At 64.3% G+C, this 115,343-nt stretch carries 113 protein-coding genes and 2 pseudogenes (2 of these 115 cut by a window edge); 56 read left to right on the top strand and 59 right to left on the bottom strand.

Annotated elements, in window-relative coordinates:
• Positions 1-1,067: the 5' portion of a PPE domain-containing protein gene (locus HBA99_RS03140; RefSeq protein WP_070951586.1), read on the bottom strand. It extends 346 nt beyond the left edge of the window; 1,067 of the gene's 1,413 nt are visible here — the first part of the coding sequence; the start codon lies at positions 1,065-1,067; the stop codon falls past the left edge of the window.
• A gap of 166 nt (positions 1,068-1,233) precedes the next feature.
• On the opposite strand from HBA99_RS03140, the gene HBA99_RS03135 reads away from it, so the two are divergent.
• Complete coding sequence (locus tag HBA99_RS03135; RefSeq protein WP_070951587.1) at positions 1,234-2,040, top strand: class I SAM-dependent methyltransferase; 807 nt, start codon at positions 1,234-1,236, stop codon at positions 2,038-2,040.
• Positions 2,041-2,067: 27 nt separating this feature from the next.
• Here HBA99_RS03135 and HBA99_RS03130 read toward each other — a convergent pair whose 3' ends face one another.
• The 10 genes from HBA99_RS03130 to HBA99_RS03085 form a co-directional block, all read right to left on the bottom strand.
• A complete protein-coding gene (locus HBA99_RS03130) occupies positions 2,068-2,292 on the bottom strand; it encodes a heavy-metal-associated domain-containing protein (RefSeq protein WP_070951588.1) in 225 nt (74 codons plus the stop codon).
• A gap of 64 nt (positions 2,293-2,356) precedes the next feature.
• Positions 2,357-2,647, bottom strand: a complete 291-nt coding sequence (locus tag HBA99_RS03125; protein ID WP_070951589.1) for a WXG100 family type VII secretion target — start codon at positions 2,645-2,647, stop codon at positions 2,357-2,359.
• A 24-nt stretch (positions 2,648-2,671) separates the two neighbouring features.
• Positions 2,672-2,965 (bottom strand): type VII secretion protein EsxS, encoded by a 294-nt coding sequence (locus HBA99_RS03120; RefSeq protein WP_030098163.1) that lies wholly within the window; start codon positions 2,963-2,965, stop codon positions 2,672-2,674.
• Between the two features lie 38 nt (positions 2,966-3,003).
• Positions 3,004-3,312, bottom strand: coding sequence for a PE family protein (locus HBA99_RS03115; protein ID WP_070951590.1), 309 nt, complete (start codon positions 3,310-3,312; stop codon positions 3,004-3,006).
• A 31-nt stretch (positions 3,313-3,343) separates the two neighbouring features.
• On the bottom strand, positions 3,344-7,516 hold the full coding sequence (locus HBA99_RS03110; RefSeq protein WP_070951591.1) for an AMP-binding protein: 4,173 nt from the start codon (positions 7,514-7,516) through the stop codon (positions 3,344-3,346).
• Positions 7,513-7,752 carry an acyl carrier protein gene (locus HBA99_RS03105; RefSeq protein WP_030095697.1) on the bottom strand — a complete coding sequence of 80 codons (240 nt, stop codon included), beginning with the start codon at positions 7,750-7,752 and terminating at the stop codon, positions 7,513-7,515. The genes HBA99_RS03110 and HBA99_RS03105 overlap by 4 nt, the downstream gene beginning before the upstream one ends.
• 4 nt (positions 7,753-7,756) lie before the next feature.
• Positions 7,757-9,271, bottom strand: coding sequence for an AMP-binding protein (locus HBA99_RS03100; protein ID WP_070951592.1), 1,515 nt, complete (start codon positions 9,269-9,271; stop codon positions 7,757-7,759).
• Positions 9,272-9,299: 28 nt separating this feature from the next.
• A complete protein-coding gene (locus HBA99_RS03095) occupies positions 9,300-9,854 on the bottom strand; it encodes an FcoT family thioesterase (RefSeq protein WP_057967066.1) in 555 nt (184 codons plus the stop codon).
• A complete protein-coding gene (scoE, locus tag HBA99_RS03090) occupies positions 9,851-10,720 on the bottom strand; it encodes a (3R)-3-[(carboxymethyl)amino]fatty acid oxygenase/decarboxylase (RefSeq protein ID WP_046252481.1) in 870 nt (289 codons plus the stop codon). The genes HBA99_RS03095 and scoE overlap by 4 nt, the downstream gene beginning before the upstream one ends.
• 313 nt (positions 10,721-11,033) lie before the next feature.
• Positions 11,034-12,221, bottom strand: a complete 1,188-nt coding sequence (locus tag HBA99_RS03085) for an MFS transporter (protein WP_057967067.1) — start codon at positions 12,219-12,221, stop codon at positions 11,034-11,036.
• A 386-nt stretch (positions 12,222-12,607) separates the two neighbouring features.
• On the opposite strand from HBA99_RS03085, the gene HBA99_RS03080 reads away from it, so the two are divergent.
• Together HBA99_RS03080 and HBA99_RS03075 are read left to right on the top strand one after the other, a co-directional pair.
• A complete protein-coding gene (locus HBA99_RS03080) occupies positions 12,608-13,648 on the top strand; it encodes a pyridoxal-phosphate dependent enzyme (protein WP_070923429.1) in 1,041 nt (346 codons plus the stop codon).
• A 75-nt stretch (positions 13,649-13,723) separates the two neighbouring features.
• Entirely contained in the window at positions 13,724-14,692 is a 969-nt protein-coding gene (locus HBA99_RS03075) for a hypothetical protein (protein WP_057967069.1), read from the top strand.
• Positions 14,693-14,833: 141 nt separating this feature from the next.
• On the opposite strand, the gene groL is transcribed toward HBA99_RS03075, so the two are convergent.
• On the bottom strand, positions 14,834-16,459 hold the full coding sequence (gene groL / locus HBA99_RS03070) for a chaperonin GroEL (RefSeq protein WP_057967070.1): 1,626 nt from the start codon (positions 16,457-16,459) through the stop codon (positions 14,834-14,836).
• Between the two features lie 346 nt (positions 16,460-16,805).
• On the opposite strand from groL, the gene HBA99_RS03065 reads away from it, so the two are divergent.
• The 3 genes from HBA99_RS03065 to HBA99_RS03055 are packed head-to-tail and all read left to right on the top strand — an operon-like array spanning position 16,806 to position 18,120.
• Positions 16,806-17,282, top strand: a complete 477-nt coding sequence (locus HBA99_RS03065; protein WP_070923430.1) for a YkgB family protein — start codon at positions 16,806-16,808, stop codon at positions 17,280-17,282.
• Positions 17,263-17,892, top strand: a complete 630-nt coding sequence (locus HBA99_RS03060; RefSeq protein WP_070951593.1) for an RNA polymerase sigma factor — start codon at positions 17,263-17,265, stop codon at positions 17,890-17,892. Before HBA99_RS03065 ends, HBA99_RS03060 begins: the two co-directional genes overlap by 20 nt.
• Positions 17,893-18,120: an anti-sigma factor family protein gene (locus HBA99_RS03055; protein ID WP_030095707.1), complete on the top strand. Its 228-nt coding sequence runs from the start codon at positions 17,893-17,895 to the stop codon at positions 18,118-18,120.
• Positions 18,121-18,150: 30 nt separating this feature from the next.
• On the opposite strand, the gene HBA99_RS03050 is transcribed toward HBA99_RS03055, so the two are convergent.
• Positions 18,151-18,714: a TetR/AcrR family transcriptional regulator gene (locus HBA99_RS03050; protein ID WP_057967074.1), complete on the bottom strand. Its 564-nt coding sequence runs from the start codon at positions 18,712-18,714 to the stop codon at positions 18,151-18,153.
• 111 nt (positions 18,715-18,825) lie between these two features.
• On the opposite strand from HBA99_RS03050, the gene HBA99_RS03045 reads away from it, so the two are divergent.
• Both HBA99_RS03045 and HBA99_RS03040 read left to right on the top strand, forming a co-directional pair.
• Positions 18,826-19,737, top strand: a complete 912-nt coding sequence (locus HBA99_RS03045; protein WP_057967075.1) for an SDR family NAD(P)-dependent oxidoreductase — start codon at positions 18,826-18,828, stop codon at positions 19,735-19,737.
• Between the two features lie 146 nt (positions 19,738-19,883).
• Complete coding sequence (locus HBA99_RS03040) at positions 19,884-21,578, top strand: DEAD/DEAH box helicase (RefSeq protein ID WP_070923433.1); 1,695 nt, start codon at positions 19,884-19,886, stop codon at positions 21,576-21,578.
• Positions 21,579-21,651: 73 nt separating this feature from the next.
• Here HBA99_RS03040 and HBA99_RS03035 read toward each other — a convergent pair whose 3' ends face one another.
• Positions 21,652-22,566: an SDR family NAD(P)-dependent oxidoreductase gene (locus HBA99_RS03035; RefSeq protein WP_070923526.1), complete on the bottom strand. Its 915-nt coding sequence runs from the start codon at positions 22,564-22,566 to the stop codon at positions 21,652-21,654.
• Between the two features lie 191 nt (positions 22,567-22,757).
• On the opposite strand from HBA99_RS03035, the gene HBA99_RS03030 reads away from it, so the two are divergent.
• Positions 22,758-23,351: an MspA family porin gene (locus tag HBA99_RS03030; RefSeq protein ID WP_057967121.1), complete on the top strand. Its 594-nt coding sequence runs from the start codon at positions 22,758-22,760 to the stop codon at positions 23,349-23,351.
• Positions 23,348-23,719: a hypothetical protein gene (locus HBA99_RS03025; protein ID WP_131822809.1), complete on the top strand. Its 372-nt coding sequence runs from the start codon at positions 23,348-23,350 to the stop codon at positions 23,717-23,719. Before HBA99_RS03030 ends, HBA99_RS03025 begins: the two co-directional genes overlap by 4 nt.
• Here HBA99_RS03025 and HBA99_RS03020 read toward each other — a convergent pair.
• Both HBA99_RS03020 and HBA99_RS03015 read right to left on the bottom strand, forming a co-directional pair.
• Positions 23,716-24,096: a VOC family protein gene (locus HBA99_RS03020; protein ID WP_057965244.1), complete on the bottom strand. Its 381-nt coding sequence runs from the start codon at positions 24,094-24,096 to the stop codon at positions 23,716-23,718. The two genes, HBA99_RS03025 and HBA99_RS03020, sit on opposite strands and share 4 nt — an antisense overlap.
• 15 nt (positions 24,097-24,111) lie before the next feature.
• Positions 24,112-24,909: an HAD-IIA family hydrolase gene (locus tag HBA99_RS03015; RefSeq protein WP_030095715.1), complete on the bottom strand. Its 798-nt coding sequence runs from the start codon at positions 24,907-24,909 to the stop codon at positions 24,112-24,114.
• A 116-nt stretch (positions 24,910-25,025) separates the two neighbouring features.
• Here HBA99_RS03015 and moeA point away from each other — a divergent pair, with 116 nt between their 5' ends.
• The 10 genes from moeA to mnhG all read left to right on the top strand — a co-directional run bounded on the left by moeA (position 25,026) and on the right by mnhG (position 36,503).
• Complete coding sequence (gene moeA / locus HBA99_RS03010) at positions 25,026-26,219, top strand: molybdopterin molybdotransferase MoeA (protein ID WP_070951595.1); 1,194 nt, start codon at positions 25,026-25,028, stop codon at positions 26,217-26,219.
• 247 nt (positions 26,220-26,466) lie between these two features.
• Complete coding sequence (locus tag HBA99_RS03005; RefSeq protein WP_070931564.1) at positions 26,467-27,198, top strand: phosphatidylserine decarboxylase; 732 nt, start codon at positions 26,467-26,469, stop codon at positions 27,196-27,198.
• An 11-nt stretch (positions 27,199-27,209) separates the two neighbouring features.
• Entirely contained in the window at positions 27,210-28,097 is an 888-nt protein-coding gene (pssA, locus tag HBA99_RS03000; protein WP_057965245.1) for a CDP-diacylglycerol--serine O-phosphatidyltransferase, read from the top strand.
• Positions 28,098-28,103: 6 nt separating this feature from the next.
• Complete coding sequence (locus HBA99_RS02995) at positions 28,104-30,323, top strand: AAA family ATPase (RefSeq protein ID WP_070923435.1); 2,220 nt, start codon at positions 28,104-28,106, stop codon at positions 30,321-30,323.
• An 86-nt stretch (positions 30,324-30,409) separates the two neighbouring features.
• Positions 30,410-33,259, top strand: coding sequence for a Na+/H+ antiporter subunit A (locus HBA99_RS02990; RefSeq protein WP_070932357.1), 2,850 nt, complete (start codon positions 30,410-30,412; stop codon positions 33,257-33,259).
• On the top strand, positions 33,256-33,720 hold the full coding sequence (locus tag HBA99_RS02985; RefSeq protein ID WP_030095721.1) for a Na(+)/H(+) antiporter subunit C: 465 nt from the start codon (positions 33,256-33,258) through the stop codon (positions 33,718-33,720). The genes HBA99_RS02990 and HBA99_RS02985 overlap by 4 nt, the downstream gene beginning before the upstream one ends.
• 5 nt (positions 33,721-33,725) lie before the next feature.
• Entirely contained in the window at positions 33,726-35,318 is a 1,593-nt protein-coding gene (locus HBA99_RS02980; protein ID WP_070923528.1) for a Na+/H+ antiporter subunit D, read from the top strand.
• Entirely contained in the window at positions 35,315-35,890 is a 576-nt protein-coding gene (locus HBA99_RS02975) for a Na+/H+ antiporter subunit E (RefSeq protein WP_070923436.1), read from the top strand. The genes HBA99_RS02980 and HBA99_RS02975 overlap by 4 nt, the downstream gene beginning before the upstream one ends.
• On the top strand, positions 35,887-36,180 hold the full coding sequence (locus HBA99_RS02970) for a monovalent cation/H+ antiporter complex subunit F (protein WP_030095724.1): 294 nt from the start codon (positions 35,887-35,889) through the stop codon (positions 36,178-36,180). Before HBA99_RS02975 ends, HBA99_RS02970 begins: the two co-directional genes overlap by 4 nt.
• Complete coding sequence (mnhG, locus tag HBA99_RS02965; RefSeq protein ID WP_046252462.1) at positions 36,177-36,503, top strand: monovalent cation/H(+) antiporter subunit G; 327 nt, start codon at positions 36,177-36,179, stop codon at positions 36,501-36,503. The genes HBA99_RS02970 and mnhG overlap by 4 nt, the downstream gene beginning before the upstream one ends.
• On the opposite strand, the gene HBA99_RS02960 is transcribed toward mnhG, so the two are convergent.
• Together HBA99_RS02960 and HBA99_RS02955 are read right to left on the bottom strand one after the other, a co-directional pair.
• A complete protein-coding gene (locus tag HBA99_RS02960) occupies positions 36,500-38,428 on the bottom strand; it encodes a MinD/ParA family ATP-binding protein (protein WP_070951596.1) in 1,929 nt (642 codons plus the stop codon). The genes mnhG and HBA99_RS02960 overlap by 4 nt on opposite strands.
• A gap of 147 nt (positions 38,429-38,575) precedes the next feature.
• Positions 38,576-41,716 (bottom strand): MinD/ParA family ATP-binding protein, encoded by a 3,141-nt coding sequence (locus tag HBA99_RS02955; RefSeq protein ID WP_070951597.1) that lies wholly within the window; start codon positions 41,714-41,716, stop codon positions 38,576-38,578.
• A 135-nt stretch (positions 41,717-41,851) separates the two neighbouring features.
• Between HBA99_RS02955 and HBA99_RS02950 the strand changes: the two genes are divergently transcribed.
• Positions 41,852-42,169: a hypothetical protein gene (locus HBA99_RS02950; RefSeq protein ID WP_199253001.1), complete on the top strand. Its 318-nt coding sequence runs from the start codon at positions 41,852-41,854 to the stop codon at positions 42,167-42,169.
• Here HBA99_RS02950 and dmpG read toward each other — a convergent pair.
• The 4 genes from dmpG to HBA99_RS02930 are packed head-to-tail and all read right to left on the bottom strand — an operon-like array spanning position 42,139 to position 46,575.
• Positions 42,139-43,218 (bottom strand): 4-hydroxy-2-oxovalerate aldolase, encoded by a 1,080-nt coding sequence (dmpG, locus tag HBA99_RS02945; RefSeq protein WP_070950229.1) that lies wholly within the window; start codon positions 43,216-43,218, stop codon positions 42,139-42,141. The two genes, HBA99_RS02950 and dmpG, sit on opposite strands and share 31 nt — an antisense overlap.
• Position 43,219: 1 nt before the next feature.
• Complete coding sequence (locus HBA99_RS02940; RefSeq protein ID WP_064407743.1) at positions 43,220-44,128, bottom strand: acetaldehyde dehydrogenase (acetylating); 909 nt, start codon at positions 44,126-44,128, stop codon at positions 43,220-43,222.
• Between the two features lie 19 nt (positions 44,129-44,147).
• Positions 44,148-44,933, bottom strand: coding sequence for a 2-keto-4-pentenoate hydratase (locus HBA99_RS02935; protein ID WP_030095730.1), 786 nt, complete (start codon positions 44,931-44,933; stop codon positions 44,148-44,150).
• Positions 44,926-46,575: an FAD-binding protein gene (locus tag HBA99_RS02930; protein ID WP_081346069.1), complete on the bottom strand. Its 1,650-nt coding sequence runs from the start codon at positions 46,573-46,575 to the stop codon at positions 44,926-44,928. Before HBA99_RS02930 ends, HBA99_RS02935 begins: the two co-directional genes overlap by 8 nt.
• A gap of 88 nt (positions 46,576-46,663) precedes the next feature.
• Between HBA99_RS02930 and kstD the strand changes: the two genes are divergently transcribed.
• A complete protein-coding gene (kstD, locus tag HBA99_RS02925; RefSeq protein ID WP_057967124.1) occupies positions 46,664-48,352 on the top strand; it encodes a 3-oxosteroid 1-dehydrogenase in 1,689 nt (562 codons plus the stop codon).
• A 9-nt stretch (positions 48,353-48,361) separates the two neighbouring features.
• Positions 48,362-49,219, top strand: coding sequence for a MaoC/PaaZ C-terminal domain-containing protein (locus HBA99_RS02920; RefSeq protein WP_057965251.1), 858 nt, complete (start codon positions 48,362-48,364; stop codon positions 49,217-49,219).
• Positions 49,220-49,228: 9 nt separating this feature from the next.
• Here the strand turns inward: HBA99_RS02920 and HBA99_RS02915 are convergent, their stop codons facing one another.
• Entirely contained in the window at positions 49,229-49,987 is a 759-nt protein-coding gene (locus HBA99_RS02915; RefSeq protein ID WP_070951598.1) for a hypothetical protein, read from the bottom strand.
• A 221-nt stretch (positions 49,988-50,208) separates the two neighbouring features.
• Between HBA99_RS02915 and HBA99_RS02910 the strand changes: the two genes are divergently transcribed.
• Positions 50,209-50,895, top strand: coding sequence for an Rv3717 family N-acetylmuramoyl-L-alanine amidase (locus HBA99_RS02910; protein WP_070951599.1), 687 nt, complete (start codon positions 50,209-50,211; stop codon positions 50,893-50,895).
• Positions 50,896-50,900: 5 nt separating this feature from the next.
• Here HBA99_RS02910 and HBA99_RS02905 read toward each other — a convergent pair whose 3' ends face one another.
• From HBA99_RS02905 to HBA99_RS02880, 6 genes are read right to left on the bottom strand one after another with little or no spacing between them, the layout of a single operon-like run.
• Positions 50,901-52,055, bottom strand: a complete 1,155-nt coding sequence (locus HBA99_RS02905) for a lipid-transfer protein (protein WP_030095736.1) — start codon at positions 52,053-52,055, stop codon at positions 50,901-50,903.
• A gap of 2 nt (positions 52,056-52,057) precedes the next feature.
• A complete protein-coding gene (locus HBA99_RS02900; RefSeq protein WP_057965253.1) occupies positions 52,058-52,477 on the bottom strand; it encodes a MaoC family dehydratase in 420 nt (139 codons plus the stop codon).
• Positions 52,447-53,397: a bifunctional MaoC family dehydratase N-terminal/OB-fold nucleic acid binding domain-containing protein gene (locus tag HBA99_RS02895; protein WP_070923442.1), complete on the bottom strand. Its 951-nt coding sequence runs from the start codon at positions 53,395-53,397 to the stop codon at positions 52,447-52,449. Before HBA99_RS02895 ends, HBA99_RS02900 begins: the two co-directional genes overlap by 31 nt.
• A gap of 28 nt (positions 53,398-53,425) precedes the next feature.
• Positions 53,426-54,589: an acyl-CoA dehydrogenase FadE29 gene (gene fadE29 / locus HBA99_RS02890; RefSeq protein ID WP_030095739.1), complete on the bottom strand. Its 1,164-nt coding sequence runs from the start codon at positions 54,587-54,589 to the stop codon at positions 53,426-53,428.
• A 9-nt stretch (positions 54,590-54,598) separates the two neighbouring features.
• The gene (locus HBA99_RS02885; RefSeq protein ID WP_070931574.1) at positions 54,599-55,660 is read right to left on the bottom strand and encodes an acyl-CoA dehydrogenase family protein; all 1,062 of its coding nucleotides are present in this window, start codon (positions 55,658-55,660) and stop codon (positions 54,599-54,601) included.
• Positions 55,661-55,683: 23 nt separating this feature from the next.
• Positions 55,684-56,943 carry a cytochrome P450 gene (locus HBA99_RS02880; protein ID WP_057967092.1) on the bottom strand — a complete coding sequence of 420 codons (1,260 nt, stop codon included), beginning with the start codon at positions 56,941-56,943 and terminating at the stop codon, positions 55,684-55,686.
• 217 nt (positions 56,944-57,160) lie between these two features.
• Here HBA99_RS02880 and HBA99_RS02875 point away from each other — a divergent pair, with 217 nt between their 5' ends.
• Positions 57,161-58,321, top strand: coding sequence for a steroid 3-ketoacyl-CoA thiolase (locus tag HBA99_RS02875; protein ID WP_070923443.1), 1,161 nt, complete (start codon positions 57,161-57,163; stop codon positions 58,319-58,321).
• Between the two features lie 47 nt (positions 58,322-58,368).
• Here HBA99_RS02875 and HBA99_RS02870 read toward each other — a convergent pair whose 3' ends face one another.
• Together HBA99_RS02870 and HBA99_RS02865 are read right to left on the bottom strand one after the other, a co-directional pair.
• Entirely contained in the window at positions 58,369-59,622 is a 1,254-nt protein-coding gene (locus HBA99_RS02870) for a cytochrome P450 (protein WP_057967094.1), read from the bottom strand.
• Between the two features lie 115 nt (positions 59,623-59,737).
• On the bottom strand, positions 59,738-60,124 hold the full coding sequence (locus HBA99_RS02865) for a DUF8021 domain-containing protein (RefSeq protein WP_070951600.1): 387 nt from the start codon (positions 60,122-60,124) through the stop codon (positions 59,738-59,740).
• 17 nt (positions 60,125-60,141) lie between these two features.
• Between HBA99_RS02865 and HBA99_RS02860 the strand changes: the two genes are divergently transcribed.
• The gene (locus HBA99_RS02860) at positions 60,142-60,642 is read left to right on the top strand and encodes a nitroreductase family deazaflavin-dependent oxidoreductase (RefSeq protein WP_070931576.1); all 501 of its coding nucleotides are present in this window, start codon (positions 60,142-60,144) and stop codon (positions 60,640-60,642) included.
• Here the strand turns inward: HBA99_RS02860 and HBA99_RS02855 are convergent.
• Together HBA99_RS02855 and HBA99_RS02850 are read right to left on the bottom strand one after the other, a co-directional pair.
• A complete protein-coding gene (locus HBA99_RS02855) occupies positions 60,639-61,550 on the bottom strand; it encodes an SDR family oxidoreductase (protein ID WP_046252447.1) in 912 nt (303 codons plus the stop codon). The two genes, HBA99_RS02860 and HBA99_RS02855, sit on opposite strands and share 4 nt — an antisense overlap.
• Before the next feature lie 3 nt (positions 61,551-61,553).
• The gene (locus HBA99_RS02850; protein WP_070923447.1) at positions 61,554-62,336 is read right to left on the bottom strand and encodes an SDR family oxidoreductase; all 783 of its coding nucleotides are present in this window, start codon (positions 62,334-62,336) and stop codon (positions 61,554-61,556) included.
• Positions 62,337-62,430: 94 nt separating this feature from the next.
• On the opposite strand from HBA99_RS02850, the gene HBA99_RS02845 reads away from it, so the two are divergent.
• From HBA99_RS02845 to ipdC, 4 genes are read left to right on the top strand one after another with little or no spacing between them, the layout of a single operon-like run.
• Positions 62,431-63,201 (top strand): enoyl-CoA hydratase family protein, encoded by a 771-nt coding sequence (locus tag HBA99_RS02845; RefSeq protein WP_030095748.1) that lies wholly within the window; start codon positions 62,431-62,433, stop codon positions 63,199-63,201.
• Positions 63,201-64,070 carry a CoA transferase subunit A gene (locus HBA99_RS02840; protein WP_070923448.1) on the top strand — a complete coding sequence of 290 codons (870 nt, stop codon included), beginning with the start codon at positions 63,201-63,203 and terminating at the stop codon, positions 64,068-64,070. Before HBA99_RS02845 ends, HBA99_RS02840 begins: the two co-directional genes overlap by 1 nt.
• Complete coding sequence (locus HBA99_RS02835) at positions 64,067-64,816, top strand: CoA-transferase subunit beta (RefSeq protein WP_070931578.1); 750 nt, start codon at positions 64,067-64,069, stop codon at positions 64,814-64,816. Before HBA99_RS02840 ends, HBA99_RS02835 begins: the two co-directional genes overlap by 4 nt.
• Positions 64,813-65,889: a (3aS,4S,5R,7aS)-5-hydroxy-7a-methyl-1-oxo-octahydro-1H-indene-4-carboxyl-CoA dehydrogenase gene (ipdC, locus tag HBA99_RS02830; protein ID WP_070951601.1), complete on the top strand. Its 1,077-nt coding sequence runs from the start codon at positions 64,813-64,815 to the stop codon at positions 65,887-65,889. The genes HBA99_RS02835 and ipdC overlap by 4 nt, the downstream gene beginning before the upstream one ends.
• A gap of 16 nt (positions 65,890-65,905) precedes the next feature.
• Here ipdC and HBA99_RS02825 read toward each other — a convergent pair whose 3' ends face one another.
• Complete coding sequence (locus tag HBA99_RS02825; protein WP_070951602.1) at positions 65,906-66,805, bottom strand: endonuclease domain-containing protein; 900 nt, start codon at positions 66,803-66,805, stop codon at positions 65,906-65,908.
• Positions 66,806-66,952: 147 nt separating this feature from the next.
• On the opposite strand from HBA99_RS02825, the gene HBA99_RS02820 reads away from it, so the two are divergent.
• A complete protein-coding gene (locus tag HBA99_RS02820; protein WP_030095753.1) occupies positions 66,953-67,291 on the top strand; it encodes a hypothetical protein in 339 nt (112 codons plus the stop codon).
• Positions 67,292-67,386: 95 nt separating this feature from the next.
• Here HBA99_RS02820 and HBA99_RS02815 read toward each other — a convergent pair.
• The 5 genes and pseudogenes from HBA99_RS02815 to ipdE1 form a co-directional block, all read right to left on the bottom strand.
• Positions 67,387-67,620: pseudogene (locus tag HBA99_RS02815) on the bottom strand (hypothetical protein); the annotation flags it as partial.
• A 56-nt stretch (positions 67,621-67,676) separates the two neighbouring features.
• Positions 67,677-68,825, bottom strand: a complete 1,149-nt coding sequence (gene fadA6 / locus HBA99_RS02810; protein ID WP_070916709.1) for a steroid 3-ketoacyl-CoA thiolase FadA6 — start codon at positions 68,823-68,825, stop codon at positions 67,677-67,679.
• Positions 68,826-68,848: 23 nt separating this feature from the next.
• Positions 68,849-69,472, bottom strand: a complete 624-nt coding sequence (locus HBA99_RS02805; RefSeq protein WP_164514113.1) for a TetR/AcrR family transcriptional regulator — start codon at positions 69,470-69,472, stop codon at positions 68,849-68,851.
• A 61-nt stretch (positions 69,473-69,533) separates the two neighbouring features.
• On the bottom strand, positions 69,534-70,322 hold the full coding sequence (gene ipdF / locus HBA99_RS02800; protein WP_070931582.1) for a (5R,7aS)-5-hydroxy-7a-methyl-1-oxo-2,3,5,6,7,7a-hexahydro-1H-indene-carboxyl-CoA reductase: 789 nt from the start codon (positions 70,320-70,322) through the stop codon (positions 69,534-69,536).
• Complete coding sequence (ipdE1, locus tag HBA99_RS02795) at positions 70,323-71,465, bottom strand: acyl-CoA dehydrogenase IpdE1 (protein ID WP_070952351.1); 1,143 nt, start codon at positions 71,463-71,465, stop codon at positions 70,323-70,325. It lies immediately after the preceding gene.
• A 99-nt stretch (positions 71,466-71,564) separates the two neighbouring features.
• Here ipdE1 and HBA99_RS02790 point away from each other — a divergent pair, with 99 nt between their 5' ends.
• Genes HBA99_RS02790 through HBA99_RS02770 form a run of 5 tightly spaced genes read left to right on the top strand, consistent with a single transcriptional unit; the run spans position 71,565 to position 76,593 of the window.
• On the top strand, positions 71,565-73,136 hold the full coding sequence (locus tag HBA99_RS02790) for a FadD3 family acyl-CoA ligase (RefSeq protein ID WP_070931584.1): 1,572 nt from the start codon (positions 71,565-71,567) through the stop codon (positions 73,134-73,136).
• Positions 73,136-74,296, top strand: a complete 1,161-nt coding sequence (locus tag HBA99_RS02785; protein ID WP_070951604.1) for an acyl-CoA dehydrogenase family protein — start codon at positions 73,136-73,138, stop codon at positions 74,294-74,296. The genes HBA99_RS02790 and HBA99_RS02785 overlap by 1 nt, the downstream gene beginning before the upstream one ends.
• Positions 74,293-75,246: an acyl-CoA dehydrogenase family protein gene (locus tag HBA99_RS02780; protein ID WP_070923454.1), complete on the top strand. Its 954-nt coding sequence runs from the start codon at positions 74,293-74,295 to the stop codon at positions 75,244-75,246. Before HBA99_RS02785 ends, HBA99_RS02780 begins: the two co-directional genes overlap by 4 nt.
• Positions 75,243-76,196: an acyl-CoA dehydrogenase IpdE2 gene (ipdE2, locus tag HBA99_RS02775; protein ID WP_070951605.1), complete on the top strand. Its 954-nt coding sequence runs from the start codon at positions 75,243-75,245 to the stop codon at positions 76,194-76,196. The genes HBA99_RS02780 and ipdE2 overlap by 4 nt, the downstream gene beginning before the upstream one ends.
• 22 nt (positions 76,197-76,218) lie before the next feature.
• The gene (locus tag HBA99_RS02770; RefSeq protein ID WP_030095763.1) at positions 76,219-76,593 is read left to right on the top strand and encodes a DoxX family protein; all 375 of its coding nucleotides are present in this window, start codon (positions 76,219-76,221) and stop codon (positions 76,591-76,593) included.
• Positions 76,594-76,619: 26 nt separating this feature from the next.
• On the opposite strand, the gene arr is transcribed toward HBA99_RS02770, so the two are convergent.
• On the bottom strand, positions 76,620-77,045 hold the full coding sequence (gene arr, locus HBA99_RS02765; RefSeq protein ID WP_057965267.1) for an NAD(+)--rifampin ADP-ribosyltransferase: 426 nt from the start codon (positions 77,043-77,045) through the stop codon (positions 76,620-76,622).
• 144 nt (positions 77,046-77,189) lie between these two features.
• Between arr and HBA99_RS02760 the strand changes: the two genes are divergently transcribed.
• Both HBA99_RS02760 and HBA99_RS02755 read left to right on the top strand, forming a co-directional pair.
• Positions 77,190-78,464: a hypothetical protein gene (locus HBA99_RS02760; RefSeq protein ID WP_070951606.1), complete on the top strand. Its 1,275-nt coding sequence runs from the start codon at positions 77,190-77,192 to the stop codon at positions 78,462-78,464.
• Between the two features lie 95 nt (positions 78,465-78,559).
• Complete coding sequence (locus HBA99_RS02755; RefSeq protein ID WP_070951607.1) at positions 78,560-79,672, top strand: agmatine deiminase family protein; 1,113 nt, start codon at positions 78,560-78,562, stop codon at positions 79,670-79,672.
• A 7-nt stretch (positions 79,673-79,679) separates the two neighbouring features.
• Here HBA99_RS02755 and fmdA read toward each other — a convergent pair whose 3' ends face one another.
• The 5 genes from fmdA to hsaA form a co-directional block, all read right to left on the bottom strand.
• Positions 79,680-80,936, bottom strand: a complete 1,257-nt coding sequence (gene fmdA / locus HBA99_RS02750; protein WP_070923457.1) for a formamidase — start codon at positions 80,934-80,936, stop codon at positions 79,680-79,682.
• A 14-nt stretch (positions 80,937-80,950) separates the two neighbouring features.
• Complete coding sequence (locus HBA99_RS02745) at positions 80,951-81,232, bottom strand: zinc ribbon domain-containing protein (protein WP_081347633.1); 282 nt, start codon at positions 81,230-81,232, stop codon at positions 80,951-80,953.
• Positions 81,233-81,317: 85 nt separating this feature from the next.
• A complete protein-coding gene (gene hsaB / locus HBA99_RS02740; RefSeq protein WP_030095768.1) occupies positions 81,318-81,884 on the bottom strand; it encodes a 3-hydroxy-9,10-secoandrosta-1,3,5(10)-triene-9,17-dione monooxygenase reductase subunit in 567 nt (188 codons plus the stop codon).
• A complete protein-coding gene (gene hsaC, locus HBA99_RS02735) occupies positions 81,881-82,792 on the bottom strand; it encodes an iron-dependent extradiol dioxygenase HsaC (RefSeq protein ID WP_030095769.1) in 912 nt (303 codons plus the stop codon). The genes hsaB and hsaC overlap by 4 nt, the downstream gene beginning before the upstream one ends.
• A gap of 26 nt (positions 82,793-82,818) precedes the next feature.
• On the bottom strand, positions 82,819-84,006 hold the full coding sequence (hsaA, locus tag HBA99_RS02730) for a 3-hydroxy-9,10-secoandrosta-1,3,5(10)-triene-9,17-dione monooxygenase oxygenase subunit (RefSeq protein ID WP_030095770.1): 1,188 nt from the start codon (positions 84,004-84,006) through the stop codon (positions 82,819-82,821).
• Positions 84,007-84,307: 301 nt separating this feature from the next.
• Between hsaA and HBA99_RS02725 the strand changes: the two genes are divergently transcribed.
• The 3 genes and pseudogenes from HBA99_RS02725 to HBA99_RS02715 form a co-directional block, all read left to right on the top strand.
• The gene (locus HBA99_RS02725) at positions 84,308-85,363 is read left to right on the top strand and encodes a ferredoxin--NADP reductase (RefSeq protein ID WP_070951609.1); all 1,056 of its coding nucleotides are present in this window, start codon (positions 84,308-84,310) and stop codon (positions 85,361-85,363) included.
• 64 nt (positions 85,364-85,427) lie between these two features.
• A complete protein-coding gene (locus HBA99_RS02720) occupies positions 85,428-85,967 on the top strand; it encodes a hypothetical protein (protein WP_057965288.1) in 540 nt (179 codons plus the stop codon).
• Positions 85,968-86,138: 171 nt separating this feature from the next.
• Positions 86,139-86,411 (top strand): annotated as a pseudogene (locus HBA99_RS02715) (hypothetical protein); the annotation flags it as partial.
• A gap of 3 nt (positions 86,412-86,414) precedes the next feature.
• Here the strand turns inward: HBA99_RS02715 and HBA99_RS02710 are convergent.
• Entirely contained in the window at positions 86,415-88,532 is a 2,118-nt protein-coding gene (locus HBA99_RS02710; RefSeq protein WP_070923461.1) for an acyl-CoA dehydrogenase family protein, read from the bottom strand.
• 207 nt (positions 88,533-88,739) lie between these two features.
• Here HBA99_RS02710 and kstR point away from each other — a divergent pair, with 207 nt between their 5' ends.
• The 8 genes from kstR to HBA99_RS02670 all read left to right on the top strand — a co-directional run bounded on the left by kstR (position 88,740) and on the right by HBA99_RS02670 (position 97,155).
• A complete protein-coding gene (gene kstR / locus HBA99_RS02705; protein ID WP_070923462.1) occupies positions 88,740-89,417 on the top strand; it encodes a cholesterol catabolism transcriptional regulator KstR in 678 nt (225 codons plus the stop codon).
• A 60-nt stretch (positions 89,418-89,477) separates the two neighbouring features.
• Positions 89,478-92,009 (top strand): trehalose-phosphatase, encoded by a 2,532-nt coding sequence (otsB, locus tag HBA99_RS02700; RefSeq protein WP_070952352.1) that lies wholly within the window; start codon positions 89,478-89,480, stop codon positions 92,007-92,009.
• A gap of 47 nt (positions 92,010-92,056) precedes the next feature.
• Entirely contained in the window at positions 92,057-93,061 is a 1,005-nt protein-coding gene (locus HBA99_RS02695; RefSeq protein WP_070923463.1) for an SDR family NAD(P)-dependent oxidoreductase, read from the top strand.
• Positions 93,058-93,852: an SDR family NAD(P)-dependent oxidoreductase gene (locus tag HBA99_RS02690; protein ID WP_070951610.1), complete on the top strand. Its 795-nt coding sequence runs from the start codon at positions 93,058-93,060 to the stop codon at positions 93,850-93,852. Before HBA99_RS02695 ends, HBA99_RS02690 begins: the two co-directional genes overlap by 4 nt.
• Positions 93,853-93,925: 73 nt before the next feature.
• Positions 93,926-94,804, top strand: a complete 879-nt coding sequence (locus tag HBA99_RS02685; RefSeq protein WP_057967117.1) for a metal ABC transporter solute-binding protein, Zn/Mn family — start codon at positions 93,926-93,928, stop codon at positions 94,802-94,804.
• Positions 94,805-94,811: 7 nt separating this feature from the next.
• Positions 94,812-95,597 (top strand): metal ABC transporter ATP-binding protein, encoded by a 786-nt coding sequence (locus tag HBA99_RS02680; protein WP_057965272.1) that lies wholly within the window; start codon positions 94,812-94,814, stop codon positions 95,595-95,597.
• Entirely contained in the window at positions 95,590-96,420 is an 831-nt protein-coding gene (locus HBA99_RS02675; protein ID WP_199253000.1) for a metal ABC transporter permease, read from the top strand. The genes HBA99_RS02680 and HBA99_RS02675 overlap by 8 nt, the downstream gene beginning before the upstream one ends.
• 18 nt (positions 96,421-96,438) lie before the next feature.
• Entirely contained in the window at positions 96,439-97,155 is a 717-nt protein-coding gene (locus HBA99_RS02670; protein ID WP_070923465.1) for a LamB/YcsF family protein, read from the top strand.
• On the opposite strand, the gene HBA99_RS02665 is transcribed toward HBA99_RS02670, so the two are convergent.
• The 6 genes from HBA99_RS02665 to HBA99_RS02640 form a co-directional block, all read right to left on the bottom strand.
• Positions 97,152-98,150: a glycerophosphodiester phosphodiesterase family protein gene (locus HBA99_RS02665; protein ID WP_070923466.1), complete on the bottom strand. Its 999-nt coding sequence runs from the start codon at positions 98,148-98,150 to the stop codon at positions 97,152-97,154. The genes HBA99_RS02670 and HBA99_RS02665 overlap by 4 nt on opposite strands.
• A 92-nt stretch (positions 98,151-98,242) precedes the next feature.
• Positions 98,243-99,190: a 23S rRNA (guanosine(2251)-2'-O)-methyltransferase RlmB gene (gene rlmB, locus HBA99_RS02660; protein ID WP_030095785.1), complete on the bottom strand. Its 948-nt coding sequence runs from the start codon at positions 99,188-99,190 to the stop codon at positions 98,243-98,245.
• 2 nt (positions 99,191-99,192) lie between these two features.
• Positions 99,193-100,602 (bottom strand): cysteine--tRNA ligase, encoded by a 1,410-nt coding sequence (cysS, locus tag HBA99_RS02655; RefSeq protein ID WP_030095786.1) that lies wholly within the window; start codon positions 100,600-100,602, stop codon positions 99,193-99,195.
• An 11-nt stretch (positions 100,603-100,613) separates the two neighbouring features.
• Positions 100,614-101,090: a 2-C-methyl-D-erythritol 2,4-cyclodiphosphate synthase gene (ispF, locus tag HBA99_RS02650; protein ID WP_030095787.1), complete on the bottom strand. Its 477-nt coding sequence runs from the start codon at positions 101,088-101,090 to the stop codon at positions 100,614-100,616.
• Complete coding sequence (gene ispD / locus HBA99_RS02645) at positions 101,087-101,761, bottom strand: 2-C-methyl-D-erythritol 4-phosphate cytidylyltransferase (RefSeq protein ID WP_165614628.1); 675 nt, start codon at positions 101,759-101,761, stop codon at positions 101,087-101,089. The genes ispF and ispD overlap by 4 nt, the downstream gene beginning before the upstream one ends.
• Positions 101,751-102,239 (bottom strand): CarD family transcriptional regulator, encoded by a 489-nt coding sequence (locus HBA99_RS02640; protein ID WP_005064991.1) that lies wholly within the window; start codon positions 102,237-102,239, stop codon positions 101,751-101,753. The genes ispD and HBA99_RS02640 overlap by 11 nt, the downstream gene beginning before the upstream one ends.
• 379 nt (positions 102,240-102,618) lie before the next feature.
• On the opposite strand from HBA99_RS02640, the gene HBA99_RS02635 reads away from it, so the two are divergent.
• The 3 genes from HBA99_RS02635 (at position 102,619) to HBA99_RS02625 (ending at position 104,311) form a co-directional block, all read left to right on the top strand.
• Positions 102,619-103,332 carry a copper chaperone PCu(A)C domain-containing protein gene (locus HBA99_RS02635; protein WP_030095789.1) on the top strand — a complete coding sequence of 238 codons (714 nt, stop codon included), beginning with the start codon at positions 102,619-102,621 and terminating at the stop codon, positions 103,330-103,332.
• A 76-nt stretch (positions 103,333-103,408) separates the two neighbouring features.
• On the top strand, positions 103,409-103,864 hold the full coding sequence (locus tag HBA99_RS02630) for an MmpS family transport accessory protein (RefSeq protein WP_070951611.1): 456 nt from the start codon (positions 103,409-103,411) through the stop codon (positions 103,862-103,864).
• A gap of 81 nt (positions 103,865-103,945) precedes the next feature.
• Entirely contained in the window at positions 103,946-104,311 is a 366-nt protein-coding gene (locus HBA99_RS02625) for an MmpS family transport accessory protein (RefSeq protein ID WP_030095791.1), read from the top strand.
• 89 nt (positions 104,312-104,400) lie between these two features.
• On the opposite strand, the gene HBA99_RS02620 is transcribed toward HBA99_RS02625, so the two are convergent.
• Complete coding sequence (locus HBA99_RS02620; protein WP_234798097.1) at positions 104,401-105,495, bottom strand: fatty acid desaturase family protein; 1,095 nt, start codon at positions 105,493-105,495, stop codon at positions 104,401-104,403.
• A gap of 171 nt (positions 105,496-105,666) precedes the next feature.
• On the bottom strand, positions 105,667-106,782 hold the full coding sequence (locus HBA99_RS02615; protein WP_070950248.1) for a ferredoxin reductase: 1,116 nt from the start codon (positions 106,780-106,782) through the stop codon (positions 105,667-105,669).
• A 303-nt stretch (positions 106,783-107,085) separates the two neighbouring features.
• Here HBA99_RS02615 and radA point away from each other — a divergent pair, with 303 nt between their 5' ends.
• On the top strand, positions 107,086-108,507 hold the full coding sequence (gene radA / locus HBA99_RS02610) for a DNA repair protein RadA (RefSeq protein WP_057967916.1): 1,422 nt from the start codon (positions 107,086-107,088) through the stop codon (positions 108,505-108,507).
• On the opposite strand, the gene HBA99_RS02605 is transcribed toward radA, so the two are convergent.
• Complete coding sequence (locus tag HBA99_RS02605; RefSeq protein WP_109492773.1) at positions 108,497-109,012, bottom strand: PaaI family thioesterase; 516 nt, start codon at positions 109,010-109,012, stop codon at positions 108,497-108,499. The two genes, radA and HBA99_RS02605, sit on opposite strands and share 11 nt — an antisense overlap.
• A 50-nt stretch (positions 109,013-109,062) precedes the next feature.
• Between HBA99_RS02605 and disA the strand changes: the two genes are divergently transcribed.
• The gene (disA, locus tag HBA99_RS02600; protein WP_044104838.1) at positions 109,063-110,148 is read left to right on the top strand and encodes a DNA integrity scanning diadenylate cyclase DisA; all 1,086 of its coding nucleotides are present in this window, start codon (positions 109,063-109,065) and stop codon (positions 110,146-110,148) included.
• On the opposite strand, the gene HBA99_RS02595 is transcribed toward disA, so the two are convergent.
• The 3 genes from HBA99_RS02595 to HBA99_RS02585 form a co-directional block, all read right to left on the bottom strand.
• Positions 110,145-110,888 (bottom strand): hypothetical protein, encoded by a 744-nt coding sequence (locus tag HBA99_RS02595; protein WP_030095797.1) that lies wholly within the window; start codon positions 110,886-110,888, stop codon positions 110,145-110,147. The genes disA and HBA99_RS02595 overlap by 4 nt on opposite strands.
• A 126-nt stretch (positions 110,889-111,014) precedes the next feature.
• On the bottom strand, positions 111,015-112,547 hold the full coding sequence (locus HBA99_RS02590) for an LCP family protein (protein ID WP_030095798.1): 1,533 nt from the start codon (positions 112,545-112,547) through the stop codon (positions 111,015-111,017).
• 151 nt (positions 112,548-112,698) lie between these two features.
• Positions 112,699-113,313 carry a carbonic anhydrase gene (locus HBA99_RS02585; RefSeq protein ID WP_057965276.1) on the bottom strand — a complete coding sequence of 205 codons (615 nt, stop codon included), beginning with the start codon at positions 113,311-113,313 and terminating at the stop codon, positions 112,699-112,701.
• 26 nt (positions 113,314-113,339) lie between these two features.
• On the opposite strand from HBA99_RS02585, the gene HBA99_RS02580 reads away from it, so the two are divergent.
• On the top strand, positions 113,340-114,182 hold the full coding sequence (locus HBA99_RS02580; RefSeq protein WP_101312837.1) for an HhH-GPD family protein: 843 nt from the start codon (positions 113,340-113,342) through the stop codon (positions 114,180-114,182).
• Here the strand turns inward: HBA99_RS02580 and HBA99_RS02575 are convergent.
• Entirely contained in the window at positions 114,179-115,135 is a 957-nt protein-coding gene (locus HBA99_RS02575; RefSeq protein ID WP_070950251.1) for a helix-turn-helix domain-containing protein, read from the bottom strand. The genes HBA99_RS02580 and HBA99_RS02575 overlap by 4 nt on opposite strands.
• Positions 115,136-115,206: 71 nt before the next feature.
• Here HBA99_RS02575 and HBA99_RS02570 point away from each other — a divergent pair, with 71 nt between their 5' ends.
• On the top strand, positions 115,207-115,343 hold the 5' portion of the coding sequence (locus HBA99_RS02570) for a hypothetical protein (protein ID WP_030095800.1). Its footprint extends 67 nt past the window's final position; the window shows 137 of its 204 coding nt (coding positions 1-137); it begins with the start codon at positions 115,207-115,209; its stop codon lies beyond the right edge, outside the window.

Raw genomic sequence — 115,343 nt, 5'->3', positions numbered from 1 at the left:
GACGACTTCGCGGCACCCTTGGGACCAAAGCTCACTCCAGGTGGCACTAAACCGGGTATGGCATAAGTGATTCCACTCAACGGCGCGGGCGCGGGAGACGGGGCCGGCGCAGCCCCGCTCGATGTGGGAGTGATCGCCGACGAGCCTCCCGACGGCGTGACGGACATGGCCGGCAGCGCTGCGGCCGCCACACCCGGCTCCGGAAGGTGCACAGCGCGGAACACCGGCCGCTCAGCTGATGGGGCCGGTGCCGGAGCCGGAACCGCCGCCGGAGCGGGACGCAGGTGTATCAACGCCGCCAATCCGCTGAGCCCGCTGAGGGCTGGAATGAGGAACGGCAGCAGGTACGAGGCGTAGTACGGGTACCAGAGCAGGTCGTAGAGGAACAGCATGATCACCGCCAGCACCGCCGAGGTCGCCGGGTTGAAGCCCATCTTTTCGAACCACTGCTGGAATCCCTGCAGCATCTTCGAGATCTGGTCCGGTGAGCCCGGGATATCCGACTGGTCACTGCGCGCTTCGCCGCCAGGCGCGAGAATCGGGGGTGCCTGTTGCGTCGGCGGGATCGCCGAGGTCATGGCCTCCGTGGTCGCCTGATACGTGCTCATGGTGGCTGCCGCCTGCACCCACATCCGGACATAGTCGGCCTCGTTGAGCGCGATCGGAATGGTGTTGATTCCAAAGAAGTTCGTGCCCACCAGCACTGCGTGTGTGACATGGTTGGCCGCAAGCTCCACCAAGGTCGGCATGGCCATGAGCGCGCTACCGTAGGCTGCCGCCGTTGTTTCGTGTTGCGCGGCAATGACACCGCTCTCGACAGCGGCCTGCTCGAGCCATGCCAAGTACGGCACGTGGGCAGCCACGTACTCCGATGCGCTGGGCCCTTGCCAACTACTTGCCTGTACCCCAGCCAAGATCTGGGTCAGTTCAACCGCCGTGCGCGCGTAGTTGTCCGCGATCTCTTGCCACTGCAAGGCAGCGGCAAGCACCGCCCCCGGACCGGGACCCGCACTCAACAGCGCCGAATGCACCTCCGGAGGCTCCGCCATCCATATCGGTGCCGTCACACGCCGCCTCCCTGCCTAATGGGCGCAACAGTTTCACGCCACAGTTGGAGTAGTCGTACTGAGTACCGAAAAGTTCCCGCACAACCAGAATCCGCGTCTGAAATCACATTTATCGTTGCGCGCCAGGAATTCCCACGCAGTGTCACCGTCCCGTACAGTCGGCCCCATGCCAGTCATCGACGCTCGACACCTCGACGGTGTGTCCGAGACCGCGCTGCTCACCTTGCACCAACGAGCGACGGAAGCGGCCCGGCCGGACGGCATCATCGACGATCCGATGGCGATTGCGCTGCACGCCGGCCTGGATTACGACTTTCAGCACTTTGGCCGCATCCATCAAGCTACTGCCTTGCGTGCCTTGATATTCGACAAGGCAACGCAGGAGTACCTGGCGGAACACCCCCGTGCGAATGTAGTGGCGTTGGCCGAAGGATTACAGACGAGCTTCTGGCGTGTCGACAACGGCGAACTCACCTGGTTGTCGGTAGACCTTGAGCCCATCGTGCGGCTGCGCCAGCAGCTTCTCCCGCGATCGGACCGGTTGCGCTACAGCGCCCAATCCGCGCTCGACTACTCGTGGATGGATCGGGTGGATGACTCCAATGGGGTGCTGATCACCGCCGAGGGCCTCTTCCAGTATCTGGAGCGCGAGCCGGTGTTCGACCTGATCACCGAGTGCGCCAGGCGTTTTCCCGGCGGCAGGTTGATCTTCGATTCGGTGCCGAAGTTCCTGAGCGCACACTCACAACGCGGCATGAGACTCAGTGAGCAATACACCGTGCCGCCGATGCCGTTCTCGTTCACCGCCAACCAGTACGGTGAGCTGCGCGCCATTCCCGGCATCCGCAGCGTGCGTGAGCTGCGGATGCCGGCGGGGCGTGGCAAGGTGCTGCGCTGGGCCGGCCCTCTCCTCTATGCACTGCCCGGCCTGCACCGGCTGCGCGCACCTCACACGGTAATCGAGTTCGGCTGAGGTAAAAGACCTTTCGGCGAGTGGCCGCTATCCGGCGGCGACAGCGAAATCGCCACCGGCCCTGACGAGCGTGTCGTGCACTTCTTCCACGGACAGCACACTGTCAGTCAGGACACGCACGGTCGAGACTCCCTTGGGATCCAGGTCGACGGATACCTCACGCACCGGGTCGAGTGCGGTCAGCGCCTCGGTCACTCCCATGACGCATGAGTTGCAGTGCATCCCGCTGATGGCGAAGATCTGCTCGGACATCGTGTTTTTCCTCCTGAGATATTTGTTCACAACGGATTTGGTGGAACGAAACCTTCTAGGGCGTTTATGCGCCCCATTTGGCTCCTTCTGCCATGTCGCGGGCGTTCATGGACAGGGTGTTGGTTTCGTGGGTGGAACCCATGGCGCGGTAAGCGCGGATGAGCTCTTCCATCGCGGTGTTCCACTGAGCCTGCCAAGCGGCCTGGCTCATCGAGGTATCACCGTGCCAGGCCGCCTGCAGGGAAGCCTGCTGGGCGGCCAGGTCTGCTCCCAGGGCGGTCAGCGCACCGGAATAGGTGTTCATCTCACCGGCGTGGGCCAGCATCGCGGGGTAGTTGAAAGTAATCTGCGACATTTCTATCTCCTCAAAAGTCCCGTTTTAGACACCGACGTAACGGCTGGCGGCGGCGGCATCCTCGGCCACATAGGTCGCGGCGGCATCACCAAGGTTGATCTGCGCGATATCGAGCAGCGCGTTGACCTTCGCGGCGACCTCCACGAACCGGGCGTGCGCAGCCTGGAAAGCCACCGAAGACTCACCGACATGGAACGCCTGCGCCGACAACGCCGCCGACTCCGCCTGCGAGATCGTCGAACGCATCAAAGCAGTCTTAGCACCAAAGGTGCCCTCCGCAGCCACCAGGGCCGGAATGTGCGCATCAAGCAAACTCATGAAACTACCTCTCGTTGTGTGGTGGATTGCGCCCAGAACTAGGCGATTCCCGGCATATACGTTGCGGCAGCATGCATATCGCCGACGGTGTAACCCGCGCCGGCCTCGGTCACCCCGACTCCGGCCCTTCCCAGCTCGTAGACGGCACCGGCCGCGGCAGCGTTGCGCTCGATGCCATGGGCGCTGAAGACGGCCGCGCTCTGGATGGATACCGGGTCGGCGGCCGGTGGTGCCACCGCGCCGATCACCGGGGCCGCGGCGGCATGCACCGCGGCGAGCCGTGCGGTCAGGGCCTCTATCGCGGCGCTGGCGGCTGTCAGCCCCTCGGGAACGACGTTCAGGTACATAGCGAATTCTCCTTCTCTGATCCCACATCGGTCATTGAGAACATCCCTGCACGAGTAGATCTCGGATCGACTCCGGTACCGCGCCAAGTTCTGATACCGCCGCGTCGAGGGAAATCGTCGGGTATCGGGCGAGATGGTCCGCATAGGTCTGCGAGCCGAGCCGCAGTCCCAACCCGGCCCAGGCGTCAATCACCGACCATCGCCGTGGATTTCGCTTGGCCCAATCACTACCGTCCAGCAGTTGCTTCCATTCACTCAGCTCGAGCTCATCGAGGCCGAACCCCGCGAGGAACTCGGCATAGCGGACCTCCATACCGCGCACCACGGTGATGCCCCGGCCGAGTGCCGACGGTTCACTCGCCATGCCAAGGATGGACGTCGCCGCGGCGTAGCCCGTGGTGACCTCTTCGGTCAGCGAGACAGAAGGACAGGCCCGCAGGGCAATACACGCATCGACAATCGACACCAGCACATCGGCACTGTCGACCAATTGGCCGGCCTCCCCGAGAACTCTTGGCAGCCGTGCGAGCGTGAAGTCAAGCCCGCGCGGTGACGCCGCGACCACCAGTTCGGCCAGCGCCTTGGACGCCGCGTAGGGATAGAGCGCCTCACGTGGATCGGTGACACGTGCGCCATCAACCTCCGCGTTGACGACGAAGGTCGACATGTGAATCAACCGGGCATCGCGTGCCGCACAGATGTCCACGGCGGCAGACACCCACTGCACGTTGGCGTCCCGGATATCGCGGTAGGGGGCCAACATGTTGGTGTTTCCAATGCAGTTGACCAGTGTGCGCGCCCCGTTCTCGCGCATCAATGTGTCCAGTGCCTGCGGGCCGAACCCCGTACCAACATGCTGAACCCTGACTCCATCGACCGCCCGGAGGGCCGGCCACGGTCCGGAATCGGGGAGCTCCGATCTCGTCACCAAGACGACGTCCGGACGCAGCGCGCCATCGCTTTTCAGGTCGAGTGTGGCGCGGGCAAACCCGGTTCCGAGGATCCCGGATGCTCCCAACACCACGATCGGCCCGTCTGCGTTGGCCCGGGAGTTGTTGCCATTCAACACCGTCACGCGGGGCGTTGCCGTCAGCCGTTCAAAGTCTGCGCCGATCTCGCACGCGGTGTCGGCGGCACCGAGCTGGTCGGCCGCCGCACCCGCCGCCGCGAGGTAGGCGGCGCTGTCGGCGCTGATCACATCCAGTACGGACAGCTGACGGCCGAGATACCGGCGTGTGTCCGGCAAAATTCTGATCAGGTCGAGCGAGCCGATTCCCTCGGCGAGGAGCGACGACTCCGCCCGGATATCCCGCCCGAGGTGCCGGCTCCAGATTCGTGCGAGACCAGCGGCTGTCGCGATGGTCGCTTCCTCGTCCGGCGCTGCGTCCACAAACTGCGGCATGGTCCGCAAGCGTTCGTCGTCGATCTTGCCGTTGGGCTTACGTGGGATGCGCGACACACTCACCACAAAGAACGAAGAGACACCCGAGTCCACCAGAAGTCGCCTGATCCGCGTCGCCAATTCGTTGTCGTCCAGGTCTTTACGAGCCTGGAACCACACCACCAGCGCGCCCCGGTGTACCCCCACTCCGGCATCGGCGATACCGGGTTCCTCGCCGACACATCGAACGATCGCGGCGGTGTCAATCCTTCTCCCGGAAATCTTCACGATGGCGTCGCGGCGCCCGGAGAAGGCGGGGAATCCATCCTCGTCGAACACGACGCGGTCGGCGGTGGCGAATGCCCTCCGGGATGCGCCATCGGCGGTGCGGACCACACCGAAGCTGTCGCCCGATGTCCCGAGGTAACCTGCCGAAACGGTTTCTCCGACAACCACGATCTCACCGAATGCGACAAAGACCGTGTTGGGCACCACCGGCAGACCCACCCGAAGCCGCTCGGAACTATCGCCGTGCCGCGCACCGTCGATCGGTAGATACGTGACGACGACAGTGGTTTCGGTCGGACCATAGCTCGAGATGAGTGAGACACCCTGCGGACCGGCCGAGTCCAGCCACGTGTCGACTGCGCTCGGACGGATCACCTCACCGCCGACGACCATCTGCCGAAGAGCAGAACAACCGATCGACGCCAGCGACTGGGCGTCATCGCACAGCAGGTGCCACACGGCGGTCGGCAGGTCGATCAGGGACGGTTCCAGCACCTGGATGTCTCGAACGAGCGCAACCAGATCTCCGGATTTCATTGCCGCAGAACGGACTATCCGCAAACCACAGACCGCGCCGCAGAATATCTCCTCCACACTGATATCCGATGTCAACGGTGCGCATTGGAGGATGCTGTCCCGCGCCTCCCAGCCGTAGGCGTTCGCGGCCGCGCGGGCGAACAGTGCGAGCGCGCCATGCGTTACCGGCACGAGTTTGGGCCGACCAGTCGACCCGGAGGTAGCCATGATGTACGCCGTCCTGGTCGCCAGGCCGGAGTCCCGCACCACCGCCTCGGTGCGCTCTTCGACGAGACGCCGCGTCGCATCATCCAGGTTCATCGGGATCGGTGCTGCGGTATCGACAACGTGTGTTACGGCGCCACCATCATGTTCGGTGATGGAATCGGCGCGCAGCGGCATATCTTTCGCGCTCTCACACACGCTGTATCCGCAGCCTGCGAGATGACAAGCGATCAGAAGGTCGACGGTTTTGTCGGTGTCGTCGTCAACGCACACCACGATGTCCCCCGGCGCGACCCCGCCCGCGACCAGCCAGGCGATCCACGGCTCGACGAATTGCCGCCCCCGCAGGAACCGGTCCACACCACCGCCGGCATCAAGGAACCAGGCGGGCGTCGCGGCTGCCTCGGCCCGCACACATTCATCACCACGGCGTCGTGTGCCGTCGACACCGATCCCGAACCACTCGTTCACCGTCATGGCGATCGGTAAGTGCCACATGGCTTCCATCGAGCCCAGCGCCGCCGCGATCCGTTCGGCCATCCACAACGGCGGCGTGTTCGCGTCGCCCACGTCCGCGCGGTTCCAGATCGACAAGGTGAGTGTTCGTTGTTCCTCGTCGACGACGCACGACACGGTCATGCCTTCCACCGGACCGATATCGGTTGCGTAAGGCGCCGCCGACAGGAACGGGCGAAGGGCAGGTGCGCACGTCTCGCGGATGAAGTTGAAGGTCAGCGCCTCGACGTGCGAGGTCTTGTTTATTGCCAGGTACATTCGGCGATACTGTTCCTCGCGGAGCCACCGGCGCCGCGAGGCTCTGACATAGTCACGGTCCAGCGCGTGTACGACATCCTGCACAGAGGCAAAGGCAGGGAAACGGACCGGATGCGCGATCGAATTGACCAGGCAGGTTGCTACGTTCAGGTCGGGTTCCGCGAACCTGTTGTCTACCGCATGGATCAGCAGGGTGGCTGTGCTCTGCCGCAGACTTGCATCCACTGCGATCGCGGCCGCCGCCACCAGAATGTTCAACGGCACCTGCTTGGCTTCGGACAGCGTTTCGATCTTCTCGAAGGCCTTACCCGATAGCGTGAACGACTCTCGCAGAACACCTCTGGCCGCCCCTACCGGCCCACCGCCTGCACCGTGTCCGTATCCGCCGGTGTGGGATGCGTCGGCGAGTTCGCGCTGCACTGCCTGACCAAACCGTCGCAACGATTCGTCTGTCTTGGTGGCCTCGCGGCTGTGCGCCTCAGAAATTTTCGCTAGAGATGCTCTTGGACAAGGGGTTTCGGTCTCCGCCAAGCCCGCCAGCCGCTGGCCGAGATCGGTCTCTATCACCGCGATGGCGCCGCCATCGAGCAGGAGGTGGTGCGCGTGGATGTCGAGCCCCACCACCCGCCCGTCCGTTTCGGTATGGACGGTGTAACGCACGAGTGGCTTGGCTTCGAGGTCTGTTGACCACATGCGGACAAGCTCGTCAGCGCCCCGTGTTGTCGGAGCACCCGTGTCCGTAGCCGTCTGCACGATGTCGCCGAACTGCAATCGCCGCACCAGTTCTGGGTAACGGGATTCGCCTGGCACGTGTTCGAGGACACACAACTGGACCGCGTTGGCGACTACTGCCGCTTCCAGCGCGGACATGAACACCGGACCCTCGATGGGATGAAGCCGGTAGCTCTTCCCGATCAGATACAGCCGGGGGTCATCAGCCTGCGACGCGCCGTTGTACATGTTCTGCTGGGACCTGCTCAACGACACCCGGTCAACTCGAGGTTCCACCGCCAGCGTCATGTGACGCCCTCTGGCTGCGCCTGCTCCAACACCTGCGCCCATCCGGCAACGGAGAGATCCGAGACCAAACGCTTCTGCAGATCCGACCCTCGGGCTACACCCAGCTGTTTCATCAACAGCACGAAACGGACCGAGTCCAGACCCAGCTCCCGAAGATCAGTGGCATCGCCGTCGAAAAGCTCCGATTCGGAGATGTACAGCACGTCACAGACGGCCGCCACGATCCGGTTCCGCACGTTGTCAGGCACGCGTCAGTGCCCCATTCAGCGAGGCGGCCAATGCCGAACGCATGACCTTGCCGGACTTCGTCCGCGGGATATCTGCGACTACTGCGATGATCGACGGCCTGGCCATCGACTCGGATTCGTGGCGGTACGTGGCCGCGATCCGCTGCTTGAGCTCAACGGTGCCCAGCTCGTCAAGCTGCGCGGCCGGTACCACCGCCAAACCGACCAGCGCGCCGAACTCCTCGTCCGGTATCTCGTAACACGCCGCTTCACCCACGCCTGCAACGCTTTCGGCGATCCTGTCAACCTCGTCCGGTACCACGTTGACCCCTCCGGAGATGATCATCTCCGAGGAACGCCCCCTGATGTAGAAGAAGCCATCGTCACGATGCTCCACCAGGTCGCCGGTGTTCACCCATCCATCGGCCAGTACCTCACGGGTACGGTCGGGATTTCCCCAGTAACCGAGCATGTTGGCCGGCGACTTGATCCACAGCGTGCCGTACGGCGCAGAGGTGCCGCCGTCCATGGGTCCGCCGGTCTCGCTGTCCGAAAGGAAGGTCTGCACTCCGGGATAGGGACGGCCGACCGCACCCTGCTCGATCCTGGCGAGCGATTCCTCGTCGGTGGGCAGACACAGTGCCGTACAACCAGTTTCACTCAAGCCATAGACCTGAGCCGTTCGCACCCCCGCGGCTTCGATGAACTGCACATCGTCCGGGATCGCCCGTGAGCCGCCATAGGCTATGAACCGCAACGAGGAAACGTCTTGCCCGGTGATTCTGAGTTCGGACACCAACCTGGTCAAGAGGGTGGGCACCAGGCAAGCAGTCGCCACCTCATTGCCCACCAGCAGGTCCATCAACGATGCCCCACCCTCGCCGCCGGTGATACACGATGCGCCGTGCATCAGGCCGTTGAGAATCCACCAGAGCCCACCGATATGCGTTGCCGGTAACGGCGAATAGCTCGTCTCGCCCGCGACCCAGTCGATCCAGCTCAGCCCCTCATCGCGCAGGATATCCGGGATGGCGAAGAACGTGCGGTGAGCGAGCAGCACGGCCTTCGGTTCACCTGTCGTTCCGCTGGTGAAGATCATCGCGAGCGGGTCGTCGGCGTTACTTCCGGTATGCGTTGCCGGCCAATCTATGTCGCTATTCGGGTCATCAAGCCCGCCGGTCGCCTCGGCCGCATCCGGGAGGATCGCGGCCGGATCAGTGATCTCGCAGAACCGCGCGATGGCGGCGGCGGGCAGGTCCTTGTCCACCATGACGGCGATGGCGCCGAGCTGCGCACACGCGAGTACCGAAAGGTACGTCTGGGGTCCGTTGTCCGACAACACCACAACCCGTGATCCCCGAATCACCGACTGTGCCCGAAGGGCCGCGGCGAGCCCTCCGACCTCGGCGACGAGCTCTGCGTAACTCACGGCACCGGTGCCGTCACTGCGGCGCAAGGCGATGAGATCTGGCCGGATACGGGCCTGCTCGAGGACTCGTTCCCAAACAGTGGGTGGTGACGCGGACATGGCAGAGGGAGACGCTTCCTGTCGGGGGCTACGGGATGTTCAGGACCGCGAGCTCGAACTCTCCGGCCGCGGATCCGCCATCCTGGTCCCAGAATTCGATGGTGCTGTGGAATTGGAGATAACGCCACGACCGGTCGACGATGTGGAAATTGCGGGCCTGTAGGCGGGCGGAGAACCGCTGCGCGTTGACCAGCCGCCGGAACCGGGACGATGTGCTCTTGATCAGCATGTTGGCGAGTTGGTTCTGGCAGTAGTCATCGATCGACCAGCCCCGGAATGCCCAGATATCGTCGTTGACAACACCTTGAGCGAATGCACAGTACGCCAGCTGGTTGAAGCACAGCACCAACTCGACGGCGTTGAAGTGCCCCGTGCTCCGGATATAGGCGGACTCATTGATCGCGAAATTGCCCTGCGCATGCACCGCGTCCGAGGTGATTCCGTATTCGGCATCGGACAGATAGCGGCATCCCTTGTAGGAATATGGCTCAAGCACCCTGCCGAGTAGATCCTCGTCGATCGGGGCCATACCGGTGGAAGGCAGCCCGGTCTGTACCGACAGGGTCGCCGCGACCCCGCTCACGCCGCGTATCCGGGTGTCTCAAGACCGTCCAGCATGGTCAGGCGGTGGGTCGTCAGCGTGCCCGCCGCTGTTCCATGCTTTGCGCGGTGCACAAGAGCTCTGTTGTCCCACAGCACAATATCCCCGACCTCGTAGTGCTGGGCGTGGATGAACGGTGACGCGTAGTCGGGATCGAGCTGCCCCGACTCTTCGAGTAGCTGCTGAAGCAGCGCGGCATCGAGCAGCCTTCCATCCCCGTCCTCGATCGTCTCGGTGCCGGCCTCGCAGATGTAGAGGATCTCTTCCCCCGTCTGCGGGTGCTTGATCACCGTGGGCCACTTCTGGGGCGGTGTGACCCTTTCGATCTCGGCCAGGATTTCTCCGATGGGCCGGTAGACATCACTGGGCCGGATCTTGATGTAGCGGCGGGGCGTGTGTGTGCTGAACGTCCCACGCACAGAGTCCTTTACCGTGCTCGGCAACGATTCCCACACCTTGTTGAGATCGATGAAATAGGTTCCCCGATCACTCCCGGGCACCGCCAATGGCACCACCATGGAGAACGCGAAGGGTTCCGGCATGAACATGTAATCGACGTGCCAGAATGCGCCGGTTCGCGGAACCCCTTGTCCCTCTTCCGTAGACGAGACAAAGATTTCCGGATGGTCCTCGTGGTGATACACCGGCTCGTAATAGGGCACTATCTCCCCGATCAATCTCCCCAGTTGGATGAACTCCGCGGGTGAGGGATGAACATCCTTGAGGACGACGAGCTTGTTCCGGTAAACGAGTTCGCGGATCTCCTGTGTGGTGATTCCGTCCAGGTTCCCGGGATCGATCCCCGTGACCTGCGTGCCCAGTCCCTCGCCCTTCACATTGAGCGTCATCGACTCCCTATTCCTGATTCAGCCCTCGCCTCTCGGCGATTGGATGGGCACCTTCGGTCTCACCGCCCGGCCGCCGACTACCGGCGACCACTAACACAGCAGTCGATTCGATGACCGAAATAGTTCCCAAGACTTGACGAAGCAGTAGTTTTCTGTGGGCGCGACACCGCGAACCACAGCGGATAATTCGTTATTGCCCTGCAGTTTTGGAGACCAGACCGCAATCACCGGGAGGTAGCGTCCGCCGCGGTGACCTTCGTCTCAGGAACTTCGGGGGCATTCGGCACGACTCACTGCAGAGCACCGACTGCTCTCAGGAGCGAGGCGCCTGGCCAAAGTGCCGTGAGCTCGGCGTCAAGGCCGCAGCGGCAGGCGCCAACAAGCAAACCGCCGCACACACTGCCAGCACCGGCGCGCTACCGAAGTGATCCATCGCCGGGGCGATGATCACCAGGCCCAGTGGCGCCAAACCGTAGGACAGCAGAAAGTCCAGAGAAGACACCCGGGCCAGCTTGTCGGGTTCGACTTCGCGCTGGGTGGCGGTAAACCAGGGAACATTGAATAACTCGATGCCCATACCGGTGATCACGTAGGCCATCACCACGATCGCCAGAGGCACGGGCAGCATCAAGCTCAGCGGTGCCGCGCTGTAAAGCGCGAGGCCTGCGAGCGCCGCCCAGCCTTGGTTACGCGGGCGCCAGCGACTGATAAAGATCGCGCCGATAAGCGCTCCGGCGACGTATGCCGTTGTCGCGCTTGCTAACAGCACTTCAGTCCCATACCGGTCACGGCTTACCAACGGCAGCGCAACCCCGGTGGCCGAATAACCGGTCGCGATCACCGCGGTCAACGCCGCCAGGCCCGCGAGGAACCACGGGTGACGGCGAGCCTCTCGGAACCCATCGGCGAAGTCGCTGAACACGGCGAACCCTGAACCAGCCACCTCGGCTCGGCCACGGCCCGCCGGCGGTGCGAGCGCAGACAGAAGCCACAATCCCGCGAGAACTATCAGCAGCGGGGCCACCCCCAGCCGGGCGGCAGCCAACGCCGCCACCCCAGGCGCGACGAGCGTCACCACCCGCACGGCAATGGTGATGGCGGCATTCGCCTGCTGACGCTGCGACACCGCGACCACCTCAGCGGTCAATGCCTGGTAGGAAGGTCGGCACGCACCCTGCCCTGCCCCAGCCAGCACCGCGGCCGCTGCCGGAATCGCAATCACGTGGTGGATACCTCCCGCGATCACCAGATGCCCCACTGCTGCCAGCATCGAAGACACCGCGATCACGCCACGTCGCGAATAGCGATCCGCGAGAACGCCTCCCAGCGGGACGGCCGCCAAGAACCCGACGGTCCGGGCGGCGAGAACCAGACCTAGCGCGGTTGCCGACAAGGTTCCGTCGAGGACCGCAAATCCGAGCACGATGGGCAACATCCAGGTCGCCAAACCCGAGGCAGTGGTGCCTGTCCACAACCGCAGGAAGGGAACGCTACGGAGCACGGACGGGCCGCTCGGCTCCGCGGGGTGAGGCGATGTCACAGCTGTGTTGTCTACACGACAGCACAGCGATAGGGGAAATATGAGACGACCGGGAACTATTGACCGCACAGCGACGACCACTCGGACGTGACAGTTGCTGAGATGACCTTCGGGAAGCGCCGCCCGATTCTCATTCCCAAGTACGCGACCCGTACCCGGCGCGCCTCAGCGCAGCATGCGGGACTGTTACAGAATGGGTGCACACATCATGGTGGCCCGGTCTTACCGGGGAACGGCCCCAACGTCCACGTTGCCGATGGCACCGGACGCGCCGCACTACGTGGCGGCGCGGTAGCGACATCGTCGACATACAGGGCAAATACGATCAGAAGGGCTGGCAGCTGAGAGTGGACAGACATTTTGCGGAATCGGTGGGGCGCCCCGACCTGATTCAGTTGGCCGACGGGATGTTCTGTCTGCGATTCGAGACCATGAAGGTTGTTTCGGCCATGGCGGCCGTGCAGCAGCTGCTGGACAGCGGCGCGATTGATCGCGAGACAACCCTCCTCGACAGCTCCAGTGGTATCTACGCGCACGCGCTGGCGCTGGCCGCACATCGCCACGGCCTGAAATGTCACATCGTGGGTTCCACCACGGTCGACGAGACACTGCGCGTGCAGCTGGCCATCCTCGGCGCGCACTTCGAGCAGATGCCCCCGACTCCGAACCTGAAACTGGATCAGAACCGCCGGGTTGCCCGCATCCACGAGATTCTGCGCGAGCGACCCAACCACCACTGGATGCGCCAGTACCACGACGACATTCACTACGCTGGGTACCGCCCGATTGCTCACCAGATCCGGCGCGAACTCGGGGACACCGCGCTGACCCTTGTCGGCGGCGTGGGTACCGGCGCATCAACCGGAAGCCTCGCCACCGAGCTGCGCGTCGACGCACCCGATACCCGCTTGGCGGGGATACAGCCGTTCGGCTCGGTGACTTTCGACGCGGAACATCTCGACGACCCTGACATCATCATTGCCGGCATCGGCAGCTCCATTCCCTTCGAGAATGTGGACCCAAGCCTGTACGACACGGTGCACTGGATCGGCTTTGGCGCCGCACAGTCGGGTGCCATCGAACTACTGCGCAGGCACGCGGTCTTCGCGGGACTGTCCACCGGTGCGGCGTTCCTTGCCGCTCAATGGGAGAAGGAACGCGCCCCCGAGCGCGCGGTGGTTTTCACCGCACCCGATACCGGGCATCGCTACGTGCAGAACGTGTTCGCCCGTCACCAGGACGCCGCTGCCATGGCGGAGTTCTCACCAAAGGCCGTGGCGGACAACGCCGATCTGGCACTGCCCTGGTCGTACCGCGACTACGACAGGCCTGCGTCCGGTTTCGTAGCGGACGTACACAGCCTGTGCGATGCCGCCGCGCACACCTAATTAGCCACGGCCCGCGACACTGCGACACCCGCGAGTTCCAGGCTCAGCAAACATGTTCATTGCTAGCCTGAATCGGTGACTTACCCACCACAGGAGCCGCCCGCAGCGGGCGATCCGTCAGCGTACGACCCACACCAGCCGCCCCCGGGGTACCAGCCGCCCCCGCCGCCTGGATATCAACCCGGATACCAGCCGGGTCCTCCGCCGGGAGCCCCCCAGTACCCGGGTGGACAATTCCCGCCCCCTCCCCAGGGATACCCGCCTGTTGGCTACGGCTATCCGCCGCAGGCGCCGTGGCCACCGCAGGGACCGTTCAGCGCCGGTGAGTCGTGGAGCTGGTCGTGGGCCCAGGTCACCAAGCGCTTCGGAACCTTCATTCCGCCGTATCTGGTCTGGTTCCTTGCGATCGGTGTGCCGTTCGGAATCGTCTACGCGATTCTGATCGCCAGCCTGCCGCAGACCAGCACCAGCGGCTACGGCGGTGATTCAAGCTCCTCGTACTCATACTCGTATGAGGGACCCGAGTTCTCCGGCGGAGCCATCGCCATCATCATCCTGCTCTACGCGGTGGTGTTCGCGGTCAGCCTCTACGTGGGCGCCTGCATCGTCAGCGCCAATCTCGATGTCGCCGACGGCAAGCCCGTGAGTTTCGGAACCTTCTTCCGCGCCCGCAGTTTCGGCGCCTACGCGGGGACCGCGCTCTTGGTCGCGCTCGGAGTGCTGATCGGAAGCTTCTTAATCATCGGTGGAATCATCTTCGGGTTCTTCTCCCAGTACGCCGTGTTCTTCGCCATCGACCGCGGCCTGGGCCCCGTTGATGCGATCAAGGCCAGCTTTCAGATCGTCAAAGACAATCTGGCACAGGCCTTGCTCGTGTTCCTGATCACCTTGGGTGTTGCTTTCGCCGGTGTCGCAGCGACATTCATCACCTGCGGCTTGGGCGGCATCATCGCCTACCCGACGATTGCGGCCCTATCCGGTCTGATTCACGTCTACACCTACCGGCGTCTGACCGGCGGCATCATCGCACCAGCACCGGTGTAAACCTCGGCGCCGCAAGCCGAGTGGGAATCTCACGAGAGAATCGAGCCCATTTCCCACGCCAGATTCCCACTCGGCGCACGGAGTCACCAACGAAAAGGCCCGGCCTGCATGACGCAGGCCGGGCCTTCTTCGTTGGTGGACTTAGAAGTCCATACCGCCCATGCCACCGGTCGGGTCGCCCGCAGGTGCGGCGGCCTTCTCCGGCTTGTCGGCAACAACGGCCTCGGTGGTGAGGAACAGCGCCGCGATGGACGCCGCGTTCTGCAGCGCCGAGCGGGTCACCTTCACGGGGTCGGCAACGCCGGCCGCGAGCAGGTCCTCGTACACGTTGGTCGCCGCGTTCAGGCCGTGGCCCGCAGGAAGGTTCGCGACCTTCTCCGCGACGACACCCGGCTCCAGACCACCGTTGAAGGCGATCTGCTTCAGCGGAGCCGACAGCGCCACCCGGACGATGTTGGCACCCGTGGCCTCGTCACCCTCGAGCGAGAGCGAGTCCAGCGCGGGGGCAGCCTGCAGCAGGGCGACGCCACCACCGGCGACGATGCCCTCTTCGACGGCGGCCTTCGCGTTGCGAACGGCGTCCTCGATGCGGTGCTTGCGCTCCTTGAGCTCCACCTCGGTGGCAGCTCCGGCCTTGATCACCGCAACACCGCCGGCCAGCTTGGCCAGGCGCTCCTGCAGCTTCTCGCGGTCGTAGTCGGAGTCACTGTTCTCGATCTCGCTGCGGATCTGCGCCACGCGACCGGCGATGGCGTCGGAATCGCCCGCGCCCTCGACGATGGTGGTCTCGTCCTTGGTGACGACGACCTTGCGAGCCTGCCCGAGCAGGGAGATGTCGGCGGTCTCCAGGGAGAGGCCGACCTCTTCGCTGACGACCTGGCCACCGGTGAGGATCGCCATGTCCTGCAGCATCGCCTTGCGACGGTCACCGAAGCCCGGAGCCTTGACGGCGACGGACTTGAAGGTGCCGCGGATCTTGTTGACGACCAGGGTCGAGAGAGCCTCGCCCTCAACGTCCTCGGCGATGATCAGCAGCGGCTTGCCACCCTGGATGACCTTCTCCAGCAAGGGAAGCAGGTCCTTCACGGTCGAGACCTTGGAGCTGACCAGCAGGATGTAGGGATCCTCCAGGACGGCTTCCTGACGCTCGGCGTCGGTCACGAAGTAACCCGAGATGTAGCCCTTGTCGAAGCGCATACCCTCGGTGAGCTCCAGCTGCAGGCCGAAGGTGTTGGACTCCTCGACGGTGATGACACCCTCGTTGCCAACCTTGTCCATGGCCTCGGCGATCAGATCACCGATGGACTGGTCACCCGCGGAGATGCCCGCGGTGGCCGCGATCTGCTCCTTGGTGTCGATCTCCTTGGCGGAGGCCAGCAGAGAGCTGGTGACAGCCTCCACGGCCTTCTCGATGCCGCGCTTCAGGCCGAGCGGGTTGGCGCCGGCGGCGACGTTACGCAGACCTTCCTTCACCAGAGCCTGGGCAAGCACGGTGGCGGTAGTAGTGCCGTCACCCGCGACGTCGTCAGTCTTCTTGGCAACTTCCTTGACCAGCTCAGCGCCGATCTTCTCGTACGGGTCCTCCAGCTCGATCTCCTTGGCGATGGACACACCATCGTTGGTGATCGTGGGGGCGCCCCACTTCTTCTCCAAGACGACGTTGCGACCCTTGGGGCCCAGCGTCACCTTGACCGCGTCAGCGAGGGCGTTGAGGCCCCGCTCCAGGCCGCGGCGGGCCTCTTCGTCATACGCAATTGTCTTGGCCATTGCGAAGTGATTCCTCCGTATAGGGGGTGGCACGTTCTTTGGCCGGGCTCAGTGCCCGCGACGGACGGACGCAGCTGTGTGGGCTGCGGCCTCACCGTCCCGGCCTAGCACTCACCGGTCGTGAGTGCCAATGCCATTTTTAGCACTCGGACATGGCGAGTGCAAGGGCGATTGGCCGAAGCTCGGGCCAACAAACACGACGTCGGCTCCAGATCAAAAGCCGTGGTGATGTGGACGGACGTCGATACCCACGTCGCACCCTTCGGTCTCACCCCCCATGCTGTAACGCTTTGCGTCCTGCAGAGCACTCAGTCGTGTCACCATCCCCATCAGTAGAGGAGTCGCCATGATCACCGCTCAACTGCAGCGTCACATCGAACCGGACGCACCCTTGGCGCGCACCGGGGTCGCCCTGGCGCGCTATGGGCTCGCGATCGTCATCGCGTGGATCGGCATGCTGAAGTTCACCGAGTTCGAGGCCAACGGCATCGTGCCGCTGGTATCCCACAGTCCGCTGATGTCCTGGGTGTACGACGTCTTCTCGGTCACTACGTTCTCATCGCTACTCGGAATCGTGGAAATCACGATCGCCGTCCTGCTCTCCGTCAAGCCGTGGTTGCCCCGGCTCTCAGCAGTCGGCAGCCTCATGGCCATCGGCATGTTCGCCACCACTGTGAGCTTCCTGTTCAGCACACCGGGGGTGTTCGAGAGCGCGGCCGGAGGGTTCCCGGTGCTGTCCTCCACCGGGCAATTCCTCATCAAGGATGTCGCGCTCCTCGGCATCTCCGCCTGGACCTTGGTCGATGCACTCACGCGACGCTGAAGCAGCCCTCGTCGCTTCGCTACAAGCAGGCGACGAGGGCGCGTTTGCGCAGGTGGTGGACGCACACACGCCCGCGATGCTGCAGCTCGCGCGCAGCTATGTGAGAAGCCGCGAGATCGCCGAAGAGGTGGTGCAGGAGGCCTGGCTCGCATTGTGCAAGGGGATCGACGCATTCGAAGGTCGATCATCACTGCGCACCTGGCTGTTCACGATCCTGATCAACATCGCCAAGGAACGGGGAATCCGCGAACGTCGCGATACCGCGAAGGCCATCGCGGCATTTACCGGAGGGATCGTCGACCCGGGCCGTTTCCAGGACACCGGCGAGTGGGTGGGCCACTGGCGCGACGACGCCGCCCCGCATTCGTTTCCCGAGACGCCGGAGAACCTAGTGCTCTCCGAGGAGCTGCTCGCCCACGTAGTTCTGCAACTCGACGGGCTGCCAGAGACGCAGCGCGTGGTGGTGACGATGCGGGACCTACTGGGACTCGATTCGAAGGAGGTCGCCGAACACCTGGGAATCACCTCGGCCAACCAGCGCGTACTCCTGCATCGCGGACGGGCGGCGGTTCGCCAAGGACTTGAGGACTACATGAAGGACGTGAGTTGAATGAACTGCGACGAACTCGTCGAACTGATCACGGAGTACCTGGACAATTCACTATCACCGGTCAAGCGCGCGAAGCTCGAGGCACACCTGTTGGAGTGCGACGGATGCGTGAACTACCTGAACCAGTACAAATCCACCGTGTCGATCTTGAGCCAGATCCCGCAGGACGGCCCCAGCGCGGCGCTGCGAGAGAGACTGCTCGCCGGTTTTCGGGAGCGGCAACGCTGAGCCTCGAACACGGCCCTACCTATGACGCGCCTAACGACGCGGCCGTAGCCCGTCGAAGACAACGTCGGTGACCTGCTGCGAGACCTCTTTGTTGTAGCTCTGCATGGCCTGGCACCCCACCAGGAGCGCCTTTACCTCGTGCACGCCGATATCGGAGCGCACCGTGCCCGCCCGCTGTGCGGCCTTCACCAAATCACCCAGGACCGCGTAGAACGATTCCTCGATCTGAGGGATAAGAGCTTCGACACTGACGCCCGCGCCGGCCAGGGCATCCACCAATCCCTGATCGGTCCCACCCCACTCGACCATCACGCGCAGGAATCCGAACAGCGCCTCACCCGGATCGGCCGACTCCAGTAGCTCGCGCCCCTTACCGATCACCGTGCTCATCCGGTCTTCCGCGACGGCGCGATACAGATCCTCCTTGGCCGGAAAATGCCGGTAGACGGTCCCGGCACCCACTCCCGCGCGCCGCGCGATCTCGTCGATCGGGACACCGAGTCCCTCCTCGGCAAACGTTTGATAGGCAACCTCAAGGACCCGCGCACGGTTGCGGGCGGCGTCAGCACGCAAGGGCCGGGCAGGTTGATCCATCTCACACTCCTCGAGGTTCCAACACGCCTTGACAAAACGGGGCGTGCGTTCCGTATATTCGTAAGCGGAGTAGCCGCCCCGGTTACTGAAGATATTACCCAAGGAGCCCGCATGACCAAATGGAATACCACCGACATCCCCGATCAGACCGGTCGCGTCGCGATCATCACCGGTGCCAACACCGGCCTCGGGCTGGAGACCGCCAAGGCGCTCGCCGCGCACGGCGCCCACGTTGTGCTCGCGGTGCGCAATACGGAGAAGGGAAAGGCAGCGGCCGACGCGATCACCGCGGCCCACTCGAACGCCGACGTGACCCTGCAGCCGTTGGACCTTTCCTCGCTGGAGTCCGTACGCCGGGCCAGTGACGAGCTCAAGTCGCGCTACGACAAGATCGACCTGCTGATCAACAACGCCGGGGTCATGTGGACCGAGAAATCCACCACCGCCGACGGCTTCGAGCTGCAATTCGGCACCAATCACCTGGGGCACTACGCATTCACCGGCCTGCTCCTGGACCACCTGCTACCTGTCGAGGGTTCACGTGTGGTGACCGTCTCCAGCATCGGGCACCGCATTCGCGCCGGGATCCACTTCGATGACCTGCAATGGGAACGCGACTACAACAGGGTCGCGGCCTATGGACAATCGAAGCTGGCCAATCTGTTGTTCACCTACGAACTGCAGCGGCGCCTGGCAGGCACCAATACGGCCGCCCTGGCGGCGCACCCCGGCGGCTCCAACACCGAGCTGGCCCGCAACTCTCCGCTGTGGGTCCGGGCCGTTTTCAACGTCGTGGCGCCATTGCTGGTCCAGGGTGCGGACATGGGCGCGCTGCCCACGTTGCGGGCCGCCACAGACCCTGCGGCCCTGGGCGGGCAGTACTACGGACCGGATGGATTCGGCGAACAACGCGGTAACCCGAAGGTCGTCGCATCGAGCGAGCAATCCTATGACCTCAATTTGCAGCGACGCTTGTGGTCGGTATCTGAAGAACTCACCGACGTGGTCTTCCCGGTGAAGTGAGCTGAACGGAAAGAGGCGGGCACTGTGCTGATTGTCGCCGACTGTCACTCTGGTGACACGACACGCGGTGCCCGCCACGCCCGTCGGGATGCACTCCCGTAATCCGTTGCGCTAGTCTGCAGTCCAATCAGTGAGGAGTCTGACGGGTGCGGGCTGTAGAGGCGCCCAGCACCCATACATTGCGGGGCTGGCAGCGTAGGGCATTAGTGCGGTATTTGGCCGCCAAGCCCCGAGATTTCCTGGCGGTCGCGACCCCGGGATCAGGGAAAACAAGGTTTGCCCTGCGCATTGCTACCGAGCTGCTGGCCGACGGTACGGTGGACAAGATCACCGTGGTGGTGCCGACCGAACACCTCAAGGTCCAGTGGGCTCAGTCGGCCGCTTCCTTCGGGCTGTCTCTGGACCCGAGATTCAGCAACTCGGACGCACAGAACTCCTCGGAGTATCACGGAGTCGTCGTCACCTATGCGCAGGTGGCAAGTCACCCCACCCGGCACCGGGTCCGCACGGAGAACCACCGCACGTTGGTGATCTTCGACGAGATCCACCACGCCGGAGATGCCAAGAGCTGGGGTGAAGCGGTCCGCGAAGCCTTCGACGACGCGACGCGGCGCCTCTCCTTGACCGGAACCCCGTTCCGCAGTGACGACAGCCCGATCCCATTCATCAACTACGAGCCCGACGGTGCGGGCTTCCAGCGCTCGCAAGCCGACCACACCTACGGCTACTCCGAGGCGCTGGCCGACGGCGTGGTGCGTCCCGTGGTGTTCATGGCGTACTCGGGCGAGGCCCGTTGGCGTGACAGTGCCGGCGAGGAACATGCCGCTCGCCTCGGCGAACCACTTACCGCCGAGCAGACTGCGCGCGCATGGCGCACCACCTTGGACCCCAATGGCGAATGGATACCCGCGGTGCTGCGCGCCGCCCATGCGCGGCTGCAGCAGAAGCGCAATGGCGGGATGACCGATGCCGGCGCCATGATCATCGCCTCCGATCAGAAGGCGGCCCGCGCCTACGCGAAACTACTGACCACCATCACCGGATCGGAACCCACGGTGGTGCTCTCCGACGACCCGAAGTCCTCGGATCGCATCGCGCAGTTCTCCAACAGCACCAGCGAGTGGATGGTCGCGGTGCGCATGGTGTCCGAGGGCGTCGACGTGCCGCGCCTTGCCGTGGGCGTGTACGCGACAAGCGCCTCGACGCCGCTGTTCTTCGCCCAGGCGATCGGTCGGTATGTGCGCTCCCGAACACAAGGTGAGACGGCCAGCATCTTCCTGCCCTCGGTGCCGACACTGCTGGAACTCGCCAGTCTGCTGGAAGAGCAGCGCAATCACGTACTCGGTAAACCACACCGCGAGCCGATGGGCGACGAGGAGCCGGTGGAGCGCAAGCGCACCGAGCCGGGCGAGGAAGAGAAGGGCTTCGAATCGCTCAGTGCCAGTGCCGAACTGGATCAGGTGATCTTCGACGGAGCCTCCTTTGGCACCGCGACGCCAGCGGGCAGCGAGGAGGAAGCCGAGTACCTCGGCATTCCCGGCCTGCTCGATCCGAATCAGATGCGAGATCTGTTGCGGCGCAGGCAAGAAGAGCAGCTCACGAAGCGCACCGCTTCCGGCGAGGTACCCCCGGAAATCACTTCGACACACGGTCAACTGCGCGAACTGCGTCGCGAGCTCAACGCCTTGGTGTCGGCCACGCACTTCAAGTCGGGTAAACCGCACGGCTGGATTCACAATGAGCTGCGCAGGCGGTGCGGAGGCCCCCCGGTGGCCGCGGCCACCCGCGATCAGCTCAAGGAACGCATCGTCGCCGTGCGCACCCTGCATCGGGAGCTCTAGACCTCCGAGTGTCGGCTTATCGTGTGATTTTCTCGCTTAGCGACACCGAAAGTCGACAGTCGGCGGGAACGGCTTAGACGGGGAACTTCACTCCAGTCAACTCTTCCGAGACAGACCAAAGCCGTTGTTGCAGAGCCTGATCGTGTGACTGCCTGGTGGACTTGACCACCTTGGGACACCCACGAAACTCACCAAAGCCCGAGGGCCCGTAGTACTGGCCACCAACGGCGGTGGGGTCCGTAGCGGCACGCAGACTGGGCAAGGCGCCCATGGCCGGACTCTGGGCGAGTTTCAACGCCGCCGCACTGAACGCCTCCGGACCGAAGGTGATGTGACGCATCAACTCGGTACCCGACGCACCGGGATGTGCCGCCAACGCCACCGTCTCCGCCCCCGCGGCCTCGAGACGCCGCTGCAGCTCGTAGGTGAACAAGAGGTTGGCGAGTTTGGACTGGGCGTAGGCCCCCACCCGGCTGTAATTGCGCTCCCACTGTAAGTCATCGAAATGTATTGCGGCTCTAAACTTATGACCGTTACTGCTGACGGTTACGACGCGGGAGCCACGCACCGTCGTCAGGTTCTCCAGCAGCAGGGCGGTGAGGGCGAAATGGCCCAGATGGTTGGTGCCGAACTGCAGCTCGAAACCGTCCGCGGTGTTGCCCTTCGGCGGATACATCACCCCGGCGTTATTGATGAGCAGATCGATCTGTGGGTATTGATCACCCAATTGTTCAGCAGCAGAACGGATATCCGAGAGGGAAGATAGATCCAGGCGCTGCAGCGCCAGGTTGCCCGCGGGCGTGGTCTTCCCGATCTCTTCGACAGCGGCAGCACCCTTGTCCAGATCGCGGACCGCAAGAACTACCTGTGCCCCCGCTGCCGCCAACGCGCGGGCCGTCTCCAGGCCCAGTCCGGTATTGGCACCGGTGATGACGGCGACGCGTCCCGTCTGGTCGGGAATGTCGGCGGCGCTCCAATGTGCGGTCACACACGCATCCTGCCCCAGATCCACCGCGCTGCCCAGCCTGCTTATTCACAGTTCTCCCGGTGTTCGATACCAGGAATCCCACAGCAGGGGTCAATACGCTCATCGCCGGATCACTGAGCTTGGCCACCTACTGCATGTAAGGCGGGTCCGTGCGCAAACTTACTTCTGTTGCCACCCTTGTAATTTCACTTCTGTGCTCGGGCACGGGAGTGGCTGCGGCAGACCCGCTGCCGGTCGCCGACGTCAGCCAGTCTGCCGATACCGACGACGGCTGGCATCTGAGTGCTGCGCTGTCGCGGATGACTATCAACTCTGTGCCAAACATGGCCGCCACAGCGTTCACACGAGAGGGGTTTGTCACCGGCAAGGCCCTCGCCAGCATCGACGGTAACGGCGCGGTTCCGGTCAACTCCGGAACCCTCGTCATGGGGTTGCAGCTGGGCTGCCAGATCGACCTCAGCGAGGGCGGAAGCGTCGACGTCGGCGCGGACGCGGGAGTCAGTCCCGGCTTCTCCGGCGGCAGCAATCTGCTGGCTATGGTCGGCCCTTACGCGGAAGTCAACGGGAGCATCTCGGTCAATCTGCTTCCGGGGACGATCAAGAACATCGTGCTGGGTAAGAAGGCCCTCAAAGGACGCACCGGCGAAATCGTGGTTCACGACGCCCACGTGAAAGTCGACGCCTGCGGCGGACCAGTCTCCATCCGCTTCTTCACGACGGCGCTGATCGACACCGACAAGTCCGACGACAGCGTGAACGTGTACGGGGACATTCTTTCGCTATGAGCCCTACCCACGCGCGACCACAACGCCACCGAATGGCACGGCTGATCATCGCCACCACCCTGTGCGCAAGCCTCATTGTCGGTCCGGCATCCGTGGCACGGGCGGACAACTGCAGCCCCGTCGACTTCGGCGCAGCGCAGGGATGTGCGCCCCCAGCCGCCGCGACCGGCGGCGACAAGGCCGAGAGTTGGCCCCCGACGAGTGTGGACTGGCCACCCGAACCCGACTCGGACACCGATTCCGCCGGTCAACAGGGCGCCGCACCGCCTCCGATCGTCATGCCCGCCGACGCGGCACCCGTCAAACCCGCATCGCCAGCCCGGGAACCGGCCAGCGCGCCGGCGCCGATTGTCTGTGCCGGCCCTTAGGCGGGCGCCGCCCCGTGAAACACCGCCTCGACGTTGTTGCCATCAGGGTCGCGGACAAACGCACCGTAATAACCCGGGTGATACTCCGGCCATAGCCGCGGCGCATGAAGGGCCTCGGCGCCTTCACCCGTCGCCGTCGTGAAGAACTCGTCGACCTTCTCGGTGCTCTCGGCAGAGAAGGCAACATGGATCTCACGATTGGGTCCGCCCGCGGCATCGCCGCCGCCGATCCAAAAGTCAGGCTTTCCTGCGGTCCCGTACCCGATGGCGACACCGAAATCCATCTGTCGCGTGTACCCGAGAACCCCGAGCACCTTGTCATAGAACGCGGCCGCGGTCGGCAGGTCCGCGCAGTTGATACCGAAGTGGTCGATCATGAGGCAGATTCTGGCTCACAGGTCCGACAACAAGGACGGCAAATCGGCGATCGAATCGATGACGTACGCGGGTTGCATCGAATACTGATCGGCAGCCCATCTGTCGAGGGTGTCTTGACGGAACTTCCCGGTGCGCACCAGCACACCCGTCATCCCGACGACCTGGGCCGCCAGCACATCGACATGCAGGTCGTCGCCCACCATCACGACTTGATCCGGCTCGCACCCCATCCGCTCGGCGGCCAGCTGAAATCCCGCCGGGGCGGGCTTGCCGACAGCGACCGCCTTGCGCCCCGAAACCTGCTCCATGCCCGCCAGGTACACACCGGTATCGACGCGCAATCCCTCGCGTGTGCTCCACACCGCGTTGCGATGCATCGCGACCACCGGGATTCCCTGAGCCATCAGGTCGTATACCCGGCTCAGCGCCACATGATCGAACTGCGGACCGGCCCCACCAAGAATGATGACGTCGGGATCATCGGAGAGGGATTCGACGAAGTCGACCCCGGGCATGTCGGCGGTGATGTCTCCGTCGTTCAGCAGATAGCACCGGGCGCCGGGGTGCTGGGCGATCACATGATCGGCGGTCAGCATGGCGGCGGTAATCACCTCGTCGGCGGGCACCGCCAGGCCCGCGGCGGTCAACAGCTCCGCGATCTGCACTCGGGTACGCGAGGTGGTGTTCGTCAAGAAGCAACGACGAACGTCGTCACTCTCCAGCACCTTGAGGGCCTGCGCGGCGCCGTCGATCGGCTCCCACGAGGTCACCAGGACCCCGTCGATATCGAAGAGCACTCCGCCGACGGTCATGGCGCTATTTTCCCGCCATGCCGTGCGCGGCGCACGCCGAGGGCATTCCGAACCCACCGGACTCAGCGAAACCCCTGCGTGCGGTATGCGCTGGGTGGTCGGGCAATAATGAGCCGATGCGTTCCGTCGCCGAACACCAGCAAGTCGTCGCGGGATTGATCCAGGCGCCCGCGCTTGTCCGGGTGCCGGTAGGTGCGGCTGAGCGACTGGTCCTGGCCGCCGACGTGATCGCGCCACTGAATCTGCCGGTGTTCGACAACTCGGCCATGGATGGGTATGCGGTCCACCGCGACGATCTCGCGGGGGCTTCGCCCACCAATCCGGTGACATTGCCGGTCACCGAGGACATCCCGGCCGGGCGCACCGACGTCCTGACGCTCAAACCCGGTACCGCGCACCGGATCATGACGGGTGCGCCCCTTCCCGCCGGTGCCACCGCGGTGGTGCCCGTCGAAGTCACCGACGGCGGCACCGAATCCGTGGCCATCACCGAAGAACCCCGTGCCGGCCAGCACATCCGGTCCGCAGGCGAGGATGTACGAGTTGGCGACACCGTACTGAGCGCCGGCACCCGGCTGATGGCGCCGGCGTTGGGTCTGGCGGCGGCACTCGGACTCGAGGAGCTGACCGTGCATCCGCGCCTGCGGGTGGTCATCGCCTCCACCGGCAGCGAGTTGGTGCCCCCGGGCACCGACCTCAAGCCCGGGCAGATCTATGAATCCAACGCCATCATGCTTGCCGCCGCTGTCCAGGAGGCCGGGGCCGACGCCGTGGTGGCGCCGACCGTCGCAGACGATGTCGAGCAATTCCTCGCAGTACTCGACGAATTCGGCGCCCAGGCCGACCTGGTCATCACCACCGGTGGAGTCAGCGCCGGAGCCTATGAGGTGGTCAAGGACGCACTCACCGACGCCGGTGTCCAGTTCGTCTCGGTGGCCATGCAGCCCGGCAAACCACAGGGAGCAGGACTCGTCAATGGCGTCCCGGTGCTCACTCTGCCCGGCAATCCCGTCAGCGCGCTGGTGTCGTTCGAAGTGTTCATTCGCGAGCCGTTACGCGCGGCGATGGGGCTGGCGCCCGCGCGGGCGCGCCACGAGGCAGTCCTCACCGATCCCATCTCCGCGCCCGCGGGTAAGCGGCAGTTCCGGCGCGGGTGCTGGGATGCCGACAGAGGGACCGTGACGGCTGTCGGACCTCCCGCATCGCATCATTTGAGATGGCTGGCGGCCTCGAACTGCCTGCTGGACATCCCCGAGGATGTCACCGAACTCGCGGCGGGGACCACTGTCAGCGTGTGGAATCTGAGCTGATCACGGCGGTTGATTGTCTAGTCACCGCGGAGCACCGAGAACTCGAGTACGAGCCTCACGCGGATTTCACGACAGATTTTCGCGTGAGACTCGCACTCGTTGGTGCCCAAGAGCGAATACGACCCGACTGCACCGTAAAGGTGTATTACTCAGGTGACTCGTTGATACCCCACGGGAGGCACCACCTGACAACGGCGTCTGGGGAACCACGTCCCCAACTGCATGCCCGCATCACTAGGATGGTCCGGTGGCAAGACGCCCCCGCCCCGTAGGTTCAGAGCCGGACTCCGGCATCCCGCATATCGTCGAACTCATCCGCACGACGATCCCACCGATCCATCCGGCAGGACTCCCGTTCATCGCCGGTGGAGTTGGGCTGGCGGGACTTGGGTTCAAGAATCGCTGGATTCGCGGAACCGGGCTGGCGCTCGCGGGCGCGTGCGCCGCATTCTTCCGGCATCCTGCGCGCATCCCACCCAACCGTGCCGATGTGGTGGTGGCCGCGGCCGACGGCCAGATCTGCTTGGTCGATCGCGCGGTACCTCCGCCGGAACTGGGGCTGCCCGCCGAGCCTCTCCCCCGCATCAGCATCTTTCTGTCGGTGTTCGATGTTCACGTGCAGCGGGTCCCCGTCGCCGGTGAGGCGACGGCAGTCATTCACCGCAGTGGGCAGTTCCTGTCGGCCGACCGTGCCGAGGCGAGCGTTGCCAACGAACGCAACAGCGTGCACATCCGTACTCGCACCGGGCACGATGTGGTGGTGGTCCAGATCGCCGGACTCATTGCACGCCGGATCATCTGCCACGCCAAGGTCGGTGACCAGTTGTCCATCGGCGACACCTACGGATTGATCCGATTCGGTTCCCGGGTGGACACCTACCTGCCCGAGGGGTCGAAAATTCTTGTCCAGCCAGGGCAACGAGCCGTGGGCGCCGAGACCGTGCTGGCCGAGCTGCCGTCCTCCACCGATAACGCGTAAGCGGCTCAGTCATGAACCAAGCCGCGTCCTCGAAGCGCCCCGTACACATCAGGATTCTGCCGAGTGTGATGACGGTGCTGGCGATCTGCGGTGGCCTGTCCTCGATCAAGTTCGCGTTCGACGGAAAGCCCTACATCTCGCTGACCCTGATCGCCGCGGCCGCGATCCTCGACGGTCTCGACGGCAGGATCGCCCGGCTCTTGGACGCGACATCGCGAATGGGCGCGGAGATCGACTCGCTGGCCGACGCGGTGAACTTCGGTGTCGCGCCCGCGGTGGTGCTCTACATCTCGATGCTCTCGGATACCCCGACAGCATGGGTCTTTTCGCTTCTCTACGCGGTGTGCATCGTGCTGCGGCTGGCTCGCTTCAACACATTGCTTGACGACGATTCCCAACCCGCGTTCACCAAGGAGTATTTCGTCGGAGTGCCCTCCCCCGCGGGCGCGCTGATGGTGCTGGCCCCGCTGGCGGCCTTGCTGCAATTCGGCGACGGATGGTGGTCGTCGGTATGGGCGATATGCGCATGGATGGTGTTCGTATCCATGCTCATCGTTAGCCAGATCCCCACCGCGGCCATGAAATCCGTCTCCGTGCCGCCCCGCATGGTGGTCCTGCTGCTCGCGCTGGTGACGGTGGCCGCCGCCGGACTGCTGCAATACCCGTACGTACTGCTGCTGATTCTGATCGTTGTCTACCTTGCCCATATCCCGTTCGCCTGGCGCAGTCAGCGCTGGGTGGCGGCCCGACCCGAGTCGTGGGACGCCAAACCCAAGGAGCGACGGGATCTACGCCGCGATCAGCGCCGGGACCAGCGGCGCGCCTTCCGGCACGCCGCACTCCCCAAGCGGCGCACAGCGGAGCGTCTGGGGTTGCGCCGGCCCGGTGGGCCACGCTAGGTACGCATGAGCGAACATCCCGATGCTCTTGGCCCCAATGGCCCGTCACTGACTCTCACCGCTCGCCTCAACACTTCGGCCGTCGACTCGCGGCGCGGTGTCGTCCGATTGCATCCAGAAGCGATTGCAGCCCTGGGTATCCGGGAGTGGGATGCGATTTCTCTGACCGGATCACGAACAACGGCGGCTGTCGTCGGGGTTGCACCGCGCTCAGTTCCGGCCGGCACCGCCCTGCTCGACGACGTCACGCTGTCCAACGCGGGGTTGCGCGAGGATGCGTCGGTCATCGTCGCCCCCGTAACGGTGTATGGCGCACGGTCAGTCAGCGTCAGCGGTTCTTCTCTTGCCACCCAATCTGTTTCGTCCGCGACTCTTCGGCTGGCGCTACTGGGCAAGGTCATGACCGTTGGGGATACCGTGTCGCTGCTGCCACGGGACCTCGGACCTGGCACGTCCACGTCGGAGGCTACGACGACGCTGGCCCGGTCGGTGGGGATAACCTGGACCTCCGAGTTGCTCACGGTGACGGCGGTCGATCCGGCCGGTCCGGTCAGCGTGCAACCCAATTCTCTTGTCAGCTGGCAGGGCACAAACCCGTTGAGCCCCAATGCGCAACAGACGGCTCTACCTGCCGAAGCCGTCGCCGCTGTGGCTCCGTCACCCGAGCCCCCCGCCGCGATATCCGTGGAGGACCTCAAGGGCTCCCGGGCGCAGGCGACCCGGCTCACCGAGTGGCTCAAACTCGCCCTCGATGAACCCGCCTTGCTGAAAACACTGGGTGCACAGCCGAATCTGGGTGTGCTGATATCTGGCCCCGCCGGCGTCGGCAAGACGACGCTGGCGCGCGCGGTCTGTGCGCCGCGCACGCTCGTCGAGCTGGACGGGCCGGAAGTGGGGGCCACCACCGCGGAAGGACGTCTCACCGCGATACGGGAGGCCGTGAGCCGGATCCGGCAGGCTGGCGGCGTCTTGCTGATCTCCGATATCGACGCGCTGCTGCCGGCCACCGCAGAACCCGTGGCGACACTCATCCTGGCCGAACTACGTTCAGCGGTAGCCACTTCCGGCGTTGCCTTCATCGCAACGACCGCACATCCCGACGCCATTGACGTGCGCCTGCGCGCTCCCGAGCTGTGCGACCGTGAGCTGGGCCTGAGCCTGCCCGACGCCGCTACCCGTAAGTCACTGCTGGAAGTCCTCTTGACGAAGGTGCCGGCGCAGGACCTACAGCTCGACGAGATCGCCGCGCGAACACCGGGTTTTGTGGTGGCCGATCTGGCCGCGCTGGTCCGCGAAGCCGCATTGCGGGCAGCGGCACGGGCCAGCGAGAAGGCCAGCGCCCCCGCGCTGACCCAGGAAGATCTTGTCGGTGCCCTGTCGGTGATCCGACCGCTGTCTCGTTCCAGCACTGAGGAAGTGGCCGTCGGGTCGATAACTCTCGACGACGTCGGCGACATGGTGGCCACCAAACAGGCTCTGACAGAGGCCGTCCTGTGGCCGTTGCAGCATCCGGACACTTTCGAACGCCTCGGCGTGGACCCGCCCCGTGGGGTACTGCTGTATGGACCGCCCGGCTGCGGAAAGACCTTCGTGGTGCGGGCGCTGGCTAGCTCCGGACGGTTGTCGGTGCACGCGGTCAAGGGCGCCGAGCTGATGGACAAGTGGGTCGGCGCCTCCGAGCAGGCGGTGCGCGAGCTGTTTCGGCGTGCGCGCGATTCGGCGCCATCACTGGTCTTCCTGGACGAGGTGGACGCACTGGCGCCGAGGCGCGGGCAGAGCTTCGACTCGGGTGTCACCGATCGCGTGGTGGCGGCCCTGCTGACCGAACTGGATGGGGTGGAACCGCTGCGCGATGTGGTGGTGCTCGGCGCCACCAACCGGCCCGAGCTCATCGACCCGGCGCTGCTGCGTCCAGGCCGGATGGAACGCCTGGTGTTCGTCGAGCCACCGGATGCTCAGGCCCGCAAAGACATTCTCAAGACGGCCGCGCGGGCGGTACCGCTGGACGCCGATGTAGATCTGGACGCGCTCGCAGCTGGCCTGGACGGCTTCTCGGCCGCCGACTGTGCGGCGCTGCTGCGCGAGGCCGCGATGGCGGCCATGCGGCGATCCATCGACGCCGCCGATGTGACAGTCGCCGATATCGAAACCGCGCGGGCCACAGTACGTCCGTCGTTGGATCCCGTGCAGGTAGCATCCCTGCGCGCGTTTGCTGACAACCGCTGAAAAGGGTTGCGTCGCGCCAATCGACGAGCGCCCCGTAAACTAGGCAGCACGACACCCCGCCCAACAACCGATAGACGGGAGTGCCTTTGCTTGCCATTCTGCTTGCCCACGCACTTGCCGCCGCGATGGCGCCGCTACTTGTGGCGCGCGTTGGTCGACTGGCGTTCTACCCTCTTGCCCTGGCCCCTTTGGGTTCGCTGATCTGGGTATTGGCAAGATGGCCTGCCGCCGGGGCGGACACTCGTATCGACATCCCCTGGGTGCCCGAGCTGGCGATGGACATCTCTCTGCGCTTCGACTCGCTGGCCGCGATCATGAGCGTGCTGGTGCTCGGCATCGGGTCACTGGTGCTGTTCTATTGCGCGAGCTACTTCCGGCATCGGGACGGGCACACCGAGCCACGGCTTCCGAGTTTCGCTGCCGAGCTGGTGGCCTTCTCCGGGGCCATGTTCGGTCTGGTGATAAGCGACAACCTGCTGCTGCTGTACATCTTCTGGGAACTGACGACCGTGCTGTCCTTCCTCTTGGTGGGTCACTACGCAGAACGACTCGCGAGTCGCCGCGCGGCGGTACAAGCACTGCTGGTGACCACTGCTGGTGGACTGGCGATGCTGGTCGGGATCATCGTGCTCGGCCATGTCGGCGGAAGCTTCCTGCTCTCCGACCTCATCGCAGACCCGCCATCGGGTATGGCCGCCAGCGTCGGTCTGGTGCTGATACTGATCGGTGCACTGAGCAAGTCCGCCATTGTCCCCCTACACTTTTGGCTTCCCGGCGCCATGGCCGCACCAACCCCGGTCAGCGCCTATCTCCATGCCGCAGCCATGGTGAAGGCCGGTATCTATCTGGTGGCCCGTATGTCGCCCGGGTTCGCCGAGGCGACACCGTGGCGGCCCATCGTGCTGGTGTTGGGCATCGCCACCATGATCCTGGCGGGCTGGCGCGCCCTGCGCGAGTACGACCTCAAGCTGATCCTGGCCTTCGGCACGGTGAGCCAACTCGGATTCCTGGTGGTGCTCACCGGCACCGGTGATCCCGACATCCTGTTGGCCGGTCTGGTCATGCTGTGCGCGCACGCCCTGTTCAAGGCTGCACTGTTCATGGTGGTGGGAATCATCGACCACACCGTAGGGACCCGCGATATCCGCAAGTTGGCATGGCTCGGAAGACGTGAACCGTCTCTACTCGTGATTGCCGGGCTGGCCGCCGCGAGCATGGCGGGGGTGCCGCTGACCCTCGGATTTGTCGGTAAGGAGCTAGCCTTCGCGACGGTGCTGCACAGTCAGGTGCTCGGTTCGTCCGCCCCCTGGGTGCTGGCGGGGATAGTCGTCGGATCCATGTTCACCATCACGTACAGCATGCGATTCATCTGGGGAGCATTCGCACGCAAGGGTTTACCCGAGCCAAGCGCCCGCGTGCAGGGCATGCACGCTCCGGCGCCTGCCTTCCTGGTGGCACCCGCCGTGCTGTCGGTGGCAAGCATCGCGGCCGGGATACTGCCCGACTGGCTCAACTGGGCGCTGGGCAGCTACGCCAATCCTGTCGACGCGCATATCGCGATCTGGGAGGGCTTCGGCGTACCGCTGCTGCTTACCGCGATCGCGTTCGCAGTCGGTATCTTCGCGTTCTTCTCGCGGGGACGCCTGCGCAAGGCCCGGCTCGCCGTCAACCCGCTGGGCAATGCCGACCGCGGCTACGACGCCGTTCTGCGCGGTGCCGATGTGCTGTCCCAGCGGCTGACCGCACTGACGCAACGAGGCTCGATCCCGTTCACCCAGGCCACCATTCTGGTGACCCTGGTGACACTGCCGACCATTGTGCTGGCACTCGGAGCCCGCGACGAGCCGCACCTCAAACTGTGGGATTCGCCGCTGCAGGGGGTGGTCGGGTTACTGATGCTTGCCGCCGCCATCGGCGCCACCGTCATGCGCAACCGTCTGGCGGCGGTGCTGCTCGTCGGCATCACTGGCTACGGAACAGGCGTTATCTTCGCACTCCACGGGGCGCCAGATCTGGCGCTGACGCAATTCCTCGTCGAGACCCTGACCCTCGTCATTTTCGTGTTGGTGTTGCGCGCCCTACCCGCCGAGTCGGATGCGGAGCAGGCCAACAGATTCCGGCTACCCCGTGCCGCGCTCGCGATTGCGGTCGGATGCACCGTGACGGCGCTAGGGGTGTACGCGATGGCGGCACGACGTGATCGCCCGATCGCCGACCTGCTCCCCGAGGCGGCATATCAGCGCGGGCACGGCGCCAACACGGTGAACGTGCTGCTGGTGGATATCCGTGCCTGGGACACCCTCGGCGAGATCTCGGTACTGCTGGTTGCCGCGACGGGCGTGGCTTCGTTGATGTTCCGGCACCGGCGTTTCGGGAGAGCTCCCCGGGTCGGGGACGCGGCGGGTCAACCGGATGTGGTGGTGGCCTCCAGCGTCTGGTTGCGGGGGAGCGAACTGCGCGACCCCAAGCACCGGTCGTTGGTTCTGGAAGTCGCGACACGGCTCATCTTCCCGCTGGTCATGGTGTTGTCGTTCTACTTCTTCTTCGCCGGACACAACGTTCCGGGCGGTGGATTCGCCGGTGGCCTCACGGCCGGTCTGGCTCTCGTACTGCGCTACCTCGCCGGTGGGCGGTATGAGCTGGGCGAGACACTGCCATTCGACGCAGGCAAGATCCTCGGGCTCGGGCTGGCATTTTCAGGCGGGACAGCATTCGCTTCGATCTTGCTGGGTGCCCCGGTGTTGTCTTCGGCCACAATCCAATTCGATGTGCTTGGATTTGGGCACGTCAAGATCGTGACGGCGCTGTTCTTCGATCTGGGCGTGTACCTGGTGGTCGTCGGTCTGGTACTCGATGTGCTGCGCAGCCTGGGCGCACGCTTGGATGTGGAGCTCGAAGAGTCTCCACGGGCCCGGGCGGGGGTGCGCGCGTCATGACCAATCTCGGACTACTCATCATCATCGGCGCCCTCACCGCATGCGGCGTGTACCTGATGCTCGAACGCAACCTGACGCGCATGGTGTTGGGTCTGCTTCTCGTCGGCAACGCGGTGAACCTGCTGATCCTCACCGTGGGTGGCCCGTCCGGTAATCCACCGATCATCGGACGCGAGTCCGCGGGCCGGACCTCTATGGCAGATCCGTTGGCCCAGGGCATGATCCTCACCGCGATCGTCATCACCATGGGTGTTGCCGCATTCACTCTCGCCCTGATCTATCGCATGTTCACGTTGGAAGCCGATGACATCGTCGACGACGACGCCGAGGACGCGCGCGTCGCCCAGGAACCACTTGAACCCGTCACCGACGGCAGGGAAGAACACCACGAGGCGCCCGAATCCGGCGACGAGGACTCGCCTTCCGAACTCGACGCACTTCCGGCGGGTGAGAAGTCATGAACGCCATGGCTGTTCTGACCCCGCTCCCGGTCCTCGTGCCGACCGCCGCGGCAGCGTTGACGCTGATCGCGGGCCGTCGCCCACGACTGCAACTGCTGATCACCGTCACGGCATTGACCACGGTGCTCGGAGTCTGCGCGGTACTGCTCTACCTGGCAGATCGCAACGGCACCTTCGCACTGGCGGTCGGGGGCTGGGGGCCTACCGAGGAGAAACTGGGGCCGCTCGGAATAACCCTTGTGGTGGACCGGCTTTCGGCATTGATGCTGGTGGTCTCGGCCATCGTGTTGCTCGCGGTGGTGCTGTACGCGGCGGCGCAGGGTATTCGGGACGGTGACGAGCGCCAGCCGGTGTCGATCTTCATGCCCACGTACCTGGCGCTGTCCGCAGGTGTCTGCAATGCCTTCCTGGCCGGCGACCTGTTCAACCTGTACGTCGGCTTCGAGGTACTGCTGGCCGCCAGCTTCGTGCTCCTGACCATCGGCGCCAGCGGTGACCGGGTGCGGGCGGGCATCTCGTACGTGATGGTCTCGATGATGTCCTCGGTGGTCTTCCTGCTAGGCATCGCGTTCGTCTACGCGGCAACCGGAACATTGAATATGGCCGAAATCGCAGTCCGCGCAGACGGTATACCGTCGGGTACCCGGATGGCGATCTTCGCGGTGTTGTTGGTGGCCTTCGCCATCAAGGCGGCGGTCTTCCCGCTGTCGACGTGGCTACCCGACTCCTACCCCACCGCGCCCGCACCCGTGACCGCGGTCTTCGCGGGCTTGCTCACCAAAGTAGGTGTGTACGCCATCATTCGCGCACATTCGCTGCTCTTCCCGGGTGGAGTTCTGAACACGGTGCTGCTGGTGGCCGCGCTGCTGACCATGATCGTCGGCATCCTGGGCGCCATCGCGCAGAGTGACATCAAACGACTGCTGTCCTTTACCCTGGTCAGCCATATCGGGTACATGATCTTCGGCATCGCGCTGTCCAACGAGCTCGGCATGTCCGGCGCTATTTACTATGTGGCACACCACATCATCGTGCAGACAACGTTGTTCCTCGTGGTGGGACTCATTGAGCGCCAGGCAGGGGCGTCCTCGCTGAATCGCCTGGGTGGTCTAGCGGCCGCCAGTCCGCTACTGGCCTTCGCGTTCGTGGTGCCGGCCTTGAACCTCGGTGGGATACCGCCGTTCTCGGGGTTCATCGGCAAGGTTGCATTACTGGAGGCAGGGTCGCTGCAGGGCTCGGTGCTGGCCTGGACCTTGGTGGCCGGGGGCACCATCACGAGCCTGCTGACCCTGTATGCGGTGGCACGGGTGTGGACCAAGGCGTTCTGGCGGCCACGCGCCGACGCGCCCGAGGGTGATCTCGCCGCGGCGACACCGTCCGCGCTTCTCGATGACGGAGAAGAAGTCGCGTTTGTCGACCGTGCCGACGTGGGCCGGATGCCGGCCGGCATGTTGGCACCCACATTGGGTTTGATCGCGGTCGGGGTGGCGCTGACCCTATTCGCCGGTCCGATCATCGGCATGAGTGATCGTGCCGCCGCCGAGGTCCGTGACCGTGCGGTATACATCAGCGCGGTCCTCGGGGGTGGGCCTCGATGAAAAGCCTCACGATGTACGGCCCTCGCGAAATTGTCTTGCGCATCTGGATTTTGGTGTGGCTCATGCTGGTGTGGACGATGCTGTGGGGAAACTTCTCCGTCGCCAACACCGTTACCGGGCTGCTGGTGGCACTGGTCATCACGGTGCTGCTACCGATGCCCCGGCTGCCGGTGGAGGGCCGCCTGCATATCGGTTCGATGATCCGGCTCGCCTTCACGGTCGCGTATTACATGGTGCTGTCCAGTCTGCAGGTGGCCTGGTTGGCGATCAGGCCGGGCGCGCCACCGTTGAGTGCCGTACTGCGCGCCCAGCTTTCGGTGAAGTCTGACTTGGTGATGGCGCTTCTGCTCAACACCCTGACCATCATCCCGGGATCGGTGGTCCTGGAAATAGACCAGGAACGCCGGCTGGCGTACGTGCACGTGCTGGATGTGGGCTCGCCCAAGGCTGTGGCGACTTTCTACGCCCAACTGCGGCAACTGGAAAGACTTTTCATCGCAGCCTTCGAACGGGACGCCGATTGGCATCCCGACGATGAGACCGCCGAGTCCGAGATGAGGGAGGGACTGTGAACGTCGTATGGCACATCGCGGCCGTGCTGCTCATCGCCGCGGCGACCATCACCACATACCGGCTGCTCGCCGGCCCCAACACGCTCGACAGGCTTGTCGCCGTGGACACCCTGGTGGCCGTCACCATGTGCACGCTTGCCGCATGGGCGGCCTACAGCCTGGATTCCACTGTGCTGTACGGGATGGTCGCGCTGTCTCTCATCAGTTTCCTCGGCTCGGTGAGCGTGACACGGTTCCGCGTACCTGACACCGCGATCGACCCGCGCGACGAGAGGAGGCAACCCCGATGAACACTCTTCTCGACGGGATCTCGGGTGCGCTGGTGTTACTCGGTTCCGCGCTGGCCCTGACCGCCGCGATCGGCGTGGTGCGATTTCCTGACACGTTGGCCCGCATGCACGCCGCCTCCAAGCCTCAGGTGTTGGGACTGCTGCTGGTTCTGGCGGGTGCCGCGCTGCGGCTGCGCGGGCACGCTGACGTCAGCATGATCGTGCTCACCGGGCTGTTCACCATCATCACCGCCCCAGTCGTCGCGCATCGGGTTGCACGGCTGGCCTATCACGAACGCAGCGTTCGCGACGATCTGATGACGACCGACGAACTGGAGCGCTAGCCCCAGCTGGTCTGCCGGGTGTTTCCGCCCTCGTAGAAGCCATCGGCCACCGAGGCCGCCAGTTCCATGAACGCCAGCCGGGTCTTCTTACCCATAAGATCCAGCGAGATCTCCGACCCCTCCGACAGATGGTTGTCGAACGGAACGATGTGCACCGCCCTGGCCCGCGTGAGGAAATGCCGGCTCAGCTGTTCGAGGTCGATCGAGGAAGCACCCGGCCGCGACGAGCTGATGGCCACCACAGATTGCCGCACCAGGTGCGAATACCCGTGGTGATCAAGCCAATCCAGGGTCGCAAGGGCACTGCGCGCACCGTCGATGGCAGGCGAGGTCACCAACACAATGGCATTGGCCTCACCGAGCACACCGGCCATCGCCGAGTGCATGAGTCCGGTACCGCAGTCGGTCAGGATGATGTTGTAGAACCGCTGCAGGATCCGCATCACCGCCAGATAGTCGGCTTCGGAGAACAGCTCGGAGGCCGCCGGATCGCGTTCGGAGGCCAGCACCTCCAGGCGGCTCGCGCTCTGCGACGTGTGCCTGCGCACATCGGAGTATCGGTGAATATCAGGATCGCGCAACAGGTCTCGTGCGGTGGAACGTGTCTCATCCGGGCCACGTTGAGCAAGCGTCCCGAAGTCCGGGTTCGCGTCGACGGCGATCACACGGTCACCACGCAGCGAGGCGAAGGTGGCACCCAACGAGAACGTCGTGGTGGTCTTGCCCACACCGCCCTTCAAGGACAACACGGCGATTCGGTAGTCACCGCGGACGGGCAGGTTGATTCGGTCGATCAACTCGCTGCGATGCGACTCGTCCGACGACTCGCCGGGGTTGATCGCGCCACCCGAGAGTCGGTGAACGGCCTTGCGCCACCCGCTTCTCGGCAGCGGCTTGACCGACCTGATGAGACCAAGCTGGTCGTGGCTGGGCCCCTGTGGTCGTGATGGTTGCGGGGGCTGCGGCGCCGGCCGGTACACAGGCGCTTCGGGGCGGGCAGCCGTGAACGGCGTCTGACCGGGAACAAAGGGGGCCCGCTGTGGCGCGGCCGGCACGTTCCAGTCCGCTCGAGGATATGCCGCCGGAGGGGCCACCGGGGCTGGAGGCAGAGGTGGGGCCGGTGCCCACGACGGCGCGGGTGGCGTTGGTGCGGGCGGTGTTTGGGGCACTTGCCCACCCCACGGTGTCTTGCCCTCCGGAATCATCGAGGACGCATCATCGGGCCTGATCTGTGGCGCGGGTGCCGGCGCACCGGGCGAGGGCGGGGGCGCCTCGGCGGGCACCTCGACATCAGGTGCTTCGTCCCTGGGCGCCTCTTCCTCACTGCGGACCTGAGACTGTTCGGCAGGAGGCGCTCCGGCCGAAGACTCCGGCACCACCGCAGAGGTGGGCCAAGCCGGCAGCTGACTTGCCCACTCCGGGTTAGGAGGGGGCGCAGTGGGCGTGGCGGGTTCCGCCGGAGCCGGCGGCCCCGGCGGTGGGGCGGAAGGCGCCGGGGGTGCGTAATAGTTCTGTGGCGGCGGCCCGTAGTAGTTCTGCGGGGGCTGCTGGGCCGGCGCACCGTATCCCTGTGGCGGAGGCTGCGGCGCCCCCTGTTGAGGCGGAGCTTGAGGCGCCGGGTTCTGGTACTGCGGCATGCCGTACGCGCTCAGCGGATCCGGTTCCCATATCGGATTCATCGGACGCTGATGGTTCCGTTGGCGCCGTGAGAGTTTGGGAGTCTTCGGCAGCGGAGGCGGCGGCTTGAGCGTCGGTTGCGGAAAGTAATCGGCGCTGGGCGGCACGAATTCCTGGTTGTTCGGGTTCTTGGACCGGCGGAACGGATTGCCCTTGGTGTCCCCGCCGCCCAGCCCGTCAGCGATGGGCTCGCGCCACGGGCCGCTCGGCGGCGGCGAATCAGGTTTGTTGTCTTGGGAATCAGCCATATCAGATCACTTCGCCATCATTGCCAAGCACGACATCGTGGTCCGTTACCAGACGGTCGATTGGGATACCAATCGAGAGCACACCGGCGACAAAAGCCCGCCGGGCGTCTCTAGCGTCAACCATCTTGCTGTCCTGCCTCTTTCGTCTTATCGCTGCTCGTCGCCGCGCATACGAAGCCGCGGAAAACTCTCGGAGATCGCGCCTGCCAGCTTCAGGTATGCGGCATTGGTATCCGCATTGAGCAGATTGAAGTCGACGTCGGCGCCTTCGGCGAGGTGGGGATCGAACGGGATCATGTGAATGGAACGGCAACGCGCCTGAAAATGCTCATAGACCTTGTCCAGCTTGATCCCGGCAGATCCAGGACGTGAGGCACTCAGGACGACATGCGCTTCACGCACCAGCGCCGAATGTCCGTGCTGCATAAGCCAATCGAGGGTGGCCGAGGCGCTACGCGCGGAGTCCATGGCCGGCGAGCTCACCAACACAATGGTGTGAGCAAGGTCGAGCACGCCCGCCATTGCCGAATGCATGATTCCCGTACCGCAGTCGGTCAGAATGATGTTGTAGTACCGCTGCAGGATGTCGATCGTATTGCGGTAGTCGACCTCGCCGAAAGCCTCCGATACGGCCGGATCCTGCTCACTGGCAAGTACTTCGAGACGACTTGTCGCCATCCGCGTGTGGTTGCGCACATCAGCGTAACTTCTGATGTTCCGGTCGTTGAGAAGGTCGCGGACGGTGGACTGCGTCGAATTGTCGCGCACTCGCTCAGCCAGGGTGCCACGGTCGGGGTTGGCGTCGACAGCGATGATCCGATCGGTACGGATTGTCGCGAACGCCGAACCCAATCCCAGTGTGGTGGTTGTCTTTCCGACACCGCCCTTAATGGAGAGCACCGCGATGCGGTAATCGCCGAGGATCGGCTGCCGAATGCTGGCGAGCAGCTGGTCCTGTTCACGGTCCTTGCGTGAATCGCCCGGATTGACCCGGCCTCCGGTGGACCTGTGCACCGCCTTGCGCCAGCCGGACCGGGGCGCGTAACGACCGCGGTTGATGACCTCAGCTTCGTCGAGCGAGGGCGGCATCCGGTAAGCCTGCGGCCCACGGTAGTTGGGGGGAGGTGCCGCTCCCTGCGGCGGTGGCACGTAACCCGGAGGCAGCTGCTCTTGTGACACCGGGGGCTGAGGCGCCTGCGGCTGCTGCGGCACCCATTGCCATTGACCCTCAACACTGGTGGGCTGCGGAGGTGGCTGCTGCGAAAACTGCTGTCCACCAAATGATTCCGGAGCCTGTGGAGCGCCCTGCGGCCACTGCCCCGGGTACGGCTGACGCGGGTTCCATCCGGGGGGTGCCTGAGCCGCAGGCTGATGCTCGGGTCCAGGCTGCGGCGGAACGGCGTGTTGCGGCGCAGGCGGCGGCACGTTGTAGGCGGGTTGCGCTGGCGGTTCCGCCACCGGGAACTCCGGGGCAGCCGACGGGGCCTCCCACGGCGAATGCGCATCGCCTTGGTTCGCCTGAATATGCGAATCACCTTCTACCGCAGCATCTTCGGAAGAATTCCCGGGCGTCACCGGCGCGTCATCCGTCGATTCAACGGCGGTGTGAGCGATTTCGTCGCCAGGCAGTGGGTCCGGCGCCTGCTCGACGGAAGCGTTCGACTCATCCGAGAGTTCGGGCTCTGGACCTACCACGTCTTCAATAGCGGGGTCAGCGGACGTCTCCTCGAACACCGCTGCCGGCAGGTCGATGACGATGTCCTCGTCGACCAGAGGCGCAAATCCCTCGAGTTCGGACGCCGCCGCTTCCGCTGTTTCCGTTTCCGCGGCTTCTTCGGCACCGGTGCTGAGCTCGGTGCTCTCGGTCCCGGCGACTTCGGGCACCGAGGCCCACGGCGCAATCATCGGTACAAATGGCGCGGGTTCGGGCTCGGGCACCGATACGTCCGCGTCGGCCGCGTCGTGCGCGGCCAATTCCTCATTGAGCTCGGCACGTCTAGCTTCGATGCGCTGCAGCAGTGCAGCCGCTCTCGCATCGACGTCATCGATTTCGGGCGCATCTGCAGGCTCCGGTGCTTCCGGCGCCGCCTCTACCGGTTCCGCGGGGTATTCGGATACCGGGGTGGGCTCCTCCTCCGCCGGCGGCTCTGGGGCCAGGTCCTCGACTGCGGGAGCATCGGGCTCGGGCGTTTCTGGCAGCGAGTCGGCGGTAAGCGCTGTGGACGGTTCCGGTTCGGACTCGACGTCCGGGACGGCGGCCGTAGGCTCCGGCTCCTCCGTCTCGGAAAACGACTGGTTGATCGCCTCGGGGCGCGTGAACCCGAGCGCAGGAGCGGGCGACGGCCCCGCGGATTGCGTGTCTGAAGCCACCTGCGCGGGCTCCGTTAGGTCCCCGACGACCTCGTCCTCAACGCCCTCGTCCTCATCGACCGCCTCTGGCGGCGTGAAACTGAGTGCACCACGGGCCTCCGGAGCGCGTGTGGCCTCCGATTCGGGCATCGCGTGGCGCCGATGACGCTCGAGTTCAGCGTCGGTGATGCTTTCGTCGAGGCTCATCTGGCGCAGTTGCGCTTCGAGCAAGCTGAAACGCGAGAACGGGTCCGCGCCGGCGGACTCCTCGCGGCGCTGATCAGCGGTGGGTACGGGGGAGCTCGACTCCGCCGGCAGTTCGGCCACCGGCACGGGTTCCGGTGAATCTGCGACGTCTCCGGGCGCTTCGATCGCGGCCGGGGCAACCGCCTCCACATCCGGGGTGGCTCCGGGTGCGGCAGGCTCGGGTGCCGGGATTGCCGGGGACTCATCGGACGCAGGCACCTGCGGTTGCTCCACCTGCGATATTGGCCGCGGTTCCGGCTGCATGTCCGGAATAGGACTCGTAATGATCCGAGGCTCAGCCGATACGGGCTTCGGGACGTTTTCGTTCGACTCGGTGGCCGGCGGCTCCTGCGGGGCCGTCAGCGGGCGCTGCTCGGTCGGTTCGGGCGCACGGGGCGGCGTGTAGTACTTCGACACGTTGGGCACCGGCGTCGTCCCGTTGGCCGTTTCTTCCCGAGGCGCGACTGCAGCGTGCTTCTCAACTGGCGGCAGGACGGAATCGGTGATCGGTTTCTGCGCCGGAGTCTGGGGAGCGGAGGAGTGCCCGGTCTCGTGGGTTAACGAGTCCTCGTTCGACTCGGGATCGTCCGCGTTGCGCTTCTTGCGCCTCAACGAACGGAGAAACCCACGTTGTTCGTCTTCTTCGGGCAGCCACGGAGGACGGGCCGGTGCACCACGATCCTGCTTGGGCAACGTCCCCCTCCCCTTCCTCAATCGCCAAATACTCGTAGAGTTCGATCGTACTCAGTTGCTAGCGCACGGGTACCAAGACTGGTTACCCAACCAAATAAACCCCCGCACTCAACCAGCAGCTTAAGCGAGATGGCGATGTCCTCGCAGCGTTCGGTGCGATCCTGCATCGGCTCCGTCCCGGCGGTAACCACTGAGCAGGGCCTGCGGGTGAGCCTCACGAGCAACCAGGCCGTACTGGCTAAGCCGCCACGGGCGCCGTATGACGCTGAGCTCCCGCTCCCGAGCGGGCGCATCTGGTCTTCGACCAGAACCCAGGCAACCGTCCCTGCCCGGGTATGCGAGCACCTGATCGACACCCCCGTGCCTCCGCGCGCACGACGGCGCGATCACGACCGCAGCAGGGTGACGATAGCGAGCCGCGACTACGACTTCTTTTCGGCGTTCTCGCGCTGAATCTCCAATGCGATATCGATGAGCTGGTCCTCCTGCCCACCAATGAGCTTTCGCTCACCGGCCCGGTGCAGCAGCTGGTGTGCCGGCACCCCGTAACGCTCACCCTGCCGGATGGCGTGCTTGAGGAAGCTGGAGTACACACCGCTGTAGCCCATGATCAGCGCATTGCGATCCAGCAGGCACTCGGCCGGCATCGCAGGTGCGACCACCTCTTCGGCAGCGTCCGCGATATCGAAGAAGTCGATGCCCGTCTTCACGCCGATCTTGTCGAAGACACCGATCAGCGCCTCCACCGGAGCATTACCGGCACCAGCACCGAATCGCCTTGTGCTGCCGTCGATCTGCTTGGCACCGGCACGCACCGCCTCGATGGAGTTGGCCACGCCGAGACCGAGGTTCTCGTGCCCATGAAAACCAACTTGAGCATCCGACCCCAATTCGGCCACCACCGCGGCCACCCGGTCGGCGACACCGTCGAGCACCAATGCGCCCGCGGAGTCCACTACATACACGCACTGGCATCCGGCGTCGGCCATGATCCGGGCCTGCTTGGCCAGCTTCTCCGGCGAGATGGTGTGCGACATCATCAGGAAGCCAACGGTTTCCAACCCGCGCTCACGGGCCAGCCCGAAGTGCTGAAGCGACACGTCAGCCTCGGTGCAGTGGGTGGCGATACGGCAGATGGAACCGCCGTTGCCCTGCGCCTCGATGATGTCTTCCTTGGTACCTACGCCCGGCAGCATCAGGAAGGCGATCTTGGCGTTCGTCGCGGTCTCCGCGGCGAGCTTGATCAATTCCTGCTCAGGGGTTTTGGAGAACCCGTAGTTGAATGACGATCCACCAAGACCGTCACCGTGGGTCACCTCGATGACCGGCACACCGGCACCGTCGAGGGCGGCCACGATCGCGCGCACCTCATCGGCGGTGAACTGGTGACGCTTGTGGTGCGACCCGTCGCGCAATGACGTATCGGTGATCCGCACATCCCACGCGGCGTCGAAGAAGACGCCGTCGGCGCCCAAGAGCTGAGTGCTGGTGTCCGAACCCATGTTACGAAACCTTCGCTGATAGAAGTTCTTTGGCGATTTCCTCGCCGACCTTGGTCGCGGCCGCGGTCATGATGTCCAGGTTTCCGGCATACGGCGGCAAGAAGTCTCCCGCACCCTCGACCTCCACGAAAGTGGTGACGACGTGGTTACCTCCATTGACCACAGACGGCTCATCGAACTGAGGCTCGTTGAGTAGCCGGTATCCGGGTACGTACTGCTGCACCTGGCTCACCACGTCGTGAATCGACGCGGCGATCGCATCGCGATCCGCATCCTCCGGGATGGCACAGAAAATGGTGTCGCGCATGATCATCGGCGGGTCAGCCGGGTTGAGGATGATGATCGCCTTGCCGCGCTTGGCACCGCCAATCACTTCCACACCCTTGGATGTGGTCTTGGTGAATTCGTCGATGTTGGCACGTGTACCCGGACCCGCCGAGACCGACGCAACCGACGCCACGATTTCCGCGTAGGCCACCTCCACCACGCGGGAGACCGCGTACACGATGGGGATTGTCGCCTGGCCACCGCAGGTGATCATGTTGACGTTGGGAGCATCGAGGTGCGCACGCAGATTCGCGGGCGGTACCACGGCCGGCCCGACCGCGGCCGGAGTCAGGTCGATCGCCCGGATACCGGCTTCCTCGTAGCGCGGCGCGGCGGCCTTGTGCACGTACGCGGATGTCGCCTCGAACACCAAGTCGGGCTTCTCATCCTGCGCCAGCAGCCAGTCCACGCCCTCATGCGAGGTTTCCAGCCCGAAGCCGCGGGCACGCTTGAGGCCCTCGGACTCGGGGTCGATGCCGATCATCCACCGCGGTTCCAGCCACTCAGACCGCTGCAATTTGTACAGCAGGTCGGTACTGATGTTTCCCGAACCGACGATCGCTACAGATGCCTTGCTACCCATACGTTCTCCTCTACCTCGGCTATTCAAAAGCCAGTCGGACCGAACCAAGTCCGGCGAACTCAGCCAAAAATTCGTCCCCCGGATGCGCATCGAATGCCCGCGTGCACGAACCCGGCAGCACCACGTCACCGGCGCGCAGGCGCACCCCGAACGAAGCCACCTTGCGCGCCAGCCACGCCACCGATGTCACCGGGTTACCCAGCACCGCATCGCTTCTGCCTTCAGCCAATTTCTCGCCGTTGCAGGTCAGCACCGCGTCGATCGACTTGATGTCGATGTCCTTCGGCGAAACACGTTGCTTACCAATGACAAAACCGGCTGAGGATGCGTTATCGGCGATGGTGTCGCAGATCTTGATCTGCCAGTTGGTGATCCGGCTGTCCACCACCTCGATGGACGGCACGTATGCGGCCGTCGCCGCCAGCACGTCATCCTCGGTGCAGTCCTCACCCGGCAGGTCGGCGGCCAGGATGAATCCGACCTCCACCTCGACCCGCGGGAACAAGAACTTGGACGCGGAGGCCGCGACGTCCTCGAACAGCTCCATATCGGCCAGCAGGTGCCCATAGTCCGGCTCGTGGACACCCATCATCTTCTGCATCGCTTCGGACGATAGGCCCACCTTGTGCCCGACGACCTTGGCTCCGTCCGCTAGGCGGGAACGAATGTTCATCAGCTGGATCTCATAGGCGTCGACCACACCGAAATCCGGATACGTGTCGGTAGGCGGCGCGATGGCCACCCGGGTGCGCTCGGCCGCTGCCAAATCGGCGGCGATGGCCTCACGAACTTCGGAACTAAGCATCTATGTGTCTCCCAGTCTCAGTCCCGGCCCGCCGTCCGGAGAAGACGCAGTCGGCCAGGGACAATCCGCTCACATACGAATTGGAGCAGATACCCACCGCCGCACGTCCGGCGGCATAGAGACCGGGGATCGCCGCGCCCGATGTGGTCTGCACGGCACCAGTCTCCTCGTCCACCACCAGCCCGCCAAGGGTCAGCATCGGACACGGATTGAGCATGTTGGTCTTGATGGACACGTTGAACAGATAGAACGGCCCTTCGGCGACGGGAACCCGAATATCGTCCGGCTTGCCGAGGGGGTCAGGGGTGCCGTCGGCGATGGCCCGATTATGTTCGGACACGGTGCGCGCCAATCCTTCCGGATCGATGCCCGCCTTGGCAGCCAGTTCCTCGATGGACCCGGCCTTCCTGCGCCCCACGTTCAGGAACGCTTCGGCCTGGATCCGCTGAAACCACAGGGTCTGCGACCCCAACTGCTGACGGGCCCGCTTCACCAGCGCCTTGTCGGCAACCAGATAGCCCACCCCTCCTGCCGTGCGCACGATCTCCTTACCCAATGCGGCGCCATATCGGGACTCGTCAATCATCCTCTGCCCCTTGGCATCTACCAATAGCGAGCCGAGGAAGGCCGCGGGCGGCACGATGAACCGCCAGGCCGAGATCTCGTCGAGATGCCCGGTGGCCGCGTTCAACGGCTCCGCGAGCGTCAAGGCAGTCCCGTCGTCACCGGCGGTGCCGAGCTGCAACCCGTCCCGATAGGCGGGAGCATGACGCTCGATCAGTTCGCGGTTCGCGATGAACCCACCCGAAGACAAGATCACCCCGTCATTCGCCCGGATCTCGAAGGGCTTAGCGAACCGGCGCTCCAGCGCGTACGCCGGTCCTTCCAGCACCTTTCGCATCGGCGGGTAGTAGATGCCCGGCTTGGTCGCGTACCGCGTGAACAACGAGTACGCCCGCCGCACCCAGCCCGGCGCATCCTTCAGCGTCACGCCCCGCACCCCCACGACACGACCGTCCTCCACGATCAGGCCGGTGGCCCGGGTCTGCCGCCAGACATCAGCACCCAAACGCTCCGCGGAGGCCGCCAACGGTGCGAACAGCGCCTTACCGGACACGCCCCGGCCAAAGGCCCGATGTCCGCGTTGACGGGGCGGGGTGACGGCTCGCGCCATCCCGGAGGATTCGCTGCCGGAAAAGTAGAGGTAGTAGTCGTTGGTGGGGTACGAAGTCTTAAACGGAGCCAGCGAACCTTCGAACGGCACTCCGTAACCTTGGAGCCAATCCAGAGTGTCCGCGCTACCGTCGACGAATCTCTGCAGCGTCTCGGGCTTCACCGCGTCTCCGACTTCAAGCTGCAGGTACTCCATCATCAGCTCCGGGGTGTCCTCGACACCGGCGTCACGCTGAATATTGGTGCCACCTCCGGCGTAGTAAATGCCCCCTGAAATGGCCGAAGCCCCGCCGCCGTCGAACCGTTCCAGGATCGTCACCGATGCGCCGCGTTCCAGGGCGGCCAGTGCGGCGGCCGCCCCCGCGACCCCGTACCCGACGATGACGACATCCGAGGAAGGCACCGCGGGCACCTCGACATCACCCGGCACTAGGCCTCCCTCACCGTCATTTGGCCAAAACAGCAACAAGTTTCTGTTTTCACCGCAACATCAAAGTGTCGAGACGGTGAAACCACAGGCCAGCGCCGGTAGCGCCGGGCCGCCTCAATTCTATAACGTGTTCTACATGACTGAGCAGGAGTACGACGTCGTCGTCGTCGGGAGTGGTGGCGCCGGCATGGTTGCGGCGCTCACCGCGGCACACAACGGGCTGAGCACCGTACTGATCGAGAAGGCCCCCCACTTCGGCGGATCTACCGCGCGTTCCGGCGGCGGCGTCTGGATCCCCAACAACGAGGTGCTCAAGAAGGCCCGCCAGAGCGACACCCCCGAGGCGGCCCGCGAGTACCTCTACACCATCATCGGCGATGTCGTCCCCCGCGAGAAGATCGACACCTACCTCGATCGCGGCCCAGAGATGCTCTCCTTCGTGTTGGCCAACTCTCCGCTCAAGCTCGACTGGGTGCCCAACTACTCCGACTACTACCCCGAGGCCCCCGGCGGGCGTTCGACCGGCCGCTCGGTGGAACCCAAGCCTTTCGATGCCAAGAAGCTTGGCGACGAGCTGCCCAACCTGGAGCCTCCCTACGGCAAGGTCCCGTTGAATGTCGTCGTACGCCAGCAGGATTATGTGCGGCTAAACCAGCTCAAGCGCCATCCCCGTGGTGTGCTGCGCAGCCTGCGCGTGGGCGTGCGCACCTTCTGGGCGCAGGGCACCGGCAAGAAACTCGTCGGCATGGGACGGGCCCTTTCGGCCGCGTTGCGCATCGGTCTGCGTGACGCCGGCGTTCCGGTCAAGCTCAACACCGCTTTGACCGATCTCTACCTCGAGAACGGCACGGTCAAAGGCGTCTATGTGCGTGAGAGCGGTTCTTCGGAGGCTTCCGAGCCGACGGTCATCAGGGCACGCAAGGGCGTCATCCTGGCCTCCGGCGGGTTCGAGCACAACGAGCAGATGCGCGTGAAGTACCAGCGCGCCCCCATCACCACCGAGTGGACGGTCGGTGCCAAGGCCAACACCGGCGACGGCATCCTGGCGGCAGAAAAGCTCGGCGCCGCGCTGGAGTTCATGGAGGACTCGTGGTGGGGCCCAACAGTTCCGCTGGTCGGCAGGCCGTGGTTCGCGCTGTCCGAGCGCAACTCCCCCGGGTCCATCATCGTCAACGCATCCGGTAAGCGGTTCATGAACGAGTCGCTGCCCTATGTCGAGGCCACCCACCGCATGTATGGAGGCGAGTACGGCCAGGGCGCGGGCCCCGGCGAGAACCTGCCCGCATGGCTGGTCTTCGACCAGGAGTACCGCAACCGGTACATTTTCGCCGGATTGCAGCCGGGACAAAAGATTCCGAGCAAGTGGATCGAATCCGGCGTGATCGTCAAGGCCGACAGCATCGAAGAGCTCGCGGCGAAGGCCAATCTGCCCGTCGAGGAGTTCAAGGCGACCGTCGACCGGTTCAACGGCTTCGCCCGCAGCGGTACCGACGAGGACTTCGGCCGCGGTAAGAGCGCCTACGACCGCTATTACGGAGACCCGACGAACAAGCCGAACCCAAATCTGGGTGAACTCAAGAAGGGGCCCTTCTACGCGGCCAAGATGGTGCCCGGCGATCTGGGTACCAAGGGTGGCGTGCGCACCGACGTCCAGGGCCGGGTGCTGCGCGATGACAACAGCATCATCGAAGGCCTTTACGCCGCAGGCAATGTCAGCACCCCGGTGATGGGTCACACCTACGCCGGCCCCGGCGCCACCATTGGTCCGGCCATGACATGGGGCTACCTCGCGGCGCTCGATATCGCCGGGAAGTAGGGTCAGCTCATGCCTATCAACGTCGATATCGCTCTGGGCGCTGCTGTCGAGCCCGCAGAATTCTCGTGGACCGCATCCGATGTGCAGCTGTATCACCTGGCCATCGGTGCGGGCGCCGACCCGGTGAGCGAGACCGAGCTGCGCTACCTGCAGGACAAGACTCCGCAAGTGCTGCCGACGTTCGCGACCGTGGCCTCGGGCTTCCACGCGGTGGAGCCACCCAAGGTGTCATTCCCGGGTATCGAGATCGACCTAGCCAAGATCCTGCACGGCACCGAGCAGGTGACTGCGCACCGTCCCTTGCCGCCCGCGGGTTCGGCCCGCTCCGAGGGCAAGGTCGTGGAGATCTGGGATAAGGGCAAGGCAGCCGTCATCGTCACGGAGACAACGACTTCCGATGACCAGGGACCGCTCTGGACGATCCGCCGGTCGATCTTCGCACGTGGCGAGGGTGGCTTCGGCGGCGAGAGAGGGCCCTCCGCCGCCGGCGGCACTCCCGACCGCACGCCCGACATTGAGGTCTCGACGCACATCCTGCCGCAGCAGGCGCTGCTGTACCGGCTCTGCGGTGACCGCAACCCGCTGCATTCCGACCCTGCCTTCGCGGCGGCGGCCGGATTCCCCCGCCCGATCCTGCACGGGCTGTGCAGCTACGGCGTGGTGTGCAAGGCGGCGGTTGACTCCGCACTCGACGGGGATGCCTCGCGGGTGACGTCGTATGCCGCGAAGTTCGCGGGTGTGGTGTTCCCGGGCGAGACCCTCAAGACCCGCATCTGGAAGGAAGACGGCAAGCTGCTGATCTCGGCTGTCGTGGCCGAACGTGAGGATGCCGCCGCGCTCGCAGACGTGGAGCTCACCTACACCTAGCCCGACGCCCTAGTACCAACGTATTCCGCGGTAGCGGTACACCCCCAGGGCCAGCGCGGTGCCCATGCTCCAGACGGCGACGCCCAAGCCGAGTTCCAGTAGGGATCGTTCGGTGAGCGGCATGGAGTGGAAAACGTTGCGCCCGAAGATGGCTCGAGGGATACCTCCAACCGGCGCAACGAGGTAGTAGACGCCGTACGGTAGAGCTAGATAAAAGAGCCATCCCGCCGTGGCTGGAACGTCCCCTCGTTGCCGCCACCGCTCGCGCAACGGGCGCGTCACCATCGGCAGCAGTACCGAGACCAGATTGCCCAGACCAAGCCAGCTGACGATGTGTACGCCCACATCGGGCACGGTGATCGCGGTTTGGGTTGCCTGCTGCCGGTGGATGGTCAAGAAAGCCGTCAGGATGAGCGTCGGCAGCCCGGCGACAAGAAACAGCGCGATGTTCTTGACCAGCAAGACGTACAGAAGCGATCGATGTCCCCGCAGCACGTGCCTGACTCGATCGGCATCCAGACCCAGCATGTTGGTCACCGACACATCGGCGAAGATGAACATCGCGAAGTACAGGCCGATCAGCAGCGCCCAGTCGCGTTTGCGCCCATGTTGGGCAATCGGCTGCCAGATGATCAGATAGGCGATTGCCAGGGCGAGGTTCAGACCCAATCCCTCGAGCCACCGACGCGGCGGCCGGAAGGTCTCGACGACATCCTTGCGCAGGCGGGTCAATACGCCTGTCGCAGTGGCGGCCTTTGATTGAGTCACTGGGCAAGCATCGCCGCGGTTTCTGTCAGAAAGCTGTGACTGCGATACGGTCTCGTCTCGGTCACAGTTCAACCGAGCCACATGTCGGGTTCTCAAATCCCAGGTTCGGGGCCTACCTTTCCGGCGTGCAGACCACCCCGTGCGGTCCCGCCAAGCGGTCCCGCTGCCTCTCGCGACGCGACGTCCTCAAGTACGCCTCGAGCGTGCCCGTCCTACTCAGCATGCCGGCCGTGCTGTCCACCACGGCCCTGGCCCACGCGGAATCTCCCATCGCGGGAAAGATCGTCTTCCTCGACCCCGGGCACAACGGCGCCAACGACCGCTCAATCACCCGGCAGGTCAGTGACGGCCGGGGACGCACCAAGGACTGCCAGACCAGCGGCACCGCAACCGATTCAGGTTTTCCAGAACATACCTTCAACTGGAATGTGGTGTTGCACATCCGGCAGGCCCTCACCGTGGCCGGTGTTCGCACCGCATTGTCTCGTGGCAATGACAACGCGCTCGGGCCGTGCATCGACGAGCGCGCTGCCACCGGAAACTCGTTCAGGCCCCACGCCATCGTCAGCATTCACGCCGATGGCGGCCCCCGGGATGGCCGGGGATTCCACGTCAACTACTCGAACCCACCGATCAATGAAGCGCAAGGAGGTCCCTCGTTGCGCTTGGCCAGCACCATGCGCGATCAGCTCAAGGCCTCGGGATTCCAGCCGTCGACCTACCGCGGAAACGATGGTCTGTATGGACGTTCCGACCTGGCCGGGTTGAACCTGGCTCAGTACCCGGCGATCCTCATCGAGTGCGGAAACATGAAGAACAGCGACGACGCCGCGATGCTGTCCAGTGCGGACGGCCAGGCGCGTCTGGCAGCGGCTATCGCGCAAGGCATCGCCAGGTTTCTGAGCTGAGCCGGCTATCCCAGGATGAGGCCGGACGTCGGCACACCGGTGCCCGCTGTGACGAGCACGTGCTCGACATTGGGCACCTGGTTCACCGAGGTTCCTCGCAGCTGACGCACGCCCTCAGCGATGCCGTTCATACCGTGGATGTAGGCCTCGCCGAGCTGACCACCGTGTGTGTTGATCGGCAGCTTTCCGCCCAGTTCGATGGCACCGTTGGCGATGAAGTCCTTGGCCTCGCCCGTGCCGCAGAAGCCGAGTTCTTCGAGCTGCAACAAGGTGTACGGCGTGAAGTGGTCATACAGGATCGCGGTCTGAATATCGTTGGGCGTCAAGCCGGACTGGTCCCAGAGCTGCCGACCGACGAGTCCCATCTCGGGTAATCCCAACTCGTCCCGGTAGTACGAGTACATGGTGAACTGGTCGTCGCCGGACCCCTGCGCGGCCGCCTCGATGACCACCGGCCGGTTCTTGAGATCCTTGGCCCTCTCCGGTGTCGTCACGACGATCGCCACCCCACCATCGCTCTCTTGGCAACAGTCCAGCAGTCGCACCGGATCGGCGATCATCCGCGAATTCTGGTGGTCCTCAATGGTGATCGGCTTGCCGTAGAAGAATGCCTTCGGATTGGTGGCCGCATGCTTACGGTCCGCCACCGACACCGCACCGAAATCGGCACTGGTGGCACCGTATTCGTGCATATACCGGCGAGCGATCATCGCCACCGAGGCGGCCGGCGTACTCAGCCCGTGCGGGTACGACCAGCTGTACTCAACGCCTCGCGAGTCGGCGGTCGAACTCAGTCCCGTCATCACCTGACCGAACCTGAACTCCGAGCGCTCATTAAAGGCCCGGTACGCGACGACCACCTCTGCGACACCGGCAGCGACCGCCAATGCGGCCTGCTGCACCGTCGCCGCAGCCGCGCCACCGCCATAGCCGATCTGGCTGAAGAACTTCAGCTCGCCGATGCCCGTCGAACGCGCGACCGCGGTCTCCAGGTTCGAGTCCATGGTGAAGGTCACCAGGCCGTCGACTTCGTCGGGAGACAAACCGGCATCCGTCAACGCATCGAGCACCGCCTCGGCCGCCAACCTCAACTCGGATCGGCCCGACTTCTTCGAGAAGTCGGTGGCACCGATACCGGCAATAGCGGCCTTACCCGACAAGCTCACGCGCTTGCTCCGATCGTCAGCTTGACCTTGGCGGTGACATGCGCACCCAGGCTGTTGTTGCCCACCACATCCACTTCCACGACGCCGTCATCGACGGCGGTCACCTCGCCGGAGAACACCGTGGTGTCGTAGGCGTACCACGGCACACCCAAACGCAGCGAAATCGATTTCACCCGAGCCGAAGGTCCGGCCCAGTCGGTGACGAATCGCTCGACCAGACCGGTGTCGGACAGGATGTTGATGAAGATGTCCTTGGACCCCTTCGCCTGCGCCAGGTCACGGTCATGATGCACGTCCTGGAAGTCACGCGTGGCCAGCGCGGTCGACACGATGAACGTCGGAGTGCCCTCAAGTTTCAGCTCGGGCAGCTTCTCGCCAACGGTGGTCACTTTGCCTCCCAGGCATACAGAGTCCATGCCGGGCTCTCCCCCTCGGCGGGGAAGTCCAGATATGTCACCTGAACCGGCAACCCGATCTGAACATCGTCGGGCGATACCCCTCGAAGCTCGCCCAGCATCCGAACACCCTCTTCAAGCTCCACCAGCGCGATCACGAAAGGCAGTGTGCGACCAGGCACCTGAGGGGCGTGATGCACCACGTAGCTGAACACCGTGCCATGCCCACTGGACACCTGGTACTCGATCGGAGCGTCTTTGTCCTGCCACACAGCGGGTACGGGCGGATGCTGCAACGACCCATCGGGCCGCTTCTGCAACCGCAGTTCATGGGCCGCGACGCCCTCCCAGAAGTACGCGCTATCCCTCGACCAGGACGGACGCATCAGCTTCGAAGGATCGAGATCATCTGGCACCTCGGCCGACTTCTTAGCGCCCGGCCGGAACTTCATGATGCGCCAGTTCATTTCATTGACGAGCTCATCGCCCACATGCCATTCGGCGTGGATGTTGATAAACCAGCTCTCGCCGAGCGCGGTCTGCTTCGGCCCGAAGACCTCGGTCACCTCATTGGTGGTGGTGACCTGCTCGCCCAGTTGCAGATAGCGGTGATAGATCTGCTCGTAGTTGGTGGCGACCACCGACTGGTAACCCGCCGAATCGAGCAGCTCCATCACCCGGCCCAGCGGGTCGTCTCCCGAGCGCTCGCCGTACAACCCGGCCATGGTCCACACCTGCGCCATCGCGGGCGGCGCGACGATACCGGAATGCCCGGCGGCCTTCGCGGCGTCCTCGTCGACGTAGATCGGGTTGCGGTCCCCCATCGCCTCAACCCAGTTGTTGATCATGGCCTGATTCACCGGATCGCGCGCCAGACGGGGGGCGCTGGGTCCGGCGGCCTTGATCTCGGCGAAGCCGTCCTGAATATCCACGACGCTCATGATTGTCCGTTCTTCGCGCAAGCCTTCATCACCGCGGCACCCTGGGAGTACCCAGACCAGCCGTCGCGACCATCTCGCGCATCACCTCGTTCACACCGCCACCGAACGTGATCACCAGGTGGCGCTTGGTCTGAGCGTCCAGCCATTCGAGGGTCTCGGCAGTGTTCGCGTCGGCGGGGTCTCCATAGCGCCCCACGACACCCTCACTCAACCGGCCGAGCTTCTGAATCCATTCAGTGGCAAGGATCTTTGTTGCGGCAGCATCGGCCATGCTGATGTCATCACCCGACGAGGCCACCTGCCAGTTGAGTAGCTCGTTGAGGCGCCACACGGCCTTCATCTCGCCCAGAACCCGGCGCACATCCTCATGCGCCAGCGGCGCCACACCGTCGTGTCCCGGCTTGGCGGCCCATTCGTAGACGCGGTCGTACATACCCGCGATCCGGCCGGACGGTCCGAGCGAAACCCGCTCATGGTTCAGCTGAGTGGTGATGAGCTTCCATCCCAAGTTCTCTTCACCCACCAGCATGTCCACCGGAACCCGCACGTCCGAGTAGTAGGTGGCGTTGGTGTGGTGCGCACCATCGTTGGTGATGATCGGGGTCCATGAGTAGCCCGGGTCCTTGGTATCGACGATGAGAATCGAGATTCCCTTGTGCTTGGGCGCATCCGAGTCTGTCCTGCAGGCCAACCAGATGTACTGGGCCTGGTGGGCACCGGTGGTGAAGATCTTCTGCCCGTTGACGATGTAGTGATCGCCATCGCGTACCGCGGTGGTACGCAACGACGCCAAGTCTGTCCCGGCTTCCGGTTCGGTATATCCGATGGCGAAATGTATTTCACCCGCGAGGATTCCGGGCAGAAACTTCTTCTTCTGCACTTCGGTCCCGTACTTCTGCAGAGTCGGACCGACGGTTTGCAGCGTCACCAACGGCATCGGCACGTCCGCCCGCATGACCTCGTTCATGAAGATCTGCTGCTCCAGCGGACCGAATCCGTGCCCGCCGTACTCCTTCGGCCAGCCCACGCCGAGCCAGCCATCCTGACCCATCCGCCGCACCACTGCCTCATAGGATGAGCCGTGGCGGTCGACCATCATCTCGCGCGTCTCATCGGCAGTAACCAGATTCGAAAAGTACTGTCGCAGATCGCTTTGCAACTTCGCCTGTTCCGGCGTGAGATCTATCAGCATCACTGGCTCCTAAACCTGGGCCGCAGCGAGAACGTCGAGGCGCTCGGAGGACCCACCCACCAGACGACTCAGGTCCTTGATGGTCGAGTAGTAGCGGTTCATCGGGTAGGTGATGTCGACGCCCAGACCACCATGCAGGTGATGACAGATCTGCATGACTCGCTGCGCTTCCGCGGCCATCCAGAACGCCACGACGTCCAGATCCTCCGTCGCGTCAAGCCCGGCAGAGAGACGCCATACCGCAGACGTGACACCGAGATTCAGCGTGCGCGAGACCACATACACGTCTGCCAGCTGCTGCGAAACCGCTTGGAAGGTAGCCAGTGGCTTGCCGAACTGCACCCGGTTGGACACGTGATCGGCGGTCAGGCGCAGGGCGCCAGAGACCAATCCGTCCGCATAGGAACCGACCGCCGCCAAGGCGAGCTCGTTCACACGCTCAACAGACCCGCCCAACACATCCGAATCGGGTACCGAGGCATCGGCGAAGGTCACCGCGTATTCGGCGGCTTTACTGGCCGTAGGCGTCCGGGTGATCGTCACTCCCGGGGTGTTGGGTGCCACCACAACGACGCCGTTGTCGGTGGTGACAAGTATCCAATTTGCCTCGGCAGCATGTAGAACGCCGATCTTGCGACCGTTCAACACCAACGAGGAACCGTCGCGCACGGCGGAAACCGAGGGCGACGAGGGCAGCGCGGACCCTGGCTCATCGAGGGCCGCGGTGAGGATCGAACCGGAGCCGACGCCGTCGAAGAATCTGTCCTGTTGCTCGACAGAGGCCAGCTCCACCAGGGGAACCACGCCGAATCCGAGCGTCGCCAGCGCCGGCGTCAATGCGCCGTGCTTTCCGAGCACGCGCAACGCCACCGACACTTCGGCCAGGCCCAGTCCGTCGCCGCCCAGCCGTTCAGGCAGCGCAAGACTCAGGACCCCATTCGCGGCCAGCGACTGCCACAATCCGTCGTCATATCCAACCTCGGGCACCACACCGATGAACTCCCGATCGGCAAGTACCGCTTCGACCACGTCGGAGACAGCCTGCTGCTCCTCCGCGAAAGCGAAATCCATAGCGTGCGTTTCCTTTTGAATGGCTAGTGCAGAACCGGGCAACCGCTGGCGCCGTTGAAATCAACCTGCCAGTGCTTGATGCCGTTGAGCCAGCCAGACTGCAGTCGCTTCGGGTCGCCGGCCGGAGCCAGGTTGGGCATGTGGTCGGCGATGGCGTTGAACATCAGGTTGATCGTCAGCCGCGCCAAGTTCGCACCGATGCAGAAATGCGCACCGCTGCCACCGAATCCCATGTGCGGATTCGGGTTACGCATGACATTGAAGCTGAACGGATCGTCGAAGACTTCTTCATCGAAGTTGGCCGAGCGGTACATCATCACCACCCGCTGACCCTTCTTGATCTTCACACCACCAAGCTCGGTGTCCTCCAGCGCAGTGCGCTGGAAAGACGTCACCGGTGTTGCCCAACGGACAATCTCATCGGCCGCCGTCTCCGGACGCTCCTTCTTGTACAACTCCCACTGCTCCGGGAACTGCGTGAAGGCCATCATGCCCTGGGTGATCGAGTTGCGTGAGGTCTCGTTGCCGGCCACCGCGAGCATGATCACGAAGAAGCCGAACTCGTCATCGGAGAGCTTGCCCTCGCCCTCAACCTCGGCGTTGATAAGGGTGGTCACGATGTCCTCGCCGGGATTCTCGGACTTCTGCTTCGCCATCTCCATCGAGTAGGCGAGGATCTCCATCGACGATGCCGCCGGGTCGATGTGCGAGAACTCGGGGTCGTCGTACGAGGTCATCTCGTTCGACCAGTTAAAGAGCTTGCCCCGGTCCTCGATGGGCACCCCGAGCAGACCCGCGATGGCCTGCAACGGCAGCTCGCAGGACACCTGCTCCACGAAGTCACCCGAGCCGGTCGCCGCGGCGGCCTTCGCGATCTGCTGAGCGCGCTCGTTCAGCTCGTCGCGCAGCCGGCCGATCGCCCGGGGCGTGAAACCGCGGGAGATGATCTTGCGCAGCCGGGTGTGATGCGGGGCGTCCATGTTGAGCATCACGTAGCGCTGCAGCTCGATGGCCTCGCGGGTGATGTCATCCTGAAACCGCGGGATGGCGGTGTTTTCCCAGCTGGAGAAGACATCGCTACGCAGCGACACCTCCTTGACGTCCTTGTGCTTGGAGACGACCCAATACCCGCCGTCATTGAAGCCGCCGACGCCGTCGGGCTGCTCCTGCCACCAAATCGGAGCCGTCTTCCGTAGCTCCTTGAGCTCCTCGATCGGGAGCCGTTCTGCGTAGATCTCCGGGTCGGTGAAGTCGAAACCGGCGGGAAGGCTGGGGTGCACCACGTTGAACTCCTATGGCCTTTCAGGGCGTCATTCAGGGACGATCTTGTTAGAGCATCTAGTGAGAGCTTAGTGAGATACGACACTCTCTAGCCCCATTGAAGCACACGATCAGCGCAGACAAAACGTGGTGGATGGGGGGAGAACACGTTCTCATTGCTTCCAGACTGGAACGTGTTCTACCGTGAAGTCAACGTTCAGAGCGCAAAGGAGCAGCTCCATGGGTAATCCGGTCATCGTCGAAGCGACGCGCAGCGCCATCGGCAAACGTGGTGGATGGCTCGCGGGCCTGCATCCGGCCGAGCTGCTCGGCAGCATCCAGAAGTCGGTGATCACCCGTGTAGGTCTGGATCCGCACGAAGTCGAGCAGGTTATCGGCGGCTGTGTCACCCAGTTCGGTGAGCAGGGCGGCCACATCACTCGGCAGGCATGGCTGCACGCCGGGCTGCCCGAAGCCGCCGGTGCCACCACCATCGACTGCCAGTGCGGCAGCGCGCAGCAGGCCAACCACCTCATCGCCGGCCTGATCTACTCCGGTGCGATCGACACCGGCATCGCCTGCGGTATCGAATCGATGAGCCGCGTGCCACTGGGCGCCAACGTCGGCGGCACCGGCATCCCCCGCCCCGCGTCCTGGGATATCGACATGCCCAATCAGTTCGAGGCAGCAGAGCGGATTGCCAAGCGCCGCGGCATCACCCGCGCCGATGTCGACGGCCTCGGAGTGCGCTCGCAGGCACTGGCCAAGCAGGCATGGGCCGAAGGACGATTCGATCGCGAGATCACCGCGCTTGATGCGCCGCAGGTGGACAAGGAAGGTAACCCCACCGGTGAGACCCTGACGGTCAGCCGCGACCAGGGCCTGCGCGACACCACCCTGGAATCTCTGGGAAACCTCAAACCCGTTATGCCGGAGGGTATTCACACAGCCGGTACGTCCTCGCAGATTTCCGACGGTGCGGCTGCGGTATTGCTCATGGACGAGGACAAGGCCCGCTCACTGGGCCTGACGCCGCGCGCCCGCATCGTGTCGCAGGCACTCGTCGGCGCCGAGCCCTACTACCACCTGGACGGCCCGGTGCAGTCGACGCAGCGCGTGCTGGACCGCGCGGGCATGAAGATCGGCGATATCGACGTCGTCGAAATCAACGAGGCTTTCGCCTCGGTGGTGCTTTCTTGGGCCGCGGTGCACAAGCCGGACTTCGACCGGGTCAACGTCAATGGCGGCGCCATCGCGCTGGGGCACCCCGTCGGCAGCACCGGTGCCCGCCTGATCACCACGGCACTGCACGAGCTGGAACGTACCGACAAGTCAACAGCTTTGATCACCATGTGTGCCGGTGGCGCGCTGTCCACCGGCACCATCATCGAGCGGATCTAGTACCTGCGCGAAGGCCCCCGGCACCTCGGTGTCCGGGGGCCTTTTCGTCAGCTGGCCCGCCCGAACCCGGCCGGGCAGAAGTCAACTTCCCAGTGCTTGACCCCGTTGAGCCATCCGGATCGCAGCCTGTCCGGCTCGCCCGCCGACGCGAGGTCCGGCAGGTGATCGGCGATGGCGTTAAACATCAGGTTGATGGTCATGCGGGCCAGGTTGGATCCGACGCAATGGTGTTCGCCATTTCCGCCAAATCCCACATGCGGGTTGGGGTTACGCATGATGTCGAAGGTAAACGGATTCTCGAAGACTTCTTCATCGAAGTTGGCCGAGCGGTACATCATCACCACCCGCTGACCCTTCTTGATCTTCACACCACCAAGCTCGGTGTCCTCCAGCGCAGTGCGCTGGAAAGACGTCACCGGTGTTGCCCAACGGACAATCTCATCGGCCGCCGTCTCCGGACGCTCCTTCTTGTACAACTCCCACTGCTCCGGGAACTGCGTGAAGGCATGCATTCCATGAGTGATGGAGTTGCGAGTCGTCTCATTGCCGGCCACCGCCAAAAGCATGACGAAGAAACCGAACTCGTCATCGGAAAGCTTCTGCCCATCGATATCGGCATTCACCAGGTCGGTACAGATATCCGGGCCGGGCTCCGCTGTCTTGCGTGCCGCGACCTGCATGGCATACATCAACAGCTCGGCGCTGGCGATCGCGCTGTCATCCTCGCCATCGTCGGAACCCACCAGCCTGTTGGACCAGTCGAACAGCTGCTCGCGTTCCTCGAGCGGAGTGCCCAACAAACCGGCGATGGCCTGCAACGGAAGCTCGCAAGCCACTTGTTCCACAAAGTCGCCGTGCTGCAGTCGGGCCGCCGATTTCGCGATGCCCTGCGCGCGGGCATTGAGGTCATCGCGGAGCCGGTTCACCGCGCGCGGCGTGAACCCTCGGCTGATGATGTGCCGCAACCTGCTGTGCCGCGGTGGGTCCATGTTCAGCATGATCAAGCGGGTCGCGTCGATGCGCTCACGCGGCGTGGTGGCCAGATAGCGCGGTATCGCGGTGTTCTGCTCGCTGGAGAATACATCGCACCGAAGTGAGATCTCTTTGACATCTTTATGTTTCGACACCACCCAGAAACCGTCATCATCGAATCCGCCGACCCCACGCTCGGTGTGATTCCACCAGATCGGTTCGGTATGCCGCAGTTCGGCGAGCTCGACCTCTGGGATCCCGTGCACAAAAAGATCGGGATCGGTGAAGTCGATACCATCCGGCAAGTGGGGATGTTGGGCCTGTACCACGCTGTACCTCCCAGCCTGTGACGCATTTCACTAATGGCTCTAGTGGCAGTGAAGCACAGAAATCGACCCCGGGACAAGGGTGTGTCGAGAAAAAACCCCAGATCTAGAACGCGTTCTAGGCGCGTGACAGCTTCGGCACGAAGATCGCCCGGATGTGGTGGATCCGCGGATCAGTAGCCGGAATCTTGAACGTCTCGTCCACTTTTGCCACGACGCGCCATCCGGCGACCTTTGCCTTGGTCTCGATGACAAAACTCGCGATGACGTTGTCACCTTCGACACGAAACTGCCGATTGGACGCGACAGCAATCAGCCGGAACTGCGGTCCGTTATTCAGGCTGCGCCGCAAGTGATCTCCAGAAAAGCCCGTCTTGACACCCTGCTCGATCCGCACACATTCCGGGGCGAACGGCACCGCGTCTGCCTCATGGGTGACGAGGGCTTCGATGTAGGCATTTGCGGCGGCAATACGTACTTCGTCGGAGGCTCCAGGTGTTGACACCCTCGTAGCATAGGGCCATGTCTGATGGTCTTGCCGCGAGCGGCTCCTCCGCGAATGCACCCGCCCAGTTGAACTCGGAGTTGGCCGGAAAGCTGATCAAGTGGATGACCACCGCCAATGTCTGGCTGTATCAGCGGACCGACGGCCGCCTCGGCGGAAAGTGGCGTGTGGGTGCGGCTTTCCCCTGGGGCATACCGGTACTACTGATCACCACCATCGGCCGCAAGACCGGGCAGAAGCGGCTGAGCGCGCTGCTTTACTTACCCGACGGCGACAAGATCGTCCTGGTGGCGTCGCAGGGCGGACGCGACGCCAATCCGGCGTGGTACCTCAACCTGAAGGCGAATTCTGAAGTCACCGTTCAGATAAAGGGCGATATCCGAACCATGACGGCCCGCACCGCGACCGACGAGGAACGCGCGTACTACTGGCCCAAGCTCGTCGAGCTCTACGCCGACTTCGACAAGTACCAGTCGTACACGACCCGCAAGATTCCCGTCGTCATCCTGGAGCCCTAACCCTGTGAGCCGTAGACCGGAACCGGCGTACGAGCCTTATCGAGCAGGTCGGTGACCACGGGACCCAATTCACTTGGGTCCCAACGCGCACCCTTGTCCACCTGCGGACCGTGCGCCCATCCCTCGGCGACGCGGATGATGCCGGCTTCGACCTCGAACACCTTTCCGGTGACCGCGCGCGACTCCGGGCTGCCCAGCCACACCACCAGCGGCGAGACGTTCTCCGGGGCCATCGCGTCGAATGCACCGTCCTCGGGCTTGGCCATGGTCTCGGCGAACACTGCCTCGGTCATCCGGGTACGCGCGGCCGGAGCGATGGCGTTGACAGTGATGCCATAGCGGCCCATCTCGGCAGCAGCCTGCAGGGTCAAGGTGGCGATACCGGCCTTGGCGGCGGCGTAATTCCCTTGCCCGACACTGCCTTGCAGCCCGGCGGCGGAGCTGGTGTTGATGATGCGGGCATCCACCGCATTGCCGGCCTTGAACTCGTCACGCCAGTACGCGGCGGCATGACGCAGCGGCGCGAAGTGCCCCTTGAGGTGCACACGAATCACCGCGTCCCACTCCTCCTCGCTCATGTTGGCGAGCATCCGGTCGCGCAGAAATCCGGCGTTGTTGACCAGAACATCCAGACGGCCAAAGGAATTGACGGCGGTGTCGATCAGGTTCTTGGCACCGTTCCAGTCGGCGACATCATCACCATTGGTGACGGCTTCGCCACCGGCAGCCTTGATCTCCTCGACCACTTCCTGAGCGGGGCTGGTGCCAGCCGATCCATCCAGGCCCACACCGATGTCATTGACGACCACCCGGGCACCTTCGGCCGCGAACGCCAGCGCGTGCGCACGTCCGATGCCCCGGCCTGCACCGGTGATGATGACGACCCGACCGTCGAGCAAACCTGGCATGTTCTATTCCTTTTCGCCGTTCTCATTGCTGTTGACATTGGCGGCGTCGAGGAACGCGGGACGCTCCCCTCCACCGTGAACCGTAAGAACCGAACCCGTCACGTAGGAGGATAGGGGCGAGGCAAGAAACGCTGCCGTCCAACCAATCTCGTCCGGATTGGCAAGGCGGCCCAGCGGTACCGTCGCGCCGACGGACGCGATTCCCTCTTCATCGCCATAGTGCATTTCCGAGAGCTCGGTGCGGATCATTCCGGCGGCCAGGGCATTCACCCGCACCTTAGGCGCCCATTCCACAGCGAGGCTCCGAGTCAGGCTCTCGAGCCCGGCCTTGGCGGCGCCGTATGCGGCGGTACCCGGCGAGGGCCGGCTTGCGCTCACGCTGGTGATGTTGACGATGGTGCCGCCCTCGTCCTGCCGCTGCATCACGGCGTTGGCGCGCTGCGAGACGAGCAAGGCGGAGAGCAGATTCAGTTCGATGATCTTGCGATGAAAGTTATGGCTCGCGTCGGCAGCCAGTGCGAAGGGCGCACCACCGGCGTTATTGACGACGGCGTCCAGACGCCCATGCGTGGAAACAACGGTGTTAATGAGCGCATCGACCGACTCTTCATCACGGACATCGCAGGAATGGAATTCGTAAGGGGTCTCACCGGGACGGCGCGCACAGGTAATCACCGTTGCACCGAGCTCGTCGAACACCCGGCTGATCCCGGCACCCACGCCGCGGACACCTCCGGTGACCAGCACGACGCGACCCGCGAGGCCGAGTTCGTAAGGGGTTCGCACGTCACTCCTTGCTGTATTCCTGCTGTTTGTCCTGCGCTTTCGAGCCATGGTAGCGTACCAAGCAAGTGCTTGTTTCGGTACCTTGAGGAGTCTCATGGGCATCATCACCGCGACGGTTGAACCGGGCATCGTGACCGTCACCGTCGACTATCCGAAGGTCAACGCCATCCCCTCGCGCGGATGGTTTGAGCTGGCCGACGCCATCCTGGCCGCGGGCAACGACCCGTCCACCCACGTCGTGATCCTGCGAGCCGAGGGCCGCGGGTTCAACGCGGGCGCCGACATCAAGGAAATGCAGCGCACTCAGGCGGAAGGACAGGGCTTCACCGCCTTGATCGACACCAACCGCGGCTGTTTCGAAGCCTTCAGCGCGGTCTACCGCTGCAAGGTGCCCGTCATCGCCGCCGTCAACGGCTTCTGCCTCGGCGGTGGAATCGGCCTGGTGGGTAACGCCGACGTGATCGTCGCCTCCGACGACGCGGTGTTCAGCGTGCCCGAGGTGGACCGTGGTGCGCTCGGCACCGCCACTCATCTGCAGCGCTTGGTTCCCCAGCATGTGATGCGCCGGATGTTCTACACCGCGGCCAAGGTTGACGCAAAAACGTTGCACCACTACGGATCCATCCACGAGGTGGTGCCACGGGAGGAGCTCGACGAGGCCGCGCTGCGCGTAGCGCGTGACATCGCCGCCAAGGACACCCGCGTCATCCGCGCCGCCAAGGAAGCCATCAACTTCATCGATCCGCAGGACGTCGAGTCGAGTTACCGCATGGAGCAGGGCTTCACATTCGAGCTCAACCTGGCGGGTGTCGCCGACGAGCATCGCGACGCATTCGTCGAGACCGGAAAGCCGAAGGGAAACTAATGGCACACAAGACAAGCACTCTCGACGAGGTCGTCTCCGAACTGCGCAGCGGCATGACCATCGGCCTCGGAGGCTGGGGTTCGCGCCGCAAGCCGATGGCCTTCGTGCGCGCGATCTTACGTTCGGATGTCAAGGATTTGACGGTCGTCACCTACGGCGGACCGGACTTGGGCCTGCTGTGTTCGGCGGGCAAGGTCAAAAAGGCCTACTACGGCTTCGTGTCCCTGGATTCGCCGCCGTTCTATGACCCGTGGTTCGCCAAGGCGCGCACCACCGGCGCGATCGAGTCCCGCGAGATGGACGAGGGCATGGTCAAGTGCGGCCTGGAAGCCGCCGCCGCCCGCCTGCCGTTCCTGCCCATCCGGGCCGGGCTCGGCTCGGACGTCATGAATTTCTGGGGAGACGAGCTCAAGACCGTCACATCCCCGTATGCGGATAACGAGACCCTGGTCGCGATGCCCGCGCTGAATCTGGACGCCGCATTCGTGCACCTGAACCTGGGTGACGCCACCGGCAATGCCGCCTACACCGGAGTGGACCCATACTTCGACGACCTCTACTGCCTGGCAGCCGAGCGCCGCTTCCTCTCTGTAGAGAAGGTCGTCTCCACCGAAGAACTGGTGAAAACCGTTCCTCTGCAGTCACTTCTGCTGAACCGCATGATGGTGGACAAGGTGGTGGAAGCTCCCGGTGGCGCGCACTTCACCATCGGCGCCGCCGACTACGGCCGCGACGAGAAGTTCCAGCGGCACTACGCCGAGGCCGCCGGGGATCCGGAGACCTGGCAGACCTTCGTCGACACCTACCTGTCCGGTTCCGAAGAGGACTACCAGGCAGCCGTTAAGCGGTTTAAGGAGCAGCAGGCATGAGCGAGGCAACCCGCGCCGAGGTATGCGCCGTGGCGTGCGCCGAGTTGTTCAGGGACGCAGGCGAGATCATGGCCTCCGCGATGTCGACCATGTCCACCGTCGGCGCCCGGCTGGCTCGCCTGACGTTCTCCCCTGATCTGGTGCTTTCCGATGGCGAGGCCGTCCTGATGGCCGAGACACCGGCGATCGGCGGCGTCTCGCCGATCGAAGGGTGGATGCCCTTCCGCAAGGTGTTCGATGTGGTGGCCTCCGGCCGCCGGCATGTCGTCATGGGCGCCAACCAGATTGACCGCTACGGCAATCAGAACCTCTCGGCGTTCGGGCCGCTGCAGCACCCGACCCGGCAGATGTTCGGTGTGCGCGGCGCTCCCGGCAACACCATCAATCACGCCACGTCGTATTGGGTGGGCAACCACTCGGCGCGTGTGTTCGGGAACTCTGTCGACATCGTCTCGGGCGTAGGCTACGACAAGGTCGACCCGGCCAACCCGGCGTACAAGTACCTCAACGTGTTCCGGGTGATTTCTAACCTGGGTGTGTTCGATTTCAACGGGCCCAACCACGAGATGCAGGCCCTGTCACTGCACCCCGGCGTCTCGGCCGAGGACGTCGCGTCCAACACCAGCTTCGAGGTGCACGGGCTGGCCGACGCCGGTGAGACCCGTCTGCCCACCGATGAAGAGCTACGGATCATTCGCGAGGTGATCGATCCGAAGTCGTTCCGGGACAAGGAAGTCAAGCAATGAGCGCACCGGTCCTCAAAACAGCGCTGACCGAGCTGGTCGGCATCGACCATCCCGTCGTCCAGACCGGCATGGGCTGGGTGGCCGGACCGCGACTGGTGGCCGCCACCTCCAACGCCGGCGGTCTGGGCATCCTCGCCTCGGCGACCATGACGCTGGAAGAATTGGTCGCGGCAGTCTCGAAGACGAAGTCACTCACCGATAAACCCTTCGGTGTGAACATCCGTGCTGACGCCGGTGATGCCACCGAGCGCATCGATCTCCTGATCCGCGAGAAGGTGAAGGTGGCCTCGTTCGCGCTGGCACCCAAGCAGGATCTAATCGCCAAGCTGAAAGACAATGGCGTGGTGGTGGTTCCGTCTATCGGCGCAGCCAAGCATGCCAAGAAGGTCGCCGCCTGGGGCGCCGACGCGGTGATCGTCCAGGGTGGTGAGGGCGGCGGACACACCGGTCCGGTGGCAACCACCCTGCTGCTGCCCTCGGTGCTCGATGCGGTGAAGGACACCGGAATGCCGGTCATCGCCGCCGGTGGATTCTTCGACGGGCGTGGCCTCGCCGCCGCGCTGTCCTACGGCGCGGCCGGTGTCGCCATGGGCACCCGATTCCTGCTGACCTCCGATAGCACCGTGCCGGATGCAGTCAAGGAGCGCTATCTGGCCTCGGCCCTCGACGGCACCGTGGTGTCGACCCGGGTCGACGGCATGCCGCACCGGGTGTTGCGCACCGAGCTGGTCGAGAAGCTCGAAAGCGGTTCGCGGGTACGTGGATTCAGTGCAGCGATCCGGAACGCGGCCAAGTTCAAGAAGATGTCGGGAATGACGTGGCGGTCCATGGTCAAGGACGGCCTGGCGATGCGTCACGGCAAGGAGCTCACCTGGTCTCAGGTGCTCATGGCCGCGAACACCCCGATGCTGCTGAAAGCCGGTCTGGTGGAGGGCAACACCGGTGCCGGTGTTCTCGCCTCCGGTCAGGTCGCGGGCATCCTCGATGACCTGCCCAGCTGTCAAGACCTGATCGACGCGATCGTGACGGAAGCGGTCGCCCATCTGAAGAGTGCGAACGCGGCCATCCTCTAACCGCCGAGTGGGAATCTCACGAGGCAAAACGGCCGAAATCCCTCGCCAGATTCCCACTCGACATCGCCATTCGAAACGCCTCATCGACCCGGGCCACGATCGTGCCCGCTCGATGCCGCAGCATCTCGGATGTCACCCGAATGATGGTCCAGCCCTCTGCGGAGAGTCCGGCTGACCGGTCGACATCGCGGGAACGCTGATGCGGATCAGTCCAGTGCTGGGCGCCGTCGAATTCGACTCCGAGTTTGAGGTCCTCCCATCCCATGTCGATCCTCGCGACGAATTCTCCATAGCGCGTGTAGACCCGGATCTGAGTCCGCGGCGTGGGGAATCCCGCCTTTACGAGAAGCAGCCTCGTGCGGGTTTCTTGAGGTGACTCTGCTCCGCCGTCGACCAACTCCAGCGCCCTGCCGAGCGCCACCAGCCCCCTGGCTCCGGGATGCATATCCGCGATCTGAAGAATCTGTGCAGGGCTGACGCCAGTAGCTGCGATCAGGGCGTCCAAGCGTTCAACAACGGTGTGCGGCGGCAACCAGCGTCCAAGATCGAAGGCCGTGCGTGCCGCCGAGGTGACCGCGAGGCCGTCAACGCGGGCAACCTCGTCTGCCAGCAATGACTCTCGGTGAACCCTCAACCCCGTCGGCGCCTTATGGTTCTGATAGATCAATTCCGCTGGGGCCGAACCATCTACCCACTTTGAGCCGAGAAGCGCCGACGCGGACAAGCCCGCGACCACCCCGCCCCGCCGCGACCATAACCATGCGGCCCGCGCACGCTGTATGGCCGTCACATTCGATCCGCGTGGAACGTACACGGATGGGTAGAGCTGTTCGTATCGACGACGGATTTCGTGCTCAGTCACAGCCCCGGAAGCAATAGCCTCACCCGAACGAAACGGCCATGGAACCTCTCCCATAGCGGGAGCATGCCACTCACCACTGACAAATCTGAGTGGGAATCTCACGAGGGAAATCGGCCGAAATCCCTCGCCAGATTCCCACTCGACAGGAATGGGCAAGGATAGGGACAGCGGATTCACAGAATACGGGAGAATCCTGGAGATATGAGACATCGAACGTTCAGCTTCTCGACAGCTGCGTGTTGTTTGGCCGCAGCCGCCGCCTTCGTGCTGGCACCGATCGCCGCGGCCGACCCCGACGAACCATTGGTACCCGAGCAACCCATCCACGCACCCTCACAAGGGGCGATGGAGCTACCGACCGACCGCGGTCCGCACCACGTGTTGTTGCAGGACCAGAACAAGGGCGGCGCCGACCCGGACGTGCCGTACGGAACCGATCCCTATGTCCCGGACCATGCCAACGACATCGGTGGCGCCGACCCGGATACCCCGCTGGGCACCGACCCTGACGTCCCGTTCGGCACCTGGGCCGGAAACTAGTCGCCCGGTAGAGCAGGCCCCGGTAGGGGTGGCAGCGGCGCCTGTTCCGGCACCCACGCATCGGATGGCTGCGACCGAATGAAGTCCGCTGCCCCTGGGGTGTCGAACATGCCTGTGTTGTCCCGCTTGCTCAACCAATCCCAGGCCTGGCCCATCCACATCGGGTCTTGTGGCAGGTCAGACATCTGCGGATTGAACGGCAGACTGCCGCCCGGCAATCCGGGAATGCTGCAGACCTCCGGCGGACACGGTTCGGCAGATGCCGGCGCACTGCTTGCGATGACGCCGAGGGCCGCCGCGGCCGTGCCGATCAGGATTCCTGCACGCATCAGTTCAGGCTACGCCCGCGACGCGCTCAGAGGCGCTCAGAGGCGCTCAGAGGCGCTCAGAGGCGCTCGATGATGGTGACGTTGGCGGTGCCGCCGCCCTCACACATCGTCTGCAGGCCGTACTTGCCGCCGGTGCGCTCCAACTCGTTGAGCATGGTGGCGAACAACTTGGCGCCGGTGGCCCCCAACGGGTGACCCAGCGCGATTGCGCCGCCGTTGGGGTTGACCTTCTTCAGGTCGACATCCAGCTCCTTGGCCCATGCCAACACCACGGGGGCGAAGGCCTCGTTGATCTCGACAACGTCGATATCGTCCATCGTCAGACCGGTCTTGGCCAGCGCGTACTTGGTGGCGGGGATGGGGCCGGTCAACATGAACACCGGGTCGTCGCCCCGGGCGCTGATGTGATGAATACGTGCGCGTGGCTTCAGCCCGTGCGCCTTCACGGCGCTTTCCGAGGCGACCAGCGTCGCGCTACCACCGTCGGAGATCTGGCTGGCCAGAGCTGCCGTGAGCCGGCCCCCATCGACGAGGGTCTTGAGCCCAGCCATCTTCTCCAGCGTGCTCTCGCGCGGACCCTCGTCGACACGGAAGTCGCCGACCGGGATGATCTCATTGTCGAAGTGTCCGTTGCGGATCGCGGCAAAAGCCCGCTCATGGCTGGAGAGCGCGAACTGCTCCATCTCCTCGCGGCTGATGTCCCACTTCTCGGCGATCATCTCCGCGCCGCGGAACTGGGAGATTTCCTGATCGCCATAGCGGTGCAGCCAGCCTTCGGATTCTGCTGTGGGCGAGGTGAATCCGTACTCCTTGCCGACGATCATCGCCGCAGAGATCGGAATCTTGCTCATGTTCTGGAAGCCACCGGCCACCACCAGGTCCGCGGTACCGGACATAACGGCCTGCGCGGCAAAGGAAATGGCCTGCTGGCTCGATCCGCACTGGCGGTCGACGGTGCAGCCGGGCACCTCTTCCGGGTATCCACCGGCCAGCCACGCGAGGCGTCCGGCATTGCCGGCCTGCCCACCGATGGCGTCCAGGACACCCATGATCACGTCATCGATGGCGTCGGGGTCGACGTCGACGCGGTCGAAGAGCCCCTTGAAGGTGGCCGCACCCAGATCCAGCGGGTGCACCGTGGACAGTGAGCCGTTGCGCTTACCGACAGCGGTACGCACAGCGTCAATGATGTACGCCTCAGACATGGTGAATCTCCTTATTTCCCAGACTAATCGACGGTAATCCCGCCGAGGACTATCGAAAGGTACTGTTCGGCGACTTCCTGCGCCGTGCGCGAACCGCCCGGACGGAACCAGCGCACCGATACCCATGTTGCGTCGCGAATGAACCGGTACACCACTGCCACATCAAGATCGGGACGGAAGTAGCCCTGGGCGATGCCGTCGCGCAGCACTTCGAGCCATAACTCGCGCTGCTCGGTGTTGAGTTCGTTCAGATAGGCGAACCGCTCCTGCGACAGCAGCCGAGGCGCTTCCGCCTGGTAGATGGCGACCTGTGCGTGCTTGGTTTCGATAGCGTCGAACGAGGCCAGGAACAGGCCCTTAAGCGTGTCGACGGGATTCAGGTTGGCCGCGGCAATCTCGCGATACCGGGCGAAGAGTCCCTCGAGGAAGTCGCGCAGCAGTTCGTCGACGATCGCCTCTTTGGAATCGAAGTGGTGATAGAGGCTGCCTGACAGAATTCCGGCGGCATCGGCGATGTCGCGCACCGTGGTGGCGCGCAGGCCGCGCTCTGCGAACATGGCAGCCGCAAGGCTCAGCAGTTCGTCACGTCGCGACGGCTGCGATGCACCGCTTGCGCGAAGAGCGTCCGACTCTCGCACTTCTGCCACCTTGTCCACCTCCCCACTGTATCAACCAAGCGCTTGTTTGGTCACCGCTTAATGGCGCATGTCACGCCCGCTGGCTGGACACCGAGATGACCTCACCGGTCAGATAGCTCGAGTAATCGCTGGCCAGGAAGGCGATGGTGGAGGCAATTTCCCACGGCTCGGCGGCGCGACCGAATGCCTCATCGGAAGACAGCTTGTCCAGTAGATCCGAGGACGTCACCTTGTCGAGGAACTTGTGCCGGGCAATGCTCGGGGCTACCGCGTTGATGCGTACGCCATGCTCGACGGCCTCGATGGCGCTGCATCGCGTGAGCGCCATGACGCCGGCCTTGGCGGCGGCGTAATGCGATTGCCCGTACTGCGCGCGCCAGCCCAGCACGCTCGCGTTGTTGACGATGACACCACCATGACCGGCCTCGCGGAAGTACCGCAGGGCCGCGCGGGTCGCGCGGAACGTGGAGGTCAAGGTGACATCGAGAACCCGGTCCCACTGCTCATCGGTCATGTCGGCAACGGGAGTCTCACCGCCGAGCCCGGCATTGTTCACCAGTACATCGATACGGCCCAGTGCGGCAACGGATTCGACGATCAGTGCGTCGACAGCCTCGGTAGAGGTGACATCACACACCACCGCGGCCACCTTGCCCAGCCCGAGCGCCGCGAGCTCGTCACGCGTCTCGGTGAGGCGGCGCTCGTGGTAGTCGGAAACGACCACGTCGGCCCCCTCGACCAGAGCACGGCGCGCGGTCGACGAGCCGATCCCGGTTCCGGCTGCCGCGGTCACGACGACGGCCTTGCCCTTCAGAAGACCGTGTCCGTCAATCTCTTTCGGTGCCTGGGACAAGCTCACTTAGCGCGCCTCTCTGGGTAGTCCGAGCACCCGCTCGGAGATGATGTTGCGTTGGATCTCATTGGAGCCGCCGTAAATCGTGTCGGCACGAGAGAAGAGGAATAGACGCTGCCATTCGTCCATCTCGCCGCCATCGGTCAACAGGGTCGACTTTCCGATGATCTCCATCGCCAGCTCGCCCAGATCACGATGCCAGTTGGCCCACAACAGCTTTGACACATTGTCCTGGCCGGGACGCTCCTCGTCCATGGTGGCCAGCGCGTAGGCGCGCATGGTACGAAGCCCGACATAGGCCTGGGCCAGGCGCTCGCGGATCGCAGGGTCGTCCGCCGAGCCGTTGGACTTGGCGAGCTCGGCAAGCCTCGAAAGCTCACGGGCATAGGTGATCTGGTTACCCAGGGTCGAGACGCCACGCTCGAAGGTCAGGGTGCCCATGGCGACCCGCCAGCCATCGCCCGGCTCACCGACCACCAGATCGGCGGCGGTGCGCGCGCTGTCGAAGAACACCTCGTTGAACTCCGAGGTGCCGGTCAGCTGGATGATCGGGCGGATCTCGACACCTGGTTGATCAAGGGGCACCAGAAGATACGAGAGACCCTTGTGTCGCGTCGATCCGGGTTCGGTGCGCGCGACCACGAAGCACCACTGCGATTGCAGCGCCAGCGAGGTCCACACCTTCTGCCCGTTGATCACCCATTCGTCACCGTCAAGCACCGCAGTGGTGGATACGTTCGCAAGGTCTGACCCCGCGCCGGGCTCCGAATATCCCTGACACCACAGCTCGGTGACATCGCGGATGGCCGGAAGGAAGCGCTGCTGCTGCTCGGGGGTGCCGTAGGCGATGAGTGTCGGTCCGAGCAGCTCCTCACCCAGGTGATTGACCTTGTGCGGCGCCTCGGCGCGCGCGTACTCCTCATAGAAGATGACGCGCTGGCTCACGGTGGCCCCGCGACCACCGTGCTCGACCGGCCAGCCCAGGCAGGTCCAGCCCGCGGCAGCCAAGTGACGGTTCCAGGCGAGGCGCTCTTCGAACGCCTCGTGCTCGCTACCCGGGCCGCCCAGGCCCTTCAGCTCGGCGAACTCGCCGATAAGGTTCTCGGCCAGCCATTCCCGGATCTCGGCACGCACCTGATCGTCGGATATCTCCGACAACGGACGCTCGGAAGCCGCTTGGAACTCACCCACACCTGTAGGCTAACCTACCAAGCACTTGCTTGTTATTGGAAGGTGGGTCGGACGCGTATGGAGTCGGCGCAGCAGACACCCGAACTCACCATCCCGGCAGCATTGGACCAGGCAGCGGCTCGTTTCGGCGGTCGCGACGCCCTCTATGCGGACGGCTCCTGGCTGACCTTCTCAGAACTTCGTATCCGCGCGCGGCGCTTCTCCGCGGCGCTGATCGCGCTCGGGGTCGAGCACGGCGATCGCGTCGCCATCTGGTCCCCCAATTCATGGCACTGGCCCATCGCCTGCCTGGGTGCGCAGTACGCGGGCGCCGCCGTCGTCCCGATGAACACCCGCTACACCGTCGACGAGGCGACCGACATTCTGCAGCGCAGCCAGGCCCGCGTGCTGGTTTCTGTCGGGATCTTCCTCGGTTCGGACCGCATCACCGAGCTGGACGCCGCAACGCTCCCCGACCTGCGGCACATCGTGCGGGTCGCGGTGGAGGCCGGCGATCGGTGCAACTGGGACGAGTTCGTGGCGCGCGGAAACGATGTCACCGACGAGGACATCGACACCCGCCGGGACACCGTGGATTCCGAGGACATCAGCGACATCCTTTTCACCTCCGGCACCACCGGGCGCAGCAAGGGCGTGCTGTGCATGCACCGTCAACCGCTGGCCGCCTCCCTGGCCTGGGCCACCTACGGCGAATTCACCGAAAACGACCGTTATCTCTGCGTCAATCCGTTCTTCCACAACTTCGGGTACAAGGCGGGCATCCTGGCCTGCCTGCAGACCGGCGCGGCACTCATGCCGCAGCTGACCTTCGACCCCGAAAAGGCGATGGCCGCCGTCCAGGAGCACCAGATCACCGTGCTGCCCGGCGCGCCGACCATCTTCCAGATGCTGCTCGACCATCCGGCACGCAAGAACTACGACCTGACCTCGCTGCGGTACTCGGTCACGGGTGCGGCCGTCGTCCCGGTGGTGCTCATCGAACGCATGCAATCTGAACTGGATTTCGATCTGGTGCTTACCGCCTACGGCCTCACCGAGACTCAGGGTTTCGCCACGATCTGCCGCTCCGATGACGACGCGGTCACCGTCGCGACCACCTGCGGGCGCCCGATGATCGGCTACGAGCTACGGATCGACGGCGCGCAGAAACCCGGCGATGAAGGCGAAGTGCTGCTGCGTAGCGCCAATGTCATGAAGGGCTATCTCGACGATCCGCAGGCCACCGCCGAGACCATCGACTCGGACGGCTGGTTGCACACCGGTGATATCGGAAAGCTCGACGAGCGCGGAAATCTCACCATCACCGACCGCCTCAAGGACATGTACATCTGCGGCGGGTTCAACGTGTATCCCGCCGAGATCGAGCAGGTGCTGATGCGCCTGGAGGGTGTGGCCGATACCGCCGTGATCGGTGTTCCCGACGCGCGCCTCGGCGAGGTCGGTAAGGCGTACATCGTGCGCAAGCCCGGTGCATCTCTGGACTCTCAGGCAGTAATCGATTACTGCGCACAGCATGTGGCGAACTTCAAGAAACCGCGGTTCGTCGAGTTTCTCGACGAACTTCCCCGCAACCTGGGCGGCAAGGTGGTCAAACCCACCCTGCGTGCCATGCATGAGGAGTCTGCGTAATGGACCTATTGCTCGACGACGAGACCGAGGCATTCCGGGCGGAGGTGCGCGAGTTCCTCGCCGCCAACGTCCCGAACCCGCCGCTGCCCTCCTACGACTCCCCGGAAGGTGCAGTGGCGCACCGGCAATGGGAACGCACCCTGTACGACGCGGGATTTTCCGCGGTGTCCTGGCCCAGGGAGTACGGCGGTCGCGATGTCACCCTGCTGCAATGGGTGATCTTCGAGGAGGAGTACTTCAAGGCGGGCGCCCCGGCGCGCATCAGCCAGAACGGCATGTTCCTGCTGGGCCCGACATTGTTCGCACATGGCAGCAAGGACCAGCTGGATCGCATCCTGCCCAAAATGGCCAACGGCGAGGAGATATGGGCGCAGGCATGGTCGGAGCCGGAATCCGGTAGCGACCTGGCCTCGCTGCGCTCCCCCGCCCGCAAGGTCGACGGGGGCTGGCGGCTGTCCGGTCAGAAGATCTGGAGCTCGCGAGCACCCTTCGCGGACAGGGCATTCGGGCTATTCCGATCCGACCCGGCGGCCCAGCGCCATCAGGGATTGACCTACTTCATGTTCGACCTCAAGGCCGAGGGCGTCACGGTGCGCCCCATTCCGCAGCTCGACGGCGACCCCGGCTTCGCCGAGATCTTCCTGGACGACGTATTTGTTCCCGACGAGGACGTCATCGGCGGCGTGCACGACGGCTGGCGCGTGGCCATGAGCACCTCGAGCAATGAGCGTGGCATGTCGCTGCGCAGCCCCGGCCGTTTTCTGGCCACCGCCGATCGGCTGGTGGACCTGTGGAAATCGGTTCCGGACAATGGGTTCGCTTCCGAACGTGTGGCAGACGCCTGGATCGCGGCACAGGCCTACCGGCTGCACACCTTCGGCACCGTGACCCGGCTGGCGAGCGGCGGCGAGCTAGGTGCCGAGTCCTCGATCACCAAGGTGTTCTGGTCCGAATTGGATGTCGCCCTGCACGAGACGGCCTTCGAGCTACGCGGCGCGGACGGCGAGCTGACCGGACCGTGGACCGACGGGTACCTCTTCTCCCTCGGCGGCCCGATCTACGCGGGTACCAATGAGATTCAGCGCAACATCATCGCCGAACGCATCCTTGGCCTACCCAGGGAAAGCAGCGCAAGTGCTCGCACGGGAGGTGCCAAGTGAGGTTCGATCTGGACACTCAGCAGCGGGATTTCGCGGCCAGCATCGATGCCGCCCTGTCGGCCGCCGATGTTCCCGGCGCAGCGCGCGCGTGGGCCGCGGGCAACCACGAACCCGGGCTGGCCGTGTGGTCAACGCTGGCCGACCTTGGCGTCACGGCCCTGGCGGTGTCCGAGAAATACGACGGCATCGGGGCACACCCCGTCGATCTGGTTGTCGCTCTCGAGGGCTTGGGCAAGTGGGCGGTACCCGGACCCGTTGTCGAATCGATCGTGGTGGCACCAGTCTTGCTCACGGAGGATGAGCGGTCCTCACAACTCTCCGCCGGAGAACTCATTGCTACGGTCGCCGCACCTCCCGTCACACCGCGTGCGCTCGATGCGGACGTCGCCGGTCTGGTGCTCATCGCCGATGACATCGGGCTCCGTGAGGGGCAGGCCGGTGCCCAGCATGAGTCGATCGATGCCACCCGTCGGGTGTTCGACGTGACGCCGACTGGCGGCGGTGTCTCCCTGGACACCAGCCGCGCCATCGACTTTGGTGTGCTTGGCATTTCAGCACAACTGATCGGTGCCGGACAGGCCCTGCTGGACCGTGCCGTGGAGTATGCCAAGCAGCGTTCCCAGTTTGGCCGGCCGATCGGCTCTTACCAGGCCGTCAAGCACAAACTGGCCGATGTACACATCGCTCTGGAGCTGGCGCGCCCGCTGGTGTACGGCGCCGCACTGGCCCTCGCCGACGAATCCCCCACCGCCGCTCGCGATGTGAGCGCCGCGAAGGTTGCCGCCGGCAAGGCCGCCTACCTTGCCGCGCGCTCTTCTCTACAGACCCATGGCGCCATCGGCTTCACCGCCGAATACGACCTTTCTCTGTGGATCCTCAAGGTGCGGGCGCTGACGGCGGCGTGGGGCACACCGGAATGGCACCGTGCGCGTGTACTGGAGGCCCTGTGAGTACTTCCTCAAACGACGAACGGCAGATGCTGCGTGACACCGTCCGTTCCTTGGTGACCAAACGAGCCGACTCGGCCGCGGTGCGCAAGGCGATGGAATCCGAGCGCGGCTATGACGAGAACCTGTGGACCGTCCTGTGTGAGCAGGTCGGAGCGGCAGCGTTGCTGGTTCCGGAGGAGTTGGGCGGTGCCGGAGGCGAGCTCGCGGACGCGGCCGTCGTGGTGGAAGAACTCGGCCGTGGGCTGGTGCCCAGTCCACTGATGGGCACCCTGTGGGCGGAGCTGGCCCTCCTCGAGGCCGGCTACCAGGGTGAACTACTGGAATCGCTGGCGGCCGGTGAATCGATCGGTGCGGTGGCCTTCGACCCGGGATACGTCGTCAACGGAGCTATCGCCGATGTAGTACTCACCCTGGATGGCGACGAAGTACACCGAGCAGAGAACGTCACCGCTACGGCGCTGTCGACGATGGATCCCGCCCGCCGACTCGCCGCAGTCGTGGTCAGCGGAAACGAGCCGATCGGCACTGCCCCAGGACTGATCGACAAGGCCGGGCTACTGCTGGCCGCCGAGCAGGTGGGCGCAGCGGCGCGCGCCCTGGAACTCACTGTCGAATACACCAAGACCCGGGTGCAGTTCGGCCGTACGATCGGCAGCTTCCAGGCCCTCAAACACCGGATGGCAGATCTGTATGTGCTGGTGGAGTCCGCACGCGCCATCGTGTACCAGTCCATCCAAGACCTCACCGCCGAGGCCGCGACCGTAGCGAGAATCAAAGCCAGCGAGGCACTCTCGGCAGTGGCCGCGGACTCGATCCAGTTGCACGGCGGTATCGCCATCACCTGGGAGCACGACGCCCACCTCTACTTCAAGCGCGCACACGGCAGCGCGCTGCTGCTGGGAACACCACGTCAGCTGCTCCCAAGCCTGGAGAGCGCCGCGGGACTGTAGGTTCCCGGCCTAGACTCCGGGCATGCAGACCAAAGCCAGCCCCTGGCCCGCCTACCGGCTCGCCGCCGTGCTCCTCGGCGTCGGCGTCGTACATTTCGTCGCACCCAAACCCTTCGACGACATCGTCCCGGCCCAGCTGCCTGGTGAAGCCCGGTTTTACACGTATGCCTCGGGTGTTGCCGAACTCGGAACCGGTGCGCTGCTACTGGCCCCGAAGACACGCAGGCTCGGCGGTACGCTCGCGGCGCTCCTGTTCATCGCCGTCTTCCCCGCGAACATCAACATGGCGCGGCAGTGGTGGGACAAGCCGCTGCCACTGAAGCTCGGCGCCATCGCCCGGCTACCGTTGCAGATTCCGATGATCACCGAGGCCCTCAAGGTACGACGCACGGCGTAGCCGTCTTTGATCCTTTCCTGTCGTGTTCAGTCATATATGACGGCGTTTCCCGTGCGCTGAAGGTTGGCTAGCCCCGCCCGGAAGGTTTCCATGAATTCAGGCGGGGGCCCTTCCCAGTCCTCAACCTCGCCAACGATGCGCACGGGTTCCCGGGTGCGGTACGAGTGGGTCGGATTCCCGGGGAACTTCTTGTCCGTCACGTTCGGATCATCTTCCAGGGTGCCCTCCGGTTCCACGATGTAGACATGGCCCCTGCCCTCGCCTTTGGCCATGATGGCGGCGAGTCCCGCGCCGATCAGTGTTCTCGTCACGTAGACGTGGTTCATGATGCGGCCCTCCTCGTAGTTCGACAGATGCCCGGGGGTCAACAGATCGCCTATCTCGAGGTCTGCCTTGGTGCCATGGAAGTACGCGCCCGACTCGTGCGCCTCGAAAAAGTTCGGCATCGTCATACCCGTTCCCATCAGTCGAAATTCGTGGTCGCAGGATTGTGCGTCACGATGGGGGCCTTGCCGCAAGCCCCCCTTCGTGACATATTTTGAAAGGGGACAAGCCAAAAGGTTGACCCCACAACCGCGCAGTGGTCGGCTTGATCCATGACGCTGCAGATATCCGACCGCGAACGCGAAGCCCTGGCAGAGGTCACCACGTTCCCGCTGCTGGCAGCGATCACCGGGCGCCGGTCCCGACGCTTCCCTCTCGGCGGACGCATTCCCGACGGTCCGCTGGCCTACACCAGCGGGCATCCCGTCAGACCGATATCGGAAGTCGAACGCGCACTGATCCTTTCGGTGGTTGGGGGTGTAACCGGATGGCACTATGGCATCACCTATCACCCCGGATACGCCCCCGCGTTCCCGAACTACTCCGGCAGTGCGACTGGACGCACCTTTCCCTCCGCCGCCGGATTTCACACCAGCCAGCTCTTCTTCACCGATGACACCGGGATCTACCTGCTGCCGACACGTGATGAACCCCCTCGTGAATTCGCGTCCATCGAGGACTGGATCACTCACACCGCCGACTCCTACGTGCGGATTTCGGACAAACGTCTGGAACTGCCACGAGAGGAGCCGTACATGGAAGGCCACAACACCTGGATCGGGAATCACCCGGGCAGCCTGCTGGCCTTCCCGGTGGCAGATCTGGCCGAACACCTGATCGCGAACCTTTCCTTCTTCGCCGCGAACGGCTACCTGGTCTACGACGACGTCAACAACCGGAGCCTTCCCGGCACCGAAAAGTTCAGCAGCTTAAGGAATTACGACGATCCTATTCCGCTGTCTTTTGTGGAGCAGTACACGCTCACCGAGGCCAGCGCCGAACTGGCCACCGCAACCCACAACGGCGTACTCCTCCTTCAAGCGCTCGGACTGGGTGGCTGGATGTTCGACGGGCTCGACCGGCTTTCGGTGCTCGGCGGCTCCGGGGACCCGCGTGCACCCGGTATCGGGTTCCGCTCCGACAACGACGATCGGTGGCCATTTCCGAATGCCACCGGTCTGGATGGATTCTTCGAAACCCTCAGTCCCCCACATGTGCCGACGGTCGCAGCGGGCGTCCAGAAGTACATCGAGCGCAAGTACGGCCCCGGCGGGCCCTTCCACCCCGACACCCCTGGCGCCTGGGCGGATTCACGCAAGGTGCGCGCGGCCGCGCTACCGGCCGAGGCGATCCAGGAGATCGTCACGACGCAGGCCTCGTACATTTACGACACTTTCGGAAAGATTCCCGGCACCGTTCCGACCGTCCATGTCTTAATGTACCTGCAGGCTCAGAACATCGATCTGGGCTTCTATGACACGCACTTCGGCCCGGGCGCCTACCTATCGACACACGCCGAACACGGCAGACGTTGGTACGGAGATTAACTGCCGTTCGGCCCGGCGGCGGCCTGCAACTCAGCGTTACGGACCCGGACGGGCTTGTTTCGGCACTGAACCGCCGCGGGTAGCACAATCTGGATATGCGCCGACGACACCTGCTCCAACTCGGAACGGCAGTGGCAGCGGGCCTCGCACTGACTTCCTGCGCGGACACTGCCGACGAGCGGCAAGATAATGGCGAGGTGAGCGACGGCGAGATCTGGCGCATGCCCGACGAGGGCGAACCACACCTGCGAACCTGGATGGCCTTCGGCGCCGGCGACGAGATCTGGGGCCGGCGGCTCAACCGAAAGGTGCAGCAGAATCTGGGTGCGATCGCCCAGGCCATCGCACAGTTCGAACCGGTGTCGATGCTGGTGCGACCGCAGGAGATCGAACTGGCGCGCCAACTGGCCGGACCCAACGTGGAACTGGTTCCCGCACCGCTGGATGACCTGTGGATTCGCGATAGCGGGCCGGTGTTCGTCCGCAACGACACCGGCAAGGCAGCTGTCGATTTCAACTTCAACGGCTGGGGCAACAAACAGAAGCACGACTCCGACGCCACGGTCGCCGCCGAGGTCGCCAAGCGCGCCGGAGTGCGGGTCCTTCACACCGATCTCGTGCTCGAGGGCGGCGGCATCGAGGTCGATGGGGAGGGCACCGCGATCATCACCGAGAGTTGCGTGCTCAACAACAACCGCAACCGGGGACGCTCCAAAAAGGATGTCGAGGCAGAGCTTGCGCGTCTGCTTGGTCTGCAGAAGACCATTTGGCTACCGGGCATCGCGGGCATGGACATCACGGACGGTCACACCGATTTCTACGCGCGATTCACCGGACCGGGCGTCGTCGTCGCAGGGCTGGATAACGACCCCGACTCGTTCGACTACGACGTGACGCGCCGGCATCTCGACATCCTCGAAAAGGCAACGGATGCGGCCGGACGCGCACTGCGCGTGGAAGTACTCGAGGCACCCGAGCAGGGGCGCGATGACTTCGAATCAGAGGACTTCGCAGCGGGTTACATCAATTTCTATGTGTGCAATGGCGGCGTCATCGCACCCGAATTCGGAGACCCGGACGCCGACGCGGCGGCCAAATCCACGCTGGAGGCGGTCTTTCCCGGGCGCAGGGTGGTTCAGCTCGATATCGACGGTATCGCCGCGGGCGGCGGCGGCATCCACTGCGCCACCCAGCAGGAACCGCGGTAGGCCGCCCTCAACTTGCCACCGAACGCGGCGCGCCGGGCCCGGGATCGATTCGCACTGGCCCCGTCGCGGACGGCGTCACCGGAAAGTCGAAGATCGCCGTCGGGATATACACAGTGGCACAGGAATTCGGGATATCGACGACACCCGACAGTCGCCCCTCGATGGGTGCTGCGCCCAGCAGGAGATAGGCCTGCTCCGGGCTGTAGCCGAACTTGGTCAGGTAATCGATAGCGTGCAGACAGGCCCTCTGATACGCCAAATGCGAATCCAGATAGCGTTGTTCGTCGTCGAGAGTGACCGAGGTTCCCGAGAAGGCCAGCCATTGCGAGTATTGAGGGTCGGTGTTACCCGGCATGAAGATCGCGTTCTCCGACACCCCGTAGGTGTCCATTCCGCCCTTGAGCACGTCGACGTGCAGATCGATGAAGCCACCCATCTCAATGGCTCCGCAGAACGTGATCTCGCCATCTCCCTGCGAGAAATGCAGGTCACCCACCGACAGCTTTCCGCCCGGCACGAACACCGGGTAGAACACCCGGCTGCCCTTGGTCAGATTCTTGATGTCCTGATTGCCGCCATTCTCCCTGGGCGGCGCGGTCCTGGCCGCCTCTGCCGCCGCCCTGTCAAAGGTGTCGCCGGTAAGCCCACCGAGTACAGCATCCCGGGGTTCTGGCGGAAGAGCCAGTGCGGGAACACGATAGGGGTCAGTAGCGATCAACGCGCCCTCGCGCGCATTCCAACGCGCCAGCAATTCCGCCGACGGCGCCGTCCCCATCAGCCCGGGATGCACAATCCCCGTGAAGCTGACCCCAGGGATATGTCGCGAGGTTGCGGTTTGACCTGAGAAGTCCCAAATCGCCTTGTAGGCATCGGGAAACTGCTCCGTGAGGAATCCGCCACCGTTGGTCGTCGGGAAGATGCCGGTGTAACCCCAGCCCTGCCCGGCCAGTGGCCCGGAGTCTTCCTGCGGAATCGGGCCCACATCGAGAATGTCGACGATCAGCAGGTCCCCCGGCTGAGCGCCCTCCACCGAGAACGGCCCCGACAGTGCGTGCACGGTGGTCAGTGGTGCGTCACGGATGTCGTCGGCGGAGTCGTCATTGTGGATGGCACCGTCGAACCATTCGCGGCAATGCACCCGGAATGAAGTACCGGGTTTGACGACGGCAGCCGGCGGAATGTCGGGGTGCCACCGGTTATGCCCGACGATCTGTTGTTCGGTGAACTTCTTGCTCGAATCCAACGGGAACAACACTTCGGGCATGGCAATCCTTCCGGTCAGGGGCGAGGCAACTTGCGATGCAAGGGATTTGATGTCACGGGAATCGCCCGGCGTGCGGTGGGCAGCGCAGCCACCACGGACGGCTCACTGGCGGTGCGCTGGGTGTCGTCAAGCAGACGCATGCGAGACGAGGCGCCCCGGCTCATCCCGGCTATGCCGAAAACTCGGCGTGCCGATTCAGGGCAGCCGGGGCAGGACACGCTATCGGGGGCGGTCGCCAAGGGAAAATTGCGCGACGTACTGCCGCAGCTCGTGCAGCGATACTCGTACAACGCCATGACCCGCCCTCACCGAGGTAACACCTGGATCTGAGACGTTACGCCGGATCGGCCAGGCCCGCAGAGGAAATCGATGGCAGGCCGGTTACAACCAGGTGTCCTCGGTGGTAGCGGTGAGGAACGCCTCAAGGTCATTGCGCCAATCGGCGGGCGTGGTCTTGTCGGGCTCGATGCCGGTGTACTGCCCGCGGTAGAACAGCAGTGGCCGGGTGGCCGTCGGCTTCTCGGGGATCTCACTCAGTTCGTTGACCGACCCGAACACCACCCAATGGTCTCCGCCGTCGTGGACGGTGGCGACCTCGCAGTCAATGTGCGCCAGCGAGCCGTCGATGATCGGCGATCCGAGACCCGATGGATGCCAATCTATTCCAGCGAACTTGTCCGGCTCTCGTGAGCCGAACCGCGCCGAGACCTCACGCTGGTCCTCGGCCAGCACGTTTACGCAGAACTTGCCCGATGCCTCGATAGCAGCCCAGGATCGCGACTGCTTTGTCGGGCAGAACAGCACCAGCGGCGGCTCCAACGAGAGCGCCGCGAACGACTGGCATGCAAACCCCACCGGCTCGCCGTCGTGCGTCGTGGTGATGATGGTGACGCCGGTGCAGAACTGCCCCAGCACATTCCGGAACGCCCGCGGGTCAATAGCCGTCACTGGTTCAGCTTCGCACCGATGGTGAAGTCGTGGCCCCACAAGCTAACCGCGGTACTCTCCCGCGCAACCCAGGACTCGTCTTCGACCTGGCGTCCCTCACAACCGAATTCGATGTCGAATCCGCCCGGTGTCTTCATGTAGAAGGACAGCATCAGGTCGTTGACATGTCGCCCCAAGCTGGCCGACATCGGCACCTTGCGACGCAATGCACGGTCCAGACACAGACCCACATCGTCGGAGTTCTCCACCTCGACCATGAGGTGCACGATCCCGCTCGGGGTCGGCATCGGCAAGAACGCCAGGCTGTGGTGGCGCGGGTTGCAGCCGAAGAAGCGCAGCCAGGCTGGCTCGCCGTCGGCGGGACGGCCCAGCATCTGCGGTGGGAGCCGCATGGAGTCACGCAGCTTGAACCCCAGTACATCTCGGTAGAAATGCAGCGACTCGGCGTCGTTCTTGGTCGACAGCACCACGTGACCCAGGCCCTGCTCCTCGGTGACGAACTTGTGCCCGTACGGGCTCACCACCCGGCGGTGTTCCAGGGCAACACCGTGGAACACCTCTTGGATGTTGCCCGACGGATCCTCGAAGATGATCAGCTCATCGACACGGCGCTCGGCCTTCTCCTGCGCGGTGCCCTCCTTGTACGGAGTGCCGTTGGCTTCCAACGCCTCCCGGACCTGCTGTAGTCCGGCAGCGTTGGCGGCTTCCCACCCGGTAACCGACAGTCGGTCGTGCTGTCCGGGGAAAATCACCAGACGGGCCGGGAAGTCGTCCATGCGCAGGTACAGCGCACCGTCAACCGTGCCCTTGCCTTCGACCATGCCGAGGATCTTGAGCCCGTACTCACGCCAGGCCGCCATGTCAGTGGCCTCGATGCGCATGTATCCCAGTGAGCGGATGGCGTCCATTCTCGGATTCCTCCTAATACCCGGCGTTAAACCATTGTGTCGGTGGCGGGCAGCTCGAAGGCGTGGTTACCCCAGATTTGGTAAGCCCGCTCGGCGTCGTTGGCAGCGTGCACACGACCGGCGTGGGCATCACGCCAGAATCGCTGAACCGGAGCGTCATTGGACAGCGCGGTAGCACCGGAGTTCTCGAACAGCAGATCGATCGAGGCGATCGCCCGGCCGGTGGCACGCACCTGGTCGCGGCGGGCCGCGGCGCGCAGCTCGAACGGAACCTCCTGGCCTGCCGAGATGAGCTTGTACTCGTCGCCCACATTCCCGATCAACTGGCGCCACCCGGCGTCGATATCACTGGCCGCCTCGGCCACCCGCACCTTGGTGAACGGATCATCCTTGGCCTTCTCACCGGCGTACGCCGCGCGCACCCGCTTGCCCTGGGCCTCGACGTGGGCGTCGTAGGCGCCGTATGCCATGCCCATGATCGGCGCGGTGATGGTGGTGGGATGCATGGTGCCCCAAGGCATCTTGTACACGGGTGCCGTGTTGGTCTCGTAGCCACCGGCTGTCTGGTCGTTCATCTTCTTGTACGACAGGAAGCGGTGCGACGGCACGAACACGTCCTTGACGACGACGGTGTTGCTGCCGGTGCCACGCAGACCCACGACGTTCCACACGTCGTCGATCCGGTACTCGGTACGCGGGATCAGGAAGCTGCCGAAGTCGACCGGACGGCCGTCCTTGATCACGGGGCCACCGAGGAAAGCCCAGGTGGCGTGGTCACAACCCGAGGACCAGTTCCACGCGCCGTTGACCAGGTACCCGCCGTCGACGACGACGCCGGCACCCATCGGCGCGTACGAGGAGGACACGCGCACGTTGGTGTCGTCGCCCCACACCTCCTCCTGCGCCTTCTGGTCGAACAGGGCCAGGTGCCAGTTGTGCACGCCGATGATCGAGGAAACCCAACCGGTGGAGCCACAGGCGCTGCCCAAACGACGCACCGCCTCGTAGAAGGTGGTGGGGGCGGTCTCGTACCCACCCCACTGCGAGGGCTGCAGCAGCTTGAAGAAGCCGATCTCCTGCAGTTCGGCGACCGTGGCGTCAGGCAGACGCCGCAGGTCCTCGGTCTCCTGCGCGCGCTTGCGCAGGATCGGCAGCAGGTCGTCAATTCCTGCGAGAACCGCCTGAATCTCGTCCCGCTGTTCGGTCGTCGTCACTGCATTTCCTCCACTGCTGTAGTTAGCATCAGTCGGCACAAACTAGGGCTAGTAGTTCGCGACACCCGCTGTACACCCACGGTGGTAGCGCGTGTTCCCTGCTGAGACTAGAACACGTTTCGATCTGTGTCGACACCGCCTCGCCTACCCCAGGAAGGCGGGCTCATCTGGAACGAAGCGACGACGGTGTTGTAGGGCCAAAGGTCAATTCTGTAACCTGTTCTAGTTCCACGAAGCTGGCGGCTCTTCGCGCAAGCGGCTCATCGCCCCCGGGCGACGTACAACTGACGGAGGAAATCACGTGACGGACGTTCCGCTGGGGAAACACGTCCTCGAGGTTCGCATCGCCGAGGTGATCTACGAGACCGCCGACTCCCGGTCGCTGGTCTTCGACATCCCCGAGGACGCGGCCGACAAGTTCGCGTACACACCCGGCCAGTACCTGACGCTGCGCATTCCCTCCGATCGCACTGGATCGGTGGCACGCTGCTACTCACTGTCCAGCTCACCGCATATCGACGAGCGGTTGACTGTCACGGTCAAACGCACCGTCGATGGTTACGGGTCCAATTGGCTTTGCGATAACGCGCATGCCGGCATGCACATGCACGTCCTGGCGCCCTCCGGAGTATTCGTCCCCAAAGAACTCGATCGTGACTTCCTGCTGCTGGCCGCCGGTAGCGGCATCACCCCGATGATGGCGATCTGCAAGTCCGCACTCTCACAGGGCAGCGGCAAGGTGGCGCTCATCTACGCCAACCGCGACGAGCGGTCGGTGATCTTCGGTGCGGCACTTCGCGAACTGACGACGCAATATCCAGATCGGTTGACCGTCATCCATTGGCTCGAATCGGTCCAGGGGCTGCCCTCACAACAAACCCTGGCCACTCTGGCCGCCCCGTTCGCGGCCGGACACGAAGCCTTCATCTGCGGTCCCGGGCCGTTCATGGACGCCGCGGAGGCTGCGCTCAAGGGCAATGGCATGCCCGAGGAGCGCGTGCATGTCGAGGTTTTCCGTTCCCTGGAGAGCGACCCGTTCGCCGAGGTGGTGCTGGCCGAGCCCTCCGACGACGATGAACCGCCTGCCACGGCCACCGTCGAACTCGACGGCGAGACCCACACGGTCAGCTGGCCCCGGAGCACCGTCCTGCTCGACGTCCTACTCGCAAAGGGACTGGACGCACCGTTCTCTTGCCGCGAGGGGCACTGCATGACCTGCGCCTGCATCTTGAAGGACGGCAAGGTCCGCATGCTCGTCAACGACGCGCTGTCGCAGAACGACCTCGATGACGGGTACATCCTGGCGTGCCAGGCGGTTCCCGAGACCGACGATGTCAACGTCACCTTTGATGAGTGAACGCCAGGTTCAGAAAAAAGATCTCAGCGACGCGGCCCCACCGGGCCGATACGATTCCCCCATCATGAGCTCCCTGAAAGCGGCGCTGGCCGCCGCATCACTGGTGGTCACGTCCCTGGTCTTCCCGGGCACGGCCACCGCCGAGGTCAAAACCACCGACGTCAGCACGCCCGTCGACGAGGGGCGTCAGCTCGAGGTGCACGCCACGGCCGACTGCCGCAAGGCCGAACGGCAGTGCTATTACACCGCGAGCTTCAACCTTCGGACTCCCAACGGAATTGAGGGATTCGGGGGAGATCTGTGGGCCAAGCAGACCACCGAGCTGCGTACCTCGGACCGGATGAACTATCTCTGGGTGCAATGGGCCGACAATCCGAACACCGTGGAGCACAACGGCGGTAGCACCTGGCTGCTCACCACCGTCTACTTCGGTGGAGGTGACGTCGACCGTTTCCGGATCACCGGCACCACCCAGCCGACCGACTGGGCGACCGGACAACCCAAGCTCGACGCCGACTACATCGTGTGCAGCCACGTGGAGGCCAGCATCGGCGGCCGGAGCGTAATCTCGCCCGACGCCTGCGCACAGGCCCGCTTCAGCTAACCGTCACCAGACGGCGTACCGAGCACCCGCTCTGACCATGTAGGTGTGCTGCCCGCGTCTATGCGACAACAATTGGTCAGGCCGGTAGTTGTCGCATAAACGCGGGCATCAGACGTGTGTTGTTTAAGACGCCAGTCCGACAATGTCGGCGCACCGTGCATGGTGCTGAGCATGAACGCTCGGGCCCGGTCGCTGCGCACCGATTTGCGTTACCTGCTCGTCCTGCATATCCATCGCCACGGGCTCACCACGGTATCCGAGATGGTCACCATGTTGGCGGACATAGGTTTTGACGTAGATGGGCGACCGTCAAAGACGATCTCGGATGCACTGCGCACCGATGTCAAGCTCGACCGAGTTCGTCGACGCGGCCGTGGCCTCTACAGTCCGGGCGCTCTCCCGCGTAGCACCCAACACCGCATGCGCATCCGAGCTGACTGCTGGCTGTCAACGCGGCAGACCGAGCAACCGCTCCCCTGCCACGCTGAGCAGGATCTGCGTGGTGCCCCCGGCAATCGACAGGCATCGGTCCCGCATGAACAGCCACATCTCGTGTGACTCCACCGCTCCATGAGAGTCCACATAGTCGAGGATGTGCTCCGACAGCCCCTGCCGATGCCGCACTCCGACGAGCTTGCGCACGCTCGAGGCCGCACCCGGATCCTGACCACCGATGGCGCGCAGCGCGGTGCGCAGATCCAGCAGCGCACCCGTCTGCGCTGAGCACACGAATACACCAAGCGTATCCAGTTGTGCCCCATCTAATTCTGCGTCCCCGATGAGCGTCAGCAGCGACTCCATGGCCTCGTCGAGCGTGCCGCCCCCGGCCATGGCCACCCGTTCATTGGCCAGTGTGGTGCGGGCTAGACGCCATCCATCGTCGACCGATCCGACCACATTCTCGTCCGGAACAATCACACCATCCAGGAAGACCTCGTTGAACATCTCCTCCCCGGTGATCTCACGCAGCGGCCGCACGGTGATCCCCGGGGTCTTCATATCGAGCAAGAAGTACGTAATGCCCTTGTGCTTCGGCACATCGGGGTTGGTTCGCGCCAGGCAGATCGCCCAGTCCGCGATCTGAGCCTTGGAGTTCCACACCTTCTGTCCGTCGAGCTTCCACCCACCGTCGACCCGGGTTGCCTTGGTACGCAACGCCGCAAGATCGCTACCGGCACCGGGCTCGGAGAACAGCTGGCACCATTCGATCTCACCGCGCAGTGTGGGAGCCACGAATTGCGCTATCTGCTCCGGAGTTCCGTGCTCGAGAATGGTAGGAGCCGCCCACCACCCGATCACGAGGTCGGGACGGATGACTCCCGCAGCATGCAGCTCCTGATCGATGAGCAACTGCTGCGCAGCCCCCGCGCCCAGCCCGTACGGTGCGGGCCAGTGCGGGGCCAGGAAGCCCGTCTCGGCCAGCCGAACCTGGTGTTCGTCTTTTGGTGCCGAGGCGATTTCCGCAGCGGTGGCAGCGACCTGAGCCCGCTGGGTCTCCACCTCACCGAGGTCGATGGTCAGGGAGCGGCGAGTTCCCCCGAGGGTCAGCGCGGCGGCCTTACGCCGCCATACCGCCGGCTTACCCAGGAAGGACTGCAGTGCGTAGGCACGCCGCAGGTACAGGTGCGCGTCGTGCTCCCACGTGAACCCGATGCCGCCAAGAATCTGAATGCAATCCTTGGTGTTGACTACCGCGGCATCGACCGCCACGGCCGCCGCGACCGCAGCGGCAAGCGAAAGCTGCTGGAAATCAACACCATTGGCCACCGCATCCTGCGCGCATCCGGCGGCATCCCAGACTGCGACATCTGCCTGCTCGACCCTGCACAGCATTTCGGCACACATGTGTTTGATGGCCTGAAAGCTGCCGATCTGCTTACCAAACTGCTCACGCACCTTGGCGTACTCGACGGCGGTCCGCAGCGCCCAGCGCGCCACACCCACCGCCTCGGCCGCGAGGGTCACCGTCGCAAGATCGGCGACCACGGCCTTCGGCAGACTCACCGGATGCGCCTCGGCGCCGTTCAGGGTGATCGCGGCCCACGGGCGCGAGAAATCGGTGGCCTTTTTGACGTCCACCGTGGCACCCGCACCCGCGCAGTCGACCAACACCCAACCATCGGGCCCCGGCGCAAGCAGCACTCCATCGACGGTGCCACCCAGCACCGCGGGCAACACGCCCGAGGCCAGCCCGTCGGCGACGGTCAGGCTCCCGGTGAGGGCCAGGCCCGCCGTGCGCTCACCGGAGGCCAGCGCCGCCACCAATTCCGCCGGCCCGGCGGGCGCGAGCACCACAGCAGCCAAGGCACTGGTGGCAACCGGCCCCGGCACCAAGGACGCCGCGGCCTCGTCGACCATGGCGATCATGTCGTCGAATCCGGCACCCGAACCGCCTGCGGCCTCGGGCACCGCGACACCGAATATTCCCAGCTCAGCCAACCCGGCATAGGCCGGGCCCCACCCGTGGGGGTCGGATTCCATCTTGCGGACCGATTCGATGACAGCCGCACTCTTGGCCCACTGACGGACAGCGTCCCGGGCGGCTTCCTGAACATCGGACGACACAGATTCTCCTCGGCTTGATTCGGGTACACGAGACTAGAACGTGTTCTAATATCGTGATTGGGTTCAGTGTAGTAGGAACGCATTCAGGCTGTACAGAGCACTACCGGAGGGCCAGGGAGACCTGAAACGACCGACGGTCATCCGTATAGTCGTGCGCTGAAACCGTCCCGTGGACACACGGGATTGAGCACAGGGAGTACAGACGCCATGGCAACGCCTCGGACATCTCACGCATCGGAAGCCGTGCAGTCGGATAACGGTGACACCGACGCCGCGAATCAGCCTGCAGCCGTCTCAGCACTGTCCGATGACGATCTCGGTTCGACCGCGCAGCGCGAGCGCCGCAAGCGCATCCTGGATGCCACCTTGGCCATCGCGTCCAAGGGCGGGTACGAAGCGGTGCAGATGCGTACTGTCGCCGAGCGGGCAGACGTCGCCGTGGGCACGCTGTATCGGTACTTCCCCTCCAAGGTGCACCTGCTGGTGTCCGCGCTGGAGCGCGAATTCGAGCAGATCGACGCCAGATCGGATCGCAACACCGTCAGCGGCGGCACCGCGTATGAACGCCTGCACACGGCGATCACACGGCTGAATCGCAACATGCAGCGCAACCCCCTTCTCACCGAGGCGATGACCCGCGCCTTGGTCTTCGCGGACGCTTCCGCCGCCGGTGAGGTTGATCACGTGGGCCGGCTGATGGACGGTATTTTCGCCCGCGCGATGGCCGGTGACGACGACCCTTCCGACGCGCAGTTCCACATCGCCCGTGTCATCTCGGATGTCTGGACCTCCAACATGATTGCCTGGCTGACGCGTCGGGCGTCGGCAACCGACGTGAGCCACCGGCTCGATCGCACCGTCAGATTGCTGCTTGGCATTACCTGAGCAGCAACGCTTGGCCTAGCCAGCCCGCCGTAGGTAGCGGACGTAGACTCGGGACCCGTGGTGAGTGCCCAAGATCTGCCTGTCGAACTGCGCCGGGCTCTTTCCGAAGTCGCCCGTACTCCTCGGCTGTTGGTGGCCTCCGACTACGACGGAACCATCGCTCCGCTGGTCAACAACCCCGATGACGCACGCCCACACCCCGAGTCGACCACGGCGTTGCGGGCGCTGGCGGGACTGCCGTCGACAACCTCGGCGCTGATCTCCGGGCGCGCACTGCGTGACCTGGCGACCCTGTCGCGGCTGCCCTCCGAGGTACATCTGGTCGGTAGCCACGGATCGGAGTTCGATGCCGGCTTCGTGCACGCCATCGACGGAGACGCCAAGGCGCTGTTGAAGACCATCGCCAACAAGTTGTCGGCCATCGCCGCCGAATACGCCGGGGTGGCTATCGAGCTGAAACCGGCGAGCGTCGCACTGCACGTGCGTAATGCCTCGAAAGAGGACGGCGATGCCGCGCTGTCCCAAGCACTTACCGTGGCCAACGGATGGGGCGCGCAGGTCACCGAGGGCAAAAAGGTTCTCGAATTCGCGGTTATACCCACCGACAAGGGACAGGCGCTCGACATCTTGCGCCATCAGGAAGGCGCGACCGCCGCGGTGTTCTTCGGCGACGACGTCACCGACGAGAAGGCCTTCAAGCGACTGCATGGCCCCGACGTGGGTGTCAAGGTGGGCGACGGAGAAACACTCGCCGAATACCGCATCCCGGACACCGAATCGGTGGGCACCGCACTGGCTTTCCTGCTTGAGGAACGTCGCACCTGGCTGCTCGGCGGTCACGCCACCCCCATCGAGCGTCTCACCATGCTCGCCAACTCACGCACGCTCGCGCTGGTGACCCCCACCGGTGACATCACCTGGATGTGTCACCCGGAACCCGACTCGGCGGCCGTCTTCGCCCACCTCCTCGGTGGGGATGAGGCCGGGCACTTCACCATTGGCCCCGCACGGTCAGCGCTGCCACTCGGCCAGAAGTACATCGACAGCACCATGACTGTTGAAACCCGTTGGGCCAGCCTGCAGGTCACCGACTACCTGGCGCACGACGAGATTCCCGGGCGTACCGATCTGATCAGGGTTGTCACCGGTGAGGCCGATGCGGTGGTCACGTTCGCCCCGCGCCCCGAGTTCGGTCAGACACCAGTGCAGCTGGTAGCCGACGAGGGCGGTCTGCGGGTGCTGGGCACCAACGACCCGATTGTGCTGCGCGCACCCGGCGTCACCTGGAGCATCTCCGCCGACGAACAGACCGCCACCGCGACGATCAGCCGCTCCAACCGGCCGATCGCTCTCGAATTACGCTGCGGTACCGAAGATTTAGGGCCTAACCCGGTCCCCGAACCTGAGCTGCGGCGCCGCGCTGAGTCGTATTGGCGCGACTGGGCGCAGACCCTGACACTCCCCGAGCGCAAGCCCGGACTGATGAAGCGCTCGGCGCTGACGCTGCGCGGCCTGGTGCACGCCGAATCCGGCGCGATCCTTGCGGCCGCCACCACGTCATTGCCGGAAGACATTGGCGGCATTCGCAACTGGGATTATCGGTACTGCTGGCTGCGCGACGCCTCGATGACCGCATCGGCCCTGGTGGCGTTGGGATCTCTAGGCGAGGCCGAGGGCCTGCTGGGCTGGCTGCACCGAGTACTGGAGCACCTGCCCGGCCCAGATCGCCTACACCCGCTGTACACCTTGTCTGGAACCGTGCTGCCGCCCGAGGCGGTGATCGACTCGCTGCCCGGATACGCGGGCTCACGCCCGGTCCGCGTCGGCAACGCCGCCAACTCACAAGTGCAGCTGGACGTCTTCGGTCCCGTGGTGGAACTGATCCACGATCTGACTCACGCCCGTAAGCGTCTCGGGCACGCCGAACCGCTGACCGATGCCGACTGGAACCTGGTATCCGACATGGTTCTTGCCGTCGAACGTCGGTGGTACGAACCCGACCACGGAATCTGGGAGATCCGCGGCAATCCGCGGCACCACGTCTACTCCAAGGTGATGTGCTGGGTGACCGTGGACCGTGCGGTGAAACTCGCCGAAGAGTTCCAGCGCGAGACTCCCGCGGGCTGGGCCGAACTACGTGACGAGATCGCCACCGAGGTCATCGACAAGGGGTGGAACGACTCGGTGAAGTCCTTCACCGCCGCCTATGACGGCACAGATCTGGATGCTGCCACCCTGTACATCGGACTATCCGGTCTGATCGAGCCCACCGACCCCCGGTTCACCGCGACAGTGATCGCCACTGAAGCCGAGTTGCGTAGTGGTGCAACGGTTTACCGATACCACCGCGATGACGGCCTGCCCGGTGGAGAGGGTGGCTTCCATCTGTGCGCCGCCTGGCTCGTGGAGGCCTACCTGCTCATCGGTGCGCGATCACAGGCCGAGCTGCTGTTCGACCAGTTAGTCAAGGCCACCGGCCCCACTGGCCTGTTGTCCGAGGAGTACGACCCGGTGGCCGAACGCTCGCTGGGCAATCACCCGCAGGCATACAGCCACATCGGGCTGCTGCGCTGCGCCGCCTTGCTGTCCTAACCGGCCATTTCGCCGCGCCACCGGAGGCGCGGGCATAGCGTTCAGCCATGAACCCCATGCAACGTCTCAGCTCCCTGGCGTCGCAGCAGTTTGACAAGGTCAACAAGGCCCTGACAACGCCGACCGGACAGCTCACACCACACGCCATCGCCAAGCTCGTCACACCGAGCCGAAGTCTGCGCTCGTCGGTCCGCAAGAAGATCGTCATGATCACCGGCGGCTCGTCCGGCATCGGCCAGGCCGCAGCGCTACAGATCGGCGAGGCCGGGGGAACGGTACTGCTCGTCGCCCGCTCCGAGGACAAGTTGCAGGATACCGCCGCGCAGGTTCGTGGTGTCGGCGGGACCGCCCACGTGTTCCCGTGCGACCTGTCCGATATGGATGCCATCGATCGGATGGTGAAAGACGTGCTTGCCGAGCACGGCAGGGTGGACATCCTCATCAACAACGCCGGTCGATCGATCCGGCGCTCGCTGGCCCTGTCCTACGACAGGCCACACGATTTCGAGCGCACCATGCAACTGAATTACTTTGCGCCCCTGCATCTCATCCTCGGCTTCATGCCGGGCATGCGTGAGCGCAAGTTCGGCCACGTCATCAACATCTCGTCCATCGGGGTGCAGACAAAGGTGCCACGATTCGGCGCGTACATCGCATCGAAGGCCGCGTTGGACACGGTCTCCGATGCGTTCCAGGCCGAGACGTCGGATGAGGGACTGCGTTTCACCACCATTCACATGCCCTTGGTGCGGACCCCGATGATCGCGCCGACGACGCTGTACCAGAAGTTCCCGGCCCTGACCCCGGACGAGGCGGGTGAGGTGATCGCCAAGGCGATCATCGAGCGGCCCCGGCGAGTGGCTTCGGCATTCGGACGGATCGCCTCGTTCGCAGATTCACTCACCCCGGAAATCATGGATGCGGTGCGCAATCAGGGGTACAAGATGTTCCCGGATTCCGATGCCGCCAAGGGGGTCAAGAACCTCAAGCCCGAAGAAGTTGACAGCGGACAGCAGATCTTCATCGACGCCACACCCGGGGTGCACTGGTGAGCCTGCCTAAGCCAGAGGCCGTCGGCCCCGTCGTCATCACCGGGGCGTCCTCGGGCATAGGCACCGAGCTGGCGTACGGGCTGGCCAAGCGCGGATACTCGTTGACGCTGGTAGCGCGCCGCAAGGACAGGATGGACAAGCTCGCCGACATCCTGACGGCACGCCACCACATCGAAGTCGGCGTGCAGGCACTGGACCTTGGCACCGAGTCCGGCCGCGCCGAGCTGCGCGAGTGGATTGCCGCCAATCGCATTGCGGGATTGTGCAATTCTGCGGGGTTCGGCACCAGCGGGGTCTTCCATGAGTTGCCGTTGGATCGCGAGTGTGAAGAGATCGAGGTCAACGTCATCACACTGGCCGAGCTGACCCATGCCGCGGTCGCAGGCATGGTTGATCGGGGGACCGGGGCCGTCCTGAACATCGCCTCGGTTGCCGCCTTCCAGCCGATTCCGTACATGGCGACCTACGCGGCGACCAAGGCCTACGTGCAGTCCTTCTCCGAGGCCGTGCACGAGGAGCTGCGGGGCACGGGCGTGTCCTGCACGGTGTTGTGTCCGGGACCGGTGCCCACGGAATGGGCGGAGATCGCGAGTGCGGAGCGGTTCAGCGTGCCGGGTGTACAGGTCTCTGCGAAGCACGTGGCCGCAGCGGCAATCAAGGGCATGCAGCAGGGCGCGCGCAGCGTGGTCCCGGGAGCGGTACCCCAGGCGATGACCGTGGCCGGGCGCTACACGCCACGATCACTGCTGCTACCGGCACTGCGTGTGGTCACCAAGCTCAGCGAACGCTGACACGTTTTGCACTCTCCCCGCCCATCCCCCATAATGAAAACCGTTTTCATTACTGGAGAGCTGGAGGTCTGCTGTGCACGCTCGCGTGACTGGGTTGGCTTTGGCGGTTACGACCGTAGGAACGCTCGCGCTCTCCGGCTGCGGCCAAGCCCCCCAACGGTCCAGCGAACCCACGGTGGTGGCCTCCACGGATGCCTGGGCCTCAGTGGCCCAGGCCGTCGCCGGTGACCACGCCAAGGTGAGCGCATTGGTCAGCGGCGCCAACACCGACCCGCATTCCTTCGAGGTAACGCCCGCGGCCGCGGCGCAGGTCCAGGACGCCACGCTGGTTGTGTACAACGGCGACGGCTACGACCCGTTCATCGACAAGCTGCTCAAGGACGGCCAGCCTCGGGTCAACGCCTACCAGCTTCTGCCCGCGGACTCCGCCGACAAGAATGAGCATGTGTTCTACAGCCTGAGCACCGCGAAAAAGGTGGCCGATCAGGTTGCGGACGAACTTGCCAAGGCAGACCCGGACGACGCCGATACCTACCGAGCGAATGCCAAAACATTTGGGCAGCAGCTTGACTCCATCTCAGATCTGCAGCACGGCATCGCCGAGAAGGACCATGGCAAGGGGATCCTCGCGACCGAGCCGGTGGCCAGCCACCTGGTCTCTCATTGCGAACTGGTTGACCGCACGCCCCACGACTTCGCCGAAGCCGCCGAGCAGGGCCAGGACCCCTCCCCCGCCGATGTCGCCACCGCGTTGGACCTGATCAACACCAAACAGGTTGCGGCACTGCTCTTCAACTCTCAAACGGCCGGACCGGTCACCAATCAGCTCAAGCAAGCCGCCGAATCTCATGGCGTTCCGGTGGTGACGGTGACCGAAACCCTGCCGGACGGCACCGACTACATCACCTGGCAGCGACGCACCACCGAACAGCTCGCGACCGCCCTGAGATAATGGCCGAATGAGTACCGCGACGCTGTGCAATGCATCGCTCAATCGCGGCGGACGCACCCTGTGGCAGGATCTGGATCTCACGGTCGAACCCGGTGAGTTCATCGCGGTATTGGGCCCCAACGGTTCCGGGAAGACCTCGCTGCTGCGCCTGCTGCTGGGGCAGGTGCCACTCACCCGAGGCACCATGAGTGTCACCGGCGAACTCGGGTACGTCCCCCAGCACCGGCTCGCCGACAACGCGCTGATTCTGCGCGCGGAGGATCTTGTCGGCCTCGGAATCGACGGGCATCGTTGGGGTTTGGCGGCGTTCAACGGCGCCCGCCGCGCGCGCCAGCGTGAGGCGATCAAACTCGCACTGGATCAGGTCGACGCGACCCACCTGGCCACCAAGGCAGTCTCGTCGCTGTCCGGAGGTGAGCTACAGCGGGTACGCATCGCGCAGGCACTGGCGGGCGATCCCGCGCTACTCCTCTGCGACGAGCCGCTGTTGAACCTGGATCCGGCTAGTGCACAACAGATTTGCGCCCTGATCGACAAACGGCGCAGGAGCGCACAGACGGCGGTGCTGTTCGTGACGCACGAGATCAATCCGATCGTGCCGTATGTCGACAGAATCCTGTACCTGGTGGACGGACGCTTCCAGATCGGCACCGTCGACGAGGTGATGACGACGGAGACGTTGTCACGGCTATACCGCGCGCAGATCGACGTGGTGAAGGTACGTGATCAGTACGTGGTGGTGGGCGAAAACCAGCAGCTCACGTCAGAGTGCGCCGAGCACGCCCATGAATAACTTCTTCAATCTCTCACTCACCGCCGATCTGCTCGGGCGCGACTTCGTGCAGCAGGCGATCCTCGCGGCCGCTCTGCTGGGATTGCTGGCCGGGCTCATCGGCCCCTTCGTGATCATGCGCCAGATGTCTTTCGCCGTCCACGGCTCCAGCGAGTTGTCACTGACCGGTGCCGCAGCAGCGCTGCTGGCCGGTGCCAATGTCGGAACCGGCGCACTCCTCGGAAGCGTGGTCGCGGCAATCCTTTTCGGGATCCTCGGGCAGCGCACCAAGGATCGCGACTCCTCAATCGGTGTCGTCATGGCCTTTGGGCTGGGGCTGGCAGTGCTTTTCATCCATCTGTACCCGGGACGCACCGGCACCAACTTCGCACTTCTGACCGGACAGATCGTCGGCGTCGGATACAGCGGGCTGCTGATGCTCGTCGTCGTGAGCCTCGTGGTGGGCGTGGTGCTGGCCGTCACCTACCGGCCGATGCTGTTCGCCACCGTCGACCCCGATGTGGCCGAGGCGCGCGGAGTGCCGGTTCGCACCTTGGGCATCGTGTTCGCGGCCCTCGTAGGCCTCACCGCGGCACAGGGTGTGCAGATCGTCGGCGCGCTACTGGTGATGTCGCTGCTCATCACACCCGCGGCGGCCGCCGCTCGCATCACCTCGTCCCCGGCGCGCGCCATCGGCCTGTCGATCCTCTTCGCCGAGATCGCCGCGGTCGGTGGCATCGTGTTGTCGTTGGCGCCAGGGGTGCCGATCTCGGTCTTTGTCACCATGATCGCGGTATCGATCTACCTGCTCTGCCGGGTCATCGGGCGATATCGGCAGGCCTGAGCGGGCTAGGCTCGCACGGTGACGCGCATCGACCTGAATGCCGACCTTGGTGAAGGATTCGGTGCCTGGCGCCTGGGCGACGATGAGGCGATGCTCGACGTGGTCACAAGCGCAAACCTCGCCTGTGGCTTCCATGCGGGCGATCCTGCGACATTGCATCGCACCTGCCGCGCCGCTGCCGCTCGGGGTATCCGCATCGGCGCGCAGGTCGGCTACCGTGATCTGGCGGGCTTTGGCCGCCGGTTCATCGATATCGCCGCAGACGACCTCTACGCCGACGTGGTGTACCAGATCGGCGCATTGGATGCGTTGGCCCGCACGGTCGGGTCGTCCGTGACCTATGTGAAACCGCATGGTGCGCTGTACAACACAATTGTTCATCATGAGGTGCAAGCGGACGCGGTTGCGCGCGCGGTACGCGACGTGAACCCCGCCTTTCCGGTGCTGACACTGCCGCACAGTGCGTTCGGGGACCGTGCGCGCGAATTAGGGTTGCGCGTGGTGACCGAGGCCTTCGCCGACCGGGCCTACCGAGAGGACGGCACCCTGGTACCGCGCGGCGAACCGGGGGCGGTGTTGCACGATCCCGCTGCGGTCGCGGCGCGCATTCCCGCCCTGAGCAAAACTGCCGAATCGATATGCGTACACGGCGATTCCCCGGACGCCGTGACAATCGCACGGACCGTGCGCGCGGCGCTGACAGCCAACGGAATCGAGCTGGCCCCGTTCGTTTAGCGGTGATAAGCCGGTGGCAGCGCCAAACCCTTCTCTGCCAACACCTTCCGCAGGATCGTCGGGTAGTCGCTGATTATCCCGTCGGCACCGGCGTCGATCTGCGCCTTCATGGTCTCGGCGTCGTTGATGGTCCACGGAATGACCTTGAGCCCCAAAGCGTGTGCCTTCTCGACGAACTTCTTGTCGGCGACCAGTGTGAAACCCGGATCACCCACCTTGCCTCCATAGGGCACGGTGTATCCCGGCGACAAGATGGTGGCACCTATCTGCTTGGCCCCGTCAATCGACTCCTTGACGACCGCGGGATCCACTCCACCGAGCCACGGCGAGCCCGGATACCAGGTGGTCTCGTCCCAGAGCGCGACAAGTGGGATACCCGGTTCGGCTCGCTTGGTCATCGGCAGCGTGCGCCAGTCGAAGCTCTGAATTTCGGCTTTGTCGACCTTGCCCGCCGCCCGAATAGCCCCGAGAATGACGTCGACAAACACCTGCGGTTCCGCCGATTTCTGAGGTTCAGCGGCCTCCACCTTCGTCTCGATGTTGTACCGCACATCGGCATGATAGGAATCCGCGAGGGCGAAAACCTCGGGTAGCAAAGCAATCCTGTCGTTCTTCACTACCTCTGCCTGTGGAAAATCCTTGAGCAGCTTGCCGCAGTCCAGGGTGCGCAACTGATCGGAAGTCAGGTCTTTCACCAGCTTTCCGACATAAGGGAACTGTGGGTCACCCGGTGTCACCGGGGCAGTATCTGAGCATTTCGCGGAATCGATCACCGGATCGTGCCAGACCATGGGTTTGTGGTCCTTGGAGATGACGATGTCGAGCTCGAGAGTGCTCACCCCGAGTTCAAGTGCTTTCGCGAAGGCGCGCAATGATTCTTCGGTGGTTTCACCGCGCCCGCCCCGGTGCGCCTGCAGATCAAAAGACGCCGCGTCCTTATTGCCACAGGACGTCAGTGCCAGGGTAACTGCGAGAACGGCAGCCAAGCGCTTCATGGCGATGAGGCTATGCCACTCGCACCGGGAAGGCACTCGCGTACACCAAACAGCCATCTTCCGTACACAGATGCCTTCGCGGCACGAAGCAATCAGCGCCGCTGGCGCGCGATCTCCGCGAGCACCACGCCGGCGGCCACCGACGCGTTCAACGATTCGACCGGCCCGGCCATGGGGATCGACACCACCGCGTCGCAGGTCTTACGGACCAGCTGGGACAGACCCTTGCCCTCTGATCCAACGACCACAGCGATATCGCCCGCGCCGTCGAGGTCATCGAGCTCGGTATCTCCGCCGGCGTCAAGTCCGACAATGGTGAGACCCTTGTCCTGCCAATCCTTGAGTGTGCGTGTCAGATTCGTGGCGCGCGCGACCGGAAGGCGCGCCGCCGCACCAGCGCTGGTTCGCCATGCAACAGCGGTGACCGATGCACTTCGCCGCTGCGGAATGACAACCCCGTGCCCCCCGAAGGCAGCCACGGAGCGCACGATGGCGCCCAGATTGCGCGGGTCCGAGATGTTGTCCAGTGCCACCAATAGTGCCGGCTGCGCCTCCGCACGCGCGCGGGCCAGCAGATCGTCGGGATGGGCGTATCGATACGGAGGGACCTGCAGGGCAAGCCCCTGGTGCAACCCGTTGGTGCTCATGCGGTCCAGGTCGGGCCGCGGCACTTCTAGGATCGCGATACCGGCATCGGCCGCCAGCGACACGGATTCGGTGAGTCGCTCGTCGTTGTCGGCGCCGACGGCGACATATAACGCCGTTGCCGGCACACCCGTGCGCAGGCATTCGAGCACCGGGTTGCGTCCCAGCACCATCTCGGACTCGTCGCCCTGCTTCAGCCGACGCTGCTTGGCATCGGTGATCTTCCGTTGCACAGCAGCACGTTTGGCAGCTGGATGCTTCGTCCGCTGTTCGGCCGGAGGTGTCGCGCCCTTGCCCTCCAGGCCCCGTCGGCGTACACCGCCGGAGCCGACAGTGGGGCCCTTCTTGGTGCCGGGCTTACGTACCGCGCCGCGGCGCTGGGAATTTCCTGCCATTGCTACTCTTCGTCACTACTCGTAAGGGACCACTGAGGGCCGTCTGCGGTATCGGTGATCTCCAGGCCCGCCCGCTTGAGCCGGTCCCGGATCTCGTCTGCGAGTGCCCAATCCTTCTCTGCCCGAGCGGTTCCCCGCCGCTCTAGCTCGGCCGTCACCAGCACGTCGACGGCATTCAGTGCGGCGGACGTCTCGTCACGCGTCTCCCAGCGCTCGTTGAGCGGGTCACATCCGAGAATCGACATCATGGCGCGGACGCTCGACGCCGCCGATAGCGCGCCCTCGTGGTCACCGGCATCCAGTGCCCGGTTTCCGTCCGCGCGCGTGGAATGCACCTCTGCCAACGCGATCGGCACCGACAGGTCGTCATCCAGAGCCGCTGCGAAGCCAGGAGTCCAGGTACCAACCGGGACGTCGCCGACCCGGATCCGCACCCGGTGCAGGAAGTCTTCGATACCGCAGTAGGCCTTGACCGCGTCCGCGAGCGCGGTCTCGGAGTATTCGAGCATGGAGCGGTAGTGCGCGCTACCGAGGTAGTAGCGCAGCTCGACAGCCCGGACTCGTTGCAGCACAGCCGGAATGGACAACACATTGCCCAACGACTTGCTCATCTTCTCGCCACCCATGGTGACCCAGCCGTTGTGCAGCCAGTAGCGTGCGAATCCGTCGCCGGCAGCACGGCTCTGCGCAATCTCGTTCTCGTGATGCGGGAAGATCAGATCCATGCCGCCCGCGTGAATATCGAACTCCGGGCCCAGGTATGACTCGCACATCGCCACGCACTCGGTGTGCCAGCCCGGTCGTCCGGGTCCCCACGGAGTGGGCCACGACGGCTCACCGGGTTTGGCGCCCTTCCACAGGGTGAAGTCCCGCGGGTCACGCTTGCCGGTCGCGACACCCTCGCCCTGGTGCACGTCGTCGATCTTGTGTCCGGACAGTTGCCCGTACTCCGGATAGCTCAGCACGTCGAAGTAGACGTCGCCGCCGCTGGCGTAGGCGTGCCCGGTGTCGATGAGTCGCTCGATCAGCTCGACCATCTGGGTGATATGGCCCGTCGCCCGTGGGGACACCGAAGGAGGCAGCACTCCGAGCGCGTCGTAGGCCTGGTCGAAAGCGCGCTCATAGGTGGCCGCCCACTCCCACCATGGCCGGCCGGCATCGGCCGCCTTGTTCAGGATCTTGTCGTCGATATCGGTGACATTGCGAACGAACAGGACGTCATAGGCGCGGGCGGTGAGCCAGCGACGCAGCACATCGAACGCGACGCCGCTGCGGACGTGCCCAATATGGGGCAGACCCTGCACAGTTGCCCCGCACAGGTAGATGGAGACGGACCCGGGCTGCAAAGGCACGAAGTCACGCACGGCACCCACACGGGTGTCGTACAGCCGAAGCGGAGCGTGACCGGTCACGACCAGCGAGCTTACAGCGCTGTGACGAGCGCCGTTGCCACCGCGGCCAAGCCCTCGCCGCGTCCGGTCAGACCCAGCCCGTCGGTTGTAGTCGCCGAAACCGAAACCGGTGCTCCGAGGAGGCCCGACAGTAGCTCCTGGGCCTCGGCCCGGCGCGGCCCGATCTTCGGGCGATTCCCGATGACCTGAACTGCGGCGTTACCGATCTGGAAACCGCTGTCGTGCAGCAGCTCCCGCACGTGGGTCAGCATCTTCGCCCCGCTGACACCCGACCATTCGGGCTGGCCGGTTCCGAACACCGCACCCACATCGCCCAGTCCGGCCGCCGAAAGCAGCGCATCGCACAGCGCGTGGGCGGCGACGTCACCGTCCGAATGTCCCTCGCAGCCATCCGCATCGGGGAACAAAAGCCCCAGCAACCAGCATTGCTTGCCCGCCTCTATTGGGTGTACATCGGTGCCGATGCCCACCCGGGGCAATGCGCTCATTGAGCTACCTCCCTGCTCAGAATCGCCTCCGCCAGCGTCATGTCCAGCGCCGTGGTGATCTTGAAGGCCAGCCGGTCACCGTCCACGACGTGCACGCTCTCACCCATCTGCTCAACGAGTGCGGCATCATCGGTGGCGACATCCCCCGCGGCCGCGTACGCGCGCCTCAGCAGGTCTGCGGCGAACCCCTGCGGTGTCTGCACGGCGCGCAGGCCGGCCCGATCGGGTGTGCCGCTCACATCGCCGGCCGCATTGACCGATTTGATGGTGTCCGCGACGGCTATCGCCGGGATAACCGCGCGACGGCCGCCTTTCAGCTCCGCGACGATGCGGGCGATCATGTCCGGAGGGGTCAACGGACGCGCTGCATCGTGAACAAGAATCCAGTCGGCCGCATTCACCGCTGCCAGCCCGGCGCGTACGGAATCGGTGCGTTCTGCGCCGCCCGGCACAAGTGTGGCCGTCGGGCCCAGCAGGGCCGCAGCCTTTTTCAGCTGCTCGGCGCCGACTACGACGACTACCTCGTCGATGGCCCCGGAAGACAACAGACCATCGACACAACGTTCGAGCATTGTCCGGCCACCAACAGTGACGAAGGCTTTCGGAATGTCTGCACCCAGCCGCACACCGAGACCGGCGGCCGGGACAATCGCCGCCGTCCTACGAGGCAGCTGCGAGCACCTCGTCGAGAATGGTGTCGGCCTTGGCAGCGTTGGTGTTCTCGGCAAGCGCCAGCTCACCGACCAAGATCTGACGAGCCTTGGCCAGCATGCGCTTCTCGCCCGCGGACAGGCCACGCTCCTGCTCGCGGCGCCACAGGTCACGCACAACCTCGGCGACCTTCTTCACGTCGCCGGAAGCCAGCTTTTCCTGGTTGGCCTTGAATCGACGGGACCAGTTGGTCGGCTCTTCGGTGTGCGGCGCACGCAACACCTGGAAGACCGTGTCCAGACCCTCGCGGCCCACCACGTCACGGACGCCGACGTACTCGGCATTCTCTGCAGGCACACGAACAGTCAAATCGCCCTGGGCAACCTTCAGGACGAGATACTCTTTCTGCTCGCCTTTGATGGTTCGGGTCTCGATCGCTTCGATCAGCGCTGCACCGTGATGTGGATAGACAACGGTGTCTCCGACCTTAAATATCATCTTGTTTCGTGCCCCTTTCGATACCCAATTCTATCACGGGGTATCTCGACGTGTGCACCAACGGTGCAGGTCAGGGGCACTGCAGGTGAACCCTCGGGGTTGACATGGTGACGTTTTCGTGCATCCAGCGCCCCTCAGCGGCGGCGTCCGCCGACCCATAAACCAGCCCTCACAAGCGGTAATCCAGGTCACATCGGTTCCCCGATGCCAGCCTGGGACACCGGATCCGGACGGATCTGGACGGTCTTCACGCGAGTGACTCATCCCGGGTGCCCCGCCGTTTTCGTCGTCGCCAGGCACCTACTACTGTCTATAGGACATATCGGCCGCAGGTGGATTTCGGACTATCCGGAGCCGCTTTCGAATCAGGGAGATGCCTGTGTTTCGCACTCGGTCCCATCGCAGCACCGCTCGCGTGACGACACTTCTTGGCGCCGCGGTTCTCGCGACTGCCCTCACCGGCTGCGGCTCGGGGCAGATCTCGCAGACAGCGAACCAGTCCTCGGCGATCAACGGCGGTAGTGCCAACCTCGGCAAGCTGGCGTTGCGCAACATCCACCTCGTCGGCACCCCGGACCCGGTGAAGCAGCGTGCCGGGCAGAAAGCCGAGCTGGTTCTGGTCATCACGAATGAATCAGCGGATGTCAACGACAAGCTCACCGCAGTTTCCTCTCCGGACGACATCGGCAAGGTGACCCTGAGCGGCGACAGCGAGATCCCGGCGACCGGCCGCCTGTTCGTCGGGGCCGCCGAAGGCCAGGAGCCCGCATCCGAGGCCAAGGGACCCGAGGCCGCCGGCGCAGAAGGCAGCAACGGGGAGCACGGTGCCACCGTCTCCACCGAGCCCGGAGCCGCCACGACGGAGGTCAAGGCACCAGAGCCCAAGCCGCAGGCCGCCTCTGACCCGACGATCAAGCACGGCAAGGCTCAGCTACAACTGACGAAGGATCTGGCCGACGGCCTCACGTACCGATTCACCTTCACCTTCGAGAAGGCCGGAGAGGTCACCGTCGCGGTGCCCATCGACGCCGGTCCGAGTGCACCTCGCCAGCACACCGCCAATGAGGAAGGCCACGAGGGCGGCGGACACTAACACAGTCGCACAGCGAGGGCCCGGAACGGCGATCTGCCGTCTCGGGCCCTCGCTTTTTTCGTGTTAGCTTGCGCCCATGCAACGGCTCTTCACCTGCATGGCGGCGGTGGCCACGATGGGCGCGGTGCTGACCGCTCCTGCCGCACACGCGGCGCCCAAAACGGTGACGTACCGAGTCTGGGCGGAATACGGCCCACTGGTCGCGGCAACCATCGGCTACAACGATGCCGACGGCGGCCGCCGCGGTGCCATGAATCCGCAGTTGCCGTGGGGCAAGGACATCACCTGGACAGATGACACCAAGCACCCCCTGATCAATGTCACCGGGTACAACACCGGGGACGGTCCGCGCATCTTCTGCCAGATCCTCATCGACGGCCAGGTGGTCGACGAGGATGATCGCGTGGAGCTGGCCACCTGCAGCTACGCCACCGACGGCGTGCCCCGCGAGCATTGCCAGCGCGGAAACTCAGGCTCCATCGTGGGCATCTTGAGCAAGGTGCCCGGCGACCCATGCAGCCGCGATCAGTGACGCCCGCCGTGTGACGAATCGGCCCATTGCCCGCGGCCGTCGTGATAACTTCCGGCCCAAAGCCTGAACCGGGAGGACATCGTGAAGCGAACCCTGGCAGCGGTAACCGCGGCAACCGCAGTCGTTGGCCTGGCCCTCCCCGGGACCGCGCAGGCTGCGCCCCCCAAGGTGACCTACCTGGTGTGGGCGGCCGGCAAGGCACCCGAGGCCGGCACCATCAGCTACGGCGGCTACAACGGAACGCCTCAGTCCGTCAGCGACGTCAAGCTGCCATGGTCGGTGACGGTGGCCTGGCCGTACCAGGACACTGTCAAGCAGGTGACGGCGATCTGGGGCTCGGGGCACATCTATTGCCGGATTCTGGTGGACGGGCAGACCGTCTTGTCCAACGACGGCGAGAAGACCGTGAATTGTCAGGACCGCATCGTCCCACTGCCGCCTGACTAAGCACGTCCCACCGAAGGCTTCAATTCCGCACTGGCACTTCGTCTCCGCCCCCACAAGCCAGCCGTTGGGAGGCCGGCTTGTGGCAATGCTCAGGCAGCGGCCCGAAACTGGCGCCTCACCATCCGCACAGGGAAGGTGATGATGTCTGCAACCGTTGCAATCGGCGACTTCTGGAAGAAGTTGTCCGGGAACGAAAGCTTGAACACCTTCTTGTAGACACTTCCCAGCTGCTTCGCCATCGAAGCCTCGTGGTACGCGATGCCGTACTTCTCGCATATCGCACGGACCTCCACCGCAATCTCCGCATAGCGGTACGCGGGGAGGTCGGGGAACAGGTGGTGCTCGATCTGATAGCTCAGGTTGCCCGACAGGATGTCGATGCCCTTCCAACCGGTGAAGTTGGCCGAGCCGAGGATCTGGCGGTAGTACCAAGCGGCATGGCTCTCGTCCTCGGTCTCTTCGATCGAGAACGTCTGAACCTCTTCAGGGAAGTGGCCGCACCAGATCACCGACGATGCCCACAGGTTGCGGACCAGGTTGGCCGCCATGTTTCCGAGGAAGGTGAACGGCGCGCCCGGACCCGAGAGCAGCGGGAAGATGACGTAGTCCTTGAGCGCCTGCTTGCCAGCCTTCGCGCGGAACCTAGCAAGTCCTTCTTTCATGTCGGACCACGACTTCTCACCCTTGAAGAACTTCTCCGACTCGAGCTCCTGGAGCGCGGTCCCCCACTGGAAGAAGATCTGCAGGGTGGCACAGAAGACGGGGTTGAGCAGCCAGATCGGGTGCCACGGCTGCTCCTCGGTCATGCGCATGACGCCGTAACCCTCGGCGTCGTGGTCTTTGCCGACGATGTTGGTGAAGGTGTGGTGCACGTAGTTGTGCGTGTACAGCCAGCTGTCGGCGTGGATGGTGTTGTCCCAGTCGAAGTTCTTGGACGTGAGAGCCGGGTCCTGCATCCAGTCGTACTGGCCATGCATGACGTTGTGCCCGATCTCCATGTTGTCGATGATCTTGGAGAGGGAAAGCGCTACGACTCCTCCCAACCAAGCCGGCGGGAACCAGCCGGCCCACAGCAGCGCGCGGCCGGCGACTTCAAGCTTCTTCTGCTTGCTCACGATGTCGCGGATGTAGTTGGCATCCTTTTCGCCGAGGTCGGCGACGATGCGGGCACGCAGGGCGTCCATTTCCTTGCCGAACTCTTCGATCTGCTCGGAAGGCAGTTTCTTGAGATCATTCGGCCTGGCCGGGGGTGCGTACGTGGTCGGCTTCTTCTGGTTCTTCTGCTTGTTGGCAGGTGCGAAAGTAGTCATTTCGTGTCTCCTTCGGGGCTGTGGTGGAGGCTGGCTCGGCGTTGCTCAGAGGGCGATGACGACATCGCCAACGGGTTTGTTGATGCAGAGCTTGACGTTGGTGTCAGGGTCGCTGCAGAGGTCGCCGTTGAGAACGTTCTGCGTTGTTCCGCTGTCCTTCTTGCGAACACACGTGAAGCAGATGCCGATGCGGCAGCCGTACTCCGGAGTCAGGCCCGCGGCCTCAGCCTGCTCGAGGATCGTCTGGCCGTTGTTGGCGACAGCCAAGTTCGACTCGGAGAAGGTGAGGTCGCCTTCGGCATCGTCGGTGCTGACGGTCCGAATCGGGGCGGCGAACTGCTCGAGGTGGAGCTTGTGCGCGAGACCCTCGGCATCGAAGATCTCACGGACCGCGTTCATCAGCGGCATCGGGCCGCACAGGTATGTTTCGGCTTCTGCGTAGTGGCGGTCAGCGGCGAGCAGGTGCTCCTTGCAGAAGTAGCCCTCGAGGTCTCCGTCCGACGCTTCGGTATACGCACGGACAATCCTGACGCCTTCGTACTTGGCCTTGATCTCATCGATTTCCGCCTGGTAGATCACGTCGTCCTTGGTGAACGCGTAGTGCAGGAAGGTGATCTTCCCGATGTACGCCTTATCGGTGAGTGTGCGCAGCATCGACATCACCGGCGTGATTCCCGAACCACCGCTGATGAACAGGATGCTTCGCGGATGCGGCAGCGGCAGGCAGAACTCGCCTTGCGCGGCCGAGATCTGTACGACCAAGCCTGGCTTGGCGTTGGCCAGCAGCCAGGGCGAAACAAGGCCGTTCGGGTCTACTTTGACGGTGAGCTCGATCTGGCCGTCACGACGGAACTGCGAGTTCGCCGGCGAGTAGCAACGGGTGCGGCGGACACCGTCGATCTCAACCGAGAGCTTGACGAACTGTCCGGCCCGGAAGCCCTTCCAGTTGGCATTGGGACGCAAGGTCAAGGTGACGCTGTCCTTGGTCTTCCGGACGACGTCGGTCACCTCTGCGCGGGTCTCGGTCGTGGACCACAGCGGGTCGATCATTTCGAAGTAGCGGTCCACACCATGCGGAGTTGTAGCGGCCTTGACGAACGAAGAGGTCAGTATCCGACGCGCAAGCCGAGAAGAGGTCAAGGTCTGAACATTGAGAGACATGCTCGACTCCATTTCGGTTAACGTTTGTATACTGAATACAGTACGGCAGGGCGCCTTAAGCCACAACCTATGCGCCGTGGCGCTCCCAACACTGAACTATTACCGCAGTTCATAACACCTATCGATCGGGGCAATCAGTGCACTTGCCGGGCAATGGTTTGCCGCGATCAAGTCATGCAATCCCCTTGAAACAAGTGCACATTTGTGTGTGAATACGCTGTGACAACAGGAAGCGCACCCGGGAAATCACTCGCCCCGGCCCGCATCCCCGGATTTGTCACACCCGACGGCTAACGTCGCGGTGTGGCCAAACCCCGCGCGCAGTTCAGGTGTTCTGAATGCCAGCACACCACCGCCAAATGGGTGGGCCGCTGCCCCGATTGCGGCACCTGGGGCAGCGTGAGTGAAACCGCCGTGCTGTCCTCCATCGGCGGACTCGGCGCGGTGCGCGCCGTCGCTCCGGCCTCGGCAGCGGTACCCATCACCAGCATCCCCACCGACACCACCAAGCACCAGCCCACCGGTGTCTCCGAGCTCGACAGGGTGCTGGGTGGCGGCGTCATCCCCGGCTCGGTGAATCTCCTCGCCGGTGAGCCGGGCGTCGGCAAATCGACGCTGCTGCTGAAGGTCGTCCACCAATGGGCGGCCTCTGGCGGACGTGCGCTCTACATCAGCGGCGAGGAGTCGGCGGCCCAGGTTCGGCTTCGGGCCGAACGCACCGGATGCGCGCACGACGAGGTGTATCTGGCCTCCGAATCCGATCTACACAGCGTGCTGGGGCATATCGAGGCGGTCAAACCCACACTGGCAATTATCGATTCGGTGCAGACCATGTCCACCACCGATGCCGACGGCGTGACCGGTGGTGTTACCCAGGTGCGAGCGGTGACGACGGCGTTGACCATGGCGGCGAAGTCTTCGGGGGTGGCGATGGTGCTGGTCGGCCATGTCACCAAGGACGGTGCGATCGCTGGGCCGCGATCTCTGGAACACCTGGTCGACGTGGTGTTGCACTTCGAGGGCGACAAGCACACGGCGTTGCGCATGGTCCGTGGAGTCAAGAACCGATTTGGCGCCGCCGATGAGGTCGGATGTTTTCAGTTGCGCGACAGAGGGATCGAATGTGTATCCGATCCTTCCGGGTTGTTCTTGGAACATCGCGAGAAGGCCGCTCCCGGAACGGCGGTGACGGTCACCCTCGACGGTAAGCGCCCCCTGCTCGGCGAGGTTCAGTCTCTCGTAACCACTTCCACCAACCCGTCACCGCGGCGCGCGGTGAGCGGACTCGATCATGCACGTTCGGCGATGGTCACCGCCGTACTGGAACGCCACGGACGAATCCCCTTGGGCAATAACGATATTTACATGGCAACGGTGGGCGGCATGCGCATGACCGACCCGTCGTCGGATTTGGCCATCCTGATGGCGGTGGCCTCGGCGTACACCGACATCGCATTGCCGGCCAACATGGTGTTCATCGGTGAGGTGGGGCTGGCGGGTGATATCCGGCGCACCGCTGCCGTGGGTAAGCGCATCGCCGAGGCCGCGCGGCTCGGCTACACCCATGCGGTCATTCCGCCCGAGGGGGACGACCTGCATCCGGCCGGTATGCACCTGCTGCGCTGCCCCACGGTCGGCAGGGCCCTTGAAGTGCTCTCCGAGGCACGCCGGATCGAGCCGGAAAAGCGCCCGAGTCTACGCCTGGCACAACAATCTACGGACTGATGCCGAGCGTCCGCGAGGCTCCTTCACCGTAGTGCGCATCCGGGTCGATGATCACGAAGATCCCCTGTGAACTAGCCACCAGCTCACCGTCGATTCGCGCACTGGCCGTCGTGTACAGCTTGCGTCCGGCCCTGCCCTCCACCGCAGCGGCCAGGTCTACCATTGCCCCAACGGGAATGGGCCTGCGGTAGTCGATCTCCAAATGCGCAGTGACAGCGATCAACTGCGTCACGATGCCCAGCACGCCCTGCAACTCATCAAAGATCGCCGCCATCACACCGCCGTGGATGACGCCGGGTCCGCCCTCTAGCTCCGGGAGAACCTCGAACTGGCCGGTGACGCCGGCGCCGTCAGCGGCGAAGAACCGCGTGCCCCACAGGTCCTCCTCGGCCCCCGGGTAACTGAACCTGCGGGGCCAGCCCGGGTTCAGCGCTGCTCCCGGAGCGGGGGCTTCCGGGCCGCGGCTAACCGGCTCTAGCCCCTCGGGCAACGTCCACGTCGACATGACCACGTAATCTAACTGCGGCGAACCGAGCCTGGAGAGGGAGGGGCGCGATGGACAACGCGGAAGCCAACGCAAGAATGCGGGAGACCCTGGCCAGGTTGGCGCCGGGCACACCCCTGCGCGACGGGCTGGAACGCATTCTTCGTGGTCGCACCGGGGCGCTGATTGTCCTGGGCTACGACGACAAGGTCGAGAGCATCTGCGACGGCGGTTTCTCACTCGATGTCGCTTTCGCCCCGACCCGACTTCGCGAGCTGTCCAAAATGGACGGTGCCGTGGTGCTGTCCACGGACGGATCGCGCATCGTTCGCGCCAACGTGCAGCTGGTCCCCGACCCGTCCATCCCGACCGAAGAGTCCGGTACCCGGCACCGGTCCGCAGAGCGAACAGCCATCCAGACGGATTATCCCGTTGTCTCGGTGAGCCATTCAATGAACATCGTGAGCGTGTACACCGCCGGCATCCGGCACGTGGTCATGGATTCGGCGACCGTCATGTCCCGGGTCAACCAGGCGGTATCCACCCTCGAGCGCTACAAGACACGACTGGACGAGGTGACCTCGTCGTTGTCCACCGCGGAGATCGAGGACTTCGTGACCCTGCGCGACGTCATGACCGTGGCGCAGCGGCTGGAACTGGTGCGCCGGATCAGCCAGGACATCGAACTCGATGTCATCGAGCTCGGCACCGACGGACGTCAGCTCAAACTGCAGATCGGCGAGCTCGTCGGCGATAACGACACCGAACGCGAACTACTGGTGCGGGATTATCACGCCAACCCCGAGCCACCGACTCAGGCGCAGATCGCGTCGACACTAGAAGATCTGGACGCGCTCTCGGATACCGATCTGTTGGACCTGACGGTGCTGTCGCGCACATTCGGATACCCATCGACCGTCGAAGCCCAGGACACCGCGATGAGTTCCCGCGGTTACCGGGCCATGACGCACATCCCCCGACTGCAGTTCGCACATATCGACAGGCTGGTCAGGGCCTTCGGGTCGCTACAGGGACTCCTGGCCGCCAGCGCGACCGATCTACAGTCGGTGGAGGGAATCGGGGCCATGTGGGCCCGGCACATCCGTGAAGGACTGTCCCGTCTGGCCGAATCGACTCTTACCGAACAAACCGGTTAGGCCGGTGGTGCTGCCGGCGGCGGTGCATCGGCAGGCTTCTCACCGATGATGAAGGGCACTGGCGCGCTGCGCAGATCTCCGAGCTGAACCACCAGCGAGTAGGTCCCCGGGCCGATGGCCGGGCGAGGCAGCGGGCAGTTGGGCGCGGAACCCATTCCGGTCCAGGTGACCTCGGTGGTCACCTGTTCGCCTGGGTTGAAGGTCTTGATGGAGTTCTCTTGCGACGGAGCGCAATCCAGGTTGGCCCAGATCCGCTTGTTGTCCACACTGAACACCGAAGCGGCCAGCACAGCGGCACCCACATCTCGTTTGCACTGCACCAGGCCGATATTGGTGACCACCATGGTGAACTTGGGCTGCTCGCCGGCCAGATAGCTGGGCTTGTCGGTGGAGGCCTTCACCGCGAGCGTCGCGTCGGGGCAGTCATCGCCGGCGTTCAACGCCACTGGCGGCACCAATTCGGGCTTGGCGATGGGCGGTCCGTCGTGGACCGGCGCATCCACGGGCTTGTCGGTCGGCTTCTGGATCTCGTTGGGCGGCAGAATGACCGGCTTACCGGCGGGTGCCGTCGCTTCAGCAGGCTGATCCGCGGCCTTGGTGTCGGCTCCTGCACTGCCACCGACCAGCGCGAAGATCACCGCGGCGACGATGGCGACAACAACCACCGCCACACCGATCGCGAGGGCGCGGCGCCGCCAATAGATCTCCGAAGGCAGCGGGCCTGAGGGGTGCATGTCAATCACGATTCAACGGTAAGCGCAGGTCACTATAGGATGGCCGACCTCGCTCGGCGTGTCGGCGAGCTACACAGACTTCACAGTGCTAATTGAGGGTGACGCGGCAGAGCCGTTCCGGCGCACCGGGCACTAGTTCACGCAGGGAATGCCACTGCTGCCAACAACCGGCTTACCCGAGTCCGGCGGTGCGTAGTCCTCCGAACTCAACGAGCCGGCCATCGAACTCGCGGTGCCGCTGTCTTCGGCACTCAAGACATCGGACGGCGCAGAGTATCCGTCTCCCAGCATGACCCGAATTCGTCCGGGCGCCAACGCGGGATCCGCACTGGGCTTCACATCAATGCCCAACATTGTGGACATGGTCTTGGCGTCGGCATCGGCACCTGCGCCGTAATCGATGGTGGTACTGGTCGATTCGCCGCTTTCCGGATCCCGCACGTCGCCCTTGGTGTAACCGCGGCTCACCAGTGCCGACGAAATCGTTGATGCCAGACCCGACGTCGAGGTGGCATTCACCACGTCGACGGTGCTCGTGGGCGTCGCGGGAGCGGACGCGGGCGCGGCGTCCTCCCCCTTGAACGCGGCGGCCACCTTGGCCCGGATCGCCACCGGGTCGACGATGTTCACGTCGGCACCATTGATGGTGTCGTACCGCACCACCGGCAGCGTCTGGAAGTTCACGTTGCCGTCCGCGATCTGTCCTATGCGCTGGAACTGCTTCTCGGTCCAGCCCTTTGACAGCACAACGTCCTTGTGGACGACGTTCATCAGACCGTTCAGTTTGGTGATGTCGGTGAGGGTGCCGGCATTGCGCAACTGCTGCATCACCGAGATCAGGAAGGCCTGCTGGCGATGGGTTCGGTCCAGGTCACCGTTTTCCAGGCCGTGGCGTTGACGCACGAACGCCAGGGCCTGTGAGGCGTTGAGAGTTTGTTCTCCGGCCTGGAAGTTCGCACCCGAATAGCTGTCGTAGACGGCATTGTTCAGGCAGACGGTGACCCCACCCAGCTCGGAGGCCAAGTCGTAGAAGCCGACCAAGTTGACCTCGGCGAAGTAGTCGATGGGCTGACCAGTAAGCCGGTGCACGGCATTAAGGGTGGCGCGCCTGCCGGCCTCACGGCTCTGCTGCTCCAGCGTCGCTTGATCGGTGATGCCCTCGTTGACGAGCTTGTCCGCCTCATTGGCCTTGGTCAGGCCGTAGGCTTCCTTGATCTTGATGTGTTTGTAACCGGGTATGCCCTCGGCCGGGACCCAGTCGTCGCGGGGAATCGAGAACGCGGTGACCTTGTTGTCCGCGCCGACGTGCACGAGGATCAGGGTGTTGGTGTTGTAGCCGCCGGCATCCGAATCACCGGCATGCAGCTGGCTCAGGACCGCCTTCGGCAGGTCGTTTCCGTCCTGGTCCTTCCGCGAATCCAGACCGATGAGCAGCATGTTCATCGAGCCGTCGCTGGACTTGCCGCCTTCGGCCTCCGCACCCGAAGTGGGGACATGACTGAACGCCTTGTAAAACACCTGCCAACCGGCGCCGGTTACCACCAGGCTGGCGCACGCCAGCAGAGCGAAGACTGCTCGACCAGCCGCAGTTTTACTTATTGACCAGCGGTTATTTGATTTGGGCAGTGCGTGCTTTGGCCGCCTGCGACCAGTATCGCGGCTCATCGGTCGCCACCCCCGTGTGGCAGCAACGTACACACTGAACTACCCATCCCTCCCCCAGAGAAATCTGCATTCCGTCTAATTCTCCCATCACGGGCATCGAGATGCCATGTGACGTTTACCGAATGCACGTTGACCTGGGGTTTTGAGATCTTTACTCGCCGATGTCGCCGACGTGGCCGTGTAAAACGATGCGTCCGTCGGCGAGTTTGTAGGTCAGGTACACGATGGCGAGCTTGTTGGCCTTGACCGCATCGGCGACCACCTGCGAGCGCTGCAGCAGTTTGATGCCGGTCTCTTCGACGTGGCGGGCCTCGAACTCATCAATCCGGGACAGCCCGTCCTTGCGGCCACCCAGAATCGAGGGCATCACCCGCACCACCAAGTCCCGGATGTACCCGCCGGGCACCTCTCCGGTGTCCAGGGCGGCCACCGTGGCCCCCACCGCGCCACACGAGTCGTGACCCAGGATCGCGATCAACGGCACACCCAGTACCGCCACCGCGTACTCGATCGAGCCCAGGACGGCGGAGTCGATCACCTGACCGGCGGTACGCACGATGAACATGTCGCCCAGGCCCTGGTCGAAAATGATTTCCGCGGCCACCCGGCTGTCCGAACAGCCGAACAACAGCACATTGGGGTTCTGACCATTGGCCAGCTCGGCCCGACGCGTAATGCTCTGGCTCGGGTGCTGCGGAAAGCCACCCACAAAACGCTGGTTACCCTCTTTGAGTGCCTTCCAGGCGGACCTCGGATCAGCTGTCATACCCGTCATTGTGCCCTGACGAACTTTTGAGCTGGTTTGATGTCGCCGAACGAGACCTTCCCTGGCGCCATCCGGAAGCGACGCCGTGGCACATCCTCATCAGCGAAGTGATGCTCCAGCAGACCCCGGTGTCCCGGGTGGAACCGGTGTGGCGGGAATGGGTGGCACGCTGGCCAGTTCCGTCCGCGATGGCGAAAACCTCTGTGGCAGAAGTACTACGCGCCTGGGGAAAGCTGGGATACCCGCGTCGCGCCATGCGCCTACACGAATGCGCCACGGTGCTGGCCCGCGACTATGGCGACCAGGTTCCCGACGACGTGGAGACATTGCTGACGTTGCCCGGAGTCGGGGCGTACACCGCGCGGGCCATTGCCTGCTTCGGCTATGGGCAGCGAGTTCCCGTGGTGGACACCAATGTTCGCCGAGTGATCGCGCGAGTGGTCCATGGCGTCGCCGACTCCGCACCATCGGCACGGGACCTGCGGGACGCCGAGGCATTGCTGCCCGTCGACAACGGGGCACGGTTCTCGGCGGCACTCATGGAGCTGGGCGCCCTGGTGTGCACCGCCCGCGCGCCGCAGTGCCCGCTATGTCCGCTCAGTTCCTGCACGTGGCACGAGGCGGGCCGACCTGAATTGGACACACCCGCCCGTCCGGTGCAGAAGTACGCCGGTACGGATCGCCAGGTACGAGGCCGATTGCTGGATGTATTACGCGGCAGCAGCATTCCCGTGACGCGGGCACAGCTCGACGTGGTGTGGCTGTCCGACATAGCCCAACGCGACCGCGCCCTGGACTCGTTGCTGGTCGACGGATTGGTCGAGCAGACCTCGGACGGCCGCTTCGCATTGGCCGGCGAGGGCGGCTAGCCGACTGCCGTCGCGAAGGTCTTGCGGTAATCGGTGGGCGTGATCCCGACACCGCGGCGGAAATGATGGCGCAACAGGATCGCCGTACCGAAACCGCTGCGCGCCGCCACGGCATCGATATCTAGATCGGTCTCCTCCAACAGACGTCGGGCCAGCAGTACCCGCTGGTCGATGATCCAGCGCAGCGGCGTCACCCCGGTCTGATCGGTGAACTTTCGGGCGAACGTACGGGTCGACATATGCACGCGTGCGGCAAGATCGGCGACCGTATGCGTCTGGTCGATGTTTTCGATCAGCCAATCAAACAGTCCGCCAAAGCCGTTGGTATCCACATCGGGTACCGGCTGCGGAATGAACTGACGCTGACCACCCGCGCGCTGCGGCGGCACCACCATGCGTCGCGCGATCTTGTTGGTGATCTCGCTACCCAGCTCGCGGCGGACCAGATGCAGGCAGGCATCGATGCCCGCGGCGGTCCCCGCGCTGGTGATCAGGTCGCCGTCATCGACGAACAGCACATCACGATCCACCGTCGCCGTTGGATGCCGGCGCGCCAGCTCGTCGGTGTACATCCAGTGCGTGGTGCAGCGGCGGCCATCCAACAGCCCTGCCGCACCCGCGATGAAGACACCTGAGCAGACGGTGAGCACTGTGGCACCGCGATCTGCGGCGGCACGCACTGCATCCAGCGCCTCCGGCGGGTAACCCTCGGTGTAGGTACGCGCCGGCAACGCCACCAAATCGGCATCGGCGAGCCCGTCGAGTCCGCGATCGGGGATCAGTGCGGCCCCGACCGTGGTGCGCAGCGGAACCCCGGGTTCCACCCCGCACACCCGAAAGTCGAAATTGGGAACACCGTCGCTAGTGCGGTCGAGCCCGAAGACCTCACATAAGACACCGAACTCGAAAACGGCGACCCGGTCGAGGACCAGCGTCGCCACCGAACGCAACATGGCTGAATATTATCGAAGGTCGTCAATTCCGCCACTGTTGGCGTGATATTTATCAGAACACAATTATTGCCATGACCATCTTCGCCGCCATTCTCGTCCTGCTATCCCCATTTGCCCTGGCGGTCGCACTGAGCTGGGTCGCCCGCCGAAACAAGACCTTCCGAATCCACCTCGATCAGTTCCGGGTCGCCGCACCTCTGGGCGGGAC

It is taken from the genome of Mycobacteroides chelonae, assembly GCF_016767715.1.
GTDB classification, from domain to species: Bacteria; Actinomycetota; Actinomycetes; order Mycobacteriales; family Mycobacteriaceae; genus Mycobacterium; species Mycobacterium gwanakae.
This window is presented reverse-complemented; position numbering and strand designations above follow the sequence as displayed.

Coding starts and splice junctions, on each gene's coding strand:
- HBA99_RS03135 (WP_070951587.1), top strand. CDS start 1,234: ATGCCAGTCATCGACGCTCGACACCTCGACGGTGTGTCCGAGACCGCG.
- HBA99_RS03130 (WP_070951588.1), bottom strand. CDS start 2,292: ATGTCCGAGCAGATCTTCGCCATCAGCGGGATGCACTGCAACTCATGC.
- HBA99_RS03125 (WP_070951589.1), bottom strand. CDS start 2,647: ATGTCGCAGATTACTTTCAACTACCCCGCGATGCTGGCCCACGCCGGT.
- HBA99_RS03120 (WP_030098163.1), bottom strand. CDS start 2,965: ATGAGTTTGCTTGATGCGCACATTCCGGCCCTGGTGGCTGCGGAGGGC.
- HBA99_RS03115 (WP_070951590.1), bottom strand. CDS start 3,312: ATGTACCTGAACGTCGTTCCCGAGGGGCTGACAGCCGCCAGCGCCGCG.
- HBA99_RS03110 (WP_070951591.1), bottom strand. CDS start 7,516: ATGACGCTGGCGGTGGAACCTCGAGTTGACCGGGTGTCGTTGAGCAGG.
- HBA99_RS03100 (WP_070951592.1), bottom strand. CDS start 9,271: ATGTCCGCGTCACCACCCACTGTTTGGGAACGAGTCCTCGAGCAGGCC.
- scoE (WP_046252481.1), bottom strand. CDS start 10,720: ATGACGCTCAATGTGAAGGGCGAGGGACTGGGCACGCAGGTCACGGGG.
- groL (WP_057967070.1), bottom strand. CDS start 16,459: ATGGCCAAGACAATTGCGTATGACGAAGAGGCCCGCCGCGGCCTGGAG.
- HBA99_RS03065 (WP_070923430.1), top strand. CDS start 16,806: ATGATCACCGCTCAACTGCAGCGTCACATCGAACCGGACGCACCCTTG.
- HBA99_RS03060 (WP_070951593.1), top strand. CDS start 17,263: ATGCACTCACGCGACGCTGAAGCAGCCCTCGTCGCTTCGCTACAAGCA.
- HBA99_RS03055 (WP_030095707.1), top strand. CDS start 17,893: ATGAACTGCGACGAACTCGTCGAACTGATCACGGAGTACCTGGACAAT.
- HBA99_RS03050 (WP_057967074.1), bottom strand. CDS start 18,714: ATGGATCAACCTGCCCGGCCCTTGCGTGCTGACGCCGCCCGCAACCGT.
- HBA99_RS03045 (WP_057967075.1), top strand. CDS start 18,826: ATGACCAAATGGAATACCACCGACATCCCCGATCAGACCGGTCGCGTC.
- HBA99_RS03025 (WP_131822809.1), top strand. CDS start 23,348: ATGAGCCCTACCCACGCGCGACCACAACGCCACCGAATGGCACGGCTG.
- HBA99_RS03020 (WP_057965244.1), bottom strand. CDS start 24,096: ATGATCGACCACTTCGGTATCAACTGCGCGGACCTGCCGACCGCGGCC.
- HBA99_RS03015 (WP_030095715.1), bottom strand. CDS start 24,909: ATGACCGTCGGCGGAGTGCTCTTCGATATCGACGGGGTCCTGGTGACC.
- moeA (WP_070951595.1), top strand. CDS start 25,026: ATGCGTTCCGTCGCCGAACACCAGCAAGTCGTCGCGGGATTGATCCAG.
- pssA (WP_057965245.1), top strand. CDS start 27,210: ATGAACCAAGCCGCGTCCTCGAAGCGCCCCGTACACATCAGGATTCTG.
- HBA99_RS02995 (WP_070923435.1), top strand. CDS start 28,104: ATGAGCGAACATCCCGATGCTCTTGGCCCCAATGGCCCGTCACTGACT.
- HBA99_RS02985 (WP_030095721.1), top strand. CDS start 33,256: ATGACCAATCTCGGACTACTCATCATCATCGGCGCCCTCACCGCATGC.
- HBA99_RS02980 (WP_070923528.1), top strand. CDS start 33,726: ATGGCTGTTCTGACCCCGCTCCCGGTCCTCGTGCCGACCGCCGCGGCA.
- HBA99_RS02975 (WP_070923436.1), top strand. CDS start 35,315: ATGAAAAGCCTCACGATGTACGGCCCTCGCGAAATTGTCTTGCGCATC.
- mnhG (WP_046252462.1), top strand. CDS start 36,177: ATGAACACTCTTCTCGACGGGATCTCGGGTGCGCTGGTGTTACTCGGT.
- HBA99_RS02960 (WP_070951596.1), bottom strand. CDS start 38,428: ATGGCTGATTCCCAAGACAACAAACCTGATTCGCCGCCGCCGAGCGGC.
- HBA99_RS02950 (WP_199253001.1), top strand. CDS start 41,852: ATGTCCTCGCAGCGTTCGGTGCGATCCTGCATCGGCTCCGTCCCGGCG.
- dmpG (WP_070950229.1), bottom strand. CDS start 43,218: ATGGGTTCGGACACCAGCACTCAGCTCTTGGGCGCCGACGGCGTCTTC.
- HBA99_RS02940 (WP_064407743.1), bottom strand. CDS start 44,128: ATGGGTAGCAAGGCATCTGTAGCGATCGTCGGTTCGGGAAACATCAGT.
- HBA99_RS02935 (WP_030095730.1), bottom strand. CDS start 44,933: ATGCTTAGTTCCGAAGTTCGTGAGGCCATCGCCGCCGATTTGGCAGCG.
- HBA99_RS02920 (WP_057965251.1), top strand. CDS start 48,362: ATGCCTATCAACGTCGATATCGCTCTGGGCGCTGCTGTCGAGCCCGCA.
- HBA99_RS02910 (WP_070951599.1), top strand. CDS start 50,209: ATGCCGGCCGTGCTGTCCACCACGGCCCTGGCCCACGCGGAATCTCCC.
- HBA99_RS02900 (WP_057965253.1), bottom strand. CDS start 52,477: ATGGACTCTGTATGCCTGGGAGGCAAAGTGACCACCGTTGGCGAGAAG.
- HBA99_RS02895 (WP_070923442.1), bottom strand. CDS start 53,397: ATGAGCGTCGTGGATATTCAGGACGGCTTCGCCGAGATCAAGGCCGCC.
- fadE29 (WP_030095739.1), bottom strand. CDS start 54,589: ATGCTGATAGATCTCACGCCGGAACAGGCGAAGTTGCAAAGCGATCTG.
- HBA99_RS02885 (WP_070931574.1), bottom strand. CDS start 55,660: ATGGATTTCGCTTTCGCGGAGGAGCAGCAGGCTGTCTCCGACGTGGTC.
- HBA99_RS02875 (WP_070923443.1), top strand. CDS start 57,161: ATGGGTAATCCGGTCATCGTCGAAGCGACGCGCAGCGCCATCGGCAAA.
- HBA99_RS02860 (WP_070931576.1), top strand. CDS start 60,142: ATGTCTGATGGTCTTGCCGCGAGCGGCTCCTCCGCGAATGCACCCGCC.
- HBA99_RS02855 (WP_046252447.1), bottom strand. CDS start 61,550: ATGCCAGGTTTGCTCGACGGTCGGGTCGTCATCATCACCGGTGCAGGC.
- HBA99_RS02845 (WP_030095748.1), top strand. CDS start 62,431: ATGGGCATCATCACCGCGACGGTTGAACCGGGCATCGTGACCGTCACC.
- HBA99_RS02840 (WP_070923448.1), top strand. CDS start 63,201: ATGGCACACAAGACAAGCACTCTCGACGAGGTCGTCTCCGAACTGCGC.
- HBA99_RS02835 (WP_070931578.1), top strand. CDS start 64,067: ATGAGCGAGGCAACCCGCGCCGAGGTATGCGCCGTGGCGTGCGCCGAG.
- ipdC (WP_070951601.1), top strand. CDS start 64,813: ATGAGCGCACCGGTCCTCAAAACAGCGCTGACCGAGCTGGTCGGCATC.
- HBA99_RS02825 (WP_070951602.1), bottom strand. CDS start 66,805: ATGGGAGAGGTTCCATGGCCGTTTCGTTCGGGTGAGGCTATTGCTTCC.
- HBA99_RS02820 (WP_030095753.1), top strand. CDS start 66,953: ATGAGACATCGAACGTTCAGCTTCTCGACAGCTGCGTGTTGTTTGGCC.
- fadA6 (WP_070916709.1), bottom strand. CDS start 68,825: ATGTCTGAGGCGTACATCATTGACGCTGTGCGTACCGCTGTCGGTAAG.
- HBA99_RS02790 (WP_070931584.1), top strand. CDS start 71,565: ATGGAGTCGGCGCAGCAGACACCCGAACTCACCATCCCGGCAGCATTG.
- HBA99_RS02785 (WP_070951604.1), top strand. CDS start 73,136: ATGGACCTATTGCTCGACGACGAGACCGAGGCATTCCGGGCGGAGGTG.
- HBA99_RS02770 (WP_030095763.1), top strand. CDS start 76,219: ATGCAGACCAAAGCCAGCCCCTGGCCCGCCTACCGGCTCGCCGCCGTG.
- arr (WP_057965267.1), bottom strand. CDS start 77,045: ATGACGATGCCGAACTTTTTCGAGGCGCACGAGTCGGGCGCGTACTTC.
- HBA99_RS02760 (WP_070951606.1), top strand. CDS start 77,190: ATGACGCTGCAGATATCCGACCGCGAACGCGAAGCCCTGGCAGAGGTC.
- HBA99_RS02755 (WP_070951607.1), top strand. CDS start 78,560: ATGCGCCGACGACACCTGCTCCAACTCGGAACGGCAGTGGCAGCGGGC.
- fmdA (WP_070923457.1), bottom strand. CDS start 80,936: ATGCCCGAAGTGTTGTTCCCGTTGGATTCGAGCAAGAAGTTCACCGAA.
- HBA99_RS02745 (WP_081347633.1), bottom strand. CDS start 81,232: ATGGCGTTGTACGAGTATCGCTGCACGAGCTGCGGCAGTACGTCGCGC.
- hsaC (WP_030095769.1), bottom strand. CDS start 82,792: ATGGACGCCATCCGCTCACTGGGATACATGCGCATCGAGGCCACTGAC.
- HBA99_RS02720 (WP_057965288.1), top strand. CDS start 85,428: ATGAGCTCCCTGAAAGCGGCGCTGGCCGCCGCATCACTGGTGGTCACG.
- kstR (WP_070923462.1), top strand. CDS start 88,740: ATGGCAACGCCTCGGACATCTCACGCATCGGAAGCCGTGCAGTCGGAT.
- HBA99_RS02695 (WP_070923463.1), top strand. CDS start 92,057: ATGAACCCCATGCAACGTCTCAGCTCCCTGGCGTCGCAGCAGTTTGAC.
- HBA99_RS02680 (WP_057965272.1), top strand. CDS start 94,812: ATGAGTACCGCGACGCTGTGCAATGCATCGCTCAATCGCGGCGGACGC.
- HBA99_RS02675 (WP_199253000.1), top strand. CDS start 95,590: ATGAATAACTTCTTCAATCTCTCACTCACCGCCGATCTGCTCGGGCGC.
- HBA99_RS02665 (WP_070923466.1), bottom strand. CDS start 98,150: ATGAAGCGCTTGGCTGCCGTTCTCGCAGTTACCCTGGCACTGACGTCC.
- rlmB (WP_030095785.1), bottom strand. CDS start 99,190: ATGGCAGGAAATTCCCAGCGCCGCGGCGCGGTACGTAAGCCCGGCACC.
- ispF (WP_030095787.1), bottom strand. CDS start 101,090: ATGAGCGCATTGCCCCGGGTGGGCATCGGCACCGATGTACACCCAATA.
- HBA99_RS02640 (WP_005064991.1), bottom strand. CDS start 102,239: ATGATATTTAAGGTCGGAGACACCGTTGTCTATCCACATCACGGTGCA.
- HBA99_RS02630 (WP_070951611.1), top strand. CDS start 103,409: ATGCAACGGCTCTTCACCTGCATGGCGGCGGTGGCCACGATGGGCGCG.
- HBA99_RS02620 (WP_234798097.1), bottom strand. CDS start 105,495: ATGGACGCCCTGCGTGCCCGCATCGTCGCCGACCTCGGCGAAAAGGAT.
- HBA99_RS02615 (WP_070950248.1), bottom strand. CDS start 106,782: ATGTCTCTCAATGTTCAGACCTTGACCTCTTCTCGGCTTGCGCGTCGG.
- HBA99_RS02605 (WP_109492773.1), bottom strand. CDS start 109,012: ATGTCGACGTGGACGTTGCCCGAGGGGCTAGAGCCGGTTAGCCGCGGC.
- disA (WP_044104838.1), top strand. CDS start 109,063: ATGGACAACGCGGAAGCCAACGCAAGAATGCGGGAGACCCTGGCCAGG.
- HBA99_RS02590 (WP_030095798.1), bottom strand. CDS start 112,547: ATGAGCCGCGATACTGGTCGCAGGCGGCCAAAGCACGCACTGCCCAAA.
- HBA99_RS02585 (WP_057965276.1), bottom strand. CDS start 113,313: ATGACAGCTGATCCGAGGTCCGCCTGGAAGGCACTCAAAGAGGGTAAC.
- HBA99_RS02575 (WP_070950251.1), bottom strand. CDS start 115,135: ATGTTGCGTTCGGTGGCGACGCTGGTCCTCGACCGGGTCGCCGTTTTC.